General features: G+C 59.9%; 96 protein-coding genes, 1 tRNA gene and 3 pseudogenes (1 of these 100 running past the window's edge). 40 read left to right on the plus strand and 60 right to left on the minus strand.

Annotated features, from left to right (window positions below):
* The first annotated feature begins 970 nt into the window (after positions 1 to 970).
* Positions 971 to 4,108, plus strand: coding sequence for a transglycosylase domain-containing protein (locus PS14A_RS19925; RefSeq protein ID WP_212617054.1), 3,138 nt, complete (start codon positions 971 to 973; stop codon positions 4,106 to 4,108).
* Between the two features lie 192 nt (positions 4,109 to 4,300).
* On the plus strand, positions 4,301 to 9,418 hold the full coding sequence (locus tag PS14A_RS19930; RefSeq protein ID WP_212617055.1) for a DUF6543 domain-containing protein: 5,118 nt from the start codon (positions 4,301 to 4,303) through the stop codon (positions 9,416 to 9,418).
* Between the two features lie 52 nt (positions 9,419 to 9,470).
* Here the strand turns inward: PS14A_RS19930 and PS14A_RS19935 are convergent, their stop codons facing one another.
* The 6 genes from PS14A_RS19935 to PS14A_RS19960 form a co-directional block, all read right to left on the minus strand.
* A complete protein-coding gene (locus PS14A_RS19935; protein ID WP_212617139.1) occupies positions 9,471 to 10,649 on the minus strand; it encodes a hypothetical protein in 1,179 nt (392 codons plus the stop codon).
* A gap of 77 nt (positions 10,650 to 10,726) precedes the next feature.
* A complete protein-coding gene (locus PS14A_RS19940; protein WP_178083615.1) occupies positions 10,727 to 11,230 on the minus strand; it encodes a CS1 type fimbrial major subunit in 504 nt (167 codons plus the stop codon).
* A 33-nt stretch (positions 11,231 to 11,263) separates the two neighbouring features.
* Positions 11,264 to 12,007, minus strand: a complete 744-nt coding sequence (locus PS14A_RS19945) for a molecular chaperone (RefSeq protein WP_212617056.1) — start codon at positions 12,005 to 12,007, stop codon at positions 11,264 to 11,266.
* Between the two features lie 43 nt (positions 12,008 to 12,050).
* Positions 12,051 to 13,187: a hypothetical protein gene (locus tag PS14A_RS19950; protein ID WP_249121371.1), complete on the minus strand. Its 1,137-nt coding sequence runs from the start codon at positions 13,185 to 13,187 to the stop codon at positions 12,051 to 12,053.
* An 86-nt stretch (positions 13,188 to 13,273) separates the two neighbouring features.
* Positions 13,274 to 15,796: a CS1-pili formation C-terminal domain-containing protein gene (locus PS14A_RS19955; protein ID WP_130909646.1), complete on the minus strand. Its 2,523-nt coding sequence runs from the start codon at positions 15,794 to 15,796 to the stop codon at positions 13,274 to 13,276.
* Positions 15,797 to 15,911: 115 nt separating this feature from the next.
* Entirely contained in the window at positions 15,912 to 16,394 is a 483-nt protein-coding gene (locus tag PS14A_RS19960) for a CS1 type fimbrial major subunit (RefSeq protein WP_130909645.1), read from the minus strand.
* A gap of 500 nt (positions 16,395 to 16,894) precedes the next feature.
* Here PS14A_RS19960 and PS14A_RS19965 point away from each other — a divergent pair, with 500 nt between their 5' ends.
* The 3 genes and pseudogenes from PS14A_RS19965 to PS14A_RS26850 all read left to right on the plus strand — a co-directional run.
* On the plus strand, positions 16,895 to 17,470 hold the full coding sequence (locus tag PS14A_RS19965; RefSeq protein WP_130909644.1) for a PadR family transcriptional regulator: 576 nt from the start codon (positions 16,895 to 16,897) through the stop codon (positions 17,468 to 17,470).
* Positions 17,467 to 18,252 (plus strand): siderophore-interacting protein, encoded by a 786-nt coding sequence (locus PS14A_RS19970; RefSeq protein ID WP_212617057.1) that lies wholly within the window; start codon positions 17,467 to 17,469, stop codon positions 18,250 to 18,252. Before PS14A_RS19965 ends, PS14A_RS19970 begins: the two co-directional genes overlap by 4 nt.
* Positions 18,253 to 18,276: 24 nt before the next feature.
* Positions 18,277 to 18,363: pseudogene (locus tag PS14A_RS26850) on the plus strand (metal ABC transporter ATP-binding protein); the annotation flags it as partial.
* 9 nt (positions 18,364 to 18,372) lie between these two features.
* Here the strand turns inward: PS14A_RS26850 and PS14A_RS19975 are convergent.
* On the minus strand, positions 18,373 to 19,011 hold the full coding sequence (locus PS14A_RS19975) for a Pr6Pr family membrane protein (protein WP_212617058.1): 639 nt from the start codon (positions 19,009 to 19,011) through the stop codon (positions 18,373 to 18,375).
* A gap of 1 nt (position 19,012) precedes the next feature.
* Complete coding sequence (locus PS14A_RS19980; protein WP_073473244.1) at positions 19,013 to 19,243, minus strand: VF530 family protein; 231 nt, start codon at positions 19,241 to 19,243, stop codon at positions 19,013 to 19,015.
* A gap of 331 nt (positions 19,244 to 19,574) precedes the next feature.
* Here PS14A_RS19980 and PS14A_RS19985 point away from each other — a divergent pair, with 331 nt between their 5' ends.
* From PS14A_RS19985 to cmoB, 8 genes and pseudogenes are all read left to right on the plus strand, one after another.
* A complete protein-coding gene (locus PS14A_RS19985) occupies positions 19,575 to 20,936 on the plus strand; it encodes a carbohydrate porin (protein WP_212617059.1) in 1,362 nt (453 codons plus the stop codon).
* A gap of 217 nt (positions 20,937 to 21,153) precedes the next feature.
* Positions 21,154 to 23,565 (plus strand): glucose/quinate/shikimate family membrane-bound PQQ-dependent dehydrogenase, encoded by a 2,412-nt coding sequence (locus PS14A_RS19990; RefSeq protein WP_212617060.1) that lies wholly within the window; start codon positions 21,154 to 21,156, stop codon positions 23,563 to 23,565.
* Between the two features lie 829 nt (positions 23,566 to 24,394).
* Positions 24,395 to 26,809 carry an endopeptidase La gene (lon, locus tag PS14A_RS19995; protein WP_024014191.1) on the plus strand — a complete coding sequence of 805 codons (2,415 nt, stop codon included), beginning with the start codon at positions 24,395 to 24,397 and terminating at the stop codon, positions 26,807 to 26,809.
* Between the two features lie 289 nt (positions 26,810 to 27,098).
* Positions 27,099 to 27,491 (plus strand): protease inhibitor I42 family protein, encoded by a 393-nt coding sequence (locus PS14A_RS20000; RefSeq protein ID WP_056790115.1) that lies wholly within the window; start codon positions 27,099 to 27,101, stop codon positions 27,489 to 27,491.
* A gap of 2 nt (positions 27,492 to 27,493) precedes the next feature.
* Positions 27,494 to 27,658, plus strand: a pseudogene (locus PS14A_RS20005) (lysoplasmalogenase); the annotation flags it as partial.
* Between the two features lie 206 nt (positions 27,659 to 27,864).
* Positions 27,865 to 28,347 carry a hypothetical protein gene (locus PS14A_RS20010; protein ID WP_130910397.1) on the plus strand — a complete coding sequence of 161 codons (483 nt, stop codon included), beginning with the start codon at positions 27,865 to 27,867 and terminating at the stop codon, positions 28,345 to 28,347.
* Between the two features lie 185 nt (positions 28,348 to 28,532).
* Positions 28,533 to 29,276 (plus strand): carboxy-S-adenosyl-L-methionine synthase CmoA, encoded by a 744-nt coding sequence (gene cmoA, locus PS14A_RS20015; RefSeq protein WP_212617061.1) that lies wholly within the window; start codon positions 28,533 to 28,535, stop codon positions 29,274 to 29,276.
* Entirely contained in the window at positions 29,273 to 30,229 is a 957-nt protein-coding gene (gene cmoB, locus PS14A_RS20020) for a tRNA 5-methoxyuridine(34)/uridine 5-oxyacetic acid(34) synthase CmoB (RefSeq protein ID WP_095181720.1), read from the plus strand. The genes cmoA and cmoB overlap by 4 nt, the downstream gene beginning before the upstream one ends.
* A gap of 166 nt (positions 30,230 to 30,395) precedes the next feature.
* Here cmoB and tadA read toward each other — a convergent pair whose 3' ends face one another.
* The 7 genes from tadA to treP form a co-directional block, all read right to left on the minus strand.
* Positions 30,396 to 30,896, minus strand: a complete 501-nt coding sequence (gene tadA / locus PS14A_RS20025; protein WP_016773353.1) for a tRNA adenosine(34) deaminase TadA — start codon at positions 30,894 to 30,896, stop codon at positions 30,396 to 30,398.
* Positions 30,896 to 32,272 carry a multicopper oxidase family protein gene (locus tag PS14A_RS20030; RefSeq protein ID WP_071173477.1) on the minus strand — a complete coding sequence of 459 codons (1,377 nt, stop codon included), beginning with the start codon at positions 32,270 to 32,272 and terminating at the stop codon, positions 30,896 to 30,898. Before PS14A_RS20030 ends, tadA begins: the two co-directional genes overlap by 1 nt.
* 119 nt (positions 32,273 to 32,391) lie before the next feature.
* The gene (locus PS14A_RS20035) at positions 32,392 to 32,682 is read right to left on the minus strand and encodes a PTS transporter subunit EIIB (protein WP_212617062.1); all 291 of its coding nucleotides are present in this window, start codon (positions 32,680 to 32,682) and stop codon (positions 32,392 to 32,394) included.
* 2 nt (positions 32,683 to 32,684) lie between these two features.
* The gene (ptsP, locus tag PS14A_RS20040; protein ID WP_212617063.1) at positions 32,685 to 35,213 is read right to left on the minus strand and encodes a phosphoenolpyruvate--protein phosphotransferase; all 2,529 of its coding nucleotides are present in this window, start codon (positions 35,211 to 35,213) and stop codon (positions 32,685 to 32,687) included.
* A gap of 50 nt (positions 35,214 to 35,263) precedes the next feature.
* The gene (locus tag PS14A_RS20045; RefSeq protein ID WP_212617064.1) at positions 35,264 to 36,487 is read right to left on the minus strand and encodes a carbohydrate porin; all 1,224 of its coding nucleotides are present in this window, start codon (positions 36,485 to 36,487) and stop codon (positions 35,264 to 35,266) included.
* Positions 36,488 to 36,594: 107 nt separating this feature from the next.
* Positions 36,595 to 38,241, minus strand: coding sequence for an alpha,alpha-phosphotrehalase (treC, locus tag PS14A_RS20050; protein ID WP_212617065.1), 1,647 nt, complete (start codon positions 38,239 to 38,241; stop codon positions 36,595 to 36,597).
* Positions 38,242 to 38,373: 132 nt separating this feature from the next.
* A complete protein-coding gene (gene treP, locus PS14A_RS20055) occupies positions 38,374 to 39,816 on the minus strand; it encodes a PTS system trehalose-specific EIIBC component (protein ID WP_212617067.1) in 1,443 nt (480 codons plus the stop codon).
* 235 nt (positions 39,817 to 40,051) lie between these two features.
* On the opposite strand from treP, the gene treR reads away from it, so the two are divergent.
* The 3 genes from treR (at position 40,052) to PS14A_RS20070 (ending at position 46,298) form a co-directional block, all read left to right on the plus strand.
* Positions 40,052 to 40,756 (plus strand): trehalose operon repressor, encoded by a 705-nt coding sequence (treR, locus tag PS14A_RS20060; protein ID WP_016773346.1) that lies wholly within the window; start codon positions 40,052 to 40,054, stop codon positions 40,754 to 40,756.
* Between the two features lie 83 nt (positions 40,757 to 40,839).
* Entirely contained in the window at positions 40,840 to 43,050 is a 2,211-nt protein-coding gene (locus PS14A_RS20065) for a TerD family protein (protein ID WP_249121375.1), read from the plus strand.
* Positions 43,051 to 43,169: 119 nt separating this feature from the next.
* The gene (locus PS14A_RS20070; protein WP_137214095.1) at positions 43,170 to 46,298 is read left to right on the plus strand and encodes a membrane-targeted effector domain-containing toxin; all 3,129 of its coding nucleotides are present in this window, start codon (positions 43,170 to 43,172) and stop codon (positions 46,296 to 46,298) included.
* Between the two features lie 77 nt (positions 46,299 to 46,375).
* On the opposite strand, the gene guaA is transcribed toward PS14A_RS20070, so the two are convergent.
* The 4 genes from guaA to PS14A_RS20090 form a co-directional block, all read right to left on the minus strand.
* On the minus strand, positions 46,376 to 47,953 hold the full coding sequence (gene guaA / locus PS14A_RS20075; protein ID WP_212617068.1) for a glutamine-hydrolyzing GMP synthase: 1,578 nt from the start codon (positions 47,951 to 47,953) through the stop codon (positions 46,376 to 46,378).
* A gap of 80 nt (positions 47,954 to 48,033) precedes the next feature.
* Positions 48,034 to 49,503, minus strand: a complete 1,470-nt coding sequence (gene guaB, locus PS14A_RS20080; protein ID WP_016773343.1) for an IMP dehydrogenase — start codon at positions 49,501 to 49,503, stop codon at positions 48,034 to 48,036.
* 196 nt (positions 49,504 to 49,699) lie between these two features.
* On the minus strand, positions 49,700 to 50,248 hold the full coding sequence (locus PS14A_RS20085; protein ID WP_016773342.1) for a hypothetical protein: 549 nt from the start codon (positions 50,246 to 50,248) through the stop codon (positions 49,700 to 49,702).
* Positions 50,249 to 50,411: 163 nt separating this feature from the next.
* A complete protein-coding gene (locus PS14A_RS20090; RefSeq protein ID WP_137214096.1) occupies positions 50,412 to 51,179 on the minus strand; it encodes a sulfite exporter TauE/SafE family protein in 768 nt (255 codons plus the stop codon).
* 172 nt (positions 51,180 to 51,351) lie between these two features.
* Here PS14A_RS20090 and xseA point away from each other — a divergent pair, with 172 nt between their 5' ends.
* The 3 genes from xseA (at position 51,352) to leuA (ending at position 55,699) form a co-directional block, all read left to right on the plus strand.
* Positions 51,352 to 52,731 carry an exodeoxyribonuclease VII large subunit gene (xseA, locus tag PS14A_RS20095; protein WP_212617069.1) on the plus strand — a complete coding sequence of 460 codons (1,380 nt, stop codon included), beginning with the start codon at positions 51,352 to 51,354 and terminating at the stop codon, positions 52,729 to 52,731.
* A 3-nt stretch (positions 52,732 to 52,734) separates the two neighbouring features.
* Positions 52,735 to 53,556 carry a peptidoglycan DD-metalloendopeptidase family protein gene (locus PS14A_RS20100; protein WP_212617070.1) on the plus strand — a complete coding sequence of 274 codons (822 nt, stop codon included), beginning with the start codon at positions 52,735 to 52,737 and terminating at the stop codon, positions 53,554 to 53,556.
* A gap of 463 nt (positions 53,557 to 54,019) precedes the next feature.
* Positions 54,020 to 55,699, plus strand: coding sequence for a 2-isopropylmalate synthase (gene leuA / locus PS14A_RS20105; protein WP_016773339.1), 1,680 nt, complete (start codon positions 54,020 to 54,022; stop codon positions 55,697 to 55,699).
* 176 nt (positions 55,700 to 55,875) lie between these two features.
* On the opposite strand, the gene PS14A_RS20110 is transcribed toward leuA, so the two are convergent.
* The 21 genes from PS14A_RS20110 to trmJ form a co-directional block, all read right to left on the minus strand.
* Positions 55,876 to 56,667: an amidohydrolase gene (locus tag PS14A_RS20110; RefSeq protein WP_137214098.1), complete on the minus strand. Its 792-nt coding sequence runs from the start codon at positions 56,665 to 56,667 to the stop codon at positions 55,876 to 55,878.
* Positions 56,655 to 57,803, minus strand: a complete 1,149-nt coding sequence (locus PS14A_RS20115; protein ID WP_212617072.1) for a pyridoxal phosphate-dependent aminotransferase — start codon at positions 57,801 to 57,803, stop codon at positions 56,655 to 56,657. Before PS14A_RS20115 ends, PS14A_RS20110 begins: the two co-directional genes overlap by 13 nt.
* A gap of 145 nt (positions 57,804 to 57,948) precedes the next feature.
* Positions 57,949 to 59,421 carry a ribosome biogenesis GTPase Der gene (gene der, locus PS14A_RS20120; protein WP_024014210.1) on the minus strand — a complete coding sequence of 491 codons (1,473 nt, stop codon included), beginning with the start codon at positions 59,419 to 59,421 and terminating at the stop codon, positions 57,949 to 57,951.
* Between the two features lie 135 nt (positions 59,422 to 59,556).
* Positions 59,557 to 60,708 carry an outer membrane protein assembly factor BamB gene (bamB, locus tag PS14A_RS20125; protein WP_016773335.1) on the minus strand — a complete coding sequence of 384 codons (1,152 nt, stop codon included), beginning with the start codon at positions 60,706 to 60,708 and terminating at the stop codon, positions 59,557 to 59,559.
* Entirely contained in the window at positions 60,701 to 61,342 is a 642-nt protein-coding gene (locus PS14A_RS20130; RefSeq protein ID WP_016773334.1) for a tetratricopeptide repeat protein, read from the minus strand. The genes bamB and PS14A_RS20130 overlap by 8 nt, the downstream gene beginning before the upstream one ends.
* A gap of 41 nt (positions 61,343 to 61,383) precedes the next feature.
* Positions 61,384 to 62,673, minus strand: coding sequence for a histidine--tRNA ligase (gene hisS / locus PS14A_RS20135; RefSeq protein ID WP_024014212.1), 1,290 nt, complete (start codon positions 62,671 to 62,673; stop codon positions 61,384 to 61,386).
* A gap of 22 nt (positions 62,674 to 62,695) precedes the next feature.
* Entirely contained in the window at positions 62,696 to 63,805 is a 1,110-nt protein-coding gene (gene ispG, locus PS14A_RS20140) for a flavodoxin-dependent (E)-4-hydroxy-3-methylbut-2-enyl-diphosphate synthase (RefSeq protein ID WP_016773332.1), read from the minus strand.
* A 3-nt stretch (positions 63,806 to 63,808) separates the two neighbouring features.
* Complete coding sequence (locus PS14A_RS20145; protein WP_212617076.1) at positions 63,809 to 64,828, minus strand: RodZ family helix-turn-helix domain-containing protein; 1,020 nt, start codon at positions 64,826 to 64,828, stop codon at positions 63,809 to 63,811.
* Positions 64,828 to 65,586: a type IV pilus biogenesis/stability protein PilW gene (gene pilW, locus PS14A_RS20150; RefSeq protein WP_212617078.1), complete on the minus strand. Its 759-nt coding sequence runs from the start codon at positions 65,584 to 65,586 to the stop codon at positions 64,828 to 64,830. Before pilW ends, PS14A_RS20145 begins: the two co-directional genes overlap by 1 nt.
* 12 nt (positions 65,587 to 65,598) lie before the next feature.
* On the minus strand, positions 65,599 to 66,747 hold the full coding sequence (gene rlmN, locus PS14A_RS20155; protein WP_024014215.1) for a 23S rRNA (adenine(2503)-C(2))-methyltransferase RlmN: 1,149 nt from the start codon (positions 66,745 to 66,747) through the stop codon (positions 65,599 to 65,601).
* A gap of 28 nt (positions 66,748 to 66,775) precedes the next feature.
* Positions 66,776 to 67,201 carry a nucleoside-diphosphate kinase gene (ndk, locus tag PS14A_RS20160; RefSeq protein WP_024014216.1) on the minus strand — a complete coding sequence of 142 codons (426 nt, stop codon included), beginning with the start codon at positions 67,199 to 67,201 and terminating at the stop codon, positions 66,776 to 66,778.
* Between the two features lie 87 nt (positions 67,202 to 67,288).
* Positions 67,289 to 67,489 carry a Fe-S cluster assembly protein IscX gene (gene iscX / locus PS14A_RS20165; RefSeq protein WP_123530472.1) on the minus strand — a complete coding sequence of 67 codons (201 nt, stop codon included), beginning with the start codon at positions 67,487 to 67,489 and terminating at the stop codon, positions 67,289 to 67,291.
* Positions 67,490 to 67,503: 14 nt separating this feature from the next.
* Positions 67,504 to 67,845, minus strand: a complete 342-nt coding sequence (fdx, locus tag PS14A_RS20170; protein WP_016773327.1) for an ISC system 2Fe-2S type ferredoxin — start codon at positions 67,843 to 67,845, stop codon at positions 67,504 to 67,506.
* Positions 67,845 to 69,710: a Fe-S protein assembly chaperone HscA gene (gene hscA / locus PS14A_RS20175; RefSeq protein ID WP_212617080.1), complete on the minus strand. Its 1,866-nt coding sequence runs from the start codon at positions 69,708 to 69,710 to the stop codon at positions 67,845 to 67,847. The genes fdx and hscA overlap by 1 nt, the downstream gene beginning before the upstream one ends.
* 50 nt (positions 69,711 to 69,760) lie before the next feature.
* Positions 69,761 to 70,282 (minus strand): co-chaperone HscB, encoded by a 522-nt coding sequence (gene hscB / locus PS14A_RS20180; protein WP_016773325.1) that lies wholly within the window; start codon positions 70,280 to 70,282, stop codon positions 69,761 to 69,763.
* A gap of 8 nt (positions 70,283 to 70,290) precedes the next feature.
* Positions 70,291 to 70,614 (minus strand): iron-sulfur cluster assembly protein IscA, encoded by a 324-nt coding sequence (gene iscA, locus PS14A_RS20185; RefSeq protein ID WP_003227904.1) that lies wholly within the window; start codon positions 70,612 to 70,614, stop codon positions 70,291 to 70,293.
* A 34-nt stretch (positions 70,615 to 70,648) separates the two neighbouring features.
* A complete protein-coding gene (gene iscU / locus PS14A_RS20190; RefSeq protein ID WP_003227907.1) occupies positions 70,649 to 71,035 on the minus strand; it encodes a Fe-S cluster assembly scaffold IscU in 387 nt (128 codons plus the stop codon).
* Between the two features lie 100 nt (positions 71,036 to 71,135).
* Entirely contained in the window at positions 71,136 to 72,350 is a 1,215-nt protein-coding gene (locus PS14A_RS20195) for an IscS subfamily cysteine desulfurase (protein WP_016773324.1), read from the minus strand.
* 50 nt (positions 72,351 to 72,400) lie between these two features.
* Positions 72,401 to 72,892 (minus strand): Fe-S cluster assembly transcriptional regulator IscR, encoded by a 492-nt coding sequence (iscR, locus tag PS14A_RS20200; RefSeq protein ID WP_016773323.1) that lies wholly within the window; start codon positions 72,890 to 72,892, stop codon positions 72,401 to 72,403.
* 239 nt (positions 72,893 to 73,131) lie between these two features.
* Positions 73,132 to 73,908, minus strand: a complete 777-nt coding sequence (cysE, locus tag PS14A_RS20205; protein WP_024014221.1) for a serine O-acetyltransferase — start codon at positions 73,906 to 73,908, stop codon at positions 73,132 to 73,134.
* Between the two features lie 3 nt (positions 73,909 to 73,911).
* Positions 73,912 to 74,682, minus strand: coding sequence for a tRNA (cytosine(32)/uridine(32)-2'-O)-methyltransferase TrmJ (gene trmJ / locus PS14A_RS20210; RefSeq protein WP_073473313.1), 771 nt, complete (start codon positions 74,680 to 74,682; stop codon positions 73,912 to 73,914).
* Between the two features lie 145 nt (positions 74,683 to 74,827).
* On the opposite strand from trmJ, the gene suhB reads away from it, so the two are divergent.
* On the plus strand, positions 74,828 to 75,646 hold the full coding sequence (gene suhB, locus PS14A_RS20215) for an inositol-phosphate phosphatase (RefSeq protein ID WP_016773320.1): 819 nt from the start codon (positions 74,828 to 74,830) through the stop codon (positions 75,644 to 75,646).
* Between the two features lie 241 nt (positions 75,647 to 75,887).
* Here suhB and PS14A_RS20220 read toward each other — a convergent pair whose 3' ends face one another.
* From PS14A_RS20220 to queA, 6 genes are all read right to left on the minus strand, one after another.
* Complete coding sequence (locus PS14A_RS20220; RefSeq protein WP_007956693.1) at positions 75,888 to 76,436, minus strand: glycine zipper 2TM domain-containing protein; 549 nt, start codon at positions 76,434 to 76,436, stop codon at positions 75,888 to 75,890.
* 122 nt (positions 76,437 to 76,558) lie between these two features.
* A complete protein-coding gene (gene secF, locus PS14A_RS20225) occupies positions 76,559 to 77,473 on the minus strand; it encodes a protein translocase subunit SecF (RefSeq protein ID WP_212617081.1) in 915 nt (304 codons plus the stop codon).
* A gap of 9 nt (positions 77,474 to 77,482) precedes the next feature.
* On the minus strand, positions 77,483 to 79,351 hold the full coding sequence (gene secD / locus PS14A_RS20230) for a protein translocase subunit SecD (protein WP_016773318.1): 1,869 nt from the start codon (positions 79,349 to 79,351) through the stop codon (positions 77,483 to 77,485).
* Between the two features lie 65 nt (positions 79,352 to 79,416).
* The gene (yajC, locus tag PS14A_RS20235; protein WP_016773317.1) at positions 79,417 to 79,755 is read right to left on the minus strand and encodes a preprotein translocase subunit YajC; all 339 of its coding nucleotides are present in this window, start codon (positions 79,753 to 79,755) and stop codon (positions 79,417 to 79,419) included.
* Between the two features lie 43 nt (positions 79,756 to 79,798).
* On the minus strand, positions 79,799 to 80,914 hold the full coding sequence (tgt, locus tag PS14A_RS20240) for a tRNA guanosine(34) transglycosylase Tgt (RefSeq protein ID WP_160768392.1): 1,116 nt from the start codon (positions 80,912 to 80,914) through the stop codon (positions 79,799 to 79,801).
* A 14-nt stretch (positions 80,915 to 80,928) separates the two neighbouring features.
* Complete coding sequence (gene queA / locus PS14A_RS20245; RefSeq protein WP_016773315.1) at positions 80,929 to 81,993, minus strand: tRNA preQ1(34) S-adenosylmethionine ribosyltransferase-isomerase QueA; 1,065 nt, start codon at positions 81,991 to 81,993, stop codon at positions 80,929 to 80,931.
* A gap of 108 nt (positions 81,994 to 82,101) precedes the next feature.
* Here queA and PS14A_RS20250 point away from each other — a divergent pair.
* Positions 82,102 to 82,186 (plus strand) — tRNA-Leu (locus tag PS14A_RS20250).
* Positions 82,187 to 82,497: 311 nt separating this feature from the next.
* Here the strand turns inward: PS14A_RS20250 and PS14A_RS20255 are convergent.
* From PS14A_RS20255 to PS14A_RS20265, 3 genes and pseudogenes are all read right to left on the minus strand, one after another.
* Positions 82,498 to 82,854 (minus strand): hypothetical protein, encoded by a 357-nt coding sequence (locus PS14A_RS20255; protein ID WP_212617082.1) that lies wholly within the window; start codon positions 82,852 to 82,854, stop codon positions 82,498 to 82,500.
* 67 nt (positions 82,855 to 82,921) lie between these two features.
* Positions 82,922 to 83,041 (minus strand): annotated as a pseudogene (locus PS14A_RS20260) (PAAR domain-containing protein); the annotation flags it as partial.
* A 200-nt stretch (positions 83,042 to 83,241) separates the two neighbouring features.
* Positions 83,242 to 83,460 (minus strand): DUF6429 family protein, encoded by a 219-nt coding sequence (locus PS14A_RS20265; RefSeq protein ID WP_249121372.1) that lies wholly within the window; start codon positions 83,458 to 83,460, stop codon positions 83,242 to 83,244.
* Positions 83,461 to 83,681: 221 nt separating this feature from the next.
* Here PS14A_RS20265 and PS14A_RS20270 point away from each other — a divergent pair, with 221 nt between their 5' ends.
* Complete coding sequence (locus PS14A_RS20270) at positions 83,682 to 84,011, plus strand: hypothetical protein (RefSeq protein WP_130912188.1); 330 nt, start codon at positions 83,682 to 83,684, stop codon at positions 84,009 to 84,011.
* Positions 84,012 to 84,046: 35 nt separating this feature from the next.
* Here PS14A_RS20270 and PS14A_RS20275 read toward each other — a convergent pair whose 3' ends face one another.
* Positions 84,047 to 84,796, minus strand: a complete 750-nt coding sequence (locus tag PS14A_RS20275; RefSeq protein ID WP_212617084.1) for a hypothetical protein — start codon at positions 84,794 to 84,796, stop codon at positions 84,047 to 84,049.
* A 115-nt stretch (positions 84,797 to 84,911) separates the two neighbouring features.
* On the opposite strand from PS14A_RS20275, the gene PS14A_RS20280 reads away from it, so the two are divergent.
* The 3 genes from PS14A_RS20280 (at position 84,912) to PS14A_RS20290 (ending at position 88,106) form a co-directional block, all read left to right on the plus strand.
* Positions 84,912 to 85,277, plus strand: a complete 366-nt coding sequence (locus tag PS14A_RS20280) for a hypothetical protein (RefSeq protein WP_212617085.1) — start codon at positions 84,912 to 84,914, stop codon at positions 85,275 to 85,277.
* Positions 85,278 to 85,377: 100 nt separating this feature from the next.
* Positions 85,378 to 86,115, plus strand: coding sequence for a hypothetical protein (locus tag PS14A_RS20285; protein WP_212617086.1), 738 nt, complete (start codon positions 85,378 to 85,380; stop codon positions 86,113 to 86,115).
* A gap of 71 nt (positions 86,116 to 86,186) precedes the next feature.
* Positions 86,187 to 88,106 (plus strand): alkaline phosphatase D family protein, encoded by a 1,920-nt coding sequence (locus tag PS14A_RS20290; protein WP_212617087.1) that lies wholly within the window; start codon positions 86,187 to 86,189, stop codon positions 88,104 to 88,106.
* A 123-nt stretch (positions 88,107 to 88,229) separates the two neighbouring features.
* On the opposite strand, the gene PS14A_RS20295 is transcribed toward PS14A_RS20290, so the two are convergent.
* A complete protein-coding gene (locus PS14A_RS20295; RefSeq protein ID WP_212617088.1) occupies positions 88,230 to 89,402 on the minus strand; it encodes an aspartate aminotransferase family protein in 1,173 nt (390 codons plus the stop codon).
* A gap of 102 nt (positions 89,403 to 89,504) precedes the next feature.
* On the opposite strand from PS14A_RS20295, the gene PS14A_RS20300 reads away from it, so the two are divergent.
* Positions 89,505 to 90,431, plus strand: coding sequence for a LysR family transcriptional regulator (locus tag PS14A_RS20300; RefSeq protein ID WP_212617089.1), 927 nt, complete (start codon positions 89,505 to 89,507; stop codon positions 90,429 to 90,431).
* 134 nt (positions 90,432 to 90,565) lie between these two features.
* Positions 90,566 to 91,267: a hypothetical protein gene (locus PS14A_RS20305; protein ID WP_016773307.1), complete on the plus strand. Its 702-nt coding sequence runs from the start codon at positions 90,566 to 90,568 to the stop codon at positions 91,265 to 91,267.
* A gap of 270 nt (positions 91,268 to 91,537) precedes the next feature.
* On the opposite strand, the gene PS14A_RS20310 is transcribed toward PS14A_RS20305, so the two are convergent.
* Complete coding sequence (locus PS14A_RS20310) at positions 91,538 to 92,029, minus strand: RidA family protein (protein WP_137214115.1); 492 nt, start codon at positions 92,027 to 92,029, stop codon at positions 91,538 to 91,540.
* A 338-nt stretch (positions 92,030 to 92,367) separates the two neighbouring features.
* Here PS14A_RS20310 and PS14A_RS20315 point away from each other — a divergent pair, with 338 nt between their 5' ends.
* Positions 92,368 to 93,552 (plus strand): ATP-binding protein, encoded by a 1,185-nt coding sequence (locus tag PS14A_RS20315; protein WP_130911222.1) that lies wholly within the window; start codon positions 92,368 to 92,370, stop codon positions 93,550 to 93,552.
* Positions 93,553 to 93,695: 143 nt separating this feature from the next.
* On the opposite strand, the gene cyoE is transcribed toward PS14A_RS20315, so the two are convergent.
* From cyoE to hmpA, 7 genes are all read right to left on the minus strand, one after another.
* Positions 93,696 to 94,583 carry a heme o synthase gene (gene cyoE, locus PS14A_RS20320; RefSeq protein WP_016773305.1) on the minus strand — a complete coding sequence of 296 codons (888 nt, stop codon included), beginning with the start codon at positions 94,581 to 94,583 and terminating at the stop codon, positions 93,696 to 93,698.
* A 10-nt stretch (positions 94,584 to 94,593) separates the two neighbouring features.
* A complete protein-coding gene (gene cyoD, locus PS14A_RS20325; RefSeq protein ID WP_011335842.1) occupies positions 94,594 to 94,929 on the minus strand; it encodes a cytochrome o ubiquinol oxidase subunit IV in 336 nt (111 codons plus the stop codon).
* The gene (gene cyoC / locus PS14A_RS20330; protein WP_016773303.1) at positions 94,929 to 95,552 is read right to left on the minus strand and encodes a cytochrome o ubiquinol oxidase subunit III; all 624 of its coding nucleotides are present in this window, start codon (positions 95,550 to 95,552) and stop codon (positions 94,929 to 94,931) included. The genes cyoD and cyoC overlap by 1 nt, the downstream gene beginning before the upstream one ends.
* A 3-nt stretch (positions 95,553 to 95,555) precedes the next feature.
* Positions 95,556 to 97,586: a cytochrome o ubiquinol oxidase subunit I gene (gene cyoB, locus PS14A_RS20335; protein ID WP_016773302.1), complete on the minus strand. Its 2,031-nt coding sequence runs from the start codon at positions 97,584 to 97,586 to the stop codon at positions 95,556 to 95,558.
* Positions 97,587 to 97,589: 3 nt separating this feature from the next.
* Complete coding sequence (cyoA, locus tag PS14A_RS20340) at positions 97,590 to 98,531, minus strand: ubiquinol oxidase subunit II (RefSeq protein ID WP_130911219.1); 942 nt, start codon at positions 98,529 to 98,531, stop codon at positions 97,590 to 97,592.
* An 827-nt stretch (positions 98,532 to 99,358) separates the two neighbouring features.
* The gene (locus PS14A_RS20345) at positions 99,359 to 99,868 is read right to left on the minus strand and encodes a disulfide bond formation protein B (protein WP_016773299.1); all 510 of its coding nucleotides are present in this window, start codon (positions 99,866 to 99,868) and stop codon (positions 99,359 to 99,361) included.
* A 223-nt stretch (positions 99,869 to 100,091) separates the two neighbouring features.
* Entirely contained in the window at positions 100,092 to 101,273 is a 1,182-nt protein-coding gene (gene hmpA / locus PS14A_RS20350) for an NO-inducible flavohemoprotein (protein ID WP_212617090.1), read from the minus strand.
* 163 nt (positions 101,274 to 101,436) lie between these two features.
* Here hmpA and norR point away from each other — a divergent pair, with 163 nt between their 5' ends.
* The 5 genes from norR to PS14A_RS20375 all read left to right on the plus strand — a co-directional run bounded on the left by norR (position 101,437) and on the right by PS14A_RS20375 (position 106,061).
* A complete protein-coding gene (gene norR, locus PS14A_RS20355; protein WP_212617091.1) occupies positions 101,437 to 102,999 on the plus strand; it encodes a nitric oxide reductase transcriptional regulator NorR in 1,563 nt (520 codons plus the stop codon).
* Positions 103,000 to 103,356: 357 nt separating this feature from the next.
* A complete protein-coding gene (locus tag PS14A_RS20360) occupies positions 103,357 to 104,259 on the plus strand; it encodes a chemotaxis protein (protein ID WP_016773296.1) in 903 nt (300 codons plus the stop codon).
* Positions 104,260 to 104,262: 3 nt separating this feature from the next.
* The gene (locus PS14A_RS20365; protein WP_212617092.1) at positions 104,263 to 104,745 is read left to right on the plus strand and encodes a GNAT family N-acetyltransferase; all 483 of its coding nucleotides are present in this window, start codon (positions 104,263 to 104,265) and stop codon (positions 104,743 to 104,745) included.
* Positions 104,746 to 104,901: 156 nt separating this feature from the next.
* The gene (locus PS14A_RS20370; protein ID WP_137214122.1) at positions 104,902 to 105,228 is read left to right on the plus strand and encodes a hypothetical protein; all 327 of its coding nucleotides are present in this window, start codon (positions 104,902 to 104,904) and stop codon (positions 105,226 to 105,228) included.
* Between the two features lie 83 nt (positions 105,229 to 105,311).
* Positions 105,312 to 106,061, plus strand: a complete 750-nt coding sequence (locus tag PS14A_RS20375) for a YkgJ family cysteine cluster protein (RefSeq protein WP_212617093.1) — start codon at positions 105,312 to 105,314, stop codon at positions 106,059 to 106,061.
* A 129-nt stretch (positions 106,062 to 106,190) separates the two neighbouring features.
* On the opposite strand, the gene PS14A_RS20380 is transcribed toward PS14A_RS20375, so the two are convergent.
* Complete coding sequence (locus PS14A_RS20380) at positions 106,191 to 106,430, minus strand: hypothetical protein (RefSeq protein WP_016773292.1); 240 nt, start codon at positions 106,428 to 106,430, stop codon at positions 106,191 to 106,193.
* Between the two features lie 420 nt (positions 106,431 to 106,850).
* On the opposite strand from PS14A_RS20380, the gene PS14A_RS20385 reads away from it, so the two are divergent.
* From PS14A_RS20385 to PS14A_RS20415, 7 genes are all read left to right on the plus strand, one after another.
* Positions 106,851 to 108,011, plus strand: a complete 1,161-nt coding sequence (locus PS14A_RS20385) for an efflux RND transporter periplasmic adaptor subunit (protein WP_137214125.1) — start codon at positions 106,851 to 106,853, stop codon at positions 108,009 to 108,011.
* Entirely contained in the window at positions 108,008 to 111,121 is a 3,114-nt protein-coding gene (locus PS14A_RS20390) for a multidrug efflux RND transporter permease subunit (protein ID WP_212617094.1), read from the plus strand. Before PS14A_RS20385 ends, PS14A_RS20390 begins: the two co-directional genes overlap by 4 nt.
* Before the next feature lie 7 nt (positions 111,122 to 111,128).
* Complete coding sequence (locus PS14A_RS20395) at positions 111,129 to 111,806, plus strand: heavy metal response regulator transcription factor (protein WP_016773287.1); 678 nt, start codon at positions 111,129 to 111,131, stop codon at positions 111,804 to 111,806.
* Positions 111,796 to 113,160, plus strand: coding sequence for a heavy metal sensor histidine kinase (locus tag PS14A_RS20400; protein WP_110603077.1), 1,365 nt, complete (start codon positions 111,796 to 111,798; stop codon positions 113,158 to 113,160). The genes PS14A_RS20395 and PS14A_RS20400 overlap by 11 nt, the downstream gene beginning before the upstream one ends.
* A gap of 190 nt (positions 113,161 to 113,350) precedes the next feature.
* On the plus strand, positions 113,351 to 113,572 hold the full coding sequence (locus PS14A_RS20405) for a hypothetical protein (protein ID WP_122693152.1): 222 nt from the start codon (positions 113,351 to 113,353) through the stop codon (positions 113,570 to 113,572).
* 194 nt (positions 113,573 to 113,766) lie between these two features.
* Positions 113,767 to 115,083 carry an OprD family porin gene (locus PS14A_RS20410; RefSeq protein ID WP_212617095.1) on the plus strand — a complete coding sequence of 439 codons (1,317 nt, stop codon included), beginning with the start codon at positions 113,767 to 113,769 and terminating at the stop codon, positions 115,081 to 115,083.
* A gap of 185 nt (positions 115,084 to 115,268) precedes the next feature.
* Positions 115,269 to 115,343, plus strand: the 5' end (the start) of a protein-coding gene (locus PS14A_RS20415) for a sensor domain-containing diguanylate cyclase (protein ID WP_212617096.1). The gene runs 1,434 nt beyond the window's last position; the window shows 75 of its 1,509 coding nt (coding positions 1-75); the start codon lies at positions 115,269 to 115,271; the stop codon falls past the right edge of the window.

Genomic DNA, 115,343 nt, shown 5'->3' on the forward strand with positions numbered 1-115,343 from the left:
GGAGTCCATTGCTCGCACAGACACATCATGGGGATATGAACAGCATCCTTTGTGGCGAGGGGATTTATCCCCGCTCGGCTGCGCAGCAGTCGCAATTTCCATACACGCGCAGTACCTGTAGAAACCGTGCCAGCAGGTGTTGGGGCCGCTTCGCAGCCCAACGGGGATGAATCCCCTCGCCACAGGGAATCCCTGCATGACTGATAAATCTGCTAGTCACAGGGAGTCCATTGCTCGCACAGACACATCATGGGGATGTGAACAGCATCCTTTGTGGCGAGGGGATTTATCCCCGCTCGGCTGCGCAGCAGTCGCAACTCGCTGACACGCGGTGGGCCTGCATAAACCGTGTTGGCCGGTTTTGGGGCTGCTTCGCAGCCCAACGGGGATGAATCCCCTCGCCACGGGGAGTCCTCGCATGACGGATAAATCTGCTAGCCACCTGAATCCTTTCCTCACACAGACAACATGCCCCGATGTGAACAGCCTCTTTGTGGCGAGGGGATTTATCCCCGCTCGGCTGCGCAGCAGTCGCAACTCGCTGACACGCGGTGGGCCTGCATAAACCGTGTTGGCCGGTTTTGGGGCTGCTTCGCAGCCCAACGGGGATGAATCCCCTCGCCACGGGGAGTCCTCGCATGACGGATAAATCTGCTAGCCACCTGAATCCTTTCCTCACACAGACAACATGCCCCGATGTGAACAGCCTCTTTGTGGCGAGGGGATTTATCCCCGCTCGGCTGCGCAGCAGTCGCAACCTCCATACACGCGGTGTACCTGTAGAAACCGTGCCAGCAGCTTTTGGGGCCGCTTCGCAGCCCAACGGGGATGAATCCCCTCGCCACAGGGTGTGTTCCAGTTTTATTCAGGCAATCCGCATCCTCCGCTCTTCACATTTTTTTCACCGGCTCCAACCACCGTCTAAGCTTCAGACAAGTCCGATCAATCTGCGTGAATGGATCAGTCGACTATGGGCGCTTTGTGGCAAACCGATTCGAGTAAAACCGTGGTTCAGACTGAAAGTGTGAATGAAGCGCCTGTCCCTGAAAAACCCCGTCGCCAGCGGCACGGGTGGAAGGCTTTCTGGTTGCTGTTTTTGATCATTGCGGTGGTGGTGGGACTCGCCGCGTCCAAGGAAATGCGCACCTCGCGCTTCCAGGCCCGGGAGCTGAGCCAGTACGCCGCTTCGCTGACCTACAAGCTTGAACCCGGCCCCAGTGAAGCGATTCGTTATCCGGGCAACGGCCCGTTCGATCTGCGCCTGGGTTACAGCTCGCTCGATGAATTCCTGCCGCGCCTGCTCAAGCGCAATTATGTGATTACCGAGCAGACGCGCTTCTCCCCCGCCCTGCTCGGTTACACCGATAAAGGCCTGTTCGTGCCCTATTCGGAGAAGATCCAGGCCGGGCTGTCGATCACCGATTGCCGAGGCGCGCCGCTGTATCGATACAACTATCCGCAGCAACTGTATGCCGACTTCGCGGCGATTCCGCCGGTGGTGGTCAGCAGCCTGCTGTTCATCGAAAACCGCTTTCTCCTCGACCCGAAACAACCGCTGGCCAACCCGGCGGTGGACTGGCCGCGCTTCGGTATGGCGGCATGGTCGCAAGTGGCCAAGCTGCTGCGCCTGCCCGGGCAATCGGCCGGCGGCAGCACCCTGGCGACGCAACTGGAAAAGTATCGCCACTCGCCCGATGGCCTGACCGTGTCCGGCGCGGAGAAGATCCGCCAGATGATTTCCGCCAGCGTGCGCGCCTACCAGGATGGCCCAGAGACTCTAGGTTCGCGGCAGAACATCGTGCGTGACTATCTCAACAGCGTGCCGCTCTCGGCGGTACCTGGCCACGGTGAAGTGCACGGCATGGCCGAAGGTTTGCGGGTCTGGTACGGCAGCGATTTCAACAAGGCCAACGAGCAACTGAACAGCGCGAAGACCGACCCGCAGACCATGGCCGCCAAAGGCCTGGCCTTGCGCGAAATGCTCTCGCTGATGATCGCCCAGCGCCGCCCTTCGCATTACCTGACCAAGGGCCGCGAGGAACTGGCCAACCTTACCGACAGCCATCTGCGCCTGCTCAAGCAGAATGGCGTGATCGATAGCGCCCTCGCCGACGCTGCGCTGGCGAGCACCGTGACGTATCGCGACTGGCAGACCCAACCGACCATGCAGCCGATCGAAACCAACAAAGGCATCAGTGTCGCCCGCAGTCGTCTGGCGAGCATGCTCAATCGCCCGCTGTACGACCTCGATCGCCTCGACCTGTCGGCCACAAGCACCCTGCAGGGCGATCTGCAAACGCAGGCCACGGCTTATCTGAAAAAACTCGCCGACCCGGCCTATGCCGCAGAAATCGGGCTGCTCGGAGAACGCCTGCTGACGCCGACCAGCACCACGCAAGTACGCTACAGCTTCACCCTGTTCGAACTGACCCCGGACGGCTCGCGCGTACGCGTGCAGACCGACAGCACCGACCAGCCGTTCGACATCAACGAAGGCAGCAAGCTCGAACTCGGCTCGACGGCGAAAATGCGTGTGCTGACCACGTACCTGCAAATCGTCGCCGAGCTGCACGACAAATACGGCGCGATGAGCGGACCGCAACTGAAAAAAGTCGAAGTGCCGGATCAGGATCGCCTCAGCCGCTGGGTCATCGACTACCTGATCCAGAACAAGGACCACGACCTGTCGAAGCTGCTCGGCGCGGCGCTGGACCGCAAATATTCGGCGAGCCCCGGCGAGGCGTTTTTTACCGGCGGTGGGCTGCACACCTTTCACAACTTTCGCAAAGAGGACAACGGTCGCCTGCCGACCCTGCGCGATTCGTTGCGCGAGTCGATCAACCTGCCGTTCATTCGGCTGATGCGCGACATCGTCCGCTACACCACCTACTCAGGCCCCAACGCCGAATTGCTCAAGGATGATCGCGATCCGCGCCGTCAGGAGTATCTGGCCAGTTTCGCTGACCGCGAAGGCACCTCGTTCCTGCTCAAGTTCTGGAAGAAGTACCGCAACAAGGATACCCAGGCGCGTCTCGATACCTTCCTCGACAGCATGCGCCCGACGCCTATTCGCATGGCCGCCGTGCATCGCTATCTGTTGCCCGAGGCAAGCCAGGAAGACTTCAACCGCTTCGTGCGCTCGCACCTCAAGGGCACCAAACTCAACGAAAAACTCACAGACGACCGTTTGATCCGCCTCTACGATTCCTATGGCCCCGGCAGTTACGATTTGCCCGACCAGGGCTTCATCGCCAAGGTCCATCCGCTGGACCTGTGGATGATCGGCTACCTGCTGCATCACCCGGAAGCAACCTTCAGCGAGATCGTCAAGGCCAGCCATTTCGAGCGCCAGGAAGTCTACAGCTGGCTGTTCAAGAGTCGCCACAAGGGAGCGCGCGACAGCCGTATCCGCACCATGCTCGAGATCGAAGCCTTCCTCGACATTCATCAGCGCTGGCAGAAAGTCGGGTACCCGTTCGATCACCTGGTGCCGTCACTGGCCACCGCCATCGGCAGCTCCGGTGACCGCCCCGCCGCGCTTGCCGAACTGATCGGCACCATCCTCAATGACGGCGTGCGCATGCCGACGCTGCGCATCGACAGCCTGCACTTCGCTGCCGGTACACCCTATGAAACCAGGCTGATCAACGACCCGCACGTGGGCAAACGGGTGATGCCGGTGGAAGTGGCCCGGGCCATGCGCGAGGCGCTGTCGCAAGTGGTCGATGCCGGCACCGCCAAACGCCTGTCGGGCAGTTTCAAATTGCCCGACGGCACACCCCTGGCCATGGGCGGCAAAACCGGCACCGGCGACAACCGCATCGCGGCGATCGGTTCCGGCGGGCGGATCATCAGTTCGAAGTCGATCAACCGCACGGCGACATTTGTGTTCTACATCGGCGATCACCATTTCGGCACCCTCACCGCGTTCGTGCCCGGGCGCTCGGCGGAGAACTTCAAGTTCACCTCGGCCCTGCCCACACAAGTGCTCAAGGGCATGGCGCCGATTCTCACGCCGTATCTGCAACCGGGCAGCGATTCGCAGTGCCGACCGGTGCAAACCGCCAGCGTGGCCATGGCCGAGAACGCGATGCCCGAGCTCAAGTAACCAATCGTTTCAGGCGGCGTACGGCTCAGGGTGCCGTTTTCCATCAGCGCCGGGTGGTACTGATGTATTTTTTCCATTCGATTTTTGGTCGGATCCGACGTCAACCGCGGCGATAGCTCCCGATCTTTGAACTTTTGTTTTGCTCATGCGGCAGTAGGCTGAATACTCCCCAACAATCAAGGATGATTGGCCATGCCTACTGCTTCCCTGCCCGCCGAACCAACGGACAAAGGGCAACACTACGAGTTCATCAAATCTGCCGTCAGCGAACCGTTCAAAAACGCCACCGTCAGTCGGGGCCAAGCCCTGGCGGCAACACCTCTTAACGTCGAGCCCTGGTACACGAACGTGGGCGCAGGCTCGATGGAGAAGCTTGCTGCCGCCAACCTCAAGGCCTGGACATCACAGAACAGCGTCGATCATGCACTGGCGAAAACCGACCTCTACGCATTTGCCGAGCCGTTGTTGAAAGCGCTGATCAAACAACGCCACGGCATCGAGCCGGATGTGCGCAATACGTACCTTCTTCTGTATCAATCAAAAAAGCTGCCCTGGTACACGATCAATATTTCCGAAGGCACCACTGGTCGGACCGTGTCGTTGCTGGATGCTGCCCTGCACAATTTTGCCAGCCATGAACAAGTCGAACAGGGTTCGGCGTATATCAGCAAACCCGATGCCCGAGGACTTTTCGATGTGCTGCCCATCGCCAACAAGATGTCCATCGCCCGGTTCCAGACGTTATGCCGCGATCTGGACCTCGGTGGACAGTACAAAACCCATCTCGAGCAATTGCTGTTGCCCACCGAGCCGCTCGCGCAAGGTGTTCTGCAAGCACGGGTGCTGGCCGCCCAAAAAGATGCCCTCGCCGCTGCCGCGCTGATGGCCATGCTCAGGCAGGACATTCAGTACGATGCTTACGAGATGATTCTGAAGCTGATCGATGGCGATTCGCGGGCGTTGCTCGATGGTATCCCGATTCGCTGCTGCGACCTGTCCATGCTTGAAACGCCATTGACCGGCGTACTGTTGATGGTGCACGGCGCTCGTGCCTCCCTGGGTCAGCGAAGGCTTATCGTCTACGTTCCGCATGACCCTGATCATCCGCTCAAGGACTACGACTCGCTGGGTGCCTTCAGGGACGAGTTGACCCGCCAATTGCGTGAAGACCGCTACAGTCACGCAACCCGGCAGACCTACCGGCAATTCTTCAGCCAGTTCGTCGACCAACAGCAGCGCGGGCATTTCTTTGCGTTGCTCGAGCAACGCCTGTTCACTATCAGCTATCACCCGCGAACGGCCCCGAACGATCAGCGCCCACCCTGGCGCAAAACGCCTGTTGCCAAGCCCAGGCTGCAATTCAATCATCTGCCGGTGCGAGGCAATTACTGGCGCCATGCGTACGAGCAAAAGCTCAACAAAATCCTCAATGACGCCAGGGAAGTTGCCGTGTCCACGGCGGCGGCCGACAGCAAGGCGCGCTGGGAATGGTGGGAAAATTTCAAGAAAATCGTCTCGGACATCTTCAATGTTGCGCTGTTGATCGCCACCCCGTTCGTGCCCGGGCTTGGCGAGTTGATGATGGCCTACACCGCTTATCAATTGACCACCGAAGTCATCGAGGGCGTTGTCGATCTCGCCGAAGGCCTGTGGCAGGAAGCGGCGGACCATGTCATTGGCGTGGTCACCAGCGTCATCGAACTGGCTGCGTTCGGCGCCGCAGGGCAAATCGGCAGCGCCTTCAAAATCAAGCTGTCGCCGCTGGTCGAAGGCACGCGGCCGGTCGAGTTGCCGGATGGCAGACCGAGCCTGTGGCATCGCGATCTGAGCCCGTATGCGCGCAACGACCTGGCCCTGGAGCCGCAATCCAGACCCGATCGACACGGCCTGCATCAGCATCCGAGCGGAAAGGTCCTGCCGCTGGAAGGCAAGCTGTATGTCGTTGACAAGGCGTCGACCGACCCGGCTGTCAACACGCACCGCATCCAGCACCCGCGCCGTGCCAATGCTTATCAGCCGCAGGTCGAACACAATGGTCATGGCGCGTGGGTGCACGAAGCGGAGAACCCACTGGACTGGCCGGACGCCAGACTGATGCCCCGCCTGGGTCACAGCGTCGACAATTTCACGCCGACGCAACTGGAACAGATTCAGCGCACCAGCGGCACCTCCCACGGCGAACTGCGGCGCATGCATCTGGACAACAATCCGCCACCGCCATTGCTGGCCGATACGGTCAAACGCTTCAGCGCTCGAGAGCAGGTGCGAAACGCCACAGCGAGCATACGCAACGGTCAGGCAATTGACGCCGACTCGGTGTGGCTGGAGCCGATACTGACCAGCCTGCCGGGCTGGCCACCGGCGCGCGCACTGGAAGTATTCGCCAACCAGGAGCTGACCGGTTACTCGCGCAAATACGGCAACCCGCTTGCCCAGCAGAGCGACACCCTGCGCATCAGCCTCGCCGACCTCAACGCCGGTGAGTTGCCGGAACGGGTCACGGCTTTTCTACGCGAGGAGGAACTGAACAGTCTGCTGGGGCCAATGCTCACCCCGGAACAACGCGTGCCAGCGTTGCGCAATCAACTCGCGGACGCGGTCAAAAAACGCCGCAACGACGTAGCCCGGCATGTTTATCAGGCGGGCGAGCGCGGCACGAGCGATGAGCTGCGCACGGTCAAACAGGTGTTTCCCGAACTGCCGCTGCCGCTGGCAGAAAAAGTCGTGGCCCGTGCCCGTCCTGCCGAGCTGCAGACAATCCGTGAGGAGCACCGCTTGCCGCTGCGCTTGAAAACCGAGGCCCGTGAACTGGATTTCGAGGCCTCGACCAGCCGCGCTTATGAGGGCTTTTATGGCGACGGGCCGACGACGGCGCAAAGCGAACGCTTGGCACTCAACACCTTGAAAATCAATAGCGACAGTTTTGCCGATCTGCATATCGAGGTGCGTGACGGCAGCCCTGAAGGACCACTGCGCTGCAGTGCCGGACCGCAAGACGCGACAAACGTGCGGCGCCTGATCCGCGATGAGAAGGGCCGCTACGAAGTACTCGACGTTGACGGCCGCAGCGTCCACGCCAACGCTGATTTCTACGAATCGCTGCTGCAGGCGCTGCCGGACGAAGCCCTGGCGAGCATCGAACTTCGGCGCGGCCAGGGCGAGGGCTTCAAGCTATGGATCATGGACCGTTGCGCACTGCCGAGCGAACGGCGTATCGCGCTGGCCGAGCCGCCCATCCGCCCGGTAATACCCCATGAAACCGAACGATTGGTGCGTGGCTGGCCACGTTTCCTTGGTAGCCCGACACCGGAGCAACGAATCAGTGAACTCTACCCGTTGATGAACGAGAGGGAGGTCACTGCGTTTGTCGAAACACTCACGCGCCGAGGCAAACACCTGGAAGCTATCGACCAACTCGAAAGCGAACGCAACCAATTACAGAGCGAGCTGCGTAACTGGCGTGACGGCTACAGCGAACGCGACGGCGAAACAGGGCACCCTCATCTGTCAATAGAATTCCAGCGCGAAGGTGGGCAGTTTATTCTGGATCGGTTGACCGAATGTTTTGATCGAAACAGCGAGATTTTCGGTGAGCGCAGCGTCCACCCCGACCAGGGCTACACCCTGGATCTGTCGTCCGACCTTCAAAATCACAAGCTGGAAAACTGGTGGAATGACCTGCGCAGACGTCCAAAAATGAAGCCCTATTTCGATCGCATTACCGCACTGAAAATCGATCGGGCAAGGCTGCCGCCAGACCCCAGCATCCTGCTTAGCACCTTCCCCAATTTGCGCCAGTTGAGTGCGCGCCAATGCGAGCTCAAGGAGCTGCCTTCGATTCTTGGGCTGATGCGACAAATGGAACAACTCGATCTGGCCGACAACGCTATCCGGCTGACCACCGAGTCGCGCCAGGACCTGGGCGCGCTGGACCGACTGCGCACCCTCAATCTGAACGGCAACCGCCTGCAAATACCGCCTGACGTCAGCCGGATGGATCATTTGACGAACTTGCATCTGCGAGATACCCGTCTCAAGGCCTGGCCCGAAGGGTTGTTCGAAGTTGGCAGCACGCCGAAACAACGACCGCGCAGCTTCACGCTGGACATGCGCGGAACCAACGTCGACACGTTGCCGGAAGTCGCCGCCAAGTCCGATCAGGAGTTAATTCTGAGCCGGTCACGCCTGGACCCGTCATCGCTCACGCCCGACGACCGCATTCGCTACGGCAAATACCGTGAGTCCGCAGGTTTCAGTGCCGTACAGGATTACCTGCCGGCCGCCAGCGACGAGCTCCTCCATTGGAAGACATTTCCGCGAAATTCCATCGACTTCAGCCCGTCAGGTTCACTGAGCAGGTACCGCGAGGAGTCGTGGCACGATCTGATGGCCGAGCCCGATTCCGCTGGTTTTTTCAGCGTGATCCGCAAACAGCGCGAAAGCGCCGATTACCACACGGATGAAGGACGCCGGCGCCTGACCCAGCGCGTCTGGGAAATGGTCGACGCGGCCGCTGTCGACGCCAAATTGCGCGAGGCCCTGTTCAAGCAGATCGTCTCCCCCGAGGACCGCGGTGATCTGGGCGCGCAATTGTTCAACTCGCTGGGAATGAAAGTGCTGGTTTCAAAGGCCTACACGGAGTCGACCTCACCGGCCATGCTGGAGGACAGGCTCGTACGCCTGGCCCGTGGTGCGGCTCGTCTGAACAAAGTGGCCGATGAAGCCGCTTTCGAATACAAGACCCAGGAGGCGTTGAACGCCAGCGACCCGAAGAATCTGGCGCCCGACGAAGTCGAGGTTCACATGGTGTACGAGACTGCTCTGGCGGGACGGCTGCAGTTGCCATGGCAGTCGGACCAGATGCTGTACCGCCCGCGTTCCGGCGTTACCGTGGAAAAGGTCGACGCGAGTTACGCAAGAATCATCCAGGGTGAACAAGGCGATGGCTTGGTCAACGCCATGCTCGATCTGGACTCGGACAACTTTTGGGCTGACCACCTGCGCAAGACGTACCCGGAACTCTACGAACTCAATGATCGGACTTTCGAGCCCATGGAAGGCCTGCTCGATGAGCTGCGCGAGGCCAAAGCCGAATGGGCTGACCCGAACGGGCAAGCCAATCCGCATACACTTGCCGCAAAGATGCAGAAACTCGCCGATCAGCTGGACATTGCCGATGAACCCGGGCTGTTCGACGAAGTCCCGATGAGCCAGCAACGTTACCAGGAACTTTTGAACGGAATCGGCTACAAGCGCAACGAGCTGTCACGCCGCCTGACCCGCGAAGCGATGGCCAGAGCCGCCCTGTAAAACCGCACATATCCGACCGACCAGCCTTCGAAGGCTGGCCGGTCTGATCCATCTAGTCCACCTCTGAATCCCAGATCACCGTGATATTGCCTCTGAAGGGTCGGCCTTTGGCATTGATGATCAACCAGTTGGTGGACGTCGGCCCTACTTCGAAATGCAGCGTTCCCGGCTTGCGATCCAGATAAATGCCCGGTTGAAACGCGGCACTGGCCTGGCGTTTGAGCGGGTACCGATTGACCGGTTGACCGGTACTATCGGTCAGGCCGCTGGGCAGACTGACACTGACGTCTACCGCGCCGGCGTAACCCGACTCGCGGTCGACGATGCCGCAGCCGGAGCCAAACCCAAGGTCGTGCTCACACTCGATACTCATGCTGAATCTGGACGACGCGGAAATCAGGAAGGTCTGATCGCGAAACAGCCGCACAGGCTTGCGACCGCTGTCCAGCCATGACTGCCATCCACCCTGGGGTTGCAGCACAACCTGATTGCCGCCAGGCGGAATGTCGACTTTGAGGGTGTGCTGTACGTCGAGTACGAAATCCAGCGTGACGCGATCATCGTCCGGCTGAAATTGCGATCCGAAGCTGAAATCGCCACTGGGCCCCATGCTGTAGGTCAATGAACCGGTATACAGGCCCGAAGACATACCCAGGGGATTGGGCGTGCGCAATTCGTAAGCGAAGTCGAGGGTGTCGAAATACATCGACGGAATGGTGGCCGTGGTCGCCTTGGTACACAGCGCTTCGACAGGCGTTTTCCAGAAAAACCGGTAACTGTTCGGCGAGAAGAAACCGACACCGCTGTAGCGGCAGGGCGAGGGTGCGTACACCCAACTGCTGCCGCTCCACAGCAATTGATGGCCACGCAGCACGTCGCTCACACCAACCAGCTCGTGTGCCGGCTGACTCAGGACATACGTGGAGCCGATGCCGGTAATACGCACCTCAACGGTTTCGGTCTCCATCGTTTCGGCGTTGGTCACGGTCAATCGGCGCCAGTTGGCCGGCACCTTTATGCCCACATCCCAGCCAGGCGGGAGACTGGACTTTGAGTCGAATCGAACCGGCAACTGAATACTGAACACCGAGTTTTCCGCACATTGACCGGGATAACTCGCGCAATAACCGCTATTCGGAGTCTTGTTCACGAACACGTTCTTGCTCGGTTGCGCAGGGTCGGGTTGAAACAGCGCGCGGATCTCCTGGTTCACCGCCTGCGCCTGCCCCATGCTCAACGCAAGCGTCAGGCCCAAACCGTAAATCGCAGGCCTTGACAGCGGTTTGATCGGTTTTGCAGTCATGTTCATTACTCAGCGCCTGGCGTACTGGCACTGAACATCAGCAGTACGTTGCCGTAATAGTTCCCTGAACGGTATCCGCCTACGGGCTCGACCGGCTCGATCTTCAGCGCGACGCGCTTGCCGGCGGCGGCCTCCTCCCGGGAGAGCACTTGTCGCGGAAGGACGTGAGAGCTCAACTCCACATTGTTGAACGTGACCCGCAATTGGATAATCTCTCCCGGCCTGCCGTTTTCCAGAAAAGGATCAAGCAGCAGGCGGGCATCAATGGCGCTGCTGTCATGGCGTGCATCGAAATTCTTCTCCAGGCTGCCCAGCGTGGCTTTCGGATAATCCCAGAACAGTTGCTGGGGCCGGTGAATCCAGTCCGGCTCTGCTGGAATCACATAGAACGGGCGGCTGGGAATGGTCAGCGACACTTCGAAGGTGTGCTCTTCTCGCGCTCCCCAGGCCTCGCTGCCGCTCAGGCTGGCGGCGGCCAGCAGCACGAGCGCGGTAGATTGCTTGATCATTTTGGTTACCCGGTGCGTCATTGGAAAACCGTGTTAGCGGCTGGCGATCTTCATGGTCTTTTTGGCGTTGCCTTCAATCAGGAAGAAGCGGTACTCGCGACCCTTCTCCTTGTCGAAGGCGAACGTCTTGCCAGCCAGAACGTGATGTTTGGTGGTCGCCCCGCAGTCGCTTTCCTTGCTCAGCGAGCAGCTTTTGAACTCGTCGACGATGACCACGGTGTTGCCGTTGTTGCGCAGTTCGTAGCGGTTCTCGGTGTCATTGACTGCCGTGTCGAAACGCGCATCCCTGGGCCGCACGAAGAAGATCGTGCCGAACCCGGTCATGACGTTGACGCCCGCCGAGAGTGATTTCCTGTATTCGTCGCGCTCTTCGCCGCTGACCACGAAGTCGTCTTCCTTTTCCGGTACCACCGGTACGAAGCGCACGCGAAAATAACGCTCTTTATCGCGAGCGCCCATGTACAGCAGACGCGTGCCCTGCATGCCCTGCGCCGGCACGATCAGCCGTGCCGGGCTGGCCATCAGGCCGTTTCGCGAGGCGCCATCGGCAGCGTTCACCACCGGAATTTCCTGCGGCGTACCGTCGGCGCCGTAAACGATTTCCAGGACATTGATCTTGACGAACGCCGTGGCGTCGCCGCTGTTGAAGACCCGTTTGAGATAGGTGCTTTTATCGGCATCGAGATAGTCGTACACCGTGCCGACATTGATCTGCGGCCCGGCCTGCGCCGTCAGGCAAAACAAGCTGAGCAGGCTCAGCAGCAAACTGCGATTCATTGTTTCAACTCCACTGGATTGGAAAAGGCCCTGTCTGACGTGCTCATACATCCGAATCCCATATAACGGTCACGTTGCCGCGCAGCCTGTCGGCGACGCCGGGTCTGAGCAGAAAATCGATGGCGAATGGGGTCATGTCGAAATGCAGAGTGCCGGGCTTGCGGTCGACATACAGACCTGGCTGGAACGGACCGGCCCACGTGTTGAAGTTCAAACGATGACGGGTGACCGTCTGGCCGGGACTGCCAGGACCACTGATGCCGGGAGGCAACGACATCCAGACCTGGATATCTGTGGTGTTGCCCTCAGCACTGCCCAATCTGCACGTGTTCCCTCCGGGAGAGTTGCACAGCATCATGACCTTGAAGCGCGACGACGCTGAGATGTAGAACAGCTGATCGCGAAAAACCTGCGTCGGTTTGCGCCCACTGTCCAGCCAGGACGCCCAGCCGCCCGCCGGCTCCAGGGTTACGTTGTTGGCGCCAGGCGGAAGATCGATCTTCAGGGTGTGCTGTACGTCGAGTACGAAGTCGAGATTGAGGCTGGCATCGTCCGGGCGCAGCACCGAGCCGAAATCGAAGTCGCCAGCGGGTCCGATGCTGTAGGACATCGAACCGGTATACAAACCTGAAGACATGTTCAGCGGATTCGGCGTACGCAACTCGTAGGCAAAATCCAGAGTTTCGAACGATATGGTCGGAATCATGAACGCCGTATATTTGGTGCAGCGCGCTTCTACCGGTGTTTTCCAGAAAAAACCGTAGTGGCTGGGACCGTAGGGCAGATTTCCGCTGAAGAGGCAAGGCGCGGCGGCGTTCACCCAACTGCTGGTTGTCCACAGCGCACGGTGTCCTTCGAGGTCATCGTCAGCCCCCGTCAGTTCTTTGGCCGGTTGACTCAGGCGATAGGTGGATCCGATACCGGTAATGCGGATTTCGACAGTCTCCACCTCCTGGGTATCGGCATTGGTCACCGTCAGCCGCCGCCAATTGGCAGGTGCCTTCACCGGTATGCCCTCGCCAGGCAGGAGAAAACGACTGGCGTTGAAATTCACCGGCACGCGAATGCTGAACATGACATTTTCCGCGCACTGGTTCGGGTAATTCGCGCAGTAACCACTGTTCGGCGTTTTGTTGACGAATACGTTTTTCGTCGGCTGGGCGGGATCCGGGCGAAACATTGCGCGAATTTCCTGACTCGCGCCGTGAGCGGTGGATATCCCCAACGCCAGTGCCAGTGCGCAACCCTGTGCTAAAAGCTTCATCATCAGCCCGCCTTCTGTGCAGTGGAGGTAACGTCCGCCAGGGTGTCCGGCGTGCAGCGCAGATCGCCGATCATCAACACGTTGTTTTCGCTGCGATGGTCGGCCTCGTTGAGGCGGAACTGGCACAGCAGTTGGTTGCCCTGACGCACTTCCAGGGTCGGCGAGCCGGCATTCATTTCCATCGAGAAGAAGCCGTCGACTTCGGTCACGCCCCGGCTGGCATGGTTGATCACGTGGTGGCCCTTGAGGGGCTGCCCGCGTCCATCGACCAGGCGACCGAGCACGGTCAGGGTTTTCATCACGCGAATCTTGCGGTACTCGACCCCGCCCTTGTTCAGGTGATAGCGAGTGCGCGCCGGTTCGATGGTGGCAGCCGGGACGGCGTTGCCTTCGAAATCGAAACTCACCGAGCTGTTCTGGTAGGCGGTGATCGGAATGAAATTGCGCCCCGGTTTCAACGCCGTGCCGCTGCCGCTGTAATCGTCGGCACGCAGGACGATGTCCTCGATATCCGACTCCACATCAACGATCATCCCGGCGCCGCGCACTTCGCTCTGGCTGGTCATGAGCATTTGCTCACCGCCAACCACCAGGGTGCTGTCAACGTTTAGGCCGCCGGTGAAATTGCCGTTGTACGACGAACGCTGGATGAAGCCGTCGCCGTTGATCGAGTCGGTGCGGAAGTTGGCCAGGCTGGAAACACCCAGGCCATAGGTGTCGGTCAGCGCGGTCACCGACACGCTCTGCAGCACGTGATCCTTCAGTTCCTTGCGCCAGCCGAGCGAGGCATTGTTGTCGCGTTTGCCATCGCGAGCGGTGCGTGAACCGATGCTGCCGGTGAGTTGTTGGCCAGGCGCGCCGAGTGCCAGGTTGATGCTCAGATCGACGCCGCGGTTGCGCGCATCGCCGCTGCTGTAACTGCCGGGCCGATCGAAAATCGACAGACGCCAGCTGGCATCGCTGCCCAACAGCACGGTGCGCTGGGTCCAGCCCAGATCGACGCCCATACCTTCGACATTGCCTTCGCTGTGCGAGACCCGAGCGTTGAGCGAACTCTTGCTGCTCACGCGGTGGTTGAGCGCCAGCGATGAATTGCTGGTCTGGCCAACGAAGACGTTACGCGGACGAATACGAGTGCCGTCAGGCAATGTGTCATAGGTGTTGGTGGTGTCGAGCCAGCTGCGGTTGTGGCTGATCACCAGACTGCCCGAGCCATAGTTGTAAAGGCTTTGCAGATCCAGACCGGTGCCGTAGTCCTCGGTCTTGTAGACGTTGGCGTACAGGCTGAGGTGGTTGGCCAGGGTCCAGTCAATCGACGTGCCGTACTGCAGTTTTTCGCGGATCTGGCGCGCCGAAGCGCCGATAATCACCCGCGGGTGCAGCAGATAGTTCACCGCCGCGCCGGCGGTGGGACTGCCGCTCGACTGCGTGTCCCAGTTGCTCAGCAGTTTGCTTTCTTCGCCGGCGAACAGGTTATAGCGCCAGCGCTCGTCGAGGTTGCGCCAGTTGTTGGGCTTGTACACCAACTCCTGAGTCGTCGAGGTGATCTGGCCGTCTTCGATCAGGCGCACCTCCACTTCATAGATGCCGCCGGGCAAAGGTCGAGTGTCGAGCGTCTGCAACCCGGCCGGCACCGATTGCGTATTGATCAGCAGACCGTCGCGCCAGATCTCCACCGACCCCTGACGATTGGCCGTTACATAGATCGGGTAGACGCTGGGCATCGGGCTGTTGATGGCGAGGCTGTCGGAGCTGCCGTACATGACACCGACTGCCGTATCGGGGCTGGTACCAAACGTACGCGGCTGACGCGTCAGTCCTTCGGAATTGGGGGTGAAATAGCCCAGGCGGAAGAAACTGCCTTGCAGTTCGCGCTGGGTGTGCAGCTCGTGCACGGCGTGGTACAGCTTATCGTCGGGGCCGCCGAGCCGGGCAACTTGCAGGTTGAGCGTCTGGCTCCAGTTGCCCAGGCTGGAACTGGCTTCCAGGCCAAAACGTCCACCCAGGTCCTGATCCTGACCACCGTTGAGATTGAGCTGGTTGCGCACCATCAGGCCGCTGCTGCCCCCGCTCGGCTGTTCGTAATAACGCTTGGCCGCTACGTCGCGTTCGGCGTTTTCGGTGGCGATCGAGACCAGCGAGTTCTCCAGGTTGTAATGCACCGCCAGAAACTGGTCCGGGCACGAGCCGCTGCACGCCCCCAGAGGCACGCCGGGCTTGAAAAAACTCGCCCATTTTTCCCGCTCGGCAGGGCCGAAGCGGTTTTCGCTGGTGTCGGTGAATTCGAGAAGCGTAATGCGATCATCGCGAGACAAGACCACCATGGCCTCACCCAGCGGCTGCTGATCGACTTCGACCCGCACCGCCAGCGGTACATCGAAGAAATGCTCCTCGAAATCCGCGGGCAAACCTTTTGCCTGCGCCAGCAGACTGCGTGGTGTGGTACCGGCGGTGTTGGATGCGACGGCTGCGCTGGCACAAAACAACAGCGCAAGCGCAGCCGCGATGGGGGTCATCGGGAACATGAACTTGTACTCAGATTTTTTCTAACGAAGGAAAATCCGGCGGGGCGGACACGGGTGTACGCCCCACTGGTCAGTGTTCTGCATGAACGAGAACACTTAGCGCCTGATCATGGGATCAAGGTGCTGGCGGAACGGCGTCGAAGATCATCGCCACGGAACCGGTGTAATCACCTGGCTGGAAGCTGTTGCCCTTGGCGGAGATTTTCAGCGGTGCGCGGTAGTTGACGTCAGACTCGGCTTCACCCACGACCAATTGCGGAGTCAGTGTCAGTTCCTTGTTATTGAGCATTACTTGCAGGTCGATCGAACTGCTGCCGGAAACCAGTTTCGGCTGGCTTTCGAGGCTGGCATGAACCGAGCCATTGTTATTGCGCACATCGAAGAAACCATTGACTTCGGCCATTTTTCCGGTGCTTGGCTGATAGCTCATGTCCTGGTCCTTGTTGACCAGATCCGGGTCGGTCGGTACGACATAGAAACCATTGGTTGGCACGTGAGCGATCAGACTGATGGAGTGCGACGCTTCGCCCGCAGCGAAGGCGGTCGAGGACATTGCCAGAAGAGCCAGTGGAGCAGCGATTGCGATTTTCTTGAACATCGTTCAGTACCTGTTTGCTTTATATAGGGGGGGTGTCATTGAAAGTTCACAAACGCTTTTGCTCATCGACCGCCGGAGCAACTTGAACTTTCAATGGCGGGCATCATCGACTGTTGCCTCTGGAATGTAAGCAGGCAACTTCCGACAAACTCGTAGTTAAACAACCCCACACCCCGCCAGAAAAAAGAACAAAAAACAGATACTTGCAACATTCACTGTAAGTTGCGCCCTACACACAGTTACAGGCAAAAAACCATACAGCAACTTAGCCGCTTTAAAGCGGCAACTTGCGAGGAATTAGAATATATACTCAACTACAACTAGAGCGATAACTTTAACTTTAAGGTCACCGCTTTGATTTCTGCATGAAAAAGCGTTTTCCGGCTATTTTTTGCCTTCACCGCTCGTCCGCCCAAGCCGAAGCGAGGTCAAAAACGTCTTGCGCAGGCCTTAAGATATATCTTAAGTTGTATCTAAATACGACGAGAGAGAAAGCATAAGTGAGAGACCATCATTCCCCACACCGCGAGCACGGCGATGGCCGCGACGGCTTCGAGAAACGCCCCGGTCGCGAACGCGGCGGCCGTGGCCCGCGCGTCTTCGCCCCCGGCGACCTGAAATTGCTGTTGCTGGCGCTGATCGCCGAGCAGCCGTGCCACGGCTACGACCTGATCCGGCAGATCGAAGGCATGTTCGACGGCGCTTACAGCCCCAGCCCCGGGGTGATCTACCCGACCCTGACCTTTCTGGAAGAGAGCGATCTGATCGCCGGTGATGCCGAGGCCGGCAAAAAACGTTACAGCGTGACCGACGCCGGTCGTCTGTCTTTAAGTGAACAGGCGGTGGCGCTCGACGGCGTACGCATGCGCATCGACGTCAGCAAGCGCTCGCTGCGCGGCCATGATCGTCCGGCGGAAATCCACGAAGCCGTGCATAACCTGCGCCATGCCTTGCAGCTGCACCACGGCCGCTGGAGCGCCGAAGAAATCCTGCGGGTGCGCGACCTGCTCAACGACACCGCCAAAGCCATCGTCGACGGCCCTGCCGTTCAACCTGCCTCGGAGAAAGCCGAATGACTGCAGTCGATACTCAAACCATTCACCGCGTGATGCACGAAATCAAACGGCGCAAACTTGAAGTGCTGCGCGTCACCGACCTGACCCCGCGCATGCGCCGCATCACCCTTGGCGGGCCGGAACTGGCCGGGTTCATCAGCCTCGGGACGGACGATCACGTCAAACTGCTGTTCCCACAGAATGCCGAACAGGCCGCCGCGCTGGAAACTCTGCAACTCGGCGCCAGCAAGGACAACGGCCCGCTGCCGCAGATGCGCGACTACACCCCGCGTCGTTACGACCTGGAAAAAATGGAGCTGGACATCGATTTCGTCCTGCACGGCGACGGCCCTGCCTCGACCTGGGCGGAGCAGGCGCAACCGGGGCAGTTCCTGCATATCGGCGGGCCGCGCGGTTCGATGATCGTGCCGGACATCTTCGACAGCTACCTGCTGATCGGCGACGAAACCGCCCTCCCCGCCATCGCCCGCCGCCTCGAAAACCTCGCGGCGAATCGCAAGGCGCTGGTGGTGATCGAAGTGGAAAACGGTGCCGAGCAGCAAGTGCTGGAGAGCGCGGCGCAGTTCAATGTGATCTGGGTGCTGCGCGAAGGTGGCAGGGACAATCTGCTGACTACCGTCAAGCAACTGCAAGTGCCCAAGGGCAATCTGTACGCCTGGGTGGCGACCGAAACCAAGGTCTCGCGGCAGATCCGCCGGGTGCTGATCGATGAGCATGGGCTCGACGAACAGTTCATCAAGGCGGTTGGCTACTGGCGGGCGGAAGGCTCTGACGAGGAGTGATTTTCCTCTGACCACAATTCCCCTGTGGGAGCGAGCTTGCTCGCGAAAGCGGTGTGTCAGTCAACATCCATGCAAACTGATACACCGCATTCGCGAGCAAGCTCGCTCCCACACTGGATCTCAACTTCGTGCGGACAATCTGCGGTCGAGACCGATAATCAGCAACCCCACCAGCACAAACCCCACCAAGATCCCGCCGGCATTCGCCAGCACCTGTGGATAACCCAGCACCGCCACATCAATGAACGGATACGCATAGGCGCCGAGCAGATGTCCGCGCAGCAAGGCGTAAATGAAATACACCAAGGGGTAGATCAGCCACAGCGGCAGGTGCCACAGGCGCAACGTGCCTTTGGGGACGCAGCGCCACCAATAGCCGAGAAACAGCAATGGCATGACGTCGTGGAGCAATTCATCGGCAACAAACTGCCAGCCTTCGGGATGCCACAAGTGCCGCAGCAGGATGCTGTAGGCCAGAGCGACGACGGCGATGCTCACCGCGGTCCCGCTGCTGACCCACGGTTGCAGAAACCAGCGCCGCGCTGCGGATTCGCGCTCGGTGGCAGCGCAGGTCAATACCGTCGCCACCAGGGTGTTGGTCAATATGGTGAAGTAGCTGAAGAAACTCACCAGCCCGCCCAGCAGGCTGGCGCCGATGCTCAATCGTGCGAAGAGAATCAGGTACAGCTGAATTGCCAGCCCCGCCCAGCCCAACACGGCCAGGCCGGTGATCAGGCGTCGGCGCCTCGCGCTGTCCATCTCAGAGCGGTCGCTTGGTGCGCATCAGCTTCACGTACAGGCGCTCGACCTTCTCCCGCGCCCATGGGGTTTTACGCAGGAAGGTCAGGCTCGACTTGATGCTCGGATCGCTCTTGAAGCAACGGATGTCGATACGCTCGGCCAGCCCCGACCACTCGTAGTGAGCAACCAGTGCATTGAGGATCTGTTCGAGGGTCACGCCGTGCAGCGGATCGGGGGATTGTTCGTTCATGCCGGGCCTTTGGGCGAAGTGATATGCAGAAGCCGCGCACCTTAGCCGAGGGGCCGGGCAGGTGGAAGGCCTTCCTTTCAAATGTAGGTCAAGGTCAAAAGATCGCAGCGTTCCGCAGCTCCTACAGGTACGCATTTCAACACGAGAGCTGCCGAAGGCTGCGACCCTTTTCGTACTGTTACCAAATCCGAAAGGATGCATGTTCATAAAAGGCCTTTGTCTTTTTGTAACAGATCATTATCCTGCCGCCCTTCCGCTGAAACGCTTCACTGCCTGCGACAATCTGAAGCGCTCGGCCTGCACTTGAAAAACATCAAAAAAAGACTTCTACATGCCTGACTTTTCCTTCTCCCGGGACAGCGCTATCTCTGCCCTGCGCACCCTTGGCGGCTGCACTGCCCTCGGCCTTGCCACCTGCGTCCACGCAGCTCCCGCGTTCGACAGTGAATCACCGTACATGCTCGGTGACTGGAACGGCACGCGCACGGAACTTGCGGAAAAAGGCTACGACTTCAAACTCGATTACACCGGCGAAATGGGCAGCAATCTGCACGGCGGTTACGATCACGACCGCACTGCGCGCTACAGCGACCAGTTCGGCCTCGGCACGCATCTGGACCTGCAGAAGATTCTCGGCTGGGACGACGCCGAGTTTCAGTTGACCATCACCAAACGAAGCGGCAACAACATCAGCAACGACCGCATCAACGACCCGCGCGTTGGCGGCTTCACTTCCGCCCAGGAAGTCTGGGGCCGTGGCCAGACCACGCGCCTGACGCAGATGTGGTATCAGCAGAAATTCTTCGATCAGAAACTCGATATCAAGGTCGGCCGCTTCGGCGAAGGCGAAGACTTCAACAGCTTTCCCTGCGACTTCCAGAACCTGGCCTTCTGCGGCTCGCAGGTCGGCAACTGGGTCGGCGGCATCTGGTACAACTGGCCGGTCAGCCAATGGGCGCTGCGGGTCAAATATCACCTGACGCCGGAGCTGTATGCGCAGGTCGGCGCCTATGAGCAGAACCCGTCGAACCTCGATCGCGGCAACGGTTTCAAACTCAGCGGCAGCGGCACGCAAGGTGCGATCCTGCCGGTCGAACTGGTGTGGACGCCGAAGCTCAACGGCCTGCCGGGCGAATACCGCGCCGGTTACTACTACAGCAATGCCAAGGCCTCCGACGTCTATAAAGACCGCAATGACCAACCGGCAGCGCTGAGCGGCGAAGCCTACCGCAGCGCGTCGAGCAAGCACGGCGTATGGCTGGGCGTGCAGCAGCAGGTCACCAGCATCGCCAGCGACCACTCGCGCGGCTTGAGCCTGTTTGCTAACGCGACGATGCATGACAAGAAAACCAATGCCATCGACAACTACGTGCAGGCCGGCCTGACCTACAAAGGTCCGTTCGATGCCCGCGCCAAGGACGACATCGGTTTCGCCCTCGCTCGTGTGCACGTCAACCCGGCCTATCGCAAGAACGCCGAAATGACTAACCGCGCCAACGCCGTCTACGACTACGACAATCCGGCGTTCCTGCCACCACAGGACACCGAATACAGCGCCGAGCTGTATTACGGCGTGCACGTGACCAACTGGCTGACCGTGCGCCCGAACCTGCAATACATCCGCCACCCCGGTGGCGTGAATGACGTCGACGACGCCCTGATCGGCGGGATCAAGATCCAGTCGTCGTTCTAAAGATCACAGTTAGCCCCTGTGGGAGCGAGCCTGCTCGCGAAGGCGGCCTGTCAGTCGCTGCAGTGGTGCCTGATACACCGCTTTCGCGAGCAGGCTCGCTCCCACAGGAATGCATTTCGTTAGCCGAACAAGTTTTTATCTGAACCATGCCTGCGCCGAATCGTCATCTAAAGTGACTACAGCGCGGGACTACATAAACGTCACGGAGAATCACACTATGAGCACCGAAAGTGCTTCGAGCCGGGGTCGGTTGCTACCCGCCCTGCTCGGCATCCTGCTTCTACTGATGGGCCTGGCCATGCTGGCCGGGGGAATCAAGCTGAGCACGCTTGGCGGCTCGCTGTACTACCTGCTGGCCGGTATCGGCATCGCATTGACCGGCGTTCTGCTGCTGATGCGCCGCCGCGCGGCACTGGGCCTGTACGCCATCGTGCTGTTTGCCAGCACGGTGTGGGCATTGTGGGAAGTCGGTCTGGACTGGTGGCAACTGGTGCCACGTCTGGCGCTGTGGTTTGTCCTCGGCTTCGTGATGCTCCTGCCGTGGTTCCGTCGTCCGCTGCTGCTCAACGGCCCGGCGAAAATCGGCACTGGCGGTCTGACCGTCGCGGTAATTCTGGCCGGCGTTACCGCTCTGGCCAGCCTGTTCACGCATCCGGGCGAAACCTTCGGCGAACTGGGCCGCGACACCGCAGACATGACCAGCACCGCACCGGCCATGCCGGACGGCGACTGGCAGGCCTACGGTCGCACCGAATTCGGTGACCGTTACTCGCCGCTCAAGCAGATCACCCCGGAAAACGTCGGCAAGCTGCAGGAAGCCTGGCGCATCCAGACCGGCGACCTGCCAACTGCGGATGACCCGGTCGAGCTGACCAACGAAAACACCCCGCTCAAAGCCAACGGTATGGTCTACGCCTGCACCGCGCACAGCAAAGTGCTGGCACTGGACCCGGACACCGGCAAGGAAATCTGGCGCTTCGATCCACAGATCAAGAGCCCGGTCGGCTTCAAGGGCTTCGCCCACATGACCTGCCGTGGCGTGTCGTACTACGACGAAGCCGCCTATGCCAAGTCTGCAAACGCCGGTTCCGCTGTCATCTCCGAAGCCGGCCAGGCCGTCGCTCAGGCCTGCCCGCGTCGCCTGTACCTGCCAACCGCCGATGCCCGCCTGATTGCGTTGAACGCCGACACCGGCAAGATCTGCGAAGGCTTCGGCAACAAAGGCGTGGTTGACCTGACCCAAGGCATCGGCCCGTTCACCGCTGGTGGCTACTACTCCACCTCGCCAGCGGCGATCACCCGTGATCTGGTGATCATGGGCGGTCACGTCACCGACAACGAATCGACCAATGAGCCATCGGGCGTGATCCGCGCCTTCGACGTGCGCGACGGTCACCTGGTGTGGAACTGGGACAGCGACAAGCCGGACGCCACCGAGCCTCTGGCCCCGGGCGAAACCTACAGCCGCAACTCGGCGAACATGTGGTCGCTGGCCAGCGTCGATGAAAAACTCGGCATGGTTTACCTGCCACTGGGCAACCAGACTCCAGACCAATGGGGTGGCAACCGCACTCCAGGCGCAGAGAAATTCAGCGCCGGCCTCGTCGCCCTGGACCTGGCCACCGGTAAAGTGCGCTGGAACTACCAGTTCACCCACCATGACCTGTGGGACATGGACGTGGGCAGCCAGCCAACCCTGCTCGACATGAAAACCGCCGACGGCGTGAAACCTGCGCTGATCGCTCCGACCAAGCAGGGCAGCCTGTACGTTCTCGATCGTCGTGACGGCACGCCGATCATTCCGATCAAGGAAATTCCGGTACCGCAGGGCGCCGTGAAAGGCGACCACACCGCACCGACCCAGGCTCGTTCGGACCTCAACCTGCTGGCCCCGGAGCTGACCGAAAAAGCCATGTGGGGCGCCAGTCCGTTCGACCAGATGCTGTGCCGCATCCAGTTCAAGGAGCTGCGTTACGAGGGCCAGTACACCCCGCCATCGGAACAGGGCAGCCTGATCTATCCGGGTAACGTCGGCGTGTTCAACTGGGGCGGCGTCTCGGTCGATCCGGTTCGCCAGCTGCTGTTCACCAGCCCGAACTACATGGCCTTCGTCTCGAAAATGGTGCCACGCGAGCAAGTCGAAGCCGGCAGCAAACGCGAGAGCGAAACTTCGGGCGTGCAGCCAAACACCGGCGCGCCATACGCGGTGATCATGCACCCGTTCATGTCGCCACTGGGCGTACCGTGCCAGGCCCCGGCCTGGGGCTACGTCGCCGGTATCGACCTGACCACCGGCAAAGTCGTGTGGAAACGCAAGAACGGCACCAGCCGCGACAGCTCGCCAATCCCGATCGGCTTCACCCTCGGCGTACCGAGCATGGGCGGTTCGATCGTGACTGCCGGCGGCGTCGGCTTCCTCAGCGGCACCCTCGACCAGTACCTGCGCGCCTATGACGTGAATACCGGTAAAGAACTGTGGAAATCGCGTCTGCCAGCCGGCGGCCAAGCGACCCCGATGACCTACACCGGCAAGGACGGCAAGCAATACGTGCTGCTCGTTGTTGGTGGCCACGGCTCGCTGGGCACCAAGATGGGTGACTACATCATTGCGTACAAACTGCCGGATTAAGCGTTAGCGGGTGGTAATGAAAAGGCGATGTCCCATGGGGGCATCGCCTTTTTTTGTGTGCGCATTTTGGCAAGCACCGCGAATACCTGTGGGAGCGAGCCTGCTCGCGAAGGCGTCGGCACATTCGGCAGTAATGGTGCCTGACACACCGCATTCGCGAGCAGGCTCGCTCCCACAAGGAAACCGAATGCATCCGTTAGATGGTCGACTGCCAGGTCGCCATCGCGAGCAGGCTCACTCCTACAATTGGAATGGGTGTAGGCAAAGAGAAATCGGTCGGCTGTCAGGCCGCATTCGCGAGCAGGCTCGCTCCCACAGAAAAGCAAAGCAGCGCAGCTGCCCGCGGCGAAGCCGCCCCACTCAACAATGAGCGCAAGCTCGAGTAACGCTCTTGATCTTGCTTTTGATCCACCGGCGACGTCGGAAGGCTGAGCGGAGGGATTGATCCGGGCGTGGGAGCGCAGCGACCGTCTGGCGCAGCCAGACACAGCGGAAGGAGGTGCAGCGAAGCAAACCGGAGCCGCTGCGCCCGGATCAGTCCCGGAGCGAAGGTACCCGAGCCTGCGAGGGCCGAACGCAGGAGCAAGCCTTTTCGGTTACCTTTTTGGCGTTTGAAAAAGGTGACCCGCCGTAAGGGCGGAACCGTAACCAGCAACACCCGCAGAAACGGATATTCACCCAGACCACCCAGAGCATGGCCGGCCCGAAGGCCGCCAAGGTCAAAAAACCTGTCCCCCCCTGAACACACAAGCAGAAACACACCCGCCCCATTGAAACCACCCCACCCCTGCCCCATCTAACACCCCATACCCCATTGCGCAGGTGCCCCATGACCGACCAGCAAGATCGCCCGGACAACCACGACGATTACGAAACCGACCACATCGAACACACCTCCTCCGGCACCGGCCTGGCGCTGCCCGGGCAAAACCTGCCGGACAAGGTCTACATCATCCCGATCCACAACCGTCCGTTCTTCCCGGCCCAGGTCCTGCCGGTCATCGTCAACGAAGAACCGTGGGCCGAAACCCTCGAACTGGTCAGCAAATCCGAACACCACTCCCTGGCCCTGTTCTTCATGGACACGCCCCAGGAAGACCCTCGCCACTTCGACACCGGCGCCCTCCCCGAATACGGCACGCTGGTCAAGGTCCACCACGCCAGCCGCGAAAACGGCAAACTGCAATTTGTCGCCCAGGGCCTGAGCCGTGTGCGCATCAAGACCTGGCTCAAGCACCATCGCCCGCCGTACCTGGTCGAAGTCGAATACCCGCACCAGCCCACCGAGCCGACCGACGAGGTCAAGGCCTACGGCATGGCGCTGATCAACGCGATCAAGGAACTGCTGCCGCTCAACCCGCTGTACAGCGAAGAGCTGAAGAACTACCTCAACCGCTTCAGCCCCAACGACCCATCGCCGCTGACCGACTTCGCCGCCGCCCTGACCTCCGCCACCGGCCCCGAGCTGCAAGAAGTGCTCGACTGCGTGCCGATGCTCAAGCGCATGGAGAAAGTCCTGCCGATGTTGCGCAAGGAAGTCGAAGTCGCGCGCCTGCAAAAGGAGATTTCGGCAGAAGTTAACCGCAAGATCGGCGAGCATCAGCGCGAATTCTTTCTCAAGGAGCAACTCAAGGTCATCCAGCAGGAACTTGGCCTGACCAAGGACGACCGCAGCGCCGACCTCGAACAGTTCCAACAGCGCCTCGAAGGCAAAACCCTGCCGGCGCAGGTGCAAAAACGCCTCGAAGAAGAAACCCACAAACTGTCGATTCTTGAAACCGGCTCGCCGGAATACGCGGTCACGCGCAATTATCTGGACTGGGCAACATCGGTACCGTGGGGCGTGTACGGCGAGGACAAACTCGACCTCAAGCACGCGCGCAAAATTCTCGACAAACACCATGCGGGCCTCGACGACATCAAGGATCGCATTCTCGAATTCCTCGCCGTCGGTGCGTACAAAGGCGAGATCAGCGGCTCGATCGTGCTGCTGGTCGGCCCGCCGGGTGTGGGTAAAACCAGCGTTGGAAAATCCATCGCCGAATCCCTCGGCCGGCCGTTCTACCGCTTCAGCGTCGGCGGCATGCGCGACGAAGCCGAAATCAAGGGCCACCGCCGCACCTACATTGGCGCGCAGCCGGGCAAACTGGTGCAAGCGTTGAAAGACGTCGAGGTGATGAACCCAGTGATCATGCTCGACGAGATCGACAAGATGGGCCAGAGCTACCAGGGCGACCCGGCCTCGGCGCTGCTGGAAACCCTCGACCCGGAACAGAACGTCGAATTCCTCGACCACTACCTCGACCTGCGCATGGATCTGTCGAAGGTGCTGTTCGTCTGCACCGCCAACACCCTCGACTCGATCCCCGGCCCGTTGCTGGACCGGATGGAAGTGATTCGCCTGTCCGGCTACATCACCGAAGAAAAAGTCGCCATCGCCAAGCGTCACCTGTGGCCGAAACTGCTGGAAAAGGCCGGCGTATCAAAAGGCAGCCTGAGCATCAGCGACACCGCGCTCAAAGCCCTGATCGACGGTTACGCCCGTGAAGCCGGCGTGCGTCAGCTGGAAAAGCAAATGGGCAAACTGGTGCGCAAAGCGGTGATGAAGCTGATCGACGATCCGAAAGCGGTGATCAAACTCGGGCCGAAAGACCTCGAAGCCTCGCTCGGCCATCCGGTGTTCCGTAATGAACAAGTGCTGTCCGGCACCGGCGTGATTACCGGTCTGGCGTGGACCAGCATGGGCGGCGCCACCCTGCCGATCGAAGCCACGCGGATTCATACCTTGAATCGTGGGTTCAAGCTCACCGGGCAACTCGGCGATGTGATGAAGGAATCGGCGGAGATTGCCTACAGCTACGTCAGCTCGCACCTCAAGCAGTTTGGTGGTGACGCGAAGTTCTTCGACGAAGCCTTCGTCCACCTGCACGTACCCGAAGGCGCGACGCCAAAGGACGGCCCGAGCGCCGGCGTGACCATGGCCAGCGCCCTGCTCTCGCTCGCGCGCAATCAGCCGCCGAAAAAAGGCGTGGCAATGACCGGCGAACTGACCCTGACCGGGCATGTACTGCCGATCGGCGGCGTGCGCGAGAAGGTGATCGCGGCGCGGCGGCAGAAGATTTTCGAGCTGATTCTGCCGGAGCCGAACCGGGGTAATTTTGAAGAACTGCCGGATTATCTGAAGGAAGGGATAACCGTGCACTTTGCCAAGCGGTTTGCGGATGTGGCGAAGGTGTTGTTTTGACCGGTAGCCCGTAGCCCCTCACCCCAGCCCTCTCCCTAGGGAGAGGGAGCCGACCGAGTTGGCTTGCGCTATTCATCGACCTGAAATACCTAGGCGATTATGGATGCGCTGACGCGCGCTCAGGTCGGCATACCTCGCCAATATCCCGCGGTCAGTCCCCTCTTCCTCTGGGAGAGGGCTAGGGTGAGGGCTTGGCGTTAGTCCAGTAAACGCGGCACCCGGCTGTCACACTTTGTCTCATCTTCAGTTATGCTCGCCGTTCGTCGTAACCGCCGGAGCTGCTGACCCCATGTCCCCCATTCGCCTGTTTCTCCCCCTCGCCCTTTCCTTGCTGGCCGCCTGCGCCACGCAACCGAAACACAACGTGACCGTGGAAAAACAAAGCGAATGCCCCGTACGGCTCAATGTCGGGCAAAACCTGATCATCAGCCTGCCAAGCAACCCGACCACCGGCTACCGCTGGGCGATTCAGGATTCGGCTGGCGGCGTGTTGCGCGCGCTCAGCCCGGAGGTTTACAGCAATCCGGAAGATGCCGGCGTGGTGGGCGCAGCGGGGGTTTCGACCTGGCGCTTCCAGGCCTTCGCGGCCGGCACCGGGCGTTTGCGCCTGACTTCGCAACAACCGTGGGCACCGGAAGTGCTGCCAGTGGAAACCTTTGACTGCGCCATTTCGGTAAATTGATCGTGTGCTGGCTGATTCTGGCGCTGATGGGCGCGGTGACGTTTCTCTACGGTGTCAGCACCCATGCGGCGTTGCTGTGCCTGTTGGTCATACCATTGCCGTTGCTGGCGCTGCTCGGCTGGCTGCACGATGCGCCGCCCAGCGACTATCGGCGCTGGATCAGCCTGGTCCAGCTACCGGCTGGACCAGTAGGGCATCGCCGCTTCGGCGTTTAATAACGATGAAAAACTTAACCAAAGTTCATAACCATAAACTGCTCAACGTATCTCGAAACGTTATAAAAACCTGTCAGTTCTGACAGTAGCCGGTATATTCCTGCCTGCTTAGTATTCCTTGGGTTAACTCATCACCAATCTAACCAAGGAAGAACACCATGAGCTTTTTCAAGAAGAAAACTTCTGCACATCAGTTGGATCCTTTTATCTCCGTCAACTGCGATCTCAAGGCCAAAATTTCCAACCGAGTAGAGCTTTATACTCAAAACTTTGAATTCGCTCAGGACAGCAACAGCGATTCGATTGCACTGCTTGGGCGTGCCTATGAAAACGGCTTTGGCAGTTCAAAAAAAGGGATGAGCTTCGTTTTTTCCCGCAATATTCAATCAGACACTTATACCCCTGGCGCAGCGTTCCCGTTTCAAGAACTCTATTATTTCGAGTCTGGCGCCAATGACGATTTCTTGACTTTCTACACTTACAAACCTGAAAGCGGGAGTGTTTCCGTTGAGGTCGTGGCAAACAGCTCTGAACAGTTGAGCTACATTTTGAACTTTGACTTTAAAGGCAAGGACGATAGGACCGAAACTCTGCGAGTCGTTGGTGAAGCAAAATTCAATGTGTTTATGCGTAGTCGGTAATTCACCCTGATGATGAATGACCAAGTCTCGCTCCTCGACTTGGTCATTCATTGCTCCTTCCCGCCATCCGCTGCACGCGCTGCCTGGCAGAGCAATATCCCCGCGCTTTATCAGACAACCCAAGCATCCGCGTCCCACTTTGGCTAAAATGCCGGCCTTTTCCATCGACACCGCCGGACGCCGCCGTGAGCAAAGAACCCGATCGCCTATTCGCCCAGCCCTTGGCCCAGGTGCCTGACTTCGCCTTCAATGAAGACGTGGTGCGGGTGTTCCCGGACATGATCAAGCGCTCGGTGCCCGGGTACCCGACCATTGTCGAAAACCTCGGCGTGCTCGCGGCGCAGTTCGCCCAGCCGAACAGCGTGCTCTACGACCTCGGTTCGTCGCTCGGCGCAGTCACTCAAGCCCTGCGCCGTCATGTGCGCACCGACGGTTGCCGGGTCATCGCTGTGGATAACTCGGCGGCGATGGTCGAGCGCTGTCGCGAATACCTCAACGGTCAGGATTCGATGTTTCAGGAACTGCTGCCGGTGGAGGTAATTGAGGGCGATATCCTCGCGCTGCAATTTGAGCCCGCCTCCGTAGTCGCGCTGAACTTCACCCTGCAATTCATCGCCCCGGACCAGCGCACCGCGTTGCTCTCGCGGGTTCGCCAATCGTTGTTGCCCGGCGGCGCGCTGATTCTCTCGGAAAAGCTGCGCTTCAACGATGCCCAAGAGCATGCGCTGCTCACCGATTTGCACGTGGCGTTCAAACGCGCCAACGGCTATAGCGAACTGGAAATCGCCCAGAAGCGCAGCGCCATCGAAAACGTCATGAAGCCCGACAGCCTCGAAGAACACCGCGAACGCCTGCTGGCCGCCGGGTTCTCGAAAGTCGTGCCGTGGTTCCAGTGTCTTAACTTTGCCTCGTTGATTGCCTTGCCATGATTGATCTGTCCCCCCTCGCCCGCCGTCTGGCCGGTACACCGCTGGCCGAATGGGCCAACACCCTGCAAGCGCAACTCGACAAGAAAATGGACAAAGGCCACGGCGATCTGGAACGCTGGCAAAGTGCGCTGGACGCCTTGCCGAAGATCCAGCCAAGCGAAGTCGACCTGCTCAACGGCCTGAAACTCGACACCGATTGCGACGACGACACTCGCGCACAGATGCGCACCGCGCTGATGGGCCTCTCGCCGTGGCGCAAAGGGCCGTTCGACCTGTTCGGTGTGCATGTCGACACCGAATGGCGCTCGGACTGGAAGTGGTCGCGCGTCTCCCCGCACCTCGACCTGAAGGGCAAACGCATCCTCGATGTCGGCTGCGGCAATGGCTACTACATGTGGCGCATGCTCGGCGCCGGTGCCGACAGCGTGATCGGTGTCGACCCGAACTGGCTGTTCTTCTGCCAGTTCCAGGCGGTGCAGCGTTACTTGTCCGAGCCGAATGCCTGGCACCTGCCGTTCCCGTTCGAAGACCTGCCGCCGAATCTGGAAGGCTTCGACACGGTGTTTTCCATGGGCGTGTTCTACCACCGCCGCTCGCCGATCGAGCATTTGCTGGCTCTGAAGGATTGCCTGGTCAAGGGTGGGGAACTGGTGCTGGAAACCCTGGTGGTCGAAGGCGACAAGCACCAGGTGCTGGTGCCGGAAGATCGCTACGCGCAGATGCGCAACGTGTGGTTTTTGCCGTCGGTGCCGGCGCTGGAATTGTGGCTGCGTCGGGCCGGGTTCAGCGATATTCGCTGCGTGGATGTCAGCACCACGACAGTGGAGGAACAGCGCGGGACTGAGTGGATGAAGTATCAGTCGCTGAGTGATTTTCTTGATCCGGAGGATCACAGCAAAACCATTGAAGGGCTGCCGGCGCCGATGCGGGCGGTTATCGTCGCCAGGAAGTAAGCGTATTTTCCCATGACCGCGGTGGGCCTACCCCTCACCCCAGCCCTCTCCCCAGGGAGAGGGAGCTGATTGTTGAGCTATTCAAAACTTGCGTCCGACTCGGTATTTCAGGTCGGCGGATTTGGTCCATCCAACTCGGTCGGTCCCCTCTCCCTCTGGGAGAGGGTTAGGGTGAGGGGCTTTTGGTGCGTCTGGCGCGGAAAAATTCGGTCAGCACCGCGCCACATTCTTCAGCCAGCACCCCGCCCTCATACAACACCCGGTGATTCAAAAAGCCCTGGGTAAAAAACTGCCCCTGGCTCTGCACAATTCCCGCCTTGGGTTCCAGCGCGCCATACACCACCCGCGCCACCCGCGAATGCACGATCAACCCGGCGCACATGCTGCACGGTTCCAGCGTCACGTACAGCGTACTGCCCGGCAGGCGATAGTTATCCACTGCCTGCGCAGCGGCGCGGATCGCGACCATTTCCGCATGGGCACTCGGATCGCTGGTGCTGATCGGGCAATTGAAGCCGCGACCGATGATCGCGCCATCCTGCACCAGCACCGCGCCCACCGGCACCTCACCGAGGGCGGCGCCCTGTGCGGCGAGGGTCAGGGCTTCGCGCATGAAGTCGCGGTCGCGGCTGCGGTCGATGATCGCCGCCGGGCGGATCTGGCGCATCACTTCACCTCGATCGCGGCCATCAGGCCGGTTTCCATGTGGTCGATGACATGGCAGTGGAACATCCACACCCCCGGGTTATCCGCCACCAGCGCCACTTGCGCACGCTCGTTCTTGCCCAGCAGATAAGTGTCGGTGAAATACGGTACGACTTTGTGCCGGTTCGACGCGATCACCTTGAAGCTCATGCCGTGCAGGTGGATCGGGTGCTGGTACTGGGTCATGTTCTTCAGTTCGAAAATATAGCTCTGGCCCAGTTTCAGGCTGGCGATCGGTCGGTCAGCACAGGTCTTGTCGGTGATGTCCCAGGCTTTGCCGTTGATCTGCCAGAGGCTCGGCGGCTTGCCGTTTTCGGTGTTCACCGAGACCGAACCGACCCATTCGAAATTGAAGTTGAGTTTCTCCGCATTGGCCAGATCCGGCTCGGCCACCGGGTTGGCCGGCAGGGCTTTCGGCCAGTCCGTCGGCGCGTCGGTGTTGGCGACTGAACGTAGCGTGCCCAGACGCACCGGGCCGTTACGCAGCGACAACTCTTCACCGGCCGCCGGCGCCTTGATTGCCAGGCAAATGCGCATGCCGGGGCCGAGCCAGTATTCCTTGCCCAATGGCCGAGGCTCGACCGGGTTGCCATCCAGCGCGTAGATCTTCGCTTCGACCCCAGGAATATTGATGCGATAGGTCAGGGTGTTGTCGAGATTGAGCAAACGCACCCGGGTGATCTGCCCGGCCGGCAGATCAATCACCGGCAGCGGCACACCATTGATCGTCGACAGGCGCCCGGCGGTACCGCCACGGGCCGCTTCGCGGGGGATGCTGAATTCGACGAACTGGCCTTGCTCGTCGATGTGCCAGTTCTTCAGGCTCAGGGTTTTCTCGTACTTGAAGCCGGTCGGCTCGCGTTCTTCGATGATCAGCGGCCCGACCAGCCCGCGCCCCAGTTCCTCGCTGCTGCTGACATGCGGGTGATACCAATAGCTGCCGGCGTCCGGCACGCGGAATTTGTAGTCGAAGTATTCGCCCGGCAATACCGGCAGTTGCGACACATAAGGCACGCCGTCCATTTCCAGCGGCAGGCGGATGCCGTGCCAGTGGATGGTGGTCGCCACCGGCAGGTGATTGATGAAACGCACCCGCAGCCATTCACCCTGGCGTACACGCAACTCGGTGCCCGGTGCCGACGGGCCGAACGCCCAGGCCTCGGTCTTGTGCCCCGGCACCAGCTCGACGTCGAGCGGCGCGGCGATCAGTTCATAATCGTGGCCGGCCTCGGCGTCGGCCATCTTGCCCAGCCAGTAACGCGACGCGCCTCCCGCGCCCACGCCAACGACAACAAGACCGGCCAGGCCACCGAGGATTTGGCGACGGGTAAAGGACATGAACTCAACTACCTCACGTATCAGCGACAGACCCCGAGGGATCCGCAAAAAGGCGAATACGATACACCCGCAGTTGAGAAACAGTAAGGGCGACCTGCGCCCGCACGTCTTGTCGGCCCTTATGCGCGCAGCCCGGTAATCAGGTGCAGCACGCCGCCCTCAAGCGGCATGACGCCCGCCACACCGGCCACACTCAGGGCCTGACGGTCGACACGGGCCTCATCATGCAACGTCACGCGCACCCGGGTCAGCGCCAGCGGTTGCTGCGACTTGAGGTTATCTACCCCCCCCAGCGCCGCCACGATCTCGGCGCTCAGGCCGGCAACCGCATCGGCGGCAGCTTTCACCTCTTCCGGCACCAGATCCGGCGTCAGTGCTTTCCAGAATGCCTGCTGCAATTTGTCGAACATGTTCAATTCTCCATAACCGGCGAGGCAGCGATGTTGGCCTCATGAAAGCGCTGCAAGGCTTCGCGCACATCGCCAGCGCTTTCCAGGTTCGAGACCTGTTCGGCGATGATGCGACAGTCGGCCAGATTCACCTCGCGCACCGCCGACTTGATCGCCGGAATCAACGGCACGCTTACCGAAAGCTCATCCACACCCAGCCCCAGCAGCAACGGCACTGCAAGGCGTTCAGACGCCATGGCGCCGCAGACGCCGACCCATTTGCCGTGGGCATGGGCCGCCTTCACCGTCATGGCAATCAGGCGCAGCACCGCAGGGTGAAAGCTGTCCGCCTGGCTGGCCAGGCGCGCATGATCGCGATCCATGGCCAAAGTGTATTGGGTCAGATCGTTGGTGCCGATGGAGAAAAAGTCCACGTGCGGCGCCAGCACATCGGCCATCAGCGCGGCGGCGGGCACTTCGATCATGATCCCCAGTTTCGGCAAGTGCATCAGTCCCAGCACCCGCGCCTCCTGCTCGAGGATCTGCCTGGCCGAACGCAGCTCGGCAAGATTGCTGACCATCGGCAACATGATGTGCAGACGCGTCAGCTCCGAGCAGGCCAGCACGGCGCGAAATTGCTCACGCAACAGTTGCGGTCGCTCAAGGCACAGACGAATGCCGCGCAGGCCGAGGAAAGGATTGGTTTCGCTGTCCATCGGCACATATGCCAGCGGTTTGTCGCCACCGACATCGAGGGTGCGCACCACCAGATTGTGCGCCGGCCCGATGGTGCGGGCGATGGCGCTGTAAGTGGCCACCTGTTCGTCATGGCTTGGCGCTTGCTGGCGACCCAGGTAGAGAAATTCCGAACGTAGCAGCCCCACGCCATTCGCGCCCAGCTCCATGGCCTGAGCGGTTTCGCCCTGCGAGGCAACGTTGGCGGTGACTTCGATGTGCTGACCGTCACGGGTACAGGCCGCCTCGCTGGCCTGGGCCAGTTCCTGCTGATGACGCTGGCGCTGTTGCGCATGCCGCGTGCGCAATTGATCAATGGACTCGGCGTCCGGGTGCAACTGCAATTCGCCTTTGTCGGCATCGAGCAGCACCCGCGTGCCGTTGTCGATCCCGAGCATTTGCAGGGGCATGCCGCAGATCGCCGGCAAACCGCAGGCTCGCGCGAGGATCGCGACATGGCTGGTGGCGCCCCCGCTGACGGTGGCAAACCCGAGCACCTTGCGCGTGTCGAGCCCGGCAGTCTGTGAAGGGGTCAACCGATCGGCGATCAGAATGGTGTCGTCCGGCAACTCGAGCGTCTGCTCGTGGACACCGAGGATCAGCTTCAGCACGCGCTGGCCGACATCATCCAGATCCGCCGCGCGCTCAGCCAGCAAGGCATTGCCCAGCGAGCGAAACATCGCCGCCGTTGCATCGGTGCTGGTTTTCCAGGCAAACGCTGCGCTTTTGCCCGCGTCAATCAGCGCCCTGGCCTGATCCAGCAGGCTCGGGTCGGCCAGCAGCTCCTGATGCGCCTTGAAGATCTCCGCCTGCGCTAGGCCGCTGGCGGTGTCGCGCAGATGTTGCAGGGCCATGTCGGCTTCGATCAGGGCCTGGCTCAACGCCTCCAGTTCATTTGGCGGCTCGGCGCCGAACTCGTTGACCAGAAGCGACGCTTCGACGATCTGCATGACTTGGCCCAACGCCGAACCGGGCGAGGCGCAGACACCGCGCAGGATGTTCGGCATTTCTGCCGCATCGGCTTCGACCGGTGCGGGCGCTGTCACCGCTTCGCCGCAGCCTTCGCTCAGCAATCGGCCCAGCGCTTCGACGGCGGCTACGGCATCTTCACCTTCGGCGCTGACCTGCACGCTGTCGCCATGGGCCGTCTGCAACGCCATGATCGCCACCAGGGATTTGCCGTTGGCGTGCGCTTGCAGCTTGTGCAGATGGATGGCCGCTGAAAATGCTTTGGCCGCTTGGGCGAATACTGCCGCCGGCCGCGCGTGCAGGCCATTGGGATTGGGCAAGTTGATCGGCTGCGAGAACACCGCATCACCCGGCACCGGCGCTGTGTTTTCGCTGGCGGCTGCACCGATCACGACGTCCAGCACTGGCTGGCCCACCTCGACCAACCCGGTTGAGCCAACGAGTGAATCGAACGGCTCGCCGCTGACCACCAGCATCAAGGTCAACAAACTGCGCGCGTGCAGGGCAATGTAGTCAGCATCGAAGTCGATCAGCGCCTGCCCCGCTTCGACCCGCTGCCCCGCGTCAACGCGACGGGTGAAACCTTTGCCGGCGAGATTCACCGTGTCCAGGCCGATATGCATCAACACCTGCACACCCGCGTCACTGGTGATGGTGAGCGCGTGCCCGCTGGCCTGCACATCGCTGACCACACCGGCCAACGGTGCGCAGAGCGTTGACGAAGTCGGGTCGATGCACAAACCGTCGCCGATGATCCGCCCGGCAAACACCGGGTCGGGCACCTGGTCCAGCGCCACCAGCACGCCGGATAAAGGAGCCAGCAGCTGCAATTGTTGGGGTGTGGCCATGACATCACCTGAGCTTGTATTGATTGAATGAGCGGTCGCAGCCGCTTTGCTTATTTCCACCAGTATTCAACCTGCAAGCCGACATTGGCGCCGTGCCGCGCGTTGCCGAAGGTGCCCGTGTCGGAGAGTGCCGAGCCTTTGGCCAACAGGTTGGCGGCACGCTTGGCTGCCTGGTTCCAGCTGGCATAGGTGTAATACAGACGCACCTCGGGCCGCGCCCAGAATTCCGGGCCTTTGGGTGACCAGGTCGGCGCGAAGGTGAACTTGCTCAGCTTGCGCGTGCCGTCCGCCGCCTCGACCTGATCGTGCCCCAGTTCGGTCACCAGTTTGAACTGCTCGCTCAGCGCATAGGCCGGGCGCACGCCGAGTGACAGCCAGTTCTGGCCGGCGCCGCCCTGACGAATATCTTTCTGATACACCGCCTGGAATTGTCCGCCAAAACGCGGCGTCAGTTGCCAGTCGAAGAACTCGACGATGCGATAGCTCTTGTTGCGGTCATCGAGCCTGACGTTACCGGTATAGCCCAATCCGGTGCCCGGCCCTTCGCCGTATTGCAGCGCCAGTTTGTTCTTGCCACCGAAAAAGTCTTGCTGCACATGCTGGGTGGTGATCGCCCAGCCACGGTGGGCATCGCGGCTGTCGGGCTTGTCGATGTAACTCAGGCCGAACTCCAGTTCACCGCCCGGGTTACTGTTGAAACCGCCGACGTTGAAGTCGTGACGGTTGATGTAATCCTTTTGGTAAAGGTTGTCCTTGCGTGAAAAGGCGTAGCTGTATTTCAGGCCACCGAGCAACACGTCTTCAATGCCTGCCCCGGTGGCGCTCTGGTTCCAGTAATAGAAATCGGAAATATGGATGTCGTTACGTTTGTAGTAGCGCCGCCCGGCCCACAGTGAGCCACCGTTGAGCGCGGGCATCGCCGACCATTGCGCGTAAGCCTGAGGCAAACGAATCGAGCCGTTGTCTTCCTTGAACGTCAGGCTGCGGTCGTAGCGGTTATACAGCGAGGCCATGCCGTCGACGCTCAGCACCGAGCCGTCGTCGAGGGTGTACAGATCCTGGCGCAGCTCGAGCTCACCGTACTGCTCGCACTCGTTACCGAGGCGATATTTGGTCTGCGCGCCGGGCAACTGGAAACACGACTGGCTGCCGCTGTTGACCGATGTACCGACCCCGCTGCGCAGATAGCCGCCGAACTCCAGCGCATGTGATGACGTGGGCATTGCCAGACAAATCCCCGCGATTGCCAGACTGTAATTTATGGTTGCTCTCATATATGCCACCCGTTGTTTTTATTGTGTGGTTGCAGGAATTCAGCGCGCACAGATCCCCCGCGCAGCGTTCTGCGTGTTTTTTCAAAGGCTGTTATTCAGTTAAAAAATCAGGGGTCGGTCAGGTGCAGCACGAAGGATTCGTAAGGTCGCAACCGCAGCAAACGCATGCGTTGCGGGCAGTCCGGGTAGTTGCTGATCAACAGGCGCTGCTCCTGGGCTTCGTCGATCAGTGCCGGTAGCTCGACCTCACAGGCAGTGCCATAGAAGTTGTTCACCACTAACAAGCGTTCGCCCGTCCCCTCGCGCAGGTACGCCCAGACCTGTGGATGCTCCGGCAACAACTGGCGATAGATGCCATCGGAGATCAACGCTTCAGTGCGGCGCAAAGCGATCAGGCGCCGATAGTGATGCAGCACCGATTCCGGGTCGTGCAACTGATGCGCGACGTTGATCTGCGCGGCATTGGCCGGCACGCCGATCCACGGTTCGCCGCGAGTGAAACCGGCGTTGTGCCCGGCGTGCCAGTGCATCGGCGTGCGCCCGTTGTCGCGGGACTTCTGCATGATCGCCGCCATGTTGTTGAGGTCGCTTGCCCCGGCTTCACGCTTGAGGCGAAAGATATTCAGGGTCTCGACATCACGGTATTGCTCGATGCTCTCGAACCCCGGATTGGTCATTCCTAATTCTTCGCCCTGATAAACGAAGGGCGTGCCCTGTAGAAAATGCAACGCGGTGCCGAGCATCTTCGCCGACAGCTCGCGGTATTCGCCGTCATTGCCGAACCGCGAGACCACGCGAGGCTGATCGTGGTTACACCAGAACAGCGCATTCCAGCCGCCGCCCGCCTGCATGCCGGTCTGCCAGTCGGAGAGAATCTGCTTGAGCTGGAGGAAGTCGAAATCGGCGCGGACCCACTTCTGCAGGTTCGGGTAATCGACCTTCAAGTGATGAAAGTTGAAGGTCATCGACAATTCTTTCGACTGCGGATTGGAGTAGCGGATGCAGTGTTCGAGGCGGGTCGAGGACATCTCGCCGACGTTGATCAGCTCATGCCCTTCGAAGACTTCACGGTGCATCTCCTGCAAGTACGCATGCACGTTAGGCCCATCGGTGTAGAAGCGCCGACCATCGCTGTCGTCCTCGGGGAAATCCGCCGGTTTCGAGATCAGGTTGATCACGTCCAGACGAAAGCCACCCACACCCTTGTCGCGCCAGAAACGCATCATCTTGAACACTTCGTCGCGGACTGTGGGGTTGTCCCAATTGAGGTCGGCCTGGGTGTGGTCGAACAGGTGCAGGTAATACTGGCCGGTCTGCGCTTCGTATTCCCAGGCCGAACCGCCGAACTTGGATTCCCAGTTGTTCGGCTGGTCGCGCCAGATATAGAAGTCGCGGTAAGGATTGTCGAGGCTGCTGCGCGCCTGCTGGAACCAGACGTGCTCGATCGAGGTGTGGTTGACCACGATATCGAGCATCAGCTTGATCCCGCGTTTGCCCGCTTCGGCAATCAGCAGCTCACAGTCGGCCATGCTGCCGTAGCTAGGATCGACCGCGTAGTAGTCGCTGATGTCGTAGCCGTTATCGCGCTGCGGCGAGCGCAGAAATGGCGTGACCCACAGGTAATCGACCCCCAGCCATTGCAGGTAATCGAGCTTGGCGACGATGCCGAGCAGATCGCCAGTGGCGTTGCCCGCATGGCTGTGAAAGCTCTTCGGGTAGATCTGATAGATCACCGAACGTTGCCAGTCTTGCATGGCGGATTTTCCTCTTGAATTTTACGATGTCGGTAGGAGCTGCCGGAGGCTGCGATCTTTCGATTTTGAAAGGCAGGATCAAAAGATCGTCCGATCGCGGCCCGAGCCTCCGGCAGCTCCTGCAGTTCGACTTCACGCGACCCGGTAACCCGGACGGACAATCTTCATGCTCAGCACGCAGGTCAGGGCAAACGGCACGAGCATGGCGATCAGCATCCCGATGACGAACATCGGGATGAACTGCGGAATGATCGAGATGAAACCGGGCAGGCCACCGACGCCAATGGCCGAAGCCTGGATCTTGTTCAGCGAGAGGAACATGCAACCCAGCGCCGAACCGGCCAGCGCGGCGTAAAACGGAAATTTGTAGCGCAAATTGACGCCGAACATCGCCGGCTCAGTGATGCCGAAATACGCAGAAATTGCCGAGGTCGAAGCCATGCTCTTGTCCCGCGCATTGCGCGTCATCCAGAACACCGCCAGTGCCGCACTGCCCTGCGCCAGATTGGACATGACAATCATCGGCCAGATGAAAGTGCCGCCCTGGCTCGAGATCAATTGCAGGTCCACGGCGAGGAACATGTGGTGCATGCCGGTGATCACCAGGGGCGCATAAAGCAGGCCGAAAATCAGACCGCCCACCAACGGCGCCAGATCGAACAGCATCACCAGCCCTTCGGTGATATAGATGCCGATATGCCGGGTCACCGGGCCGATGATCGCCAGCGCCAGCACGCCAGTGACAACGATGGTGGTGATCGGCACCACCAGCAACTGCACGGCGTTGGGCACTCGCGCGCGCAACCATTTCTCTATGACGCTCATCACATAGGCTGCCATCAGGATCGGCAGGATCTGCCCTTGATAACCGACCTTTTCCACCTGGAACAGGCCGAGGATGTCGAAGTACGGCAGCTGCTGCCCATCCAGCCCGGCCACCGCCTTGCCGTAATTCCAGGCGTTGAGCAGGTCCGGGTGCACCAGCATCAGACCGAGGACGATGCCGAGGATTTCGCTGCCGCCGAAACGCTTGGCCGCCGACCAGCCCACCAGCGCCGGCAGGAACACGAACGAGGTGTTGGCCATCAGGTTGATCAGGCTCCACAACCCGTCGAGGTTGGGATAGGCATCCAGCAGAGTCTGGCCTTCGATGAACATGCCCTTGGCGCCGAGCAGGTTGTTGATGCCCATCAACAGGCCGGCAATGATCAGCGCCGGCAGGATCGGCATGAACACATCGGAAAACACCCGCACCAACCGCTGCACGGCGTTGATCTTCTCAGCGCTTTTCTGTTTAACGTCGGCGATGGTCGACGCCGCCAGGCCAGTCTGCTGGCGCAGTTCGGCATAAACCTTTTCAACATCACCCGGGCCGATGACCACCTGATACAACCCGCCGGTGAAGAACGAACCCTTGACCAGATCGACGCCGTTGAGGGCGGCCACATTTACCAGCGCGGGGTTCTTCAGCGCCAGACGCAAACGCGTCACGCAATGCGCCGCCTGCTCGATGTTGTCACGGCCACCAAGGCTTTCCAGCAGCTCCTTGGCGATGTTCGGGTAGTCATGGCTCATGCTTGTTCTTCCGTCGTGGATTGTTGTTGTTGGCAGCACGCCGAAACGAAAAATACTCGTCTGTACGAGTTAATGCAACAACTCGTCTGTACGAGTTTGCATCCGTGGATGAACGTCAGAAAAATGCGGATTCTTCCTACTCTGACCTAAGATGTTTTCCTTCGTCCGCATGGACAAACCCCTACCCTGCCCTTAAGGTTCGGGGTTTTGAGCACCGTCGGCACAGAGTCCAGCCATGAGCAAATACAACCAGATCTACAGCGATTTGCTTGCCAGCATCACTACCCAGCGCCTGGAGCGCGGCGCCCGGCTGCCTTCCGAAACCGAACTGATGGACACCTATCAGGCCAGCCGTGGCACGGTGCGCAAGGCTATCGACCAATTGCAGGAGCGCGGTTTCGCTCAGAAGATTCACGGCAAAGGCGCGTTCGTACTGTCGACCAACCCGATCGAATTCCAGCTCGGCGGCATTGTCAGTTTTCAGGAGACCCACCCGCGACTGGGCAACGACGTCAGCACCGAAGTGGTCGAGATGTGTCAGGTGCCGCTGGAAGGTGCATTGCTTGAACATATCAATGCCGAACCCGGCAGCCCGATCACCCGCATCAAGCGGGTACGGCGCATCGACGGCAAACGCGTCATCCTCGACATCAACCACTTCGTCAGCGACGTCATCCCCGATCTGTCAGCAGACATCGCCGAACATTCGATCTACGCCCACATCGAACAGACCCTGCAACTGCAGATCGCCTACGCTCAGCGCACCATCGAAGCCGTGCCGTCCAGCAAGGACGACCAACAACACCTGGACCTCGACGGCCAGAGCCATGTCATCGTGGTCAGCAACCAGACCTTCCTGCAGGACGGCCGCCAGTTCGAATACACCGAATCGCGGCATACGCTGGACAAGTTCTATTTTTCGGATGTGGCGCGGCGGTAATAGCCGCTGGCAAGCGAGCCCGTTTCAAAATATGTGGTTGGCTGACAAGCCGCTATGACCTCCGGTAGTATGCCGCCGTGGCTATGGAACACCTTCCTTCTATCCTCCATGAACTAGGGGTTCCGCTCTCCACACCGCGCCTGCTTATTGCAGGCGTTTTCGTATCGATTGCACAGGTGAGCTTCAGCTCACTGGAAACGGCGACCAAGGAAGAAATCATGATGAATCAGGAGCTGTTCCTGCGGCGCCGTACAAAACTTCACGTCCCTGCCGGCTCTGGCGGAGCCACACGCGCGCAGATCGCATCAGCGGTCAAAGAAGTCGCGGCGTTCCGATGTGTACTTTCCGAGTCGCTGATCGAGCAGATCGGCTTGCTCTCTGCGGTAGAACTCAAGAATTGGCTGCGTGAAGTCATTCGCGTCCTGCGGCGTCGCAGCGGTGCTCATGTACATCACCGACCGTTTTATCCTGACTTCCCCAATCAAGTCCTCGAAGCAACAGAGGCGGAGTTGTATCTCAACGCCGTCATTCACTACCACACACTTCGGCGCCTGCCACCCAGCGAACAGGTTCGGCCAGCCATGCTTGAAGGCAACTTCATCCATTGGGTTATCGAACCGGGAAGTGTCAGCGAGTTCGAGGCATTGCTCGAGCCGCTGGTCTCATCGCGTACCTCGCTGTCCGAAGAGGAAGCCGCGGATGTCACTTGGTTTATCCGAACTTACAGAAACGACGTGTTCCGTCTGCTGCCCGATACCATCCCGTTCCGCGAGATTCGCGCGCTGGTCGGCGGCGCACTGATCCTGCATATCGACGACGATGCGCAGGTTGAGGCCTTCCTTGAGCAAAATGTCGAAACGGCAACGGACGTGCTGCGCGTGGCGATCGCACTGCATGGTGGAGACGTGTCGCTGGCAACAGCGCAGACGCGCTTTGGCAAAATGAAACGCTCGATGCGGCGCAAGCTGTTGCGCCTGCTCGACCGCACGCCCAACGCTACGGAAGATGTGATGCGCCAGGCCGAACGCTGGAAACGACTGGCCGAAGTCCTGCATCCAGGCGATTACGCTGAGAAGTATCCGCGAGCATTCGCGGCCATCACCGCAGCGCGACGCAACGATCCGCCGCCCTCGTTCGGGTCGCGTGTCGAAACCATGCTTGCCCAACGCCAGATCGCCGCGCTTACGCCGGTGCTGCAGGATCGTCCCGGAGAATTCGCGCGCCGTCTGGACGTGATGTTACGGCGTGCCACAGAACCAGACGCGGTGCTCGACGCCTTTGCGGCTGTCGCGGCGCAAGTGTCCTCACCTGTGCTGCTGCAATTGCTGGCCCAGGTAAATGCCCCGCGCCCCCTGCCCTTGCGGGCGTTCACACCTAAAGGAGCACTGGCGAAAGTCTTCGGCACTGCTGATCGTCGAGAGTCGATCGCACCGCAGGTATTGGCACGTGCCGCACAGATTTGCGAGAACGCCCTGATCGCGCGTTTCACGTTGCTGCCACCACTGGGGCGTTGTTTCATCGATCCGGCGTTGCGCGAATACCGGGTGCCACTGGCACAGCGCGCCGCAGCGAAGTCGCTGCGAACACTGGTACGCGGCAGTCGGTTGCCAATGCCGGACACGCGATTCATTCGCCTGTTCCTGTGGTGGAAGAATGGTCGTGACCGCACGGACATCGACTTGTCCGCCGCCTTCTTCGACACCGACTTCGTCTTCAAGGAAGCGATCGCCTATTACAACCTCAAAGGTTATGGCGGTTACCACAGCGGCGACATCGTCGACGCGCCCAACGGCGCCTCCGAATTCATCGACCTCGACCTTGATGTTCTCGTCAAAAAGGGCGTCCGCTACGTCGTCACGTCCCTCAATTCGTTTACCTGGCAGCCATATTGCGACCTTCCTGAATGCTTCGCGGGCTGGATGGCCCGTGCCGACACTGCATCGGGGGAAGTGTTCGAGCCTCGCTCCGTGGTCGACCGCATCGATATCGCCTCCGACACGAGTATCTGCCTGCCATTCGTGATGGACCTGGAGGAGCGACGCATGATCTGGGCCGATCTGGGGCTGACTTCATCGCCCCGCTGGAACAACGTCGACAACAACCTCAGCGGAGTTTCGTTGATGCTGCGCGCCCTGGTGCATACACCAAGGCCGGATCTGCACACGCTTTTCGATTTACATGTGCGGGCACGAGGCGAACGAGTGCCCTCTGCAGAGCAGGCGCAGAGGGTGTTCGCACCTGAACAAGGTCTGACGCCGTTCGATACGGATCTGATTCGGTCCGAATATCTTTGAAAACCTGCGTCTGCATTCGCTGCCCCTCAACGGGACAACCAACATGCAGTAACCGGGTAACACCCTCCCCTTGAGCGCATCGGTCATCCTCGACCTTTGCCTCAAGGATGAACACCCGCATGACCATTCCCGAACGCCGTCTGCTGCCGAACGCAGCGGACAAAACCGCCCTCAAGGCCATCGCCACCAGCATCGTGCAGACCTGCCCGAGCCTGCTCGACGCGGCCCGGCAAGTCGCGATCGAACTGCTGACGGACAAAGGGCTATCCGGCCTTGATCCCGACGAGGTTTATTTCCATCGTTTCAAAACGGCGCAAAGCAGCACGCTGACCTTCACCGGTTGGGAACACTTGCTGGAAAAGCCTTATGAAACGCTCACCCTCACGCAGTTGGTGATCCATCGCTTTCGTGCAACCGATCAAGACAACGCAGATTTGCTGGGCCTTTACTGTGGCTTCTACTCGGATGGCCCGGACGCGGAGAATTTCAATCAGGACAACGAAGTGCGACTGCTTGGCAGCGACGTGCTGAAGGCGTTCTGGGCCGTCGATTTCAGCACGCGCTACACCGGTCAGTTGACGAAATTCTGGCAAACCTCGTCGGAAGATTTCCGCGCCCTGGCCAAGTGCAACTTCCTCAGTCAGGCCGTGCAGGCGCTGCAAGAGGGTGATGTTGACGGCAATGACTTCCAACGCATCGTCACCTCGCTGATCGGCCCGATTACCTGGCCCATTACCCTGCAAATGTTGCGAGCCACATACCCGGTCGGCGCGCAAGTGCGCACGCTTGATCTGGACGGCCATGTCGCCACCAACGTCCTGCGTCTGGTCGAAGACAGTGGCCGGCAGACCCTTTACCTGCCGGGAGAACCTCAGGCCTTTCGACTGATGGACACTGCAGCGGATCTGCACTGGTGGTTGCTCGATCAGATGAATTCAGAGCAGAAACGCCCCTTGTTTCTGAAGCACTTCTCGCTGGCTGACAGCAATCACATCACCGAGAACCTCACCGATCTGATGAACCGTTTGGTGAGCACCTGGGGCCACAGCGATCATCGGATGATCAACCGCAGCAACGTTGCGATCAGCGGTGACGCCTTCACTTGGTTAAGCGAGTCGACCCGTGCGGGCATGGCTGCCGAGGCGCATCTGGTGCTCACATCCAACAGTGACCTGCGCAAGAAACTCTGGACCGGGTATCTGAGCGCCGGCCTGAAGGTGTTCGGCCCGATGGCGGCCGTGGGCTGGCCGGTGGCTTTGCCGTTGATTGGCGCCGGTATCGCGAACATGGGGCTGAACATCGATCAGGCGATCAACGGCATTACGGCAGCCGAGCGTAGAGCCGGGGTCATCGGTGCAGTGCTCAGCGCGATCGAAACCGTATTCAATGTGCCGTTCCTGATCGGTACTGGCGCGCAGCTGGAAGTTGGCCCACAGGTCGAGTATGCCGAGGCTGAAGAGATGCTCGGGCTGATCGAGCTTTCCTCGGCTGACACGCCATCATTGCCGCCCGTGGATCCGCCACCGGTCACCGGGACGGAAGCAGCTACCAGCGAGTTGACCAACGAGATCCCCGAAGAAGCGACATCCGTTACCGCCACTGAGCTCTTGACCATGACTGCCACACGGCACGGTCCGATTTTTCCAGAGGTTCCTGCCAGCTATCGATGCAACGAGTTGCTTGCGCAACATTCAGTAGAGGCGACGCCGGGAAAATATGAAGGCATTTACCGTCTCGACAAGGAGCCCGGTTACGCCATCGAAATGGATGGCCAGGCCTACTACGTACGTTACTTCGCCGACTCTCAGGACAGTGGCAACTGGGCAATCGTCAATCCCGAGCGCCCCAATCAATTCGCCTATTCGTTGCCGGTTCGCTTTGGGAGCGCCGGCAAATGGGAGCGTATGCCTGCGCTGCGGCTGCGGGGTGGTGGCCAGTGTGCGGGCAAGGCGTGTGCGCCGGAGACTGAAGTGAGCTCGTCCGGGGGCACGCCATCGGTGGAAATGCGATGCCTCGAACCGCTTCCAGGCGTTCCCTGTCCGCTGCGCCTGGTTACGAAGCTCAAAGGCGTTTCAGAGAAGGAAAAGCCAGGAATGAGAAGATGGGCAATGAACCTGCCCAGCGCATCGGCCGAGTCAGCAGGCGCTCGACGCCGCTTTTTATCAACGACCGAGCGGTACGTGGAACATTTCAGCGAAGAACGCAGGGCTCTGCTGAACAAGGCAGAAAAATTCCACCGGGAGTTGAAATGGATCAACCTGCCCGAGCGTCCGGACATTCCGCAAATCAGTCCCCAGATGCAGGTCGATGACCTGATTGATCGCATCTTTGCCAATACCGATGGGCTGGCGGTCGGTGAAACCCTTGATCGCATCGCCAGCATGCGCTTCATGATCGAAAACATGCCAGCGTTCGCGCGGCATATTCAAACCCTTTATGTGCGTGGGCTGCTGAGCGATTTTGCCCAGAATGATCTCAACCAGTTCTTCCTGTCGGGGGACATGTCAGAGGACCTGCGAACTTATCTGTCCGGGCTGGGTACCGATCCCGAGAACAGGTTCAACGTTCTCGAATTGGTCAAGACTGCCCAAGCCAATGGCATCCGGGTACACGGACTCGATGCAGCGCACACCTACACGCTGAAACGACCGCTCCTTTCGATCGAAGAACAGATGATCAAGACTCGCCTCTCAACAACAATCATAGAGAGTGACAAGCTTCTCAACAGAACGAAGAAGTGGGTAGCCTTGGTCGATGCAACGAATATCAACATGTTCAGAGATCTGCCAGGCATAAGCGAACTCAGGGGCGGCATCGGTTTGCGCATTGAAGAAGTCTGGCCCGAGGAGACCGCAGACATCAGCATTGACCCGGGGGTGGAAGTCGCCCGCGGTCCGTTTTACAACTGGGCAATGACCAGCAACGATTTCGACGTTCTGTTCGCTGACCTGCGATTGCAGATCAAGTGCCCCATGCCGCAATGGAATGCGGCAGCGCTGGAAAAGCTTCTGCATCGTAACGGCATGTTCGTGATTCAGAAGACCGAACCCGACATATACACACTGGTTCGCCGCAACAGCGACAGCGACATTGTGCGAACAAGGGTGCATTGCACAACCGCGGGCCGGTTTTATATCTGGGACCTGTCAATGCCTCGCATCACCGGCAGGAATTTCCACGACATCGCCGCAGTAGCGGAGCGCCTGATCGAACTCGGCTTCACCCTGCAAAGTCGTTTACCCACCTGACCTGTTTTCAGGGGCCTGAAACGAAAAAACCCTTGGCTTCACGCCAAGGGTTTTACGTTACTCGAACCGCAGCGGGATTATTCCCACTCAATCGTCGCCGGCGGCTTGCTCGATACGTCATAAGTGACGCGCGAGATGCCTTCGATTTCGTTGATGATGCGGCCGGAGACGGTTTCCAGCAGTTCGTAAGGCAGGTGTGCCCAACGTGCGGTCATGAAGTCGATGGTTTCCACGGCACGCAGGGCCACGACCCAGGCGTAACGACGGCCGTCGCCTACCACGCCGACCGATTTGACTGGCTGGAACACCACGAACGCCTGGCTGACCTTGTGGTACCAGTCGGCTTTGCGCAGTTCTTCGATGAAGATGTGGTCGGCGCGACGCAGCAGGTCGGCGTATTCCTTCTTCACTTCACCGAGGATGCGCACGCCCAGGCCCGGACCCGGGAACGGGTGACGGTAGACCATGTCGTACGGCAGGCCCAGTTCCAGCCCCAGACGACGGACTTCGTCCTTGAACAGTTCGCGCAGGGGCTCGACCAGTTTCAGGTTCATCTCATCCGGCAGGCCGCCCACGTTGTGGTGCGACTTGATTACGTGGGCCTTGCCGCTTTTCGCGCCAGCCGACTCGATCACGTCCGGGTAGATGGTGCCCTGAGCGAGGTATTTGATGTTTTCCAGTTTGTTCGACTGGGCATCGAAGACGTCGATGAAGGTGCGACCGATGATCTTGCGCTTCTTTTCCGGGTCGGCTTCGCCGGCCAGGTTGTTGAGGAACTGCTCCTCAGCGTTGGCGCGGATCACCTTGACGCCCATGTTCTCGGCGAACATGGCCATCACTTGCTCGCCTTCGTGCAGACGCAGCAGACCGTTGTCGACGAAGACGCAGGTCAGTTGATCGCCGATGGCTTTGTGCAGCAGTGCGGCAACCACCGAGGAGTCAACGCCACCGGACAGGCCCAGCAGCACGTTGTCGGTGCCGACCTGGGCGCGGATGTTGGCGATGGCGTCTTCAGCGATCTTCGACGGCGTCCACAAGGCTTCACAACCGCAGATGTCGAGCACGAAACGCGAGAGGATGCGCCCGCCCTGCTTGGTGTGGGTCACTTCCGGGTGGAACTGCACGCCGTAGTAAGCGCGGTCGTCGTTGAACATACCGGCGATCGGGCAGCTCGGGGTACTGGCGAGGATGTGGAAGTCTTCCGGCATCTTGGTGACTTTGTCACCGTGGCTCATCCACACGTCGAGGCCGAACAGGCCGTCGGCGTCGATGTGGTCTTCGATGCCGTCGAGCAGGCGGCTCTTGCCGACCACGTCCACGCGGGCGTAACCGAACTCACGCAGTTCGGAACCTTCAACCTTGCCGCCCAGTTGCTCGGCCATGGTCTGCATGCCGTAGCAGATGCCGAATACCGGAACGCCCAGATCGAACACCGCCTGCGGGCAGCGCGGGCTGTTGGCTTCGTGCACGGACTCGGGGCCGCCGGCGAGGATGACGCCTTTAGGGGCGAATTCGCGGATCGCATCTTCGTCCATGTCGAACGGGTGCAGTTCGCAGTACACGCCGATCTCGCGCACGCGGCGGGCAATCAGCTGGGTGTATTGCGAACCGAAGTCGAGGATCAGGATGCGGTGAGCGTGAATGTCGAGGGCCATGACTCATTCTCATGTAGTGAATCAGAAACAACTCGGGGCTGAATGAACAGCCCCGGTGATTTAACGTTTTGCTGGAAGCCTCAACCTACGCGGTAGTTCGGCGCTTCCTTGGTGATCTGCACGTCGTGAACGTGGGACTCGGCCATGCCGGCACCGGTGATCCGCACGAACTCGGGCTTGGTGCGCATTTCTTCGATGTTGGCGCTGCCGGTGTAACCCATCGAGGAACGCAGACCGCCCATCAACTGGTGAATGATCGCGCTCAGGGTGCCTTTGTACGGCACACGGCCTTCGATGCCTTCCGGAACCAGTTTCTCGGCGCCTGCCGAGGAGTCCTGGAAGTAACGGTCGGACGAGCCCTGGGCCTGGGACATGGCGCCCAGCGAACCCATGCCGCGATAAGCCTTGTACGAACGACCCTGGAACAGTTCGATCTCGCCCGGGGCCTCTTCGGTACCGGCGAACATCGAGCCCATCATCACGCAGGACGCACCGGCCACGATGGCCTTGGACAGGTCACCGGAGAAACGGATACCACCGTCGGCGATCAACGGCACGCCGGTGCCTTCAAGGGCGGCGGCGACGTTGGCGATGGCACTGATTTGCGGTACACCGACACCAGCGACGATACGGGTGGTGCAGATCGAGCCAGGGCCGATACCGACCTTGACTGCGTCGGCGCCCGCTTCGGCCAGAGCCTTGGCGGCAGCGCCGGTGGCGATGTTGCCGCCGATCACCTGCACTTCAGGGAAGTTCTCCTTGACCCAGCGTACGCGGTCGATCACGCCTTTGGAGTGACCGTGCGCGGTATCGACCACCACCACGTCCACGCCGGCGTTGACCAGTGCGGTTACGCGATCACCGGTGTCTTTACCGGTGCCGACCGCAGCGCCGACGCGCAGACGACCTTGGTCGTCCTTGCTGGCCAGCGGGTAGGCTTTGGCTTTTTCGATGTCGTTGACGGTCATCATGCCTTTGAGGGCGAATTTGTCGTCGACGATCAGCACGCGCTCGATGCGGTGCTTGTGCAGCAGTTCACGCACGTCGTTCTTGTCGGCGCCTTCCTTGACCGTGACCAGACGCTCTTTAGGCGTCATCACTTCGCGGACAGTGGCTTCCAGACGGTTTTCGAAACGTACGTCGCGGGAGGTGACGATGCCGACCAGGTCGCCATCGTGCAGGACCGGAACGCCGGAAATGTTGTGCAGACGGGTCAGTTCGAACAGATCACGCACCGTGGCATCGGCCTCGATGGTGATGGGATCCTTGACCACACCGGCTTCGAACTTCTTGACCTTGCGCACTTCGGCAGCTTGCTGCTCGATGGTCATGTTCTTGTGGATAATGCCGATGCCACCTTCCTGAGCCATGGCGATTGCCAGACGGGCTTCAGTAACGGTGTCCATGGCGGCAGAAACCAGAGGAATATTCAGTTCGATGCCACGGGTAAGACGGGTCTTGAGACTGACTTCGTTGGGAAGCACCTCGGAATAACCGGGCACTAGGAGAATGTCGTCGAATGTCAGAGCTTCTTGGCTGATACGCAGCATCGCGGGGGCTCCCGAGCGGGAAAATGGAAGCGCGCCATTATAGTCAGACACCCCCTGCTGTTCAATGTAAAACTCAGCCTAATTGATAGATGGAAAAGCCCGCTTTTTGTAGGAGCTGCCGAAGGCTGCGATCTTTTGATCCTGTCTTTGAAAAGCAAAGTCAAAGGATCGCAGCCTTCGGCAGCTCCTACAGGGGTCAGAGCTCGACCTTTACCCAACTTACAGGTTGATCGAGCCAATCGGCGAACTCGTCGATAAAGCTCTGTTTGAACCCCGCTTCCAGCCAATTGTTGAAAATGAAGCCGAGGTTGGAAAACGCGCATTCCTGCAAAAACAGGAAGCCGTTGATGTCGTCCTCGTGCCCGCATTCCGGGCAGGTGAAATTGTCGGTGCGCCCTGGAAACCAGTCTTCAAGACTTTCGAACAGCGCCTCACCCACTTCGCGGCGGCACTCGGCGCAACCGGCCTCTTCGAGAAAGCCCTTGGCCGGGGTGTAGATACAGCGCTTGGTGACGATCTCCAGGCCATTGATCGGCTCGCCGAACGGCAGCGCTTCGGGGTACAGCACCACGGCGCGCGCACCATCAGCGATGGCGTGCGCCATACGGTTGCCGGTGCGGCCGCAGGTTGTCAGCTGCTCTTCGATGATGTTCTTGCGCACCAGCCAGCGCACGATCGCCCGCGCCCGGGGCTCGTGCACCGGCAGGGTGGAGATTTTCGGGACGATGATGCTTTGCGAGTTCATGGTGGAGCCTGCTGCCAATATTGAAGATTTCCAATGTGGGAGCGAGCCTGCTCGCGAAAGCGCAGTGTCAGGCTGCATTTTTGTTGCTGACCCACCGCATTCGCGAGCAGGCTCGCTCCCACAAGGAACTGCGGCCGGCAGCTTAATCCCTGACGAAATCCGGTCAAGTGCTGAAATAGCGCACGATCAACGCGATGCCGCTGGCCAGCACCAGCCACGTCACCAGCCGCACAAACGCCTCTCGCGACAACCTCATGGTCAGCCGCCGGCCGATCCACAAGCCCAGCGCCATGGCCGGCAACAGACACAGCGCCAGCATCAACAAGGGTAGCTCGGCATACACACCGGCGATGACAAACAGGCTCAGGCGCACCACGGTACTGCAACTGATCAACGCACTTTGGGTGGCCCGCGCCGCGTCCTTGGGCAGGCGGCTGTTCAGATAGATCGCGTAAAGAAAGCCGCCGCTGCCAAACAACGCGCCGAACAAGCCGCCCACCGTGCCCATCGGCACCGCCCACGCCGCCGACAACTGTGCCGGCCGCGCTTTCACCCACAGGCTGTAAACCGCATAGGCGCTGATAAACAGCCCCATCAACAGCAGCAACAGATCGGATTTCAGATTCAGCAGGAAGATCACCCCCACCGTGCAGCCGATCGCCATGCACGGCAGCAGCCTGAGCAACTCCGGCCTGGCCACGTCCCGCCGCGAGGGCAGCAGATTGCCGAACGCGGCGACGAAATCCAGCAACACCAGTAGCGGCACGATTTTCGACAGTGGCATGAACAGGATCAGAATCGGCCCCGCGACCAGCGCCGTGCCGAAACCGGCGATGCCGAATACGATGTAGGCCAAGGCGATGGCCAGCCCGATGACCGCCCAACCGCCCGCGCTCCACGACCACGCCCCCAACAGTTCCATCACGCTCATCAATTCATTTCCTTATTAAGTCGCCAATACTCCGCTGTAGGAGCTGCCGAAGGCTGCGATCTTTTGATCTTGATCCTGAAAAAACAAGATCAAAAGCTCGCAGCCTCGTTGCACTCGACAGCTCGTACAGGGTTCGTGCAATGAGCAGAAGAATGCCTTTAAACTGCGCCCCATGATTAAAGATCCCTTTGCAAGACTCGGCCTGGACCGTGAAGTCCTGACCGTCAGCCAGCTCAACGGCCGCGCGCGGGTGTTGCTCGAAGATGTGTTCAGCAACATCTGGGTCGAAGGCGAGATCTCCAACCTCGCGCGTCCGGCGTCCGGCCACGTCTACTTCACCCTCAAGGACAGCGGCGCCCAAGTGCGTTGCGCGTTGTTCCGGCAGAACGCCGCGCGCGTGCGCCAAGCGTTGAAGGACGGTCTGGCGGTCAAGGTGCGTGGCAAGGTTTCGCTGTTCGAAGGCCGTGGCGACTATCAGCTGATCCTCGACACCGTGGAGCCGGCCGGTGACGGCGCGCTGCGTCTGGCCTTCGATGCGCTGAAGGAAAAGCTCAGCGCCGAAGGCCTGTTCAGTGCCGAACGCAAAGTGCCGCTGCCCGCGCATCCGAAGCGCATCGGCATCATCAGCTCGCCGACCGGCGCGGTAATTCGCGACATCATCAGCGTATTCCGCCGCCGAGCGCCGCAGGTGCAACTGACCCTGATTCCAACCGCCGTGCAGGGCCGCGAAGCCACCGCGCAGATTGTCCGCGCGCTGAAAATGGCCGATGCCCGCGGCTTCGACGCGCTGATCCTCGCCCGTGGCGGCGGCTCGCTGGAGGACCTCTGGTGCTTCAACGAGGAAGCGGTGGCGCGCGCGGTCGATGCCTGTGTCACACCGATCGTCAGCGCCGTCGGCCATGAAACCGATGTTTCGATCAGCGATTTTGTCGCCGACGTTCGCGCACCAACACCCTCGGCCGCCGCCGAACTGCTCGCCCCGGATTCCAGGCATCTGATCCGTCAGGTCGAGAGCCTGCACCGCCGTCTGGTGATGCGCATGCGTGACCGCTTGATGCGTGATCGCCTGCGTCTGGAAGGCATGGCGCGACGGTTGCGCCATCCCGGCGAACGTCTGCGCCAGCAGGCGCAGCGTCTGGATGATCTGGACATGCGCATGCGCCGCGCTTTCGAGCGCAGCCTCAATACCCGCCGCGAACGCCTGATCCGTCTGGAAACCCGCCTCGCCGGGCAACACCCGGGACGCCAACTGGCCATGCTTCGCCAGCGCCTCGACAGTCTTGCCGAACGCCTGCCCCGGGCCATGCGCGATGCTTTGAAACAGCGTCGGCAGCAATTGCACAGTCAGATGCAGACCCTGCACGTGGTCAGTCCATTGGCGACCCTCGGTCGCGGTTACAGCATCCTGCTCGACGAGCGTGGCCATGCGATCCGCAACGCCGCGCAGACCCACACCGGCCAGCGCCTGAAAGCCAAACTCGGCGAAGGCGAACTGCAAGTGCGCGTCGAGGACAATCACCTGACGCCCGTCACCCTCTCTTTACTGGACTGATCCATGCCGCGTTTTCTCGCTCCGCTGCTGTTGCTCTGCCTGACCTTCAACGCCCACGCTGACAGTTACATCACTCGGCTGCTGAACAAACCGGTGCCGGGCGGCGTCGCCGTGGTGGATCTGGGCACTGCCGCGCAGGCGCCGAAAGCCACTTATCAGGGCAAACCGGTGCTGGTGGTCAAGGAGCAGAATAACTGGCTGGCGATCGTTGGCGTGCCGCTGACGGTCAAGCCCGGCGCGCAGCAGATCAGCAGTGGCGGGCGCAACTTGCCGTATACGGTGGGCAGTAAGAAATACCCGGAACAGCACATCACCCTGAAGAACAAACAGCAGGTCAATCCGAACGCCGACAACCTCAAGCGGATTGAGGGTGAACTGGCGGAACAGATCGCGGCTTACCGCAGTTTCAGCCCGAACACGCCGAGCAATCTGCTGCTGGATAAACCGGTCAACGGGCCGCTGTCGAGCAAGTTTGGTGTGCGCCGTTTCTTCAATGGCGAAGAACGTAATCCTCATGCCGGTCTCGATTTCGCAGTGCCCGCGGGCACGCCGATCAAGACCCCGGCGGCGGGCAAGGTGATTCTGATCGGCAATTACTTCTTCAACGGCAACACGGTGTTTGTTGACCATGGCCAGGGCTTTATCAGCATGTTCTGCCACATGTCGAAGATCGATGTGAAAAACGGCCAGCAACTGGCGCGCGGCGCGGTGGTCGGCAAAGTCGGCGCAACCGGCCGGGCAACCGGGCCGCATATGCACTGGAACGTCAGCCTGAATGACGCGCGGGTGGATCCGGCGATTTTCATTGGGGCTTTCCAACCTTGAATATATGTTGAGGCGACCGGCCTCTTCGCGAGCAGGCTCGCTCCCACACTGGATCTTATTCACAACAAAGATCCCCTGTGGGAGCGAGCCTGCTCGCGAAGGCGGCCTGTAAAACACCGCCATACTCAATGAATCTCCAAAAACTCAATTGCGCCCCAATCTAGCCTTACGCAAACATCAACAACTTCCACCGCCTTAAGCGCAATAAATTCCCGCAAAATCCCGCTTTCCGGGTATTCCTCTCAATTTTTTCCGACTGCTTGCCATCCTTTCCCCTCGCGGTTAGGGTTGAAGCCATGAAAACCTCTCACACCCTCATTCAGCTTCGCCAGCACCGCAGCCTGTGCCTCGTCAGCGCACGACTGCCAGGCTGAATCGCTGCGCCTCGTCCCACGCTTTTCCAAGAACATTCGTTCAACCGGCAGGCCGCCTCTTCTCGGCCCAGACAACAAGGAATTTCCCGATGAGCATGCTCAAAGATCCGTCTTCGAAATACCGCGCGTTTCCCGTCATCAACCTGCCGGATCGCACCTGGCCGTCGAAAACCATCGACGCCGCGCCCATCTGGTGCAGCTCCGACCTGCGTGACGGCAACCAGTCGCTGATCGAGCCAATGGACGCGGCGAAGAAGCTGCGCTTCTGGAAAACCCTGGTGCAGGTCGGTGTGAAAGAAATCGAAGCGTCGTTCCCGGCCGCGTCGCAAACTGATTTCGATTTCGTGCGTACGCTGATCGAAGAAGGCCACATCCCCGACGACACCACCATTCAGGTGCTGACCCAGGGCCGTGAAGACCTGATCGAGCGCACTTTCGAATCCCTGCGCGGGGCGAAGAAAGCCATCGTTCACCTGTACAACGCCACCTCGCCTTCTTTCCGTCGCATCGTCTTCAACCAGGACAAGGACGGCATCAAGGCCATCGCCGTCAACGCTGCCAAGCTGTTCGTCAAATACGCAGCCATGCAGCCAGAGACCGAGTGGACCTTCGAATACTCGCCGGAAACCTTCAGCGCCACCGAGCTGGAATTCGCCAAGGAAGTCTGCGACGCAGTGATCGAGGTGTGGAACCCGACGCCTGAGCACAAGATGATCCTCAACCTGCCGGCCACGGTTGAATGCGCAACGCCGAACGTTTACGCGGACCAGATCGAGTGGTTCGGCCGCAACATCAATCGTCGTGACAGCGTGATCATCAGCCTGCACACCCACAACGACCGTGGAACGGGTGTGGCCGCTACCGAGCTGGGCCTGATGGCTGGCGCCGATCGCGTCGAAGGCTGCCTGTTCGGCAACGGCGAGCGCACCGGTAACGTTGACCTCGTCACCGTCGCGCTGAACATGTACACCCAGGGCGTCGACCCTGAGCTGGACTTCTCCGACATCGACGGCGTGCGCAAAGTCGTCGAAGAGTGCAACCAGATCCAGGTGCATCCGCGTCACCCATACGTTGGCGATCTGGTGCATACCGCGTTCTCCGGCTCGCACCAGGATGCGATCCGCAAAGGCTTCGCCCAGCAGAAACCGGACACCCTGTGGGAAGTGCCATACCTGCCGATCGACCCGGCCGACATCGGTCGCAGCTACGAGGCAGTGATCCGCGTCAACAGCCAGTCGGGCAAGGGCGGCATCGCTTATTTGCTGGAGCAGGAATACGGCATCAGCCTGCCACGTCGCATGCAGATCGAGTTCAGCCAGGTCGTACAGCGTGAGACCGATCGCCTGGGCCTGGAGATGACCGCCAAGCAGATTCACTCGCTGTTGATCAGCGAATACCTGCAGGCCAACACCCCGTACGCGCTGGTCAGCCATCGTCTGCAGGAAGAGAACGGCAACAGCGCCGTCGAAGTCGAAGTGGCGAGCAAAGGTCAGGGCGAAACCAACCTGCACTGGCGCGGCAAGGGCAACGGCGCACTGGAAGCACTGGTCGCCGGCCTGCCGATTCCGGTGGAAATCATGGACTACAACGAACACGCGATCGGCGCGGGCACCAATGCCAAGGCTGCGGCCTACATCGAACTGCGGGTGAACGGTGAACGTGCGGTGCACGGCGTGGGTATCGATGAAAACATCACCACCGCCAGCTTCAAGGCATTGTTCAGCGCACTGAACCGCTCGCTGAGCCAGCCAGAGGCAAAAGCAGCGTAATCGACCGCTGAAATGCGAAAGGCCCCGGAGTGCGAACTCCGGGGCCTTTTTTTGCCTACAGGTTTCTGGCTGACTTTTATGGCCCCTTCGCGAGCAGGCTCGCTCCCACATTTGGAATACATTTCCCTGTGGGAGCGAGACTGCTCGCGAAGGCGTCCTGACAGGCGCTGGGAGTATCAGGTGAACTCAAAGGTGTCGGCATCCAGGTTCGCCGGAAAGCGCTCGCGATACGCCGCCAACGGCGCAGCTTCCAGCACCACCTTGAACACACCATCCGCCTCCCCCGCCGCCAGCAACGTCTCGCCCTGGAAATCCAGGACCTGACTGTCGCCGGTATACGCGAAGCCCTTGCCATCGCTGCCCACGCGATTCACCGCCGCCACATAGCAGAGGTTTTCAATCGCTCGCGCCGGCAGCAGGCGGTTCCAGTGCAGACGCCGTGCGCCCGGCCAGTTGGCGGTGTACAGCAGCAGATCGGTGTCCTGCGCGTCGCGGCTCCACACCGGGAAACGCAGGTCGTAGCAGATCAGCGGACGAATCCGCCACCCCTTGAGCTCGAACTGCACCTGCCGCTCGCCCGGCGTGTAATGGTTGTGCTCGCCGGCCATGCGGAACAGGTGACGCTTGTCGTAATGCAGCGCTTCGCCGTCCGGCCGCGCCCACAGCAAGCGGTTGCGATGGCTGCCGTCAGCCGCCTGAATGATCACGCTGCCAGTGATGACCGCATTGAACTTCGCCGCCTGCGCCCGCAGCCATTTGCTGGTCGGGCCGTTTTCGGCTTCGGCGAGGGTTTCCGATTCCATCGAGAATCCGGTGGTGAACATCTCCGGCAGGATGATCAGATCGGCGCCACGGGCCTGTTCCAGCAACAGCTCGAAATGCTCAAGGTTGGCCTGCCGGTCGTGCCAGGCCAGGCTGGTCTGGATCAGCGCCAGAGTCAGGTCTGGCAATGCACTCAGATCACGCATAGTTTCGCCGCCGCTTCACGCAGCGTCTCCTCGCGTTTGGCAAAGCACAGGCGTATCAGGCGCTGGCCTTGCGGTGGATTCTGGTAGAACACCGACACCGGAATGCTCGCGACACCGTGCTCGCGAGTCATCCACATGGCCATCTCAACGTCGTTCAGATCCGGACGGATCTGCGAATAATCGACCAATTGGAAATAGGTGCCGGTGACTCGGGTAAAACTGAAGCGCGACGGCGCGAGCAGATCGCAGAACAGATCGCGCTTGGCCTGATAGAAACCCGGCAGCTCTTCAACGTGCTCCGGGTGCTCGGCCATGTAATCGGCCAGCGCGTATTGCAGCGGCGTGACGCCACAGAAACTGACGTACTGATGCACCTTGCGCAATTCGGCTGTCAGCGCTGGCGGGGCGACGACGTAGCCGGTTTTCCAGCCGGTGACGTGGTACGTCTTGCCGAACGAACTGACCACGAACGCGCGCTGATACAGCTCTTCATGGGCCAGCACGCTGACATGCGGCACGCCGTCGAAGACCAGGTGTTCGTAGACTTCGTCGCTGATCAGATAGATGTCGCGATCACGGATCAACGCCGCCAGTTGATCGAGCTCGGCGCGGCTGATCAATGCGCCGCTGGGGTTATGCGGGGTGTTGATGACGATCATTTTCGTCCGCGGGCTCAGGGCCGCGGCGAGCTGATCGAAGTCGATGGAGAAATCGACCGGATTCAGCTGCACATGCACGCAACGACCACCCGCCAGCTCCGTTGCCGGTGCATAGCTGTCGTAGCACGGATCGAAGACGATGACTTCGTCGCCGCTGTGGATAACGGCCTGAATCGCGCAGAAGATCGCCTGGGTCGCGCCGGGCGTCACGGTCACTTCATGATCGGCATCGACAGTCACGCCGTAGCTGCGGGCGATCTTGGCCACGATCTGCTGACGCAACGCCGGCAAACCGGTCATCGGCGAATACTGGTTATGGCCACTGGCGATATGCCGCCCGACCGCATCACGCAACGACTGCGGGCCGTCGAAATCCGGGAAACCCTGGGACAGGTTGATCGCGCCGGTCTGCGCCGCGAGCTGAGACATCTGCGTGAAAATAGTGATGCCGACATTCGGCAGCTTGCTGGTGATCATCGGAGGCCCCTTGCAGGTGAAACGCAAGTTTCAAGCCTCAAGCTGCTAGCTGCAAGCAAAAACCCGCGCCCACAAAAAAGGGCTTCATACGAAGCCCTCTCTGCTTTTACTTGAAGCTTGCAGCTCGAAACTTGAAGCTGCTTTTTTATTTCTTGTCGCGGCGCTTCTTGCTGGCTTTCTTGTTGTGCGACATCAAGCGACGCTTCTTGTTGACCTGGCGGTCGGTCAGCGTGTTCTTGTTGCCTTCGTACGGGTTCTCGCCGCCCTTGAACTCGATGCGGATCGGCGTACCGACCAGCTTGAGTACACGACGGTAAGTGTTTTCCAGATAGCGCACGTAGGACTTCGGCACTTTCTCGATCTGGTTACCGTGGATCACGATGATCGGCGGGTTCGCACCACCCAAGTGAGCGTAACGCAGCTTGATCCGGCGGTTGTTGACCATCGGTGGTGCGTGCTCGCCCACCGCATCTTCGAGAATCTGGGTCAGACGGTTGGTCGGCCAGCGGGTCACAGCGGACTTGAACGAGTTCTGCACCGAGGCGTAGAGGTTCCCCACGCCCGTGCCGTGCAGGGCCGAGATGAAGTGAATGTCGGCGTAGTCGACGAAGAACAGCCGGCGTTGCAGCTCGACTTTGACGAAGTCGCGCTCGCTCGGCGTCATGCCGTCCCACTTGTTGATCGCGATAACCAGCGCACGACCGGATTCGATCGCGAAGCCCAGCAGGTTCAGGTCGTGATCGACCACACCCTCGCGGGCGTCCATCACGAAGATCACCACGTTGGCGTCTTTGATCGCCTGCAGGGTTTTGACCACGGAGAATTTTTCGACTTCTTCGTGGATCTTGCCGCGCTTGCGCACACCTGCGGTGTCGATCAGCGTGTACTTCTCTTCATTGCGCTCGAACGGAATGTAGATGCTGTCGCGGGTGGTGCCCGGCTGGTCATACACGATGACCCGGTCTTCACCGAGCATGCGGTTGACCAGGGTCGACTTGCCGACGTTCGGACGACCGATGATGGCGATCTTGATCCCGTCTTTTTCGCTCGGGCCAGGAATGCGCTTGGCTTCCTCGCCTTCGGCAACGACTTCTTCCTCTTCGCCTTCAGCCGGCTCGTCATCATCGCGCGGGAACTCGCTCAGGGCGGCTTCCAGCAATTGCGTGATGCCACGGCCGTGGGCGCCCGCGATCGGGATCGCGTGGCCCATGCCCAGCGGGGCGAATTCGGCGCGGGCCATTTCCGGGTCGATGTTGTCGACCTTGTTGGCAACCACGTGGGAACGCTTGTTACGTTTGCGCAAATGCTCGGCGATCATCTGGTCGGCAGCGGTAAAACCGGCCTTGGCATCTACCAGAAACAGCACCACATCGGCTTCTTCGATGGCCAGCAGCGACTGCTCGGCCATTTTTTCGTCCATACCATGTTCGTCACCGGAGATACCGCCGGTGTCGATCAGAATGTAGGAACGCCCTTGCCACTTGGCCTCACCGTACTGGCGATCACGGGTCAGACCGGACAGGTCGCCGACGATGGCGTCACGAGTCCTGGTCAGGCGGTTGAACAAGGTGGACTTGCCGACGTTCGGTCGGCCCACCAGGGCGATTACGGGAACCATGCGGCTCTCCACTTCGTTATTTCAGAAAATACAAAAGCCGCTGCGAGGCAGCGGCTGGTGCTCGGGGCAACACCCGGGGGCGCTGCAAACCCTGCTGATGCAGGGCCGCTTGGGGATGAACCCCAAGCATAGTTGTTACTTGATGGTCAGGGCTTCCAGTTTGCCGCTGTTGCCATACACATAAATCGTGTCGCCCACCACCAGCGGACGGGCACGCAGGCCGTCGCTGTCGATGCGCTCACGGCCGACGAAACGACCGTCGACCTGACTCAGCAGATGCAGATAACCTTCCAGGTCACCCACAGCTACGTAGCTGGAGAACACTTCCGGTGCCGACAGTTGACGGCGAGCCAGCGAGTCGTTGCTCCACAGTGCGGTGGTGGAACGCTCGTCGACGCCTTCAACGGTGCCAGAGGACAGGCTCACGTAGACGCTGCCGAAACCCTGAGCGATACCGGCGTAGCTCGACGCATCGCGCTGCCACAGTTGACGGCCGCTTTCCAGGTCCAGTGCCGCAACGCGCCCCTGATAACTGGCCACATACAGCGTGCCGCCGGACAGCAGCAGACCGCCGTCGATGTCGACCACGCGCTCCAGTTCCGAACGACCCTGTGGAATGGCAATGCGTTGTTCCCACACCGGCACGCCGTTGGAGATGTCCAGCGCGACTACTTTACCGGTCGACAGGCCAGCTACCGCCAGACGGTTGGTCACCAGCGGAGCACTGGTGCCACGCAGGGTCAGGACCGCCGGGGTGCTGTCATACACCCAGCGCTGGTTGCCGGTGGCAGCGTCCAGACCGATCAGACGATCGTCCTGGGTCTGCACAACGACCACGTCGCCATTGTTAGCGGGCGGCGCGAGGACTTCACTGTTGACGCGGGCACGCCACTTCTCTTCACCGTTGCTGGTGTCCAGAGCGACGACTTCGCCACGCAGGGTACCGATCAGTACCAGACCGTAACCCACGCCAACGGCGCCGGAGACAGGCAGTTCCAGATCCTGATCCCACTTCACGTCGCCGTTGCTGCGATCCAGCGCCATCACCACACCGGTCACATCAGCGGCGTAGATGGTGTCACCGTCGATCGCCGGCACCAGCATGTTGTAGGTTTCGCCCTGACCGTCACCGATCGAGCGGCTCCACTGCTTCTGCAGAACCACTTCTTCTTTGAAGTCGGTCAGTTCGGCCGGTGGCAATTCTTTCTTGCTGTTGCTGCTGCAACCCGCGGCCAGAAGGGCCAGAGCCAGCAATGCTGCATGCTTCCAACGGATCACGTCACGCATCCCCTTTGGCCAGGTCGTCGAGCTTGATTTGAAGGCCACCGACCGCCGCTTCATCCGACAGTGCCGCCTTGGCTTTTTGATACGCCTTGTTCGCGTCATCGGTACGGCCCAAGCGCACCAGCAGGTCGCCCTTGAGTTCTTCGCGAGTGGCCAGGAACGCTTTGTCGGCATCGCCGTCGAGCAGTTTCAGGGCGTCTTCGGCCTTGTCCTGCGCGCCCAGCACCTGCGCCAGACGCTGACGGGCGATTTCGCCCAGCGCCGGGTTGGCCGGTTTGTCGACGATGGCTTTGAGTTCGGTTGCCGCGTCGTCCAGCTTGCCGCTGTCGACCGCTACTTTGGCGACGAACAGGCTGCCGTACTGCGCGTAGGCCGAACCGCCGTATTCGCTGTTGAGCTTGCCGGCCAGATCCGCAACGCGGGCGGCATCAGGCTTGCCGTCAGGCGTCAGCGTGGTTTCCAGCAATTGCTGATAGAGCACCGAGGCGCCTTGCGACTGGTTGCTCTGGTATTTGTGATATGCCTGCCAGCCGAACACGATGACCAGCGCCAACAGGCCGCCGGTGACCAGAGGTTTGCCGTTGCGTGTCCACCAGTCCTTCAAATCCGCCAACTGTTCGTCTTCGGTACTCGACACCCCAATACTCCTTAATCGCTAAATCGGCTGTTAAGACAGCTTCAACCCTGCACGACGCAGGTGGCCAGGTGAGCGGCGAGCGCATCCCAGGCAATGCTTTGTTGTTCGCCCTGGCCACGCAGGGGTTTGAAACCTACCACTTGCTGGGCCATTTCGTCGTCACCGAGGATCAATGCGTACAGCGCACCGCTCTTGTCGGCCTTCTTGAACTGGCTTTTGAAACTGCCGGCGCCGGCATTGACTTGCAGGCGCAGGTTTGGAAGTTCATCGCGAACCCGTTCGGCCAGGGCCAGACCGGCCAGCTCGGCTTCTTCACCGAAGGCGCAGAGGTAGACGTCGACCTGACGGGAAATTTCCTGCGGGATCTGCTCAAGGGTTTCGAGCATCAATACCAGACGCTCGATGCCCATGGCGAAACCGACGCCCGGGGTTGGCTTGCCGCCCATCTGCTCGACCAGCCCGTCGTAACGGCCGCCCGCGCACACGGTGCCCTGGGCGCCGAGCTTGTCGGTGACCCATTCGAAAACGGTTTTGCTGTAGTAATCGAGGCCACGCACCAGTTTCGGGTTGAGCACGTAAGGAATGCCAACGGCATCCAGACGCGCCTTCAGGCCTTCGAAGTGAGCGCGGGACTCGTCGTCGAGGTAGTCGGCCATTTTCGGTGCATCGACCAGCACGGCCTGGGTGTCGGCATTTTTTGTGTCGAGCACGCGCAGCGGGTTGGTTTTCAGGCGACGCTGGCTGTCTTCGTCGAGCTTGTCGTGGTGCGCCGAGAGATACTCGACCAGCGCTTCACGATAGCGACCACGGGACTCGCTGGTGCCGAGGCTGTTGAGTTCGAGCTTGACCGCATCACGGATGCCCAGCTCGCCCCACAGGCGCCAGGTCATGATGATCAGCTCGGCGTCGATGTCCGGACCGTCGAGGTTGAACACTTCCAGACCGATCTGGTGGAACTGGCGATAACGGCCTTTCTGCGGTCGCTCGTGGCGGAACATCGGGCCGATGTACCAGAGTTTCTGCACCTGACCACCGCCGGTGATGCCGTGTTCGAGCACGGCACGTACGCAGGCCGCAGTGCCTTCCGGACGCAGGGTCAGGGAGTCACCGTTGCGGTCTTCGAAGGTGTACATCTCTTTTTCGACGATATCGGTGACTTCGCCGATCGAGCGCTTGAACAGCTCGGTGAACTCGACGATCGGCATGCGGATCTGCTTGTAACCGTAGTTATCCAGCAGACGCGCCACGGTGCCTTCGAAATAACGCCACAGCGGGGTCTGTTCGGGCAGGATGTCGTTCATGCCACGAATGGCTTGCAGAGACTTGCTCACAAAATTTCCTTAATTCGTTCGATCAGCCGCGCGCGATAACGGCAGCGTCAGCTTCGACCTTTTCGGCCGCTTTCTGGCGGATCAGCTTTTCCAGCTCGTCCACCAGATTGTCATTCGTCAGTTTCTGCGACGGCTTGCCGTCGATGTAAATCAGGTTGGGCGTGCCGCCGGTCAAGCCGATATGGGCTTCCTTGGCTTCGCCGGGGCCGTTGACCACGCAACCGATGACCGCGACATCCAGCGGCACCAGCAGGTCTTCAAGGCGCCCTTCCAGCTCGTTCATGGTTTTCACCACATCGAAGTTCTGCCGCGAGCAGCTCGGGCAGGCGATGAAGTTGATGCCACGGGAACGCAGATGCAAAGACTTGAGAATGTCGTAACCGACCTTCACTTCCTCGACCGGGTCGGCCGCCAGCGAGATGCGGATAGTATCGCCAATCCCTTCGGCGAGCAGCATACCTAGGCCCACGGCGGATTTCACTGTGCCCGAGCGCAAACCCCCAGCTTCAGTGATGCCGAGGTGCAGCGGCTGGACGATTTCTTTCGCCAGCAAACGGTACGCTTCGACGGCCATGAACACGTCGGAGGCCTTAACGCTGACCTTGAAGTCCTGGAAATTCAGGCGTTCAAGGTGTTCAACGTGGCGCAAAGCGGACTCGACCAATGCAGCCGGGGTCGGCTCGCCGTATTTCTTTTGCAGGTCTTTTTCCAGGGAACCGGCATTGACGCCGATGCGGATCGGAATGCCGCGATCACGGGCGGCATCGACCACGGCACGCACGCGGTCTTCACGACCGATGTTGCCCGGGTTGATACGCAGGCAGTCGACACCCAGCTCGGCCACGCGCAAGGCGATCTTGTAGTCGAAGTGGATGTCAGCCACCAACGGCACTTTGACCAGTTGCTTGATCTTGCCGAACGCCTCGGCGGCGTCCATGTCCGGTACCGAAACGCGAACGATGTCGACCCCGGCGGCTTCCAGACGATTGATCTGCGCCACGGTCGCGGCGACGTCATTGGTGTCGCTGTTGGTCATGCTCTGCACAGCGATCGGCGCATCGCCGCCCACCGGTACGTTGCCGACCCAGATCTTGCGCGATTCGCGACGTTTGATTGGAGATTCGCCGTGCATGACTTATTGACCCAACTTCAGGCGAGCAGTCTCGCCACTGGTGAACGGAGCGATATCGACCGGTTGGCCGTTGTAGCTGACCTGTGCTGCACGGGCGACGCCCAGACGTACGGCGAGCGGCGGCTTGCCGGAAACACTCACGCTGTCGCCTTTATGCTTCAGACCACTGAAAATCACTTTGCCACGGCCATCGGTCACCTGTGCCCAGCAATCGCCGGTGAACTGCAATTGCACCTGGCCTTCGCCGGCAACCGGCGCAGTTGCTTCAGCGCTTGGCGCTTGAGCAACCGGCGCGGTCGGGGCAGGTGTCGCAGGGACATTCGGCGCTGGAGTGGCCGGAGCTGCCACCACTGGCGCAGGCGTCGGTGCCGGTGCGCTTGGCGCAACTGCCGGGGCAGTTGGCTCGGTCGCTGGCGCCGCGGATTCGGCGCCGGTCGATTCAGCACTGGTTTCCGACTGCGGCAAGGCCAGCGATGTCGAATTGTCGGCCTGATTTTCGGCGACAGCCTGGTCTTCCGGCTCGTCGATCGGGTGGATCTGCGTGGTGCCGTCAGCGCCTTCGACTTCGACGTGCTCCGGTGCCAGGCTGGTCAGATCGCGGGTGCGCTGCGAAGTCTGATCCTGCCACCAGACGAAACCGCCGCCGATGACTGCGATCAGCAGCAACAGGCTGACGATACGCAAAATGGTGTGGGAAACCCGCACCGGCTCTTCGATACGACCGAGGGCGTGAACGTTGCTGCCCTGGGAGTCGGTGCCGGTGGACTGGTCGAACTGCTGAACCAGAACGGTCTGGTCCATGCCGAGCAATTTGGCATAGGCGCGAATGTAACCGCGAGCGAAGGTATGCCCCGGCAGCTTGTCGAAAGCGCCGGCTTCAAGATTACTCAGGGATGTCACGGTGAGGTTGAGCTTGAGGGCCACTTCGGCCAGCGACCAGCCATTGCTTTCGCGGGCCTGGCGCAGGGTCTCACCGGGATTAACGCGATTCGCTGCTACAACTTCGGGATGCGCCGCTTTCATCATTGCTCCGACAGGTATTGCTGATATTCCGGCGTACCGGGATAGAGTCGTTTTAATTGCAGACCGTAACTGGCTGCCTTGTCGCGATCTTCAAACACTTTTGCCAGCCGAACGCCGAGCAATAGACTACGTGCATTTTGTTCGGTGAGCTGGCTGAAACGGTCGTAATAGTCACGCGCGGGCACATAATGCCTGTCTTCGAAGGACAACTCAGCCATTTCCAGCAACGCCCGTGGTTGTTGGCGGTTCAGGCGCAGGGCTTTTTCCAGCTGTTGCTGCGCCAGATCACGCTGGCCAAGCTTGGCGGCGGTCATGCCGAGGTTTTCGAAGACCCGCGAACGCTCAGGATACAGGGTATCGGCGGCCGCTTGTTCAAAACGCTCGTAGGCTTCCTTGTAGCGCTGTTCTTCGTAGAGAAAACTGCCGTAGTTGTTGAGGATGCGTGCATCGGCAGGACGTGAGGACAGGGCCTTGCGAAAGTGCTCGTCGGCAAGTGCCGGCTCCATCTCGGCCTGAAACACCAGACCGAGGGCCGCATTCGCGTCGGGGTCGGAACTGTCCAGCTCCAGCGCCTTCTTCAAGGGCACCTTGGCGCGTTCGGTCATGCCCTGCTGCAGGTAGCCCAGTCCCAACTGCACGTAGGCAGCCCGCGCTTCATCGCGGCCCTTGCTGGTCTTCATCGGGTTGTAGTCACCCGACAGGACACAACCAGCACACAGGCTGGCCATCAGCAACAGCAGCGCAAAGCGCAGGGACATAGAGATCCTCTCTTAGTTAGTGTTCGCAGCGTTCTGTGCCAGATCGCTGTCGGCGCTCAACTCGCGCACGGCGATGTAACGTTCGCTGCGACGGGTGCGATCCAGCACCTGCCCTACCAATTGACCACATGCGGCATCGATGTCTTCACCACGAGTGGTGCGCACGGTGACGTTGAAACCGGCCTGATGCAACTGATCCTGAAAGCGGCGGATGGCGTTGTTGCTCGGCCGCTCGTACCCGGAGTGCGGGAACGGGTTGAACGGGATCAGGTTGATCTTGCACGGGATGTCTTTAAGCAGCTCGATCATTTCCACCGCGTGCTCAAGCTTGTCGTTGACGTCCTTGAGCAAGGTGTACTCGATGGTCAGCACACGTTTTTCGCCAAGGGCGGACATGTAGCGCTGGCACGACTCGAGCAGCATCTTAAGCGGATATTTCTTGTTGATCGGCACCAATTGGTTACGCAATGCGTCATTCGGTGCGTGCAGGGACAACGCCAGGGACACGTCGATGTGCTTGGCCAGCTCATCGATCATCGGCACCACACCCGAAGTGGACAGGGTCACGCGGCGCTTGGAGATCCCGTAGCCGAGGTCATCCATCATCAGATGCATGGCGGCGACGACGTTGTCGAAGTTCAGCAACGGCTCGCCCATGCCCATCATCACCACGTTGGTGATGGCGCGGTCGACGGTGGCCGGGACGCTGCCGAAAGATTTGTTGGCAATCCACACCTGACCGATGACTTCGGCGGCGGTGAGGTTGCTGTTGAAGCCTTGCTTGCCGGTGGAGCAGAAACTGCAATCCAGGGCACAGCCTGCCTGGGACGAAACGCACAAGGTGCCGCGCTTGCCCTGGGGAATGTACACGGTCTCGACGCAGCTGCCGGACGCCACGCGGACCACCCATTTACGGGTGCCGTCGCTGGAGATGTCCTCGCTGACCACTTCCGGACCACGCACTTCAGCAATGGCCTTGAGCTTGTCGCGCAAGGCTTTGCTGACGTTCGTCATGGCGTCGAAATCATCGACGCCAAAGTGGTGAATCCATTTCATTACCTGACCGGCACGGAAACGCTTCTCCCCGATTGAGTCGAAGAATTTTTCCATTTCCGGCTGGGTCAGACCCAGCAGGTTTGTTTTAACAGTCGATGTAGTCATGGATTCACCTTCACTCTGCAAGCAATGCTTAGCGAGTGGTTACTTCAGTAGCTGCGAAGAAGTAAGCGATTTCGCGAGCGGCAGCAGCTTCGGAGTCCGAACCGTGAACGGCGTTGGCGTCGATCGATTCAGCGAAGTCAGCACGGATGGTGCCGGCAGCAGCTTCTTTAGGGTTGGTAGCGCCCATCAGCTCACGGTTGCGAGCGATAGCGTTTTCGCCTTCCAGAACCTGAACGACAACCGGGCCGGAAGTCATGAATGCAACCAGGTCACCGAAGAAACCGCGCTCGCTGTGCTCAGCGTAGAAGCCTTCGGCTTCGGCTTTGGACAGTTGCTTCAGTTTCGAAGCTACAACGCGCAAGCCAGCGTCTTCGAAGCGAGTGGTGATCTTGCCGATCACGTTTTTAGCAACGGCGTCAGGCTTGATGATGGAGAAAGTACGTTGAACAGCCATGGTGTAACTCCAGAAACGGTAATTTGCGAAAAATTAAACCCGCGAATTATACGCGGGTTCTTGGGTATTGCCTAACCTGCGAGACGATCAGTCCAATTCTTTGGCCCAGAGCTCCTGAACCGCTTCGAGCACCTTCTCGCCGACACGGCCAGAAGTAGCATCGAAGTCAGGCAGCTCAAGGATCATCTGCTGCAAACGGACAAAACCTACAGAATACGGGTCGAGCCCCTCGTGGGCCTCGGCCAGCTCTTCGGCAATGCGTTGAACATCATTCCAACCGTAGCTCATGACAGTCTTACCAGTCAGTGCGGCGCTTCGGCCGCATGGTTAAGCGAATATTTCGGAATCTCGACGGTGAGGTCTTCCTCACCAACGATAGCCTGGCAAGCCAGACGCGATTGCGCCTCAAGGCCCCAGGCACGATCGAGGAAGTCTTCTTCCAGCTCGTCGGCCTCTTCCAGCGAGTCGAAACCCTCGCGGATGATGCAATGGCACGTGGTGCAGGCGCAGACGCCGCCGCATGCGCTTTCCATCTCGATATGGTGTTCGTGGGCCAGCTCGAGAATAGAGGTGCCGGGCGCAGCCTCGACCACCATGCCTTCAGGGCAAAACTTCTCGTGGGGCAGAAAAATGACCTGCGGCATCAGATATCCTCGATTTCATTCAGGTTGCGCCCCGACAGAGCGGCTTTCACCGTCAGATCCATGCGGCGGGCAGCAAAAGCATCGGTCACTTGCGACAGACGCTTGGTCTGCTGCTCGATGGCGTAACCATCGGTACCTTTCATCAGTTCGGCCAGTTCCTGCATTTGCAGTTCGATGACCATGCGCTCTTCGGCGTCGAGCAAACGCTCGCCATCGGCCTCCAGAGCGCCCTGCACCGCTTCGAGCAGGCGCTGGGCATCGACTTGCTGCTCACGCAGAACGCGGGCGACCTTGTCGTCATTGGCATGCTGGAACGAATCCTTGAGCATCTTGGCGATTTCGCCATCGGTCAGACCATAGGAAGGCTTGACCTGAATGCTCGCCTCAACGCCCGAGCCCAATTCACGGGCAGACACGCTGAGCAGACCGTCGGCATCGACCTGGAAGGTCACGCGAATTTTCGCCGCGCCCGCCACCATTGCCGGAATGCCGCGCAATTCGAAGCGTGCCAACGAGCGGCAGTCGCTGATCAGCTCGCGCTCACCCTGCAACACGTGGATCGCCATGGCCGACTGGCCGTCTTTATAAGTGGTGAAGTCCTGGGCGCGCGCGACGGGGATGGTGGTGTTGCGCGGAATCACCTTCTCCATCAGACCGCCCATGGTTTCCAGCCCCAGGGACAGCGGAATAACATCGAGCAGCAGCAGTTCGCCGCCATCGCGCTTGTTGCCAGCCAGGGTGTCGGCCTGGATCGCGGCCCCGATGGCCACCACTTGATCCGGGTCGATTTCCGTCAGTGGCTGACGACCGAAGGCTTCGGCAACAGCTTCACGCACACGTGGCACGCGGGTCGAACCGCCGACCAAGACCACGGCATGGACGTCTTCCAGTTCAATACCGGAATCGCGAACCGCGCGGCGGCAAGCTTTCAGGCTGCGCGCGACCATCGGTTCGATCAGCGCATCGAAGGCTTCGCGGGTCAGTTGTGCTTTCCAGTCGCCGTAAGCCACTTCCACACTGGCCGCATCGGTCAGGGCTTCTTTGGCCGCGCAGGCGGTTTGCAGCAGATTGCGTTGCGCGCCTGGGTCGAGATCGGCGGACAGGCCAGCGCTCTCGATGATCCAGCCGGCAATCGCGTGATCGAAGTCATCGCCGCCCAGCGCGCTGTCGCCGCCAGTGGCCAGAACTTCAAAGACGCCGCCGGTCAGACGCAGAATGGAGATATCGAAAGTACCGCCGCCCAAGTCGTAGATCGCCACCAGACCTTCGGCGTGCTGATCCAGACCGTACGCCACCGCAGCGGCAGTCGGCTCGTTGAGCAGACGCAACACGTTGAGACCGGCGAGCTTGGCCGCGTCTTTGGTGGCCTGACGCTGCGCATCGTCGAAGTAGGCAGGAACGGTGATTACCGCGCCAACCAGTTCGCCACCCAAGGTCGCTTCAGCGCGCTGACGCAGGACCTTGAGGATATCGGCGGAGACTTCAACCGGGCTTTTCGGGCCTTGCACGGTATCGATAAACGGCATGTGCGATTCGCCGCCGACAAAGCGGTACGGCAGTTGCTCGCCCAATTGCTTGACGTCGGACAGACCACGACCCATCAAGCGCTTGACCGAGAGCACGGTGTTCAGAGGATCAGAGGCTGCCGCCAGCTTGGCGGACTCACCGACTTCAACGCGGTCGGCGTGATAACGCACGGCGGACGGCAGGATGACCTGCCCGTTGGCGTCGGCCAGCGGTTCGGAAAGACCACTGCGCAGCGCAGCGACCAGCGAATTGGTAGTACCCAAGTCGATGCCCACAGCCAGACGGCGCTGGTGCGGTTGAGGACTTTGGCCGGGTTCGGCGATCTGCAGTAGAGCCATGGTGATCAGGTCTTGTCTGTCTGTCAGCGTGCAATCAGGGCAGCACTGGGTTAATCGTCGAGGCGCTCTTCCAGCTGGCGCACTTCGTAGGTGAGCTTGTCGAGGAACTGCATGCGCCGCATCAGGCGTTCGGCCTGCTCGCGTTGCGCTGCATCATCCCAACAGGCTGCGAAGCTTTCGTTGAGCTGCTCCTGAGCCGCCTTCAAGCGACGCTTGAACACGGCGACACCGTCGAGGTCGGCACTGTCCTGCAGATCTTCAAGCTCTTCGCGCCATTGCATCTGCTGCAAAAGAAACTCGGGATCGTGGACAGTGACTTCCATTGGCACTTCATGCCCGCTGATTTTCAGCAGATAGCGTGCGCGCTGGGCCGGACTCTTGAGCGTCTGGTAGGCGTCGTTGAGCCGCGCCGATTGCTCGAGTGCCGAGCGCTGCTCGCGTTCGGATGCATCGGCAAAACGGTCAGGATGGACGCCGCGCGCCAACTCACGGTAGCGCGTGGCCAACTGCTCGAGATCCAGGCGGAAGCTCGGTTGCAGCTCGAATAAAGCGAAATGACAAGGAATACCCACGACCAGCCTCAGATGTTGAAGCTTTCGCCGCAGCCACATTCACCGCGCACGTTGGGGTTGTTGAACTTGAAGCCTTCGTTCAACCCTTCCTTGACGAAATCGAGCTCGGTGCCGTCCAGGTAGGCCAGGCTCTTCGGGTCGATGATCACTTTTTCGCCGTGACTCTCGAACACCTGATCTTCCGCCACTACCTCGTCGACAAACTCCAGCACGTAGGCAAGGCCGGAACAGCCTGTGGTGCGAACACCCAGACGAATCCCTTCACCTTTGCCGCGCCCGTCGAGGGAGCGCCGCACGTGTCGAGCAGCCGCTTCTGTCATGCTGATAGCCATCGTTGACTCCTTACTCGTCGCCGAATCTTGAAATTCAGATCAAGCCTTTCTTCTGCTTGTAGTCGCGAACAGCCGCTTTGATAGCGTCTTCAGCGAGCACGGAGCAGTGGATTTTCACTGGCGGCAGGGCCAGTTCTTCGGCCAGCTGAGTGTTCTTGATGGTTTCGGCTTCGTCCAGGGTCTTGCCCTTCATCCACTCGGTGGCGAGGGAGCTGGAGGCGATTGCCGAACCGCAACCGTAGGTCTTGAACTTGGCGTCTTCGATAACGCCCTGATCGTTGACCTTGATCTGCAGACGCATCACGTCGCCGCACGCCGGAGCGCCGACCATGCCGGTGCCGACATCAGGATCTTCCGCGTTCATCTTGCCGACGTTGCGCGGGTTTTCGTAGTGGTCGATGACCTTTTCGCTGTAAGCCATGATTCTCAATCCTCACTCATCAGGGCCGCTCTTGAGACCCTGCAACTGCGCTGCGTTAACGCCGCGTCGCTACAGGATCTGTATCCGGCGGCTTCTATAGTTAGTGTGCCGCCCACTCGATTTTCGAGATATCGACGCCGTCTTTGTACATGTCCCACAGCGGCGACAGAGCGCGCAGCTTGGTAACGGCCTCGCAGACCTTCTGCGCGGCGTAGTCGATTTCTTCTTCGGTGGTGAAACGGCCGAAGGTAAAGCGGATCGAGCTGTGTGCCAGTTCGTCGTTGCGGCCCAGGGCGCGCAATACGTACGAAGGCTCCAGCGACGCCGAGGTGCAGGCCGAACCGGACGATACCGCCAGATCCTTGAGCGCCATGATCAGCGACTCGCCTTCAACGTAGTTGAAGCTCAGATTCAGGTTGTGCGGAACGCGGGCGGTCAGGCTGCCGTTGACGTACAGCTCTTCCAGATGCTCGACCTGCTTGTAGAAGCGATCGCTCAAGGCTTTGATGCGCACGTTTTCAGCGGCCATGTCTTCCTTGGCTACGCGGAACGCTTCGCCCATGCCGACGATCTGGTGGGTCGCCAGGGTGCCGGAACGCATGCCGCGCTCGTGACCGCCGCCGTGCATGGTCGCTTCGATGCGCACACGCGGCTTGCGGCTGACGTACAGCGCGCCGATGCCTTTAGGGCCATAAGTCTTGTGGGCGGAGAACGACATCATGTCGACTTTCAGCTTCTGCAGATCGATTTCGACCTTGCCGGTGGACTGAGCAGCGTCGACATGGAACAGCACGCCTTTGGCGCGCAGCATCTCGCCGATGGCGGCGATGTCGTTGATGGTGCCGATTTCGTTGTTGACGTGCATCACCGACACCAGAATGGTGTCTTCGCGCAGTGCGGCGTCAATCATTGCCGGGGTGATCAGACCGTCTTCGGTAGGCTCGAGGTAGGTCACTTCGAAACCTTCACGCTCCAGCTGGCGCATGGTGTCGAGGACAGCCTTGTGCTCGATCTTGCTGGTGATCAGGTGCTTGCCCTTGGAGGCGTAGAAATGTGCCGCGCCCTTGATCGCCAGGTTGTCGGATTCGGTGGCACCGGAGGTCCAGACGATTTCGCGCGGGTCGGCATTGACCAGATCGGCCACCTGACGACGAGCGTTTTCGACGGACTCTTCAGCCTTCCAGCCGAACACGTGGGAGCGGGACGCCGGGTTACCGAAGTTTCCGTCGACCAGCAGGCATTCACTCATTTTCTGCGCAACGCGCGGATCAACCGGGGTGGTTGCAGAGTAATCAAGGTAAATCGGCAATTTCATGGACTATCTCCTAAATCAGGGCTGGCGTGCCGCGGGTAGCTCTTCGGCTGTCATTCGACGGCGGACGCTTCAATCTTGTCCAGGCGTGGCGCCTTGCTGCTGCAACGGCGCTGGTCCTGACGCTGGGCCACTTCTTGTACCTCACGGCGAGTCACAAGGTCGGCCAAGCTGATACCGCTCAGAAATTCGTGAATCTGCAGGCTCAAGTCGCACCACAGATGATGGGTCAGGCAGGTATCACCGGAATGGCAATCGCCCTGACCCTGGCACTTGGTGGCATCGACCGATTCGTTCACCGCATCGATCACCTGGGCAACCTGGATGCCCTGCATGTCACGGGACAACTGGTAGCCACCACCCGGACCGCGAACGCTGGAAACCAGGTTGCTGCGGCGCAGCTTGGCGAACAGCTGCTCGAGGTAGGACAGGGAGATGCCTTGGCGCTCGGAGATATCGGCCAGAGACACCGGCCCGTGCTGCGCGTGCAACGCCAGGTCAAGCATGGCGGTCACGGCGTATCGGCCTTTTGTAGTCAGTCGCATGGACAGTTACCACGGAGTTCGGAATGGGCGGGAGTATGCAATTCCCGAGCATTTAAGTCAACTATAAGACCTAGTGCTTTAGTCGGGTTTACCCGCAAAAGAGCGCGCGCACTATAGCAAAGACGGGGCGCGGACAGCCAGCGCAACCGCGTGATCGTTCTTCGCGAGCAGGCTCGCTCCCACATTGGAATGCATTCATCTGTGGGAGCGAGCCTGCTCGCGAAAAGCAGCGCCGCGGTTCAGCCGGCTTTGGATTCGTCCTTGCCCTTCACGCAGGCGAAATCTTCTTCACGCAGCTCAGGCAGATCTTTCGCACAGTAATTGCTGCCCAGATCCTTCAGCGCCCCGCACATACCCTCCAGACGCCCGTCCACCGCTTGCAGATGGTCGAGCAACTGGCCGATGGCGCGCGCCACCGGGTCGGGCATGTCTTCGCTGACGCCATAAGCGTCGAAACCGATCTTTTCCGCCATGGCCTTGCGCTTGGCGTCCTGCTCTTCATCGGTCTTGACGATGATCCGCCCCGGAATCCCCACCACCGTGGCACCCGGCGGCACTTCCTTGGTGACCACAGCATTGGAGCCGACTTTGGCGCCTGCACCCACTGTGAACGGGCCAAGGACCTTGGCCCCGGCACCAACCACCACGCCATCACCCAGCGTCGGGTGGCGCTTGCCTTTGTTCCAGCTGGTGCCGCCGAGGGTCACGCCTTGATAGATGGTGACGTCGTCGCCGATCTCGGCGGTTTCACCAATGACGATGCCCATGCCGTGGTCGATGAAGAACCGCCGACCGACCTTGGCGCCCGGGTGAATCTCGATCCCGGTCAGCCAGCGACCGAAGTTCGACACCAGCCGCGCCAGCCATTTCAACTCGTTGCGCCAGAGCATGCCGGCCAGTCGATGAATCCAGATCGCATGCATGCCGGGGTAGCAGGTCAGGACTTCAAAAGCGTTACGCGCCGCCGGGTCTCGATGGAATACGCTTTGGATATCTTCACGCAAACGCTCAAACATCATTTAATCCTTCCGCTTTAGAAGCTCGCCACGGGCCGCTTTCTGGGTTTCCGTGAGGATGCCACGCAAAATATTCATTTCCGCCCGGCTGACCGAGCTGCGTCCATACAACCGGCGCAGGCGCGCCATCAAGTGCCGTGGTTTTTCCGGATCGAGGAATTCGATGGCGACCAGCGTTTGCTCCAGGTGCTCATAGAATCGCTCCAGCTCATCCATGGTCGCCAGCTCGGCACTTTTCACCGAGGCCACTTCTTCTTTCTCGACTTTGCTCGGCTGACCCTGTGCGGCCAGCCAGGCCATGCGCACTTCATAACTCAACACCTGCACCGCCGCTCCGAGGTTCAGCGAACTGAACGTCGGGTCGGAAGGGATGTGCACGTGAAAATGACATCGCTGCAGCTCTTCATTGGTCAGGCCTGAATCTTCACGGCCGAACACCAAGGCAATCTCGGCGCCCTGCCCGGCTTCTTCGACCACCTTGTTGCCGCATTCGCGCGGGTCCAGCAGCGGCCAGGGAATACGCCGGTCGCGGGCGCTGGTGCCGAGCACCAGATTGCAACCGACCAAAGCGTCTTCCAAGGTGGCGACGACCTGGGCGTTTTCAAGGATGTCACCGGCACCGGAGGCGCGGGCGTCGGCCTCGTGGTGCGGGAAGACCCGCGGTTCGACCAGCACCAGTCGCGACAGACCCATGTTTTTCATGGCGCGCGCGGCCCCGCCGATATTGCCGGGGTGGCTGGTGTTGACCAGGACGACACGAATGTTCTGCAGCAAGGGAGGCGCTCTCGGACACAGGAAAGGGGGGCAAATCTTACAGAACAGCCTACCGTTAAGCTATGAAAGCGAACAGCGTCCTTCACCTGAAGAAAAGTTCTGATAGAATGCGCGGCTTTCTTTAACAACCTTAGGTGACACATCCATGCAGCCCATGCTGAATATCGCGCTGCGCGCCGCCCGCAGCGCCAGTGAACTGATCTTCCGCTCCATCGAGCGCCTGGATACCATCAAGGTCGACGAAAAAGACGCCAAGGATTACGTATCCGAGGTCGATCGCGCCGCTGAACAGAAAATCATCGATGCCCTGCGCAAGGCTTACCCGAATCACTCGATTCAGGGTGAAGAAACCGGCCTGCACGCTGGCACCGGCATCGAAGGCGAGGAGTACCTGTGGATCATCGATCCGCTGGACGGCACAACCAACTTCCTCCGTGGCATTCCGCACTTTGCAGTGAGCATTGCCTGCAAATATCGTGGTCGTCTGGAACACGCAGTGGTTCTGGACCCGGTCCGCCAGGAAGAATTCACCGCCAGCCGTGGTCGCGGCGCTCAACTGAACGGTCGTCGCCTGCGCGTCAGCGGTCGCACCAGCCTCGACGGCGCCCTGCTCGGCACTGGCTTCCCGTTCCGTGACGACCAGATGGACAACCTCGACAACTACCTCGGCATGTTCCGCGCCCTGGTTGGCCAGACTGCCGGCATCCGCCGCGCCGGTTCGGCGAGCCTGGACCTGGCTTACGTAGCTGCCGGTCGTTTCGATGCGTTCTGGGAATCGGGCCTGTCCGAGTGGGACATGGCTGCAGGCGCCCTGCTGATTCAAGAAGCCGGCGGCCTGGTGAGCGACTTCACCGGTGGTCACGACTTCCTTGAGAAAGGCCACATCGTTGCCGGCAACACCAAATGCTTCAAGGCAGTACTGACGGCGATCCAGCCGCACCTGCCGGCCTCGCTGAAGCGCTAAGCTTCACGCGAAACCAAAAAGCACCCTTCGGGGTGCTTTTTTTATGCCTGCAATTCCAAACAGCACAATTCCCTGTGGGAGCGAGCCTGCTCGCGAATGGGCGTGTCAACAAAGGAAATATCAACTGTTGGACCATATTCGCGAGCAGGCTCGCTCCCACAGGTGAGAATCGCGCGCTGCCCTGAATCGCGGGTATAAAAAAAGCACCCCGCAGGGTGCTTCTTTTCACAACTATGGAGCCTTACTGACCCGGCTCATTCTGCGACAGGATCAGCTTGCCTTCCTTGTCGACCGGAATCTGGTTGCCCGGATCGCGATCCATCCGCACTTTGCCTTCCTTGCCATCAAGCGAGTAACGCACGTCGTAACCGACGACCTTGTCGCTGATGTCATTGACCGTGTTGCAGCGGGTTTGCGTGGTGGTGTAGGTGTCACGCTCCTGCATGCCCTCCTGCACCTTGTTGCCCGCATAACCGCCACCGACCGCACCGGCCACCGTGGCAATCTTCTTGCCGGTACCGCCGCCAATCTGGTTACCCAGCAAACCACCGGCCAGCGCGCCGACCACGGTACCGGCGATCTGGTGTTGATCTTTTACCGGTGCCTGACGGGTCACCGTTACATCCTTGCATACTTCACGTGGAGTCTTGATCTGTGTCTTGACCGGCTCAACGGCTAATACTTGCGCATACTCAGGGCCGCTTTTAACCAGGCTGTAGGTGGCAACAGCACCCCCGGCTGTGACACCGACAGCACCCAATACCGCACCAACCAGCAACGACTTGTTCACATGAACCTCCTGACCATCACATGCGGGACGCGCCCGCGCTTCTCCCAGCCTTGGAGCACAAAAAAAGGCGCGAGTTCAACTCGCGCCTTTTGTTGGCTGACAGCCGGGGAAATTGCTGGCCGTTATGGACGGTCGTCGACTTCCTTGTCGGTGCTGGCCGGAGGAATCAGATCCTCGGTGGTCAGGTTCAGCCAGATCAGCACCACGTTGGCGATGTAGATCGACGAATAAGTACCCGCCAGTACACCGATGAACAGTGCGATGGAGAAGCCGAACAGGTTGTCGCCACCGAAGAACAGCAGCGCCGCGATCGCCAGCAGAGTGGAGATCGAGGTCGCCATGGTGCGCAGCAGGGTCTGGGTGGTCGAGATATTGATGTTCTCGATCAGCGTCGCCTTGCGCAGCACGCGGAAGTTCTCACGCACCCGGTCGAAGACCACGATGGTGTCGTTCAGCGAGTAACCGATGATCGCCAGCACTGCCGCCAGTACTGTCAGATCGAAGGTGATCTGGAAGTACGAGAGGATACCCACGGTCACGATCACGTCGTGGATCAGCGAGACAATGGCGCCGACCGCGAACTTCCATTGAAAGCGGAAGGCCAGGTAGATCAGGATGCCGCCGAGCGCCAACAGCATGCCGAGGCCGCCCTGGTCGCGCAGCTCTTCACCGACCTGCGGGCCGACGAACTCGACACGCTTGACCGTCGCCGGGTTGTCACCGCCGACCTTTTGAAGCGCTTCCGCTACTTGATGGCCCAACTGCGGGTCTTCACCCGGCATGCGCACCAGCAGATCGGTGGTCGCACCGAAGTTCTGCACCACGGCTTCGTGATAACCGGAAGTCGCCAGTTGCTCGCGCACCTTGGTGACGTCGGCCGGACGCTCGTAGGTCAGCTCGATGAGCGTACCGCCGGTGAAGTCCAGACCCCAGTTCATGCCCTTGGTGGCGACACTGAACAAGGCAATGACGGTAAGCAGCAATGTGACGCCGAACGCGAAGTTGCGAACGCCCATGAAGTTGATTGTACGTAACATGGCAGCCCCTTAAATCCACAACTTCTTGAAGTCACGTCCGCCAAAGATCAGGTTGACCATTGCGCGGGTCACCATGATGGCCGTGAACATCGAGGTAAAGATCCCGAGGGACATCGTCACTGCGAAACCCTTCACCGGGCCGGTGCCCATGGCGAAGAGAATGCCGCCGACCAGCAAGGTAGTCAGGTTGGCGTCGAGAATCGCGGTGAATGCCCGGCCGAAGCCTTCGTTGATTGCCCGCTGCACAGTCATGCCGGCGGCGATCTCTTCACGAATCCGCGAGAAGATCAGTACGTTGGCGTCGACCGCCATACCCATGGTCAGGACGATACCGGCGATACCCGGTAGGGTCAGCGTGGCGCCCAGCAACGACATCAACGCCAGCAGCAGCACCATGTTCACCGCCAGAGCGACGGTGGCGATGACGCCGAAGAAGCGGTAGATGGCGATGATGAACAGCGATACGAACAGCATGCCCCACAGGGAAGCGTCGATACCTTTGGTGATGTTGTCAGCACCCAGGCTCGGACCGATTGTGCGCTCTTCAGCGAAGTACATCGGTGCAGCCAGACCACCGGCACGCAGCAGCAGCGCCAGTTCGGACGATTCGCCCTGACCGTTCAGGCCAGTGATGCGGAATTGCGCACCCAGCGGCGACTGAATGGTCGCCAGGCTGATGATCTTCTTCTCTTCCTTGAACGTCTGCACCGCGACGTCTTTCTCGACGCCATCGACCACTTGCTTGGTGTAAGTGGTGACCGGACGCTGTTCGATGAAGATCACCGCCATGCTGCGACCGACGTTGGAACGGGTCGCGCGGCTCATCAGCTCGCCACCGTGACCATCCAGGCGGATGTTCACTTCAGGCGTGCCGTGTTCGCCGAAACCGGCCTTGGCGTCGGTGACCTGGTCACCGGTAATGATCAGGCCACGCTCGATCTGCGCTGGCGGACGGTTGCCTTCGCGGAATTCGAACGATTCGGAAGTGGCTTTCGAAGCGCCCGGCTCAGCGGCCAGACGGAACTCGAGGTTGGCCGTCTTGCCGAGAATACGCTTGGCTTCGGCAGTGTCCTGCACGCCCGGCAGCTCAACCACGATGCGGTTGGCGCCCTGACGCTGCACGATCGGTTCGGCAACACCCAGCTCGTTGACGCGGTTACGTACTGTGGTCAGGTTCTGCTTGATGGAGTATTCACGGATTTCCGCCAGCTTGGCCGGGGTCATCGCCAGACGCAGCACCGGTTGACCGTTGAGGTCGGCCGGAACAATGTCGAAATCGTTGAAGTTCTTGCGGATCAGCGCACGGGCCTGTTCGCGGGAGTCTTCATCGCTGAAGCCCAACTGAATGGCACCGCCCAGTTGCGGCAGGCTGCGATAGCGCAGCTTCTCTTTGCGCAGCAGGCTCTTGACGTCGCCTTCGTAGACTTTCAGGCGTGCATCGAGGGCTTTGTCCATGTCCACTTCGAGCAGGAAGTGCACACCACCGGACAAGTCCAGACCCAGCTTCATCGGGTGCGCACCGAGGTTGCGCAGCCATTGCGGGGTGGTCTGTGCCAGGTTCAGCGCGACGACGTAGTCATCACCCAATGCCTTGCGCACAACGTCCTTGGCCGGCAGCTGGTCTTCAGCCTTGCTCAGACGGATCAGACCGCCCTTGCCGCCAGCAGTCAGCGTGGCCGCCTTGACGTTGATGCCGGACTCTTTCAGCGCTGTGCTGACGCGAGCCAGATCGGCGTCATTGACCTGCAGAGCCGTGCTGGCGCCGCTGATCTGAATCGCCGGGTCATCGGGGTAAAGATTGGGAGCGGAATAAATCAGACCGATCGCCAGCACCGCCAGGATCAGAATGTATTTCCACAGAGGGTATTTGTTCAGCATCACGCCGCCCGTTATGAACGCGGGGCGCCTTGCGCGCCCCGTCGATTGAGTAGAAGTTGTTGCTCTTAGATCGCTTTCAGCGTGCCTTTTGGCAGCGTGGCGGCGATGGCGCCTTTCTGGAACTTCATTTCCACGGTGTCGGACACTTCCAGAACCACGAAGTCATCGGCAACCTTGGTGATCTTGCCGGCGATGCCGCCAGTGGTCACGACTTCGTCGCCCTTCTGCAGGCTGCTCAGCAGGTTCTTCTGCTCTTTGGCGCGCTTGGCCTGTGGACGCCAGATCATCAGGTAGAAGATGACCAGGAAGCCGACCAGGAAAATCCACTCGAAGCCGCCGCCCATTGGGCTTGCAGCAGCCGGTGCAGCTGCGTCAGCCATGGCGTTAGAGATAAAAAAGCTCATTTAGCACTCCAGTTGCAAATGTTGAATCTTGGGGTCAGAAAACTCAGTCCAAAGGCGGGACGGGAAGTCCGCGTTTGGCGTAGAAGGCATCGACAAAGGCGGCCAATGTACCCTGTTGAATAGCCTCGCGCAAACCAGCCATCAGCACCTGATAATGGCGCAAGTTATGGATGGTATTGAGCATGCTGCCGAGCATTTCGCCGCACTTGTCCAGGTGATGCAGATAAGCGCGCGAGAAGTTCTGGCAGGTGTAGCAATCGCAGGTCGGATCCAGCGGCGATTCATCATGGCGATGGAACGCGTTACGGATCTTCAGCACACCGGTATCGATGAACAGATGCCCATTGCGGGCATTACGGGTTGGCATCACGCAATCGAACATGTCCACCCCGCGGCGCACACCCTCAACCAGATCTTCCGGTTTGCCAACGCCCATAAGGTAACGAGGTTTGTCAGCGGGCATCTGGCCCGGCAGATAATCCAGCACCTTGATCATTTCGTGCTTCGGTTCGCCCACCGACAGACCGCCGATGGCGAGGCCGTCGAAGCCGATCTTGTCGAGGCCTTCGAGCGAGCGCATGCGCAGGTTTTCATGCATGCCGCCCTGGACGATACCGAACAGCGCCGCGGTGTTGTCGCCGTGGGCATTCTTCGAACGCTGCGCCCAACGCAACGACAGCTCCATCGATACCCGCGCGACGTCTTCGTCAGCCGGATACGGCGTGCATTCATCGAAGATCATCACGATGTCGGAACCGAGATCGCGCTGCACCTGCATCGATTCTTCCGGGCCCATGAACACTTTGGCGCCGTCGACCGGAGAAGCGAAGGTCACGCCCTCCTCCTTGATCTTGCGCATCGCGCCGAGGCTGAACACCTGGAAGCCGCCGGAGTCGGTGAGGATCGGGCCTTTCCACTGCATGAAATCGTGCAGGTCGCCGTGTTCCTTGATCACTTGAGTGCCGGGACGCAGCCACAGGTGAAAGGTGTTGCCCAGAATGATTTCCGCGCCCGTGGCGACGATGTCGCGCGGCAGCATGCCCTTGACCGTGCCGTAGGTGCCGACCGGCATGAACGCCGGGGTCTCGACGGTGCCACGGGGAAAGGTCAGGCGACCACGACGAGCCTTGCCATCGGTGGCCAGCAGCTCAAAGGACATTCGACATTCGCGACTCATTCTGTTTCCTCTGGGCCTGTCTGTTCAGGGGCAGTTGGAGCGGGATTGCGGGTGATGAACATCGCATCCCCGTAACTGAAAAAGCGGTATCCGTTTTCCACGGCGGCCTTGTAGGCGGCCATGGTTTCGGGATAACCGGCAAACGCGGAAACCAGCATCAACAGCGTGGATTCCGGCAAATGGAAATTGGTCACCAGGGCATCGACCACATGAAACGGCCGGCCCGGATAGATAAAGATGTCGGTGTCGCCACTGAACGGCTTGAGCACACCATCGCGCGCCGCACTTTCCAGCGAACGCACGCTGGTGGTGCCGACCGCAATCACCCGACCGCCACGCGCACGGCACGCAGCGACCGCATCGACCACATCCTGGCCGACTTCCAGCCACTCGCTGTGCATGTGGTGATCTTCGATCTTCTCGACACGCACCGGCTGAAACGTCCCCGCGCCGACGTGCAACGTCACGAACGCAGTCTCGACGCCCTTGGCGGCAATCGCCTGCATCAGCGGCTCATCGAAATGCAGCCCCGCCGTCGGCGCTGCGACCGCACCCAGACGCTGGGCATACACGGTCTGATAACGCTCGCGATCCGAGCCTTCATCCGGGCGGTCTATATAAGGAGGCAACGGCATGTGCCCGACGCGATCGAGCAGCGGCAAGACTTCCTCGGCAAAACCCAGCTCGAACAACGCATCATGACGCGCCAGCATCTCGGCTTCGCCACCGCCGTCGATAAGGATCTTCGAACCCGGCTTCGGCGACTTGCTGGAGCGCACATGCGCCAGCACGCGGTGCGCATCGAGCACGCGCTCGATGAGAATTTCCAGCTTGCCGCCGGACGCTTTCTGCCCGAACAGCCGCGCCGGAATCACCCGCGTATTGTTGAACACCATCAAATCGCCCGGGCGCAAATGCTCAAGCAAATCAGTGAATTGACGGTGTGCCAGGGCGCCGCTCGGCCCATCAAGGGTCAGCAGGCGACTACCGCGACGCTCGGCCAATGGATGGCGGGCGATCAGCGAATCAGGAAGCTCGAAAGTAAAGTCAGCAACGCGCATGATGGGGTTCGTCTAGCAGGGCCGGAAAGTCTAGCGGAAATATCAAAAATTGACCATGAAACGTGATTGACCAACGGTAATCACCTCTCTATACTTCGCCGCCATTGAGCCCTGATGGCGGAATTGGTAGACGCGGCGGATTCAAAATCCGTTTTCGAAAGGAGTGGGAGTTCGAGTCTCCCTCGGGGCACCAACACAGAGAAAAGGTCTTGCGAAAGCAGGACCTTTTTTTCGTCTGGAGGAAAGTGGAGGGTTGTTTTTGTCTTTTTTCCAAAACAATCAGGGCAACCAGCTTTTCACTCTTGCGGCGCCGGGGCCAACGCGCCACCGGCTAGCCTAATGCCCAACCGTCTAGGACAACAAGCCCATCAAAAAACCTCAATCGAACCTGCAGTAATTGCTCTGACTCCATGTCCTGACGCTGGGGAACTGGCCGGATCGGTTACGTGTCGCAGGTTTTGCCAAACGCCCTGTCATAATCGCCTGATCCCGGCTAGTTCGAGCTCAAAGCCTACTTTCGATTTCCTCCCAGATGTACGCGTAGTTGTACTTCAACCAACGAACCAGCACTTTATCGAACTGGCGACGAAACCAGTTTCGCTCTCTAGCTGCCAGCCTTTCCTCAATCGATTCTCTGAGTATGTCGGGGTCGAAACCCGTCCATATCGGAGGCACAGGTGCAACGAGATTGGTAAAGCACACCGGCGCGACCTCTGAATAAAGAATTGAGTAAAGGATTTCAGGTTCGACACCTCTCACCTTATTCGCCAAATAATCATATTCCACGGGAAAATCATTGAATGGCTCGGAAAGAGCGGCTCTAACTTTTGTCAGTTGTGGCTCGGTCAGAAGATATCCCAATGTGTGAGCTCCTCTAACTCTTCATCCAGTGAACTCGCTACCGCTTCGCCTGCAATACCACCGGCAGGCGAGCTGCGGGCAAACCATCGAAGAAAACGTCAGGCGAACCTGTCGCGATGGGGTTGGTTCCGTGCCCTGGAACAGGACAGCTGGAGGGATCGCTTTTACGAGCGGCTGGGTTAGCCATGGATGACTCCTGTCAAAAAAATCCTTTTCGAAAGATAAACCTATCACGAAATTCAGCCTGGACGGCCGCATCCGATCATTCAAAGAAGTGCTTATTCACCAGACCGCGCTACCTGTTGCTTCGGTTAACGCGGTTGGTACTTCGCTGGCGTTTTCTACCTTGCCGTCAACTCAGGTTTCAGAATGGGACGCGGCTCCTCCCTACTCCTTGACTGCAAACATCCGTTCAGCAATCTCCCGCCCCCGCTCCAACCCTTCCTCCGTCAACCATATCGACTTGTTCCTGTTCACCGGATTACTGATCAAACCCTGCGTGTGCAAGCGGTTCATGATCTCGAAGTCATAGCCCTTCCACGCATTGCCGTCGTCGGAGCTATAAGCTGCCAGGAGAGCAAGGACGGCGTCGTCGATCAGTTTCATGTCGTATTCCATGATGGTCACTCCGCTGATGTTCAGTGTTTGTAATCAAAGCGTCGTATCAAAGTGGATGTCAATGCTGCGCGAGCTTGTAGGTTTTAGATGCCCGATTGCTGGTTGCCTCGCATGCGATCCCCGCCCGTATAATCACGCCCGCACGGCAAACCTCCTCTGGCCTTTCGCGCATTGGTTTCAAACCTTCCACTTCACTGACAGACATCCCCATGGAAACCTCACTGGAAACCGTCGCCCTCTTCTCCCTCAAACTTGCCTACGAAGAAGAGGGCCTGAGCCCGATCCTGCGCGATGACATGGTGATGGGCGATTATCAGAAAGACGTTTTCGAGTTACTGGTGAAACGCGGCGATGTCGAGGCCATTCAGTTCAAGATGAATGAATGCCTGAATCTGGCGCTGGATGCTTTGGGCGGGGTCGAGAAACCGTTGGGGCGGGAGTTGCGCAAGTTGTCGGCGGAGTTGGCTGAGGCGCGATCGATGGAGCAGCTGGGTCAGCCGCTGCTCGCGCTGAAGGGGTATTTGCGCGACATTCTTTGAGTGCCGCGCTACAGCCATGCCGCTATCTCGTCCGATCAGCGACGCGCTTTCAGTACTCGAATATCCGTTGGAAAGCCGTCAGCGCCAGCCAGTTTTTTCCAGCCCATGTATTGAAACTCACCATTGGGATCGATGTAGTCGCCCTTCTCTGGCTGCCCGCCGCCAACTATCGCAACACGCTTCACTTCGCCGCAGCCGCCATCCGATGGTCGCACGGTATAGATCACATACGGCTTCACGTATTGCGTGGCGCGGAAGTATTGGCCGCAGATTTCGTCGACGGTGATGAGCATGGTTTTCAGGCGGGCTTCGCCGTCGGTGTCTTCGTGCAGTTTCAGGAAGGAGATGTCGCCGACGTCGCTGTAGCCGAGGGAACGGGCGCGTTGGTAGGCGGGGGAGTTCTGGTGCGCAATACGGCCCTCCTCCACACCCCGTTGCATTTGCGCGGCGAACTCGGCTTTGCCTTGGGCCAGGGTTGCCTCGGCGTGGGCGGCGACGTTTTCGCAGTGGGCGTACTCGCTGGAGTCGAGGTGTTGCGGTAGCAGGTTGAGGCGGCGCTCGTTCATGGAGGCGAGGCTGTCTTGCAGGCCGGACGTTAGTGCATAGGCAGCGGAGACGCGACCGCTCTGGACGTCGGCGATTGTCTCCTGCATCCGCTGGCAATTGGCGAGGTAGTAATCCCAGCTGGCTTGCGGGTGTTCTTGCGCGAAGCTGAAGGTCGGGGTGATGACGGCGACAAGGGTGAGGACGCCGAGCAGTTGCGGCAAACGGGTTGTGGAAAACATGGGTAGTCCATTACAGAGAAGGCATGGCGCGACGCTACTATTTTGCTATCGTGCCGTCCACTCTCAACAGGCGAACAAGTTGTCGCCTCTGTCTCGTAGCCAGGAAAGAAATCCGATGGATGCTGTGTTGTGTTTGGTAGTCATGGCTGCAATGTGGTTCTGGGTGGTGCGACAGCGCGGGCAATGGAATCTGTTGTTGGCGAACCTTGCCGGAGCGGGTAGCGCTGTGGTGGTCGGCATTGTCTTCACACTGCTTTATGACGCGCTGTTCGGCACCACCATGGCAGCGCCCGGACTGCATAACAGCCTGGTGGTGTTCATGACCAGCGCGGGCGTTCTGGCGGGTGTTTGGCTGTGGATCGCCAAGCGTCGTCAGCCGGCGCATCCGGTTGCCCGTCAACTGCTCGCGGGGGGCTGTGGCTTTGCCGCCGGGATGGTCACGTTGATTTTTCTGGCGGCGAATTATTTTCCGCAGCCGTAGCCGGACGGCGCGTCTATTTTGCTATCTTGCCGCGCATCGTCGGGGCTCGCTGATCGTCTCGCGCCGCGTTTGGATTGTTGAAAGGTAAGGAAAGGATCAAATGGAGTTTCTGCGTTTTCTGGCGTTCGTCGCTGTCTGGGGTTTCATGTGGCGCTGGGTGGTGAAGAACCGCGGTAGCTGGAATATTTTCTACGGCAATATCGTTGGCGCGGCGGGTGGGTTCATTGTCGGGCTGGTGATGTTGTCGATCACCTTCTCACTGTTTCCTTCGTCGTTCGATCAAGAGGCGGGGCAGGCGGAAAACACGCCAGTCGTCGAATCGACCTCTGTGTTGCCTGAAGCCGAGGCAGTCACGCCCGCCACCGAGCTGAAAGATGCGCCGGCTTTTGCTGCCATCGAGGCAGACGACAAGCCTTCTCCCGCCGACTCCGCACTGCTGCCGAATAACGTCAGCCGAGCGCCGAAATCAATGGCGGTACAAACGGTGCTGAATCAGAGCGACTACGAGGGTCGCATGGCCCTGGCCGCGCTGAACAAGAAGTTGCGCGGCGACGCACAGGCCGACAAGTCGATGATCGCGTATGTCATGTGCAGCCCGTTTGTCACCAGCACCCTGCGTTATCCCGCTTCGGCGCGTTTTGCCGACAGCAAAGCGCTGGTCAGCCATCGCTACAAGGATCAGGTCTACAGCTTCAGCAACAGCGTCACCGCGCGCAACATGAATGGCGACGATGTCACTTACCGTTTCGATTGCTCTGTGCAAGAGCTGCCACGGGTTGATGCGACGGCCGGAGAATGGCGTTTGCTGGCGCTGAAACTGCAAAAAGCCGACTCTTAAGGCTGATTTAAGGGATCAAGGCGCCGGCTGCGCTATCATCGCCGGCCTGTGCGCCTTGAACTTTGCCCTCAATGTTTTCAACACCCGACGACCTTAACTCGCTGCCTCCTGTACTGGCCGGCCCGCTGCTGCGGCGGATGGAGCCGACGCGCGTGGTGCTGTGGCTGGTGGGCTCGCGTGAACTGACGCTGACCTTGCGCCTGCAAGGTGTAGGAGATATTCCGCTCGACTCAGAGAAATGCACGGTCATTGCCGTAGGCCGTCATGCGTTCGTGCATCTGATCGACGTTCAACTTGAAAGCGCCCTGCCCTGCGACACGTTTATCGATTACGACCTGCTGATCGATGACGCCATCGGTATGGCTCAGTGGGCACCTCATCTGCTTTACCCCGGCGCTACCTGCGCGAACCTCGTCGTGCGTTCGCGGATCGACCAATTGCTCCACGGCTCCTGCCGCAAGCCGCATCATCCGGCAACCGATGGTTTGCTCTGCGTCGATCAATTGCTGGCTGACGAAACCGATGCGCAGCAACGTCCGGCGTTGCTGATGATGAGCGGCGATCAGGTGTATGCCGATGACGTCGCCGGGCCGATGCTGCGGGCGATTCATGCCTTGATCGAGCGTCTGGGTCTGTTCGATGAGCACCTTGACGGTGCCGTGGTCAGCGACAGCGCCAAGCTCTATGAGCACCCGGCCAGCTACTACCACCGTGCGGATTTGTTACCGGCGCTAGAGAGCAACGAGACCTTGCGCGAGCGATTTTTCGGTGGCGCGCGTAAGCCGATTTTCACCAGCAGCAGTGCCGACAACCATCTGGTGACGTTCGCCGAAGTCATGGCCATGTACATGCTGGTGTGGTCGCCGACGCCGTGGTTGCTGATCAATCCGAGCGCGCCGACGCTGACGCCGGAACGCCGCAAGCGCTACCACCTCGAGCAGACGCGCATCGATGCCTTCAAGGCGGGCCTGGGCAACGTCGCGCGGGCGCTGGCGCATCTGCCGAGCCTGATGATTTTCGATGATCACGACATCACCGATGACTGGAATCTTTCTGCGCAGTGGGAGGAAACCGCCTACGGCCATCCGTTCTCCAAGCGCATCATTGGCAATGCGCTGATTGCCTATTTGTTGTGTCAGGGCTGGGGCAACAATCCGGATGCCTTCAAGGACGTGCTGGAGCAGACCGCGCAACTTAGCGCCAGCGGTGATGACGGCTATCTGGACATGCCAGTGCAGGACGATCTGATTGATCAGCTGCTGCGTTTTCAGCAGTGGCATTTCGTATTGCCGAGCACTCCGGCACTGGTGGTGATCGACACGCGCACCCGGCGCTGGCGCAGCGAGATGGCGCTCAAGCAACCGTCGGGCCTGCTCGACTGGGAAGCCTTGAGCGAACTGCAACAGGAACTGCTCGATCACCCTTCGGCAATCATCGTGTCGCCGGCGCCGATCTTTGGCGTCAAGCTGATTGAAACCGTGCAGAAGGTGTTCAGCTGGTGCGGTTATCCGCTACTGGTCGACGCGGAAAACTGGATGGCCCATCGCGGCGCGGCACAGGTGATCCTGAACATTTTCCGACACTCGCGCACACCCGGAAACTACGTGGTGCTGTCCGGCGATGTGCATTATTCCTTCGTCTACGAAGTCCTGATCCGCCACCGCAAGGCCGGCCCACGGATCTGGCAGATCACCAGCAGCGGCATCAAGAACGAATTCCCACCGACCCTGCTGGAATGGTTCGACCGCCTCAACCGCTGGCTCTACTCACCGCGCTCGCCATTGAACTGGTTCACCAAACGCCGCCTGATGCGCATCGTCCCGTATACGCCGGAACATGCCGAGGCCGGGGAGCGGCTGTGGAATTCGGCGGGGATTGGACAGGTGTTTTTCAATGAACAGGGGCAGCCGAGCGAGATTGTTCAGCACAACTCGAATGGGGCGGAAAAGACGAAGATGCTGGCGCCGGAGTTTAAAGATGTGCCGGACTAAAGCCATGCGCTGACCTGTGGGAGCGAGCCTGCTCGCGAAGGCGCAATTTCAGTCGACATCTACTGTGAATAGTCGACTGCTTTCGCGAGCAGGCTCGCTCCCACAGGGTTTTGCGCAGACCAATCAATGTGCGTCCAGAGCCCGCCCAACCCCTCTGACAATCATCCCCACCTCGCGCTCATCAATCGTCAGCGGCGGCAGCAACCTGATGGTCTTGCCACGAGTCACGTTGATCAACAAGCCGTGATCCCGCGCGGCGATCAGCGTCAGGTCGCGCACCGGTTGTTTCAGTTCGATACCGATCATCAGGCCCTGCCCCCGGATTGCCAGCACGTTCGGGTTGTCTGCCAATTCGGCGCGCAAGCGTTCCAGCAGCCGTGCGCCCTGCACCCGCGCATTCTCCAGCAGGCCTTGCTCTTCGATGATGTCCAGCACCGTGCAGCCAACCCGACAGGCCAGCGGATTGCCGCCGAAAGTGCTGCCGTGGCTGCCCGGGGTGAACAGGTCGGCCGCGCGGCCACGGGCCAGGCAGGCGCCGATCGGCACGCCATTGCCAAGGCCTTTGGCCAGGGTCATGACGTCGGGAACGATGCCTTCGTGCTGGAAGGCGAACCACTTCCCGGTGCGGCCGATGCCGGTCTGGATTTCATCGAGCATCAGCAGCCACGCGTGGCGATTGCACAGTTCACGCAGCGCTTTGAGATAACCCGGCGGTGCGACTTGTACGCCGCTTTCGCCCTGGATCGGTTCGACCAGAATCGCCACGATGCGCGCGCCGTGTTTGCGCTGTATTTGCTCCAGCGCGGCGAGATCGCCGAACGGCACTTTGACGAAGTCCCCCGGCAGTTCGTTGAAGCCCAGGCGCACCGCCGGGCCATCGCTGGCAGACAGCGTGCCGAGGGTGCGGCCATGAAACGCGTTGGCCATGACCACCACCAGCGGCTGCTCGATGCCTTTGCGCCAGCCGTACAGGCGCGCCAGTTTCAGTGCCGTCTCGTTCGCTTCGGCGCCGGAGTTGTTGAAAAACGCGCGCTCCATCCCCGACAACACAGTCAGCCGCTTGGCCAGTTGTTGTTGCCAATCGATGCTGTACAGGTTGGAGGTGTGCAGCAGCAATCCCGCCTGCTCGCTGATCGCCGAGACAATGCGCGGATGCGAGTGGCCGACATTGGTCACTGCCACGCCGGCAACAGCGTCCAGATATTCGCGCCCCGCCTGATCCCACAGGCGCGTGCCCAGGCCCTTGGTGAAACTCAGGGCCAGTGGTTGGTAGGTGTTCATCAGGGCGGCGGTCATGACGTGAAACTCCATTGCAGGTCGGTGTTTTTGCAGTATGGTTAGCCACCTGAGCTGGATAAACTCGGAAAAACTTCAATCATTTAAAAGCCGAGCTTGATAATGGACTTGTTTCAGTCGATGGGCGTCTACGTCAAAGTGGTGGAAACCGGGAGCATGACGGCCGCCGCTGCGAAGTGCGAAATGTCGACGACGATGGTGGGCAATCATCTGCGCGCGCTGGAGCAACGGCTCGGCGTGCAACTGCTGCAACGCACCACGCGCCGCCAGCGCCTGACCGAATTCGGCAGCGTCTATTATCTACGCTGCCTTGAAGTGCTTGGCCTGGTGGCCGACTCTGAACGCCTTGCCGAACAAGCTTCGGACGAGCCGCGCGGCTTGCTGCGTATCACTGCGCCACTGACCTTCGGCGTCGAACGACTGACCCCGGCCCTCAGCGAATATTCCTTGCTCTATCCGCAAGTGAAGCTCGACGTGGTGCTGACCAACAGCCGCCCGGATCTGCTGGAGAACGGCCTCGATGTCGCATTCCGTTTGGGCAATTTCGACCAATCCAATTTGATCGCCCGCCCCCTGATCGACTACACCCTGACCGTCTGCGCCTCCCCCGAATACATCGCGCGGCGCGGCATGCCGCACACGCCACAGGATTTGCAGCAACACGATTGCCTGTCCTTCGCCTACCCGGCTGGGGATGACTGGCAATCGGTGGAAAAACGCTGGCGTCTCAGCGGCCCGGAAGGTGAAGTCCTCGTTGACGTCAGCGGGCCGATGCTGATCAACAGCTCCGCCGGACTGCATCAAGCGGCGCGCAACGGCATGGGCATCATGATGCTGCCCGATGCGCTGGTAGAGCAGGATCTGCGCGACGGCAAACTGGTCAGGGTAATGACGGACTACCAACCGCCGAGCAGGCCGATGCATCTGTTGTATGCGCAGGATCGCTATCGACTGCCGAAGCTGAGACGGTTTGTCGAGTTTGCGATGCGTACGTGGGGGAAACCCGCTGACGCCATGCTCGGAAAATAACGCACGCCGGGAAAAATCCCGACCACCAGACCGTTGCTCCGTGACAACGCCGCCCCGCTCCCCTAAATTAGTCGGCCTGAAAAAGACCTCGTGCTTTCTCGCCTCAACTCAAGTTAAAAAGTAGTGAAATTTCAATGTCCGATTTCAACACCGCTGAATCCGTAGTCACCCAGTCGTCCAAAGCGGAATACGAAAACTCCATCAATCTTTCACAACACCTGCCACAAGCCAAAATCATCAGCGAGATGGTCCTGGACGCGTTCCAGTCGACCCGCGAAAGCGACCAGATCCGTGAATTGCGTGCGGCGATCCGGCAGGCGCATGACAGCTTTGATGACGACAAGGCGTACGAGCTGATGGGCGAACTCAAGCGCCTGAAAGACGCCGAGGCAGCGGACATCGCCGCGCTGGAAGACCTGAGCAGCAAGTTCTCGATCGGGCGCATTCTGTCTAGCTTCAAGGACGATCCGGCGTTTCAGGAAATCGTTTATGGTCTGGCGCTGAAGGTGCTGAATCAGACCCACCAGGCGATCAGCAACCCGAGCGGCGGCAAGAGCAAGGCCGCCAAAAAGAAAGAAGTGGAAATCTTCACCATCAGCAAGGACGGCGCCAGCGTAACCCTGCCAATGCGCACGCCGCGTTCGCGCCTGAATGTTGATCGTGAGGCACTGGAATTCCTCGGTTTCACCTTCGTGGGTGAAGGCGATGAAGCCGAGCTGGAGAGCGAAACCTTCGTCGATAACGCCGGTACGGAACAGGCGGTGAACCGCAAGAACATCATCACTGCCCTGCAGCAGCAGACGGCGTTTGACGGGTATAGCATCGCGGCGCAGTAATCTGCAAAGCGCTTGCGAAAAAGCCCCGCACTGAGATCCAGGCGGGGCTTTTTGTTGTCCGGCTTGTGATTCGTGAGGAGGCGAAAATCGTCGCCCCTCATCGGAACGCCGCCCGCCCAGCCCTCTCCCGAGGGAGAGGGAGCCGACTTGTGTGATTTTCAAACCTGAGTTCGGCTCGGTATTTCAGGTCGGCGTATATCTTGAGAGCCCCTCAGTCAGTCCCCTCTCCCTCCGGGAGAGGGTTAGGGTGAGGGCAAACCGCTACCCCCCTCAAGCCGAAGGATGCAACGCCGCAATCATGTCCACTTCAATCGCCGCATTCTTCGGCAACTGATACACGCCGATGGTCGTACGTGTATGCCGTCCGGCATCGCCCAGCACATGGCTGAACACATCCGAAGCGCCGTTGGCCACTTCGCTCAGGTCGACAAAGTCAGCAGTCGACTTCACATACACCGTGACCCGCAACAACGCGCGAATCTTGTCCAGCGAACCGACCGCATCGACGATCAGCGCCAGGCAACGCATGGCGCTGATGCTTGCGGCGGCTTGCGCATCCTTGAGGTTCAATTCCAGCCCCACGCGACCGGGATACAGGACCTTGCCATTGACCCGCGGCACCATGCCGCTGATGTACAGCTCATCGTGATGACGGATCAGCGGCGCGTAATTGCCACCGGCGGTGTTCTCGCCATAGATGTCGTAGTTGAGTTCTTTGGCCAGGGCGATAAAGCGCTCATCGCAGGTCATCCGTTCGGTCATTGCGCCCAGCCTTTTTGAGTTAAGCCAATTTGTTTAGCCAGATGAGGGCCGCATCAGACTCACTGGCATGCCGTTGACATATTTGGATCCAAATCTAGGTCTTTTACTTGAACTGCGCAACCAGCCAATACAAAGGCCAGTTTCAAAGCACTTCGGCTCTCCCGCCACACTAATGCCAGTCGGCGGGGCATATCGCTACGATTGTGTCCATCCGATAGCAAACCTAATGTCCTGAAAAGCGACAGACAATCCAACCCGTGGCTAAGCACTTAGCTACTTATTTGCGGTTATAGGTGCTTTCCGCTATAACCATGAATAATTCCGTATGAGATCTAGCTGTGGACAAGAATACCAACCCCTTCAACCCCGGAGCAGGTGTTTCCCCACCCGAATTAGCGGGCCGATCGGAAGTACTCGAAACGGCAGAGACTGCATTGGCTCGCACAAAGCGCGGCAAGCACGCAAAATCCTTGATGATATTGGGCCTACGCGGTGTCGGAAAAACGGTACTTCTGAATCAGATCAAAGATCGAGCTTTGGCATTGGGTTATCTCGCCGAAATGCAGGAGGCCCATGACGGTGCGGAGTTGAAACAGCTCTTGATTCCGGTGTTACGCCGCGTGCTGTTGCGTTTGGATCGAGTGCAGAACACGGTCGAGACGGTCAAAAGAGGGATACGCATACTTCGTAGCTTTATCGGCAATATCACCATCGCGGCGGGCGGGGCCGAAGTTACGCTTGGCGGAGACTCCGAAGCCGGCTATGCCGACAGTGGCAATCTGGAAGATGATCTCCGTGACGTTCTGATAGCAACAGCGGAGGCCGCGAGGGACGCAGGGAAACCAGTCGCCATTTTGATTGATGAATTACAGTATCTTTCCAAAGATGAGCTTGGCGCGCTTATCCGCGGCATCCACGCGGTCAACCAGGCAGCTCTCCCTCTGATTCTTTTTGGCGCGGGTCTTCCACAGCTTGCGGGCCAAGCAGGCGATGCGAAAAGTTATGCGGAGCGACTATTCGAATTTCCTCGTCTGGGCGCTCTCTTAGAGACAGATGCCTGGAAAGCCTTGCGTGATCCTGTTGAAGAAGAAGGCGCCAGTATCTCTGACGACGCATTGCGTGAGATTTTTGAAAAAACCCACGGCTATCCCTATTTTTTGCAGGAGTGGGGCTATACCGCTTGGAACATTGCCAAAGCACCGACCATAACCGAGGCCGATGCGCAGGCAGCGACAGAGGAAAGCATCCGTAAACTTGACGAGTCGTTTTTCAGGGTCCGCTTTGATCGCACCACGCCGGCTGAAAGGGACTACATGCGTTGCCTTGCCGAGTTGGGAGAGGGACCGCAACGCTCTGCTGACGTAGCCAAAGCGCTGGGGCGAAACGCTACGAGCCTGGGCCCCGTACGCGATAGCCTGATCAAAAAGGGCATGATCTACAGTCCCGAGTACGCACTGATAGCATTCACCGTTCCGTTGTTCGATGAATTTATGAGGCGTGTGACTGCCTCACCACTTACATAAACGTCGCATTAGTCACACACCCCTCAAGCCGCCACCACAAGCTGTTGGGCCAAGGAGCAGGCAAATCGGCACACTCCAGGCCAGCCAACAAAAAACCCCGCACATCTCTCAACGTGCGGGGTTTTTCCTGAAGCTTGCGAACCTTACGGCGCGTACGTCAGCAGCAGCTCTGTCGGTACCTTGAAGTCCAGGGACATCATGACGCTCAACGCAGTGATGGTGAAGATCGAGAACACGAACAGCTTGCGTGCCCAGACGGTGTCATCAACTGCCTTGTAGCCGGTCCAGGCCATGTACAGCCAGTACATGCCCATGGCGGCGGCGACGGCGAGGTAGCTCATGCCGGCGTAGCCGCTGAAGGTCAGCATCAAGGTCGCCACGAGGAACGCCAGGATGTAGAGCAGGATGTGCTTCTTCGCCACTTGAATGCCGCGTTTCACTGGCAGTACCGGAATCGATGCGGCCAGGTAATCGTTGAAACGGAAAATCGCGATGGCGTAGGAATGCGGCATCTGCCACAGGCTGAACATCACCAGCAGGGTCAGTGCGGCCATGTCGAAGCTGTTGGTCACGGCAACGTAACCGATCACTGGCGGCATGGCGCCCGACAGACTGCCCACCAGCGTGCCATGAACCGACTTGCGCTTGAGGTACAGGCTGTAGAAGCCGACATAGATGATGAAGCCGATTACTGCGAACAAGGCAGCCAACGGGTTGGCCACCTTGTACAACAAGGCAACGCCGAGAACACCCAGAATGGTCGCGTAAACCAGGGCCAGTTTCAGGGAGATCAGGCCCTGGACCAGCACACGGTTCTTGGTGCGTTCCATCTTCAGGTCGATGTCGCGGTCGATGCAGTTGTTGAACACGCAACCGGAGGCCACGACCAGGGAAGTACCGATCATGGCGGCCAGAAACACCGCCAGATCGACATGCCCTTTCGAGGCCAGGAAGAACCCGCCTGCCACAGAAAGCACGTTACCGAAAATGATCCCCGGTTTGGTGATTTGGATAAAGTGCTTGAGCGACATCGGGTCTACCTCACTTCGCCATCATGTACGTGTGGATGCTGAACATGATCCACAGCGACAGGCCAACCAGCAGCACGATCACGATCGCCGTAAAGACGAATGCGATCACGTTGTTACGTTGTGCAATGGAACGGTCCAGGTGCAGGAAGTAATACAGGTGAACGATCACCTGGATCACTGCGAACAGCAGAACGATTGCCAGCGTCGTCGACTTCGGCAGGGTCGGGTACATCACCAGACCGAACGGAATGACGGTCAGGATTACCGACAGGATGAAGCCGATGGCGTACGACTTGACGCTGCCGTGGCCAGCATCGTGGCTGTCATGGGAGTGTGCATTAGCCATTACAGAGTCCCCATCAGGTAAACAACGGTGAAGACGCAGATCCAGACCACGTCCAGGAAGTGCCAGAACAGGCTCAGGCAGCTCAGACGGGTCTTGTTGGTCGACGTCAGGCCATGCTTGTTGACCTGATACATCATGATGCCCATCCAGATCAGACCGGCCGAAACGTGCAGACCGTGGGTACCGACCAGGGTGAAGAACGCCGACAGGAAGCCCGAACGGCTAGGACCGAAGCCCTCGGAGATCAGCAGGTGGAACTCGTTGATCTCCATGGCGATGAAGCCCGCGCCGAGCAGGAAGGTCATGAACAACCAGCCCAGGACCGCCTGCTTCTTGCCTTTGTACAACGCCAGCATGGCGAAGCCGTAGGTGATCGAACTGAACAACAGCAGAGCGGTTTCGCCCAGCACGTATGGCAGTTCGAAGATGTCGTGGCCCGACGGGCCACCGGCAACGTTGTTTACCAGTACTGCGTACACCGCGAAGATCGACGCAAACAGAATGCAGTCGGTCATCAGGTAGAGCCAGAAACCGTATACGGTCATCTCGCCCGAGTCGTGGTGATGGTCATCGTGCCCATGGTCACCATGGGCGTGTCCAACATTGGTCACTAAGTTCGACATGGTTTAAGCCTGTTCCAACGAGGTTTCAACACGGGTGGCATTGGCCGGGATTTTCCCTGCCGCGACCAGACGCTTGTGCTGCTCGGCTTCGATACGCTCGATCGTTTCAACCGGAACCATATAGCCCTGGTCGTCACGTGCAGCGTGGATCACGAAGTAAACGACGGTGCCCACCAGGCTCGCGATCGCCAGCCACCAGATGTGCCAGATCATCGCGAAACCGAAGACGGTCAACAGCGCGCCCATCACCACGCCAGTGGCGGTGTTGTTCGGCATGTGGATCGGCTCGTACTTGGCCGGACGCTGGTACGCAGTACCGTTTTCCTTGGCTTCGGTGAACGGGTCGATGCAGTCAGCCTTAGGCAGCACAGCGAAGTTGTAGAACGGTGGTGGCGACGAGGTCGACCATTCCAGGGTGTGTGCATTCCACGGGTCACCGTGATCGCAAACGTTCTCTGGCTTGTTGCGGTCACGCACACTGACGTACAGCTGGATCAGCTGGCAGGCGATACCGACAGCGATCATCACCGCACCGAACATGGCAACGTACAGGTACGGTACCCACTCAGGGTTGGTGGTGGCGTTCAGACGACGGGTCATGCCCATGAAGCCCAGTGCATAGAGCGGCATGAACGCGACGAAGAAGCCCGAGATCCAGAACCAGAACGCTGCTTTACCCCAGCCTTCGTGCAGCTTGAAGCCGAACGCTTTCGGGAAGTAGAACGCGAAGCCAGCGATGTAACCGAATACCGCACCGCCGATGATCACGTTGTGGAAGTGCGCGATCACGAACAGGCTGTTGTGCAGCACGAAGTCAGCACCCGGGATGGCCAGCAGTACGCCGGTCATGCCGCCGATGGCGAAGGTCACCATGAAGCCCAGAGTCCACATTACCTGGCTGGTGAAGCGCAGACGGCCCTGGTAGATGGTGAACAGCCAGTTGAACAGCTTCACACCCGTCGGGATGGAAATCAGCATCGTCGCCAGACCGAAGAAGGCGTTGACGCTTGCACCCGAACCCATGGTGAAGAAGTGGTGCAGCCAGACCATGAAGCCCAGTACCGAGATCGCGCCCGAGGCGTAGATCATCGAGTGATGGCCGAACAGTTTCTTGCCGGTGAACGCCGAGATCACTTCCGAGAAGATGCCGAATGCCGGCAGGATCAGGATGTAAACCTCAGGGTGGCCCCAGGCCCAGAACAGGTTGACGTACATCATCGGATTGCCACCAAGTTCATTGGTGAAAATGTGGAAATCCATGTAACGGTCAAGGGTCAGCAGTGCCAGGGTAGCGGTCAGGATCGGGAACGAAGCCACGATCAGAACGTTTGCCCAGGTGCAGGTCCAGGTGAAGATCGGCATGTCCATCAGTTTCATGCCAGGGGTACGCATTTTCAGTACGGTCGCGAGGAAGTTGACCCCGGTTAACGTCGTACCCAATCCGGATAGCTGTAGCGCCCAGATGTAGTAATCCATACCCACGCCAGGACTGTATTGCAGACCCGACAGCGGCGGATACGCAACCCAACCGGTCTTGGCGAATTCACCGATACCCAGCGACAGGTTGATCAGCACAACGCCGGACACCAGCAGCCAGAAGCTCAGGGAGTTCAGGAACGGGAACGCAACGTCACGCGCGCCGATCTGCAGCGGCACTGCAAGGTTCATCAGGCCGGTGAAGAATGGCATCGCCATGAAGATGATCATGATCACACCGTGAGCGGTGAAGATCTGGTCATAGTGTTCAGGTGGCAGGTAGCCAGGCGAACCCTCGGTGGCCATGGCCAGCTGGGTACGCATCATGATCGCGTCGGCAAAGCCGCGCAGCAGCATGACCATGGCGACGATGATGTACATCACGCCGATTTTCTTGTGGTCGACCGAAGTCAGCCACTCGGTCCACAGGTACGTCCACTTCTTGAAGTAAGTGATCGCAGCGAACAGCGCCAGACCGCCGAGGGCGATCATGGCGATGGTCACCATCACGATCGGCTCGTGGAATGGGACTGCTTCCCAACTTAATTTACCAAACATCGTTTACTCCTCTGCCCCGGCAGCTGAATGCGAACCCGCGTCAATATCCGTGGCCGCCACTTCTTTCTCTTTCTTCTCGTGCTTCAGCGGCTTGCCCGGCTTCATACCTTCGTACTTGTCGACGATGATCTGGAACTGGTTCGGCGTGACCGACGAGTAGAGTTCGACTGGGTTGTTCTGGCTCGGTTTGGCCAGGGCCGCGTATTCAGCCTGATCAAGCTGTTTAGGCGACTTCTTGACTTCACTTACCCAGGCGTCGAAATCTTCCTGAGTGGTGGAGATAGCCTTGAATTTCATACCGGTGAAACCGGCACCGCTGTAGTTGGCGGAGATACCGTCCATCTCAGCGTTGCGGTCAGCGATCAGGTGCAGCTTGGTCTGCATGCCCGCCATCGCGTAGATCTGGCCGCCCAGGCCCGGGATGAAGAACGAGTTCATCACGGCATCGGAGGTGATCTTGAAGTTGATTGGCGTGTGCGCCGGGAACACGATCTTGTTGACCGTGGCAATGCCTTGTTCCGGGTAGATGAACAGCCACTTCCAGTCCAGCGCGACGACTTCGATGGTCACCGGCTTGACGTCAGACTCGATCGGACGATACGGGTCCAGCTCGTGAGTCGAGATGTAAGTGATGTAACCCAGGGCGATGATGATCAGCACCGGGATGGTCCATACGGCCACTTCGATCTTGGTCGAGTGCGACCACTTCGGCGTGTAGACGGCGTTCTTGTTCGAAGCGCGGTACTTCCAGGCAAACAGGAAGGTCATGATGATGACCGGCACGACGACCAACAGCATCAGCAGCGTGGCGGTGATGATCAGGTTGCGCTGTTCCAGGCCGACCTGGCCCGTTGGATTGAGCAAGGTCATGTTGCAGCCTCCCAGCAACAACGTGCCGAGCAGCGGCACTAGGCCTAGTAATCTGGGGTACCTGTTTTTACTCATCTCACGACCTCTAAAGCAGCTTGCGCAATGCAGTTGGGTTTTGATCGCCAACACTTCACCCTGCCAAGGGTTGGCATTTTCTTTGGATTGAATAAGGGCCGCCCGTCGCGCGTTACACGCTCGACAAAACCTTGGGACAGCGTTCAGTTCTTATTCGAATTCGTGGTCAAAGGCCTTGTTACAGACCAATTCCATTTGGTGCGGAAAATTGGAAAGGCACCGACACCAGGGTGTCTTGAAAACCTCGCGGCTCGCTCGACACCCGACCTCCTGATCAGTTCCTTGATAAAGGCTGAACAGCGCCGGGAATTCAGTGCGGGCGATTGTAGATAGGTAGCGCCCTATACACCATGTCTTATCCCGAAATAATTTTTATCACTCAGAGCAACAATCCATCGCCATTTTTGCAAAAGTTGCGCAAGTTATCGAAAGCGTTTCTCAATAAAAGCAGCAAAATCCGCCAACGTAACCGCCTCAAATCAGACAGCTCTGCACCCGATCTACAAACGCTGGAGCGGCGCAAAGCCCGATGTTCCAAGGGCTTCGCCCATCTGCCGGCGCCTGTTAAAACTGCCTGCTCTGGTACGTCCGTGCTCAAGCCCGAAAACACTAAAACTGGCCAATGTTTTTATGTAACAGGCGGCCAATCCGCCGCTTCCCGAGTCCCTGCGACAGCCCCTGTGTGACAACATGTCGCACATTTGCCGCACGCTTCATTGCCGTTCGTCACGGTGTTTTCACAAACGCTCTGAAATGCAAAACGCCCCGATTTTCATCAACGAAAATCGGGGCGTTTTGTTTATCGGCAGCTCTGCCGAGAAGTTGACTCAGCGCAGCGCTTTTCGATTACGCGAGGTCAGCAGCGGCACCAGAATCACCACCAGCACGAACGCCACCAGCGCCCATTGCGCCAGCGACAGGCCGAGGATCGGCGGATACGGCGTCGAGCAGAAACCGTCGACCTGGAAGCCCAGCGGGAAGATCTTTGCCAGCGGCAGATCATCGACAATCGGCTGCAGCACATCGACGCCACAGCTCACCGCCGGATAGAACTGCGTATAGACGTGATGCCCGGCCACACCGGCCCCGGCAATCGCACAGATCACTACCAGCGTCTCGAACACGGTGATGCTGCGACGGCTGCGCATGCCCGCACCGATGAAGGCGAACAGGGCGATCAACAACAGTGCATAGCGCTGCAGAATGCACAGCGGGCAAGGTGCTTCGCCGAGCACGACCTGCATGTAAAGTGCGCCGCCGATCAACGCCAGGCAGATGATCCCCAGCAACACCAGATAGCGCCGCTCACGCCCCAACCGCATCGTTTCCTCGCTCATTGCCTTTCCTTTGTAAGTCCATGGTCCAGCCGGCCGGCGGCTGAAATTGTCGCAAGTCTACACCGGGGCAATAAACGATAGAGCGGTTAAGGAATGATTAACCAACATGGCTTTTGCGGCGCGCAGAAGATTCGCGAGCAGGCTCGCTCCCACAATGGATCTGCGTCGAACGCAAATCCGGTGGGAGCGAGCCTGCTCGCGAACGACACAACTCGGTCTCGGATCACTCCAGAGCAGCAGCCGGGCCGAAGAACTCGTAACGGCTCTGTTTCTCCGGCACACCCAACGCTTTCAGATGCCGCTTGATCGCGCCCATGAAACCTTTCGGCCCGAGGAAGTACGCATCGACATCGCGCTGCGCCGGCAGCCACTGGCCGAGCAGTTCTTCGCTGAGCAGGCCGACCTTGTCCGCCGCCGGGCTGACGCCATCCTCTTCGGCGTAGCAATAGAAGCGCTTGAGTTGCGGATGACGCGCCGCCAGCCCATCGACCCAGTCACGGAACGCATGCACGCTGCCATTGCGCGCGCAGTGGATAAAGTGCACCGGACGTTCGGTGGCCAGCGCGGCTTCCAGCATCGCCAGCGTCGGGGTGATACCGACGCCGCCACTGATCAGCACCAGTGGTTTGTCGCTGGCCGCCAAGGTGAATTCGCCCGACGGCGGGAACAGTTGGATGCTCGAGCCGACGTGCAGTTGATCATGCAGATAGTTGGACGCGCGGCCATTCGGTTCACGCTTGACGCTGATGCGGTACTGACCGTTATTGGCCAGTGACGACAGCGAATAGTTGCGACGGATTTCTTCGCCGTCGAGGATCAGCTTCATGCCGATGTACTGACCCGGTTCGGCCGCAAGAATCGGCCCTTTGTCTGCCGGTTCGAAGTAGAACGAGGTGATTTCCGCGCTCTCTTGCACTTTCGCCGCGACGATGAACTCTCGCGCACCGCGCCAGCCGCCGACGGCGTGTTCCTTCTGGTCATAGATCGCGGTTTCCGCGCCGATCAGGATGTCGGCCAGTTGCCCGTACGCAGCGCCCCAGGCACTCATCACCTCAGGCGTGGCGATCTCTTCGCCGAGCACTTCGGAAATGGCGCGCAACAGGCAGGTTCCGACGATCGGGTAGTGCTCTGGCAGAATCTGCAGGGCCACATGCTTGTTGATGATCTTCGCCACCAGATCGCCCAACTGGTCGAGCTGATCGATGTGCCGGGCGTACATCAGCACGCCGTTGGCCAAGGCACGCGGCTGATCGCCACTGGCCTGATGCGCCTGGTTGAACAGCGGCCGCAACTCTGGGTATTCGGAAAGCATCATGCGGTAAAAATGCGTGATCAACGCCTCGCCGCCGCTTTCCAGCAGAGGCACGGTGGATTTGATGATGGCACGATCCTGGACGCTAAGCATAAGGTGACTCCTGCGCTTTCTTGAAAGATTGCATTAGGGATATCAGCTTTCGTGCCAACTAATTAACCCTTTAAATTCAATAGCTTGAAATCTGCGTAGTCATTTCGACACAAATGAACGTATAGTCATCGCGACTACACCTTGTCTCTTTGACTACATAATCATGATCGCCAAATCTCTGCTTACCGCCCTGCTGCCTCTGGTCGCCGACCTGTCCCGCGAACTGCCCGAAGGCGAGCGCTACCGGCGTTTGCTCGAGGCCATGCGCGCTTTGTTGCCCTGCGATGCCGCCGCGTTGTTGCGTCTGGATGGCGAATCATTGGTGCCGCTGGCGGTGGACGGTCTAAGCACCGACACTCTCGGCCGGCGCTTCAAGGTCAGCGAGCACCCGCGTTTTGAAATTCTGCTGGCCGGCGCCGGGCCGACGCGTTTTGCCGCCGACAGCGACTTGCCCGATCCTTACGACGGTTTGGTTGATGGCCTCGACGATCATCTTGAAGTTCACGACTGCCTCGGCTGTCCTTTATTCGTCGATGAAAAACTCTGGGGCCTGATCACCCTCGACGCACTGGACCCGGAGCGTTTCGAGCCGATCGAACTCGACGCCCTGCAAGCCTTCGCCAGCCTCGCCTCGGCCACGGTCAATGCCGCCGAACGCATCGAACGTCTGGCCACCCGCGCCGAAGACGAGCATCAGCGCGCCGAGGTCTACCGTCAGGCCAGCGGCCAGCAGAACCGCGAAATGATCGGCCAGAGCAAAGCGCACAAACGTCTAGTGGAAGAAATCAATCTGGTCGGCGGCAGTGATCTGACTGTTCTGATCACCGGCGAAACCGGCGTCGGCAAAGAGCTGGTAGCCCAAGCGATCCACGCCGCCTCCGCGCGCGCCGACAAACCGATCATCAGCCTCAACTGCGCCGCCCTCCCCGACACGCTGGTGGAAAGCGAACTGTTCGGCCACGTGCGCGGCGCCTTCACCGGCGCCACCAGCGACCGGCGTGGCAAGTTCGAGCTGGCCAATGGCGGCACGCTGTTTCTCGATGAAGTCGGCGAGCTGTCGCTGACAGTCCAGGCGAAGTTGCTGCGCGTATTGCAGAGCGGTCAATTGCAGCGCCTGGGCTCGGACAAGGAGCACCAGGTCGACGTGCGTCTGATTGCCGCGACCAATCGCGATCTGGCCGAAGAAGTGCGCAGCGGTCGCTACCGTGCCGACTTCTATCACCGTTTGAGCGTGTATCCGCTGCGAGTGCCGGCGCTGCGTGATCGCGGGCGCGACGTGTTGCTGCTCAGTGGTTTCTTTCTCGAGCAGAACCGCTCGCGCATGGGCCTCAATAGCCTGCGCTTGAACAGTGATGCTCAGGAAGCGCTGCTGGCCTACACCTGGCCGGGGAATGTCCGGGAGCTGGAGCATTTGATCGGGCGCAGTGCGCTGAAGGCGTTGGGCAATTGCAAGGTCAGGCCGAAGATTTTGAGTCTGAGCGCGGCGGATCTGGATCTGCCCCGTGAGGTTGTGGATAACGTGGTTGCGCCTTCTAATGCAGACTTGGCCAATACCATGCCGATGATCGGTGGTGATTTGCGCAGTGCCACCGATGAGTTTCAGCGGCGCCTGATCAGCGCAGCGCTGGAGCGTCATCAGGATAACTGGGCGAGTGCGGCGCGGGAGTTGGGGGTGGATCGGGCGAATCTGGGGCGGATGGCCAAGCGTTTGGGGATGAAAGATTGATAGATGACGGCCAAGAGCCAAATGCCCCTCACCCCAGCCCTCTCCCAAAGGGAGAGGGAGCCGATTGGGGGATATTGGAGAACTCCGTCGACCTGAACGTGATTTTCCGAATCCATAACGTGACCGGCTCCTGTGCGCTAGTCGATTCAAGCTCTTCGAATCCATAATCGACTCGTTTTTTCAGGTCGATGTATGACGCGCGACACCTCGGTCGGCCCCCCTCTACCTCCGGGAGAGGGCTGGGGTGAGGGGCTTTTGATCTGTGACGACAAACTAAAGCCCACCCCATTCAAGCCGATAACCCGGCATCAAAGGTTTCTGGCGATTTCCACTCTCGCCCATCCACAGAAGGTTCTTATGTCCTCCACCAAAGCCCGCGCAGATTCACTTTCGCTTCTGCTGTTTACCTTGCGCAGCGGCAAGCTGATGGCGATCAACCTGCTGAAAGTCAGCGAAATCATCCCCTGCCCGCCGCTGACCAAGCTGCCGGAGTCGCACCCGCACGTCAAAGGCATCGCCTCCCTGCGCGGCGCCTCGCTGTCGGTGATCGACCTCAGCCGCGCGATCGGTGAGCGGCCGCTGGAGGATCCCAACGGTGGCTGCCTGATCGTCACCGATGTCAGCCGTTCCAAGCAGGGTCTGCATGTGCAGGCGGTGAGCAAGATCGTCCATTGCCTGACCACCGACATCAAGCCGCCACCGTTCGGCTCCGGCGGCTCGCGCGCCTACATCACCGGCGTGACCTCGGTGGACGGCACGCTGGTGCAGGTGCTGGACATCGAAAAAGTCATCCACAGCATCGCCCCGGCGCAGATTGAAATGGCGCCGACCGACCTGACCATGGAAGACGCCGAAGTGCTCGGCAACGCGCGCATTCTGGTAGTCGATGACAGCCAGGTGGCGCTGCAGCAATCGGTGCACACCCTGCGCAACCTCGGCCTGCAATGCCACACCGCGCGCAGTGCCAAGGAGGCCATCGACTGCCTGCTCGACCTGCAAGGCACCGCGCAGCAGATCAACCTGATCGTCTCCGACATCGAGATGTCGGAAATGGACGGCTACGCCTTCACCCGCACCCTGCGCGAGACCCCGGACTTTGCGCACTTGTACGTCTTGCTGCACACCTCCCTCGACAGCGCGATGAACAGTGAAAAGGCGCGGCTGGCCGGTGCCAATGCGGTGCTGACCAAGTTCTCCTCGCCGGAGCTGACCCAACGCCTGATCGAAGCGGCCAAGCACGTCGCGGCCAACGGGCACTGAGTCTTGACCGAGACGTTTTGCTTTCTGCTGCGGCGCGACTTGAGTGAAGCGGTGCCGGATGCGCAGTGGCCGGACGGGGTTGAGCTGTCCGTCTACCGCGAGGAGCTGGCGCCGGCGGTGCATCAGTTGATGCAGCTTGGACATCTGAAAGGTGGCGGTCGAGCGCCGTCACTGGACGATTGGCGTCAGCGCTTTGCCAGCGACCCTGAATACGACCCTGCGTTGTGTTTCATTGCCTGCGATGCCGAGGGCGTGGTGGGCGTGGCGCAGTGCTGGACCAGTGCGTATATCAAGAATCTGGTGGTGCACCCGCGAATGCAGGGTCGGGGGCTTGGGCGGGTGTTGTTGCTGCATGCCTTTAGCGTCTTTCAACAGCGCCGCGAGGGCTTTGTCGATTTGCGGGTTCTGGAGGACAACCTGCGGGCGCGGCGGTTGTATGAGAGTGTCGGGATGGTTGTGGTCCGCCGGGAATTGGTGCCGGACTGATTAAAGTCAAAAGATCGCAGCCTTCGGCACCTCCTACAGGAGGGCGCAGATCCATGAAGGAGCCGCCGAAGGCTGCGATCTTTTAGCGGTGCCCCAGGCAACAAAACTCTTCAGGCAGACTCCAACCTTGGCCACCCACGACCAAGGACGCCCAATTTGAAAATCCTCACCGCAATCCTGCTCAGCCTCACCGCCCTGGCCTCCCAGGCCCACGCCTCCAGCCCCGACGCCTGGGCCGCCTACGACAAGACCGTGCTCGCCAGTTGCACCAAGGCCAGCGGTCTGAAAAACGTCAAACCGGTCGGCACACCTGCGCAATTCGATGACCGCGTCGGTTACACCGCCGTTCTGCTGCAAGGCCAATACCCGCAAAAACACATGAAAGGCCAGCAAGGCAGCGAGCTGTGTCTGTACAACAAACAGTCGAAAACCGCGTACGTCACCGAGTGGGATTCGATTCGCCCGACCGCCAACCCCCAGTGAATGGCGCACTACTTGCTTCGACCCGGCCCTGTGCGGTGGTTTTCCGCCACCGTTTCACACCCTGATTGAAGACAGATCGCTCAATGAATACGACGTTTTCCTGCGTAGGTTGCGGCAAATGCTGCACCGACCACCATGTCCCGCTGACGCTCGCCGAAGCCCGCATGTGGGCGGCCGATGGCGGTCAGGTGATCGTGTTGGTCGAGGCGTTTCTCGGCAATGGCCTGGGCCTGCCGCCGCAGCAGCGCGAACATGCCGAGCGCCGTTCGACAGTGGTCCGCAGTGGCACTGCCGATGTTCACGTGGCGATCACCTTTGCCGCTTACAACGTCGGCCCCTGCCGGAATCTTGACGACGACAAGCGCTGCCGGATCTACGAGCGTCGCCCGCTGGTGTGCCGGATTTACCCGGCGGAAATCAATCCGCACATCCCGCTCAATCCTGCTGCCAAAGATTGTCCGCCAGAGTCCTGGGAACAGGGGCCGGAGCTGATTGTGGGCGGCGAGTTGGTTGATCGGGAACTGCTGGAGTTGATTCAGCGTTCGCGTCAGGCGGATCGGGATGACATCAGACTCAAGGATGCGATCTGCGCAACGTTGGGGATTCGCACCACGGCGCTCAAGGGCGACGGGTTCACCGCGTACTTGCCGAACATGGATGCCTTTGCGGCAGTGATCGACCAAGTGAGCGCGCAACCGCTGGCGGCGCGAACCAGTGAATGGCTGTTTCATTTGTCTGGCGATGACGTTGCCGGACAGGTACTGGCTGCGGGTGGGCAGGTGGTGACGGAACCGGCGCAGACTTATGCGTTCATTTCATTGCGCGCGGCTTGATCTGACATTTGTGGTGTAGCGGCTGTCGCCTTCGCGAGCAGGCTCGCTCCCACATTGGATCTGCGCCAAACACAAAACCTGTGGGAGCGAGCCTGCTCGCGAAGAGGCCAGCACCATCACTTTCCGATGTCAGCGCTTGCCCATCGACCGACGCGTACCCGGCGGCGCCATGCCCGGGGTTTTGGTGTGGCCATTCTTCGCGCCATTCTTGTACCACGGCTGATTCGAGCCTTTCGCCGAGGCAAGCTCGCCCGGCTTGAACGGGAACTTGAACGCCGGGATCTCGGCCTTGGTTTCGCTGGCATCAGCCACTTCAGCCGGGACGTCGCTCACAGCGTCGTCAACCGGCGGTTGGGTCGGGGAAGTCATAAAAGCTCCGGGAACAAAAAGTCGGCCCGATCAGAGAGCCGCAAAGGCGCGCAGTATACCTGTGCGCTCTGGCTCGGCATCTGAAGATTTGCACCGTGCGCTGAACGGTTTTCCCCTCACCCTAACCCTCTCCCTGGGGAGGGTTAGGGTGAGGTTTTTACTCGAGGTTCGCCGACATGGGATACCGAGTCGAACTCAGGTTCGAAAAGCCCACAAATCGGCTCCCTCTCCTTGGGGAGAGGGCTGGGCGGGCGGCGTTCCGATGAGGGGCGAATCCAACACAAGACCATCGCCGCACACTGCTACTCCCCAGCTATCCAAACGAAACTGACAATCCTGACAGCCAGCCGTCACCCTGCCGACCGCCTGACCGGTTTATAACTGGTCAATCTGCCCAAACTCCAGACTTCGGCGCCGCGCATGTCCATCCAGAAAAACAAAATCCTGCTGGCCACTTTCCTCATTCTGCTGGCAGCCGCCGGCCTGTGGTTCGCGTTGAAACCGGCGCCGGCCAAACTGGCTACACCGACTGCCATCCCGGTGCGGGTGGTGACGGTCAGCGCCAAAGACGTGCCGCGTTACACCAGCGGCATCGGCTCGGTGCTGTCGCTGCACAGCGTGGTGGTGCGCCCGCAGATCGACGGCATTCTGACGAAGATCCTGGTCAAGGAAGGTCAACTGGTCAAAGCAGGCGACCTGCTCGCCACCATCGACGACCGCTCGATCCGCGCCAGCCTCGACCAGGCCCGGGCGCAGTTGGGCGAGAGTCAGGCGCAGTTGCAGGTCGCGCTGGTCAATCTCAAGCGCTACAAACTGCTCAGCGTCGACGACGGCGTGTCGAAGCAGACCTTCGATCAGCAACAGGCACTGGTCAACCAGCTCAAAGCCACGGCACAAGGCAATCAGGCCTCGATTGATGCAGCGCAAGTGCAACTGTCCTACACGCAGATTCGCTCCCCGGTCACCGGGCGCGTCGGTATTCGTACGGTCGATGAAGGCAACTTCCTGCGCATGACCGACACCCAAGGCCTGTTCACCGTCACGCAGATCGACCCGATCGCCGTCGAGTTCTCCCTGCCGCAGCAGATGCTGCCGACCCTGCAGAGCCTGATCAGCGATCCGCAACGCGCCCCGGTCAAGGCGTACATCGGAGCCGATACTGATGGCGAAACCGGCAATCTGCTCGGCGAAGGTCAGCTGACCCTGATCGACAATCAGATCAACGCCAACACTGGCACCATCCGCGCCAAGGCCGAATTCGCCAATGCCAGCCAGAAGCTCTGGCCGGGTTTGCTGGTGACGGTAAAAATTCAGACGGCTGTGGATAAAGATGCGCTGGTGGTTCCGCCCACCGTCGTACAGCGTGGCCTCGAACAACACTTTGTTTACCGCGTGAAGGACGACAAGGTCGAGGCGGTGCCGGTGCAAATGGTTTATCAGGGCAGCGGCCAGGACATCATCAAAGGTGTCAACGCTGGTGACGTGCTGGTGACCGACGGGCAGTCGCGACTCAAACCGGGCTCGAGCGTGCAAGTCATGAGCGAGCCAGCGCAAGTGGTGCAGGCGGAGCCCAAGCCATGAACTCGCACAAGGGCATCTCGACCTGGTGCATCGATCACCCGGTGGCGACGATTTTGCTGACGTTCGCTTTGGTACTGGTCGGCGTAATTGCCTTCCCGCGCTTGCCGATTGCGCCACTGCCGGAAGCGGAGTTTCCTACGATCCAGGTCTCGGCACAGTTGCCCGGCGCCAGCCCGGACACCATGGCTTCCTCAGTGGCGACGCCGCTGGAGGTGCAATTCAGCGCCATCCCCGGCATGACCCAGATGACCTCCAGCAGCGCGCTGGGCTCAACCCTGCTGACCCTGCAATTTACCCTCGATAAAAGCATCGACACCGCCGCCCAGGAAGTACAGGCGGCGATCAACACCGCCGCCGGCAAGTTGCCCAAAGACATGCCGACGCTGCCCACATGGAAGAAGGTCAACCCGGCCGACAGCCCGGTGCTGATCCTCAGTGTCAGCTCGACACAGATGCCCGGCACCGAGCTCAGCGACCTGGTGGAAACCCTTCTCTCGCGTCAGATCAGCCAGATCGACGGCGTCGGCCAGATCAACATCACCGGTCAGCAACGCCCGGCGATTCGCGTGCAGGCTTCGGCGGACAAACTCGCGGCGATTGGCCTGACCCTCGCCGATATCAGACTGGCGATCCAGCAGACCAGCCTTAATCTGGCTAAAGGTGCGCTGTACGGCGAATCAAGCATCTCCACGCTCTCGACCAACGATCAGTTGTTCCACCCCGAGGACTACAGCGAGCTCATCGTTTCCTACAAGGATGGCGCCCCGGTTCACCTGCGCGATGTCGCCAAAGTCGTCAACGGTGCGGAAGATGCCTACGTGCAGGCCTGGGCCGGAGATCGCCCCGGTGTGAATCTGGTGATTTTCCGCCAGCCCGGCGCCAACATCGTTGAAACCGTCGACCGCATTCAAGCCGCCCTGCCCGGCCTCGAAGCGATGCTGCCGGCCTCGGTGCAGGTGAAAACCCTGATCGACCGCACGCAGACCATTCGCGCCTCGCTGCATGAAGTCGAGATCACCTTGCTGATCGCGATCCTGCTGGTGGTCGCGGTGATGGCGCTGTTCCTGCGCCAGTTGTCGGCGACGCTGATTGTCTCGGCGGTGCTCGGCGTCTCGCTGATCGCCAGTTTCGCCCTGATGTACATCCTTGGCTTCAGCCTGAACAACCTGACGCTGGTGGCGATCGTCGTCGCGGTCGGCTTCGTCGTGGACGATGCGATCGTGGTGGTGGAAAACATCCATCGCCATCTCGAGGCCGGCGATGACATGCGCGAGGCGGCGATCAAGGGGGCCGGCGAGATTGGCTTCACCGTCGTTTCGATCAGTTTCTCACTGGTGGCGGCGTTCATTCCGCTGCTGTTCATGGGCGGTGTGGTCGGGCGGCTGTTCAAGGAATTCGCCCTGACCGCAACCTCGACCATCATGATTTCCGTGGTGGTCTCGCTGACGCTGGCGCCAACCCTTGCCGCGCTGTTTATGCGTAAGCCGGAACATCACGCCAATGCCAAACCCGGCTTCAGCGAACGCCTGCTCGGCTGGTACGAAAAAGGCCTGCGTCGCGCTCTCGACCATCAGAAACTGATGATCGGCGTGTTCGGGCTTTCGCTGGCGTTGGCGATCGCCGGGTACATTTTCATTCCCAAGGGGTTCTTCCCGGTGCAGGACACCGGTTTTGTCCTCGGCACCACTGAAGCCGCTGCGGATATTTCCTACGGCGATATGGTGAAAAAACACTTGGCCATGGCCGAAATCGTCGCGGCCGATCCGGCGGTGCAGGCGTTTTCTCATTCGGTCGGGGTTTCCGGCAGCAACCAGACTATCGCCAACGGGCGCTTCTGGATCGCCCTGAAAAAACGTGGCGATCGCGATGTCAGCGCCAGCCAGTTCATTGATCGCATCCGCCCGCAACTGATGAAAGTCCCCGGCATCGTCCTGTATCTGCGCGCCGGGCAGGACATCAACCTCAGCTCCGGCCCCAGCCGTGCGCAGTACCAATACGTACTCAAGAGCAATGACGGCGCGACCCTCGCCACCTGGACCCAGCGCCTGACCGAAAAACTGCGCAGCAATCCGGCATTCCGCGACATTTCCAACGACCTGCAACTGGGCGGCAGCATCACCCATATCAGCATCGACCGCAGCGCCGCCGCGCGTTTCGGCCTGACCGCCAGCGATGTCGACGAGGCGCTGTACGATGCGTTCGGCCAACGGCAGATCAATGAATTCCAGACCCAGGTCAATCAGTACAACGTGATTCTGGAACTGGATACCAAACAACGCGGCAAGGCCGAGAGCCTCAACTATTTCTACCTGCGCTCACCACTCAGTGGGGAAATGGTTCCGCTGTCGGCGCTGGCAAGGTTTGACGCGCCAACCATCGGCCCGCTGTCGATTGCCCATGACGGCATGTTCCCCGCCGCCAACATGTCATTCAACCTCGCCCCCGGCGTGGCATTGGGCGATGCGGTGATTCAGCTCAACCAGGCCAAGGCCGAGATCGGCATGCCCACCGCGATCAGCGGCAATTTCCAGGGTGCGGCGCAGGCGTTCCAGAGTTCGCTGGCCAGCCAGCCGTGGCTGATTCTGGCGGCGCTGGTGGCGGTGTACATCATTCTCGGCGTGCTTTATGAAAGCTTCGTGCATCCGCTGACGATCATTTCGACCCTGCCGGCGGCAGGCCTCGGCGCGGTGATCATGCTGTGGATCTGCGGCCAGGACTTTTCGATCATGGCGTTGATCGGCCTGGTGCTGCTGATCGGCATCGTCAAGAAGAACGGCATCCTGATGATCGACTTCGCGCTCGAGGCGCAGCGCCAGCGCGGACTGTCGCCGCAGGAGGCGATTTTCGAAGCGTGCATCACGCGGTTCCGGCCGATCATCATGACCACCCTCGCCGCGCTGCTCGGCGCATTGCCGCTGATGCTCGGCTACGGCACCGGCGCCGAATTGCGCCAGCCGCTGGGGATTGCCGTAGTCGGCGGTTTGCTGGTCAGCCAGATGCTGACGCTGTTCACCACGCCGGTCATATACTTATGGCTCGAGCGGCTGTTTCACCGGCACTCACACCCACTAGCCCCAACGCCCGCAACGGCACTGGCGACCACAGACTGAGGCGGTCATGCGCGTTCTGATTATCGAAGACGAAGAAAAAACCGCGGACTATCTGCACCGTGGCCTGACCGAACAGGGCTACACCGTCGACCTTGCCCGCGACGGTGTCGAAGGCCTGCATCTGGCGCTGGAATGCGACTACGCGGTGATCGTCCTCGACGTGATGTTGCCGGGGCTCGACGGCTTCGGCGTACTGCGCGCGTTGCGTGCGCGCAAGCAGACCCCGGTGATCATGCTCACCGCCCGCGAGCGCGTCGAAGATCGCATCAAGGGCCTGCGCGACGGCGCCGACGATTACCTCGGCAAACCGTTTTCCTTTCTCGAACTGGTTGCCCGCCTGCAAGCCCTGACCCGCCGTAGCGGCGGCCACGAACCGGTGCAAGTGACCATCGCCGACCTGTGGATCGACCTGATCAGCCGCAAAGCCACCCGCGCCGGCACGCGCCTGGATCTGACCGCGAAAGAGTTTTCCCTGCTCAGCGTGCTCGCCCGTCGCCAGGGCGAAATCCTTTCGAAGACCGCTATCGCCGAAATGGTCTGGGACATCAATTTCGACAGTGACGCCAACGTCGTCGAAGTCGCGATCAAACGCCTGCGCGCCAAGCTCGACGGGCCGTTCAACGAAAAACTGCTGCACACCATTCGCGGTATGGGCTATGTGCTGGAGAGCCGTGGTGTCCAGTAACTCGATTGCATTGCGCCTCAGCGGCATGTTCACGCTGGTGGCGCTGGTGGTGTTTCTGTTGATTGGCGGCGCGCTGTATCAGCAGGTCGACAAAGGTCTGGGTTTGTTGCCCGAAGCCGAGCTGGATGCGCGTTACAGCGTGCTCGAATCCACCGTTGGCCGTTACGGCACGCCGGAGCATTGGGTGAAGATCAACAACAAGCTCAAACTGCTCGGTGAGGAAGACAAGCGCATCAGTTTCTGGATCAGCAGCGGTGATCCGCGCTACGAATACGGCAACCTTACGCCGCAGATTCGTGCCGCCATCAATGGCCCGTTGGGCATGCATGATCTGCAACTGCCCGATCAGCCCTACCCGCTGAAAGTGCTGGTCAGTCAGTTCCCCGCCAAGGATCAGCGCCCGCCGCTGCGTTTCATGATCGGCATCGACACCGAGACGCTGCATCAGACCCAGCATCACTTGCTCATCGCCCTGATCAGTCTGGCGATTGTCGGGGTGCTGCTGGCCTCTGCATTGGGCTATTGGGTCGCAAGAATCGGTCTGAAGCCGTTGATCAAACTATCGCAGGAAGCCCAGCGTCTGGCACCACCGCTGCGCGCCGGACGCTTGCGCCTGTCGCCGCTGCCGCCGGAACTGGAACAGTTTGTCGAGTCGTTCAACTCGACCCTGGAACGGGTCGAATTGGCCTATTCGCGGCTGGAATCGTTCAACGCCGACGTCGCCCATGAACTGCGTTCGCCGCTGACCAACCTGATCGGCCAGACCCAGGTCGCGCTGACTCGCGGGCGCTCCGCCGAACACTATTTCGAAGTGCTGCAATCCAATCTCGAAGAACTGGAACGGCTGCGCTCGATCATCAACGACATGCTGTTTCTGGCCAGCGCCGATCAGGGCAACAAGGCGACCAAACTGACCTCGACGTCATTGGCTGATGAGGTGGCGACGACGCTGGACTATCTGGATTTCATTCTTGAAGACGCGCAGGTTGAAGTGCAGGTCAGCGGCGATGCGCAAGTGCAGATCGAGGTCGCGCATCTGCGCCGGGCGCTGATCAATTTGCTCAGCAATGCGGTGCAGCACACCGAACCGGGTCAAGTGATCGAAGTGCGCATCGAAGTTGAAGAACATCAGGTGAGCATTGGCGTGGCCAATCCCGGGACGCCGATTGCCAGCGAGCATCTGCCGAGGTTGTTCGAACGGTTTTATCGGGTCGATGCCTCGCGTAGCAACAGCGGCAATAACCACGGCCTGGGGCTGGCCATCGTCAAGGCGATTGCGCTGATGCATGGCGGGGATGTGTTTGTGCGCAGTGACCGGGGCATGAACACCTTCGGCATTCACCTTCCGGTCTGAAAAGATCAAAAGATCGCAGCCTTCGGCAGCTCCTACAGGTGTACGCCAAGCCCTTGTAGGAGCTGCCGAAGGCTGCGATCTTTGCTTTTGCTGTAACAGTCATTTATGAAAATCACGCTGTTTCCCAACCCTCGGCAACCTTATCTTTGCCCGCACCAAACAGCACTCGCCAAGCGAGAAGGTTTTCAAGATGTCCAACAGTATGGGTATTGCCAGCGCATTCGTTTTGTCCTCATTGATCCTGTCGCCGATGGCGATGGCTGAAGAATCGCAAACGTTCGTCGCGCAAAAAGTCGCTCGCGCACAGGCATTCGATCAGCATCAGGCCGAAGTGATGGCCAAGGCTCAAGACGCGACGCAATCCCCACAGGCCGCTACTTCCCAGGCTCAAGCGCTCGAGAAAGACAGCTGAGTCGCACCGCGAAAGGTTTCCCTCGACGCGGTTGTTTGGCTCTTCCCGTTCAACCGTCGTCACTCCAGGCCGCTGCCATTCAGCGGCCTTTTTTCGTTGTGGTCTGAAAGCCGTCTGCTGCGTCTGTAACAACGAGAAACATCAAGCCGCTCAAGAACCAGAGCGGCCCGCTGACCCAAGGAGCCCCACCGCACGTGTTTTACCCTGTCCGCCTCACCCCGCTGTTCATTGCAATTGCCGCAACGATTGCCCCCGCTGTCCACGCCGATGAGTCTGCCCAACAAGGCTTCATCGCAGGCTCGAGCCTCAACCTCAACGCCCGCAACTACTACATGAATCGCAACCGCTTGCAGAAGGCCGACGACAATATCGAGTGGGGTCAGGGTTTTCTCGGCGTGTTCCAGTCTGGCTACACCGAAGGCACGGTCGGCTTCGGCGTCGATGCCCACGCCATGCTCGGTTTGAAACTCGACGGTGGTGGCGGGACCGACGGTTCGAGCATCCTGCCGATCAGCGATGGCAACGGCAAAGCGCCGGGTTCGTTCTCCACGGCGGGTGGCACGTTGAAAATCCGCGCCTTCGATACCGAGTTGAAGGCCGGTGATCTGTTCCTCACCAACCCGGTGATTGCCGGGGGCGACACGCGGATGCTGCCGCAGACCTTTCGTGGCATCAGCCTGAGCAACCACAGCTTCGACGGCTGGTTGATCGAAGGTGGCCAGGCCAGTTTCACCAAGCCCTATAACCAGAGCGGTCATACCCGCATCGGAACGTCGTACGGTTCGCTCGCCGACGGTGACGAAAGCCAGCACCTGAACTGGGCCGGTGTGGCCTGGAGCGGAGTTGAGGGCCTGACCAGCAGTCTTTACGCCTCCGAGCTCAAGGACATCTGGAACCAGTACTACTACGACCTCGACTACACCTGGCAACTGAACGATCTGGTCAGCCTCAACCCGGGCGTGCACTTCTATCACACGCAGGACACCGGTGATGCGCTGCTCGGCGACATCAACAACAACACTTGGAGCGCGCATCTCACCGTCGGCATCGGCAACCACAGCGTCACCGCCGCCTACCAGCGGGTCAACGGCAACACACCATTCGACTACATCAGCCAGGGCGACAGCGTTTACCTGGACAACTCGCAGCAGTATTCGGACTTCAACGGCCCGAACGAACGCTCGTGGAAGCTCAAGTACGCTTATGACTTCACCGGTGTCGGCATGCCCGGCCTGACTTCGGCGCTGTCATATTCGCGCGGCACGGTGGACCTGACCAAAGCCGACCCTAACAGCGCAGGCTATTCGAGCTGGTACAGCGCCGATGGCCGCAACGCCAAACATTGGGAACGCGATATCGATTTGCAGTACGTCGTGCAAAGCGGCCAGGCCAAGGATCTCGCGGTGCGCCTGCAATGGGCCACCAACCGTGGCGGCAACGGCTACGGCGCGATTGATTCGGATACAGATGAATACCGCGTGATCATCGACTACCCGGTCAACGTCTTCTAAGATCGGCGCTGCGTTTTTCAGATCCTCTGATCTACCCTGTGGGAGCGAGCCTGCTCGCGAAAGCGGTGTGTCATTCAACACAGATGTTGACTGACAATCAGCTTTCGCGAGCAGGCTCGCTCCCACAGGTTCGTCCGGCGTCAGCCCAACTAAGCTTATGAAACCACTCCAACCGGCTCCTCATCATGATCGCCAGCCGCAAGCCTTCCACCACAGGCCTTACCGGTCGCCCCGAGCGCCTGCTGATCCTCGGCAGCCTG

Source organism: Pseudomonas sp. 14A, from assembly GCF_018132745.1.
GTDB classification, from domain to species: Bacteria; Pseudomonadota; Gammaproteobacteria; order Pseudomonadales; family Pseudomonadaceae; genus Aquipseudomonas; species Aquipseudomonas mercuritolerans.

Coding starts and splice junctions, on each gene's coding strand:
- guaA (WP_212617068.1), bottom strand. CDS start 47,953: ATGGCCCTCGACATTCACGCTCACCGCATCCTGATCCTCGACTTCGGT.
- PS14A_RS20195 (WP_016773324.1), bottom strand. CDS start 72,350: ATGAAATTGCCGATTTACCTTGATTACTCTGCAACCACCCCGGTTGAT.
- PS14A_RS20090 (WP_137214096.1), bottom strand. CDS start 51,179: ATGAGCGTGATGGAACTGTTGGGGGCGTGGTCGTGGAGCGCGGGCGGT.
- iscX (WP_123530472.1), bottom strand. CDS start 67,489: ATGAGCTACGGTTGGAATGATGTTCAACGCATTGCCGAAGAGCTGGCC.
- PS14A_RS20085 (WP_016773342.1), bottom strand. CDS start 50,248: ATGAACTCGCAAAGCATCATCGTCCCGAAAATCTCCACCCTGCCGGTG.
- hmpA (WP_212617090.1), bottom strand. CDS start 101,273: ATGCTTAGCGTCCAGGATCGTGCCATCATCAAATCCACCGTGCCTCTG.
- PS14A_RS20110 (WP_137214098.1), bottom strand. CDS start 56,667: ATGCGTGATCTGAGTGCATTGCCAGACCTGACTCTGGCGCTGATCCAG.
- PS14A_RS20265 (WP_249121372.1), bottom strand. CDS start 83,460: ATGAAACTGATCGACGACGCCGTCCTTGCTCTCCTGGCAGCTTATAGC.
- PS14A_RS20065 (WP_249121375.1), top strand. CDS start 40,840: ATGGAACACCTTCCTTCTATCCTCCATGAACTAGGGGTTCCGCTCTCC.
- PS14A_RS20275 (WP_212617084.1), bottom strand. CDS start 84,796: ATGTTTTCCACAACCCGTTTGCCGCAACTGCTCGGCGTCCTCACCCTT.
- PS14A_RS19955 (WP_130909646.1), bottom strand. CDS start 15,796: ATGTTCCCGATGACCCCCATCGCGGCTGCGCTTGCGCTGTTGTTTTGT.
- PS14A_RS19950 (WP_249121371.1), bottom strand. CDS start 13,187: ATGTTTCGCCCGGATCCCGCCCAGCCGACGAAAAACGTATTCGTCAAC.
- norR (WP_212617091.1), top strand. CDS start 101,437: ATGATCGCCAAATCTCTGCTTACCGCCCTGCTGCCTCTGGTCGCCGAC.
- ndk (WP_024014216.1), bottom strand. CDS start 67,201: ATGGCTGTTCAACGTACTTTCTCCATCATCAAGCCTGACGCCGTTGCT.
- PS14A_RS20310 (WP_137214115.1), bottom strand. CDS start 92,029: ATGACCGAACGGATGACCTGCGATGAGCGCTTTATCGCCCTGGCCAAA.
- PS14A_RS20290 (WP_212617087.1), top strand. CDS start 86,187: ATGTTTTCAACACCCGACGACCTTAACTCGCTGCCTCCTGTACTGGCC.
- PS14A_RS20145 (WP_212617076.1), bottom strand. CDS start 64,828: ATGAAAGCGGCGCATCCCGAAGTTGTAGCAGCGAATCGCGTTAATCCC.
- PS14A_RS19980 (WP_073473244.1), bottom strand. CDS start 19,243: ATGAACGAACAATCCCCCGATCCGCTGCACGGCGTGACCCTCGAACAG.
- rlmN (WP_024014215.1), bottom strand. CDS start 66,747: ATGACTACATCGACTGTTAAAACAAACCTGCTGGGTCTGACCCAGCCG.
- PS14A_RS20000 (WP_056790115.1), top strand. CDS start 27,099: ATGTCCCCCATTCGCCTGTTTCTCCCCCTCGCCCTTTCCTTGCTGGCC.
- cyoE (WP_016773305.1), bottom strand. CDS start 94,583: ATGTCGCTCAAGCACTTTATCCAAATCACCAAACCGGGGATCATTTTC.
- PS14A_RS19945 (WP_212617056.1), bottom strand. CDS start 12,007: ATGAATCGCAGTTTGCTGCTGAGCCTGCTCAGCTTGTTTTGCCTGACG.
- PS14A_RS19925 (WP_212617054.1), top strand. CDS start 971: ATGGGCGCTTTGTGGCAAACCGATTCGAGTAAAACCGTGGTTCAGACT.
- hscA (WP_212617080.1), bottom strand. CDS start 69,710: ATGGCTCTACTGCAGATCGCCGAACCCGGCCAAAGTCCTCAACCGCAC.
- suhB (WP_016773320.1), top strand. CDS start 74,828: ATGCAGCCCATGCTGAATATCGCGCTGCGCGCCGCCCGCAGCGCCAGT.
- cyoB (WP_016773302.1), bottom strand. CDS start 97,586: ATGTTTGGTAAATTAAGTTGGGAAGCAGTCCCATTCCACGAGCCGATC.
- xseA (WP_212617069.1), top strand. CDS start 51,352: ATGATTAAAGATCCCTTTGCAAGACTCGGCCTGGACCGTGAAGTCCTG.
- PS14A_RS20285 (WP_212617086.1), top strand. CDS start 85,378: ATGGAGTTTCTGCGTTTTCTGGCGTTCGTCGCTGTCTGGGGTTTCATG.
- tadA (WP_016773353.1), bottom strand. CDS start 30,896: ATGCGCCAGATCCGCCCGGCGGCGATCATCGACCGCAGCCGCGACCGC.
- cyoC (WP_016773303.1), bottom strand. CDS start 95,552: ATGTCGAACTTAGTGACCAATGTTGGACACGCCCATGGTGACCATGGG.
- PS14A_RS19940 (WP_178083615.1), bottom strand. CDS start 11,230: ATGATCAAGCAATCTACCGCGCTCGTGCTGCTGGCCGCCGCCAGCCTG.
- fdx (WP_016773327.1), bottom strand. CDS start 67,845: ATGCCGCAGGTCATTTTTCTGCCCCACGAGAAGTTTTGCCCTGAAGGC.
- PS14A_RS19935 (WP_212617139.1), bottom strand. CDS start 10,649: ATGGGGCAGGCGCAGGCGGTGAACCAGGAGATCCGCGCGCTGTTTCAA.
- ptsP (WP_212617063.1), bottom strand. CDS start 35,213: ATGGCCACACCCCAACAATTGCAGCTGCTGGCTCCTTTATCCGGCGTG.
- lon (WP_024014191.1), top strand. CDS start 24,395: ATGACCGACCAGCAAGATCGCCCGGACAACCACGACGATTACGAAACC.
- cysE (WP_024014221.1), bottom strand. CDS start 73,908: ATGTTTGAGCGTTTGCGTGAAGATATCCAAAGCGTATTCCATCGAGAC.
- PS14A_RS20115 (WP_212617072.1), bottom strand. CDS start 57,803: ATGATCACCAGCAAGCTGCCGAATGTCGGCATCACTATTTTCACGCAG.
- PS14A_RS20280 (WP_212617085.1), top strand. CDS start 84,912: ATGGATGCTGTGTTGTGTTTGGTAGTCATGGCTGCAATGTGGTTCTGG.
- leuA (WP_016773339.1), top strand. CDS start 54,020: ATGAGCATGCTCAAAGATCCGTCTTCGAAATACCGCGCGTTTCCCGTC.
- PS14A_RS19970 (WP_212617057.1), top strand. CDS start 17,467: ATGACTGCAGTCGATACTCAAACCATTCACCGCGTGATGCACGAAATC.
- cyoA (WP_130911219.1), bottom strand. CDS start 98,531: ATGAGTAAAAACAGGTACCCCAGATTACTAGGCCTAGTGCCGCTGCTC.
- cmoB (WP_095181720.1), top strand. CDS start 29,273: ATGATTGATCTGTCCCCCCTCGCCCGCCGTCTGGCCGGTACACCGCTG.
- guaB (WP_016773343.1), bottom strand. CDS start 49,503: ATGCTGCGTATCAGCCAAGAAGCTCTGACATTCGACGACATTCTCCTA.
- PS14A_RS20270 (WP_130912188.1), top strand. CDS start 83,682: ATGGAAACCTCACTGGAAACCGTCGCCCTCTTCTCCCTCAAACTTGCC.
- PS14A_RS20360 (WP_016773296.1), top strand. CDS start 103,357: ATGTCCTCCACCAAAGCCCGCGCAGATTCACTTTCGCTTCTGCTGTTT.
- PS14A_RS20395 (WP_016773287.1), top strand. CDS start 111,129: ATGCGCGTTCTGATTATCGAAGACGAAGAAAAAACCGCGGACTATCTG.
- PS14A_RS20390 (WP_212617094.1), top strand. CDS start 108,008: ATGAACTCGCACAAGGGCATCTCGACCTGGTGCATCGATCACCCGGTG.
- PS14A_RS20380 (WP_016773292.1), bottom strand. CDS start 106,430: ATGACTTCCCCGACCCAACCGCCGGTTGACGACGCTGTGAGCGACGTC.
- PS14A_RS20375 (WP_212617093.1), top strand. CDS start 105,312: ATGAATACGACGTTTTCCTGCGTAGGTTGCGGCAAATGCTGCACCGAC.
- PS14A_RS19990 (WP_212617060.1), top strand. CDS start 21,154: ATGAGCACCGAAAGTGCTTCGAGCCGGGGTCGGTTGCTACCCGCCCTG.
- PS14A_RS19930 (WP_212617055.1), top strand. CDS start 4,301: ATGCCTACTGCTTCCCTGCCCGCCGAACCAACGGACAAAGGGCAACAC.
- PS14A_RS20100 (WP_212617070.1), top strand. CDS start 52,735: ATGCCGCGTTTTCTCGCTCCGCTGCTGTTGCTCTGCCTGACCTTCAAC.
- secF (WP_212617081.1), bottom strand. CDS start 77,473: ATGTTACGTACAATCAACTTCATGGGCGTTCGCAACTTCGCGTTCGGC.
- PS14A_RS20010 (WP_130910397.1), top strand. CDS start 27,865: ATGAGCTTTTTCAAGAAGAAAACTTCTGCACATCAGTTGGATCCTTTT.
- cyoD (WP_011335842.1), bottom strand. CDS start 94,929: ATGGCTAATGCACACTCCCATGACAGCCACGATGCTGGCCACGGCAGC.
- PS14A_RS20070 (WP_137214095.1), top strand. CDS start 43,170: ATGACCATTCCCGAACGCCGTCTGCTGCCGAACGCAGCGGACAAAACC.
- PS14A_RS20035 (WP_212617062.1), bottom strand. CDS start 32,682: ATGTTCGACAAATTGCAGCAGGCATTCTGGAAAGCACTGACGCCGGAT.
- PS14A_RS20345 (WP_016773299.1), bottom strand. CDS start 99,868: ATGAGCGAGGAAACGATGCGGTTGGGGCGTGAGCGGCGCTATCTGGTG.
- treC (WP_212617065.1), bottom strand. CDS start 38,241: ATGCAAGACTGGCAACGTTCGGTGATCTATCAGATCTACCCGAAGAGC.
- iscU (WP_003227907.1), bottom strand. CDS start 71,035: ATGGCTTACAGCGAAAAGGTCATCGACCACTACGAAAACCCGCGCAAC.
- treP (WP_212617067.1), bottom strand. CDS start 39,816: ATGAGCCATGACTACCCGAACATCGCCAAGGAGCTGCTGGAAAGCCTT.
- PS14A_RS20405 (WP_122693152.1), top strand. CDS start 113,351: ATGTCCAACAGTATGGGTATTGCCAGCGCATTCGTTTTGTCCTCATTG.
- PS14A_RS20045 (WP_212617064.1), bottom strand. CDS start 36,487: ATGAGAGCAACCATAAATTACAGTCTGGCAATCGCGGGGATTTGTCTG.
- treR (WP_016773346.1), top strand. CDS start 40,052: ATGAGCAAATACAACCAGATCTACAGCGATTTGCTTGCCAGCATCACT.
- PS14A_RS19960 (WP_130909645.1), bottom strand. CDS start 16,394: ATGTTCAAGAAAATCGCAATCGCTGCTCCACTGGCTCTTCTGGCAATG.
- PS14A_RS19975 (WP_212617058.1), bottom strand. CDS start 19,011: ATGGACAGCGCGAGGCGCCGACGCCTGATCACCGGCCTGGCCGTGTTG.
- PS14A_RS20030 (WP_071173477.1), bottom strand. CDS start 32,272: ATGTCCTTTACCCGTCGCCAAATCCTCGGTGGCCTGGCCGGTCTTGTT.
- tgt (WP_160768392.1), bottom strand. CDS start 80,914: ATGTCCTTTGAGCTGCTGGCCACCGATGGCAAGGCTCGTCGTGGTCGC.
- queA (WP_016773315.1), bottom strand. CDS start 81,993: ATGCGCGTTGCTGACTTTACTTTCGAGCTTCCTGATTCGCTGATCGCC.
- yajC (WP_016773317.1), bottom strand. CDS start 79,755: ATGAGCTTTTTTATCTCTAACGCCATGGCTGACGCAGCTGCACCGGCT.
- PS14A_RS19985 (WP_212617059.1), top strand. CDS start 19,575: ATGCCTGACTTTTCCTTCTCCCGGGACAGCGCTATCTCTGCCCTGCGC.
- iscR (WP_016773323.1), bottom strand. CDS start 72,892: ATGCGACTGACTACAAAAGGCCGATACGCCGTGACCGCCATGCTTGAC.
- pilW (WP_212617078.1), bottom strand. CDS start 65,586: ATGTCCCTGCGCTTTGCGCTGCTGTTGCTGATGGCCAGCCTGTGTGCT.
- PS14A_RS20385 (WP_137214125.1), top strand. CDS start 106,851: ATGTCCATCCAGAAAAACAAAATCCTGCTGGCCACTTTCCTCATTCTG.
- PS14A_RS20295 (WP_212617088.1), bottom strand. CDS start 89,402: ATGACCGCCGCCCTGATGAACACCTACCAACCACTGGCCCTGAGTTTC.
- PS14A_RS20305 (WP_016773307.1), top strand. CDS start 90,566: ATGTCCGATTTCAACACCGCTGAATCCGTAGTCACCCAGTCGTCCAAA.
- bamB (WP_016773335.1), bottom strand. CDS start 60,708: ATGCGTGACGTGATCCGTTGGAAGCATGCAGCATTGCTGGCTCTGGCC.
- iscA (WP_003227904.1), bottom strand. CDS start 70,614: ATGGCTATCAGCATGACAGAAGCGGCTGCTCGACACGTGCGGCGCTCC.
- der (WP_024014210.1), bottom strand. CDS start 59,421: ATGGTTCCCGTAATCGCCCTGGTGGGCCGACCGAACGTCGGCAAGTCC.
- ispG (WP_016773332.1), bottom strand. CDS start 63,805: ATGCACGGCGAATCTCCAATCAAACGTCGCGAATCGCGCAAGATCTGG.
- PS14A_RS20300 (WP_212617089.1), top strand. CDS start 89,505: ATGGACTTGTTTCAGTCGATGGGCGTCTACGTCAAAGTGGTGGAAACC.
- secD (WP_016773318.1), bottom strand. CDS start 79,351: ATGCTGAACAAATACCCTCTGTGGAAATACATTCTGATCCTGGCGGTG.